Genomic DNA, 115,343 nt, shown 5'->3' with positions numbered 1-115,343 from the left:
CATGAAGTCGCACGTCTCGAGGGCGATCCGTCGTCCCAGCGGGTCACCCGTCAGCCGCCACCAGTGCAGGTAGACGCGCGCCAGCAACGCGTTGTCGTAGAGCATCTTCTCGAAGTGCGGCACGACCCACGCGGCGTCCACGCTGTACCTCGCGAAGCCGCCCTCGAGCTGGTCGTAGGTGCCGCTGGACGCCATGTGCTGCAACGTGTTCGTGGCCATGGCGGCGGCGATGGCGCCACTGGTGCCGGGCTCCGTGCCGACGCGGGCGGCGTGCCGCAGCAACCACTCGAGCACCATGGACGGCGGGAACTTCGGCGCGCCGCCGAACCCACCGTTGCGCTGGTCGTGGTCGGTGGCGACCCGGTGCACGGCCTGCTCGAGGTCATGGGCGGTCGGCAGTTCGCCGGCCACTCCCCCGGTCGTCGCCCGCTGGTCGGCGAGAGCGCGGGTGATCCGCTCGCTGGCCGACTCGACCTCCTCGCGCCGCTCCCGCCACGCCTCGCTGACGGCCGCGAGCAGCTGGCGGAACGACGGCATGCCCTGTCGGGGGGTCGGTGGGTAGTAGGTGCCGGCGTGAAAGACCGTGCCGTCCGGGGTGAGGAAGACGGTCATCGGCCAGCCGCCGTGGCCGGTCATCGCGACGGTGGCCTCCATGTAGACGGCGTCCACGTCCGGCCGCTCCTCGCGGTCGACCTTGACCGCGACGAAGCCGGCGTTCAGGTCGGCCGCGGTGGCGACGTCCTCGAAGGACTCGTGAGCCATCACGTGGCACCAGTGGCAGGACGCGTAGCCGATGCTGAGCAGGATCGGCACGTCGCGCCGTCGGGCCTCGTCGAACGCCTCCGGTCCCCACTCCTGCCAGTCCACCGGGTTGTCCTTGTGCTGCAACAGGTACGGCGAGGACGCGCTGCTGAGCCGGTTCACGGCCGACCGCCGAACCCGCGAAGCCACACGAACAACCACCAGTCCCCGGTCGACTGGGCGGCTGGAGCCGCCCCTGCAGGCACCATCCTCACCCATCCGGGGCAACGCCACTCAGGCTGGGCGACTGACCCAGCTGGCCGACCCCTGTCGACCGCCCGCTCCGGTGTGCTCCCAACACCCGGCGATCGCCAGTGCATCGAGCTCAGCCGGCGGCGGTGATCCGGTCCATCGTGCGCAGGGTCTCGATGCTCGCCCGCAGTGGGCGGACAGACGACTCCGTCCGACCCTCCGCCAGGTCTCGGGCGACTGCGGCGGCCTCGAAGTGAAGTCCCTGGTGGCCCACGGCCGGCTCGTCCCAGACCAGCGGAGGGCCTCGCCGGTCGCGGACGACGAACCGGCCGGGCATGAAGAACGGCCCGTCGAGGATGATCCCTCCCTCGGTACCGGCGATCATCGCCGTCGTGGGCGTGATCGAGTCGATCGACGAGAACAGCGAGGCGATAGCCCCGACCGGCGACCGCAGGACCGCCCCGAACTGGGCCGTCACGTCGCCCGTTCGGGCGGCCAGCGCGGCGACGTCGGCGGGTTCGCCGAGGACCCACGTGGCGAGGCTGACCGGGTAGGTCCCGAGGTCGAGCATGGCGCCGCCGGCCAGGTCCGCGCGGCGGATGCGGTGGCTGTCGTCGAACCAGTCACCGAGGTCCGCCACGACCGACAACGGTTCACCGACGGCGCCGTCGTCCAGGACCTGCCGCAGCACGTCGAACTTGGGCAGGAACAGCGTCCACAGCGCCTCGACGCAGTAGACCCCCTGCTCGCGGGCGGCCGACGCGATGCGTTCTGCTTCGTCGGCGTTGACGCCCAGGGGCTTCTCGACGACGACGTGCTTGCCCGCGGCGATCGTGGCCAGGGCGGCTTCGAGGTGGTGGCTGTGCGGGGTGGCGACGTAGATGACGTCGACGGACGGGTCACCCAGCAGGTGCTCGTACGAGCCGTGCGCGACTGGCAGGCCGTGGTCCGCCGCGAAGGCGGCCGCGCTCCCTGGATTTCGCGACCCGACGGCGTGCGGCAGCTGCCGGGTGTGGGCACGCAGCGCCGTGACGAACCGCTCGGCGATCCATCCCGTGCCCATGACACCCCACCGCAGCGGCGGCGCGTCCCTGGACGGCGGCACCCGGCTCAACGGCAGCGACGACCCCGGCATCGGTGGCGCCGCTAGCGCTCGTCGACCATCAGGTTGATCTCGTACTCGGCCGCTCGGTAGCAGTGGCTGCCGAACTCCACCGCGTTCCCGGCCGCATCGAAGGCCATCCGGGTCATCGTGAGCACCGGCTGGCCGGCCTTCATGGCGAGCGCTCGCCGTTCCGTGGGCGTCGGCATCCGCGCGCCGATGGTCTGCTGCGCCACGACCGGACGCACTCCACGATCGCGGAGTGCGGCGTACAGGCCCTTGGCGGTGAGCTCGTCCAGGGTCAGGTCGCTGGTGGCCGGCGGCAGCCAGTTGTGCAGCAGCGCCAGTGGGGTGCCCTCGGCGCAGCGCACCCGCTGGACGTGCAGCAGCGGGGTGTCGGAGGGCAGGTCCAGGGCCATCGCGGCGTGGTCGTCCTGGACGACCTCGTGCACGAGGACCTGGGTGGTGGGCTTGCGCCCGTCCCGTTCGAGGTCGTCGAAGAGGCTGCTGAGCTCGAACTTGCGATGCACCTTGCGGTTGGCCACGGTCGTGCCGAGCCCGCGCCGGCGCACCAGCAGGCCCTGGTCGACGAGCTCCTGGATGGCGCGGCGCACCGTCGGGCGGGACAGCTGGAGCCGCTCGGCCAGGGCCATCTCGTTCTCGAACGGGTCCCCCGGCTGCAGTCGACCGTCGGCGACCGACGCCGTGAGCTGCTCGGCCAGCTGGTGGTAGAGCGGGACGGGCGAGGACCGGTCGATCGCCACCGGCACCCGTACGGCTGTCATGCGAGGAGTCTATTGAGGGACGTAAGAATGTCAATACAAAGTCTTGACGTAGACCCCGCCGTGCCAGGAAGGTTGATGGCACTGGTCCTCGAGCCGATCGCAGCCGGTGCGACGTGAGGGTCGTCGACGGAGGAGGAACCATGCGGATCGGACTGGCCGGCACGGGGCGCATCGGCGCGTTCCACGCCTCGACCTTGGCCGCGCTGGACGCGGTCGACGAGGTCGTCGTCACCGACGCCCTGCCCGAGACGGCGCAGCGGTTGGCGAGCGAGCACGGCTACCGCTTCGCGGCAGATCTGGACGAGCTGCTGGGCCAGGTCGACGCCCTGGTGATCGCGACGTCGACCGACGCCCACGCCGCCACGTTGCGTCGCGCCGTGCAGGCCGGCGTGACGACCTTCTGCGAGAAGCCGGTCGCCCGCACCCTCGAGGAGACCACCGACCTCCTCGACCTGGTCGCCAGCAGCGGCGTGCGCGTGCACGTCGGCTTCCAGCGGCGGTTCGACGACGGCTACCGGCGGGCCCGGGACGCGGTGCTCAGCGGTGAGCTCGGCTTCGTGCACACCGTCATGGCGTACACCCTCGACCAGGCCCCGCCGCCCGCCGCGTACATCCCCACCAGTGGCGGCCTCTTCCGCGACTGCAGCATCCACGACTTCGACATCCTGCGGTTCGTCACCGGCCGCGAGGTGGTCAGCGCGTTCGCGACCGGCGCCAACAAGGGCGAGGGCTTCTTCACCGAGGGCGGGGACGTCGACACCGCCGCCGCCGTGCTCCGGCTGGACGACGACACCCTGGTCTCGGTGTCGGCCACCCGGTACAACGGCGCCGGTCACGACGTTCGCATGGAGGTCCACGGCTCCCAGGGCACCGTCGGTGTCGGGTACGACGACTCACTGGCCGTGCGCTCGATGGAGGCCGGTGCCGACTACCCGCGCGGCCCGCAGCGGTGGTCGTTCATGGAGCGCTTCCTGCCGGCGTACCGCGCGGAGCTCACCGCCTTCACCGGGGTCGTCGCCGGGGCGCCGAGCCCGTGCACCGTGGCCGACGCGTTGGCCGCCTTCCGGATCGCGGAGGCGTGCGAGCTGTCCCGGCTGAAGGGCGAGCCGGTGGACGTCTCGCAGATCGGTGGCGCCCGGTGACGGACTACGACCTGGTCACCGTCGGGCGGACCGGCGTCGACATCTACCCGCTCGAGCACGGTGTCGGGCTGGAGGACGTCCGGACCTTCGAGAAGTTCCTCGGCGGCAGCGCGACCAACGTCGCGGTGGCGGCGGCGCAGTACGGCCGCGACGTCGCCCTGATCACCCGGACCGGCGACGACCCGTTCGGTCGCTTCGTCCGGCGCGAGGCGGAACGACTGGGGGTCGACCCGACGTACATCTCGTCCGGCGAAGGGCCGCCGACCCCGGTGACCTTCTGCGAGGTGTTCCCGCCCGACGACTTCCCGCTGTACTTCTACCGGTACCCGACCGCGCCGGACCTGCAGCTGACCACCGACGACCTGCCGGTCGCGGCGATCCAGCAGGCAAAGGTGTTCTGGCTCACGGTGACCGGGCTGTCCCAGGAACCGTCCCGGGCCACGCACTTCGCCGCGCTCGAAGCGCGCGGACGCCGGTCGCACACCATCCTCGACCTCGACTACCGCCCCATGTTCTGGGAGCACCCCGAGCAGGCCGGCGCGCAGGTCGCGAAGGCGCTGGAGCACGCCACCGTCGCGGTGGGCAACCGTGAGGAGTGCCGGGTCGCCGTCGGCGAGGAGGACCCGCAGCGAGCCGCCGACGCGCTGCTCGAGCGAGGTCTCGCACTCGCCGTCGTCAAGCAGGGGCCGAAGGGCGTGCTCGCGGCCACCGCCGACGAGCGCGTCGAGGTGCCGCCGTTCCCGGTCGAGGTCGTCAACGGGCTCGGCGCCGGTGACGCGTTCGGTGGTGCGCTGGTGCACGGCCTGCTCTCCGGCTGGGACCTGCGCCGGATCCTGGAGTTCGCGAACGTCGCCGGCGCGCTCGTCGCCGGCCAGCTCGAGTGCTCGACCGCGATGCCGGACCAGGCCACGGTGGAGTCGGCGCTGAAGGGACGGACCGTTGCGGAACCTCACTGAGATCCGGGCCCGTGAGCCGGGCCGGATCAGGGACGGGTGGGCATCGCGCGTCCGCCGCCCGCTGCTCGGGGACGACGGCCGGCTGCTGATCGTGGCGGCCGACCACCCCGCCCGCAACGCCCTCGGCGTGCGCGGCGACGCGATGGCCATGGCGAGCCGGATCGACCTCCTCGACCGGCTGGCGACGGCGCTGTCCCGGCCCGGCGTCGACGGCGTCCTGGGCACCCCCGACATCCTGGACGACCTGCTGCTGCTGGGCGCCCTGGACGGCAAGGTCGTGATCGGCTCGATGAACCGCGGCGGGCTGCAGGGTGCCGCCTTCGAGTTCGACGACCGGTTCACCGGCTACACGGCAGCGGAGATCGCCGGCCGTGGCCTGGACGGCGGCAAGATGCTCACCCGGATCTGCCTCGACGACCCGGGCACCGCCGCGACCCTGGAGGCCAGCGGACGGGCCGTCACCGAGCTGGCCGAACGCCAGCTGGTCGCGATGGTCGAGCCCTTCCTGTCCGTCCGCGAGGACGACCGGGTGCGCAACCTGCTCGACCCCGACAGCACCATCCGCTCGATCCACATCGCGTCCGGGCTCGGGGCCAGCAGCGCCTACACCTGGATGAAGCTGCCGGTGGTCGACGAGCTGGAGCGGGTCATGGAGGCCACGACCATGCCGACCCTGCTCCTCGGCGGGGACCCGGCCGGTGACCCCCAGGACACGTACGCGTCCTGGGCGAAGGCGTTGCAGCTGCAGGCGGTGCGCGGACTCGTCGTCGGCCGGGCGCTGCTCTACCCACCGGACGGCGACGTCGCCGCCGCGGTGGACATCGCGGCCGAGCTGGTGCACGGGACTGTGGAGTCAGGGGCGACCGCATGAGCACGAGCCAGTGGGTGCTGCCGCTGGGCAGTGCGGCCCGGGACGGCTTCGACGTGGTCGTCGACGACCAGGTCTCCGGCTGGACGCACACCGGCCTCCGGGTGGCGACGCTGGCCCAGGGCGATCGCGTGCGGGTGCCGGCCGGGCCGTGGGAGTACGTCGTCGTGCCCCTGTCCGGCTCGGCGGACGTCGAAGCGACCCTGTCGGACGGTTCGCCCCGGTCCGCCACGCTGGCTGGTCGGGCCAGCGTGTTCGCCGGGCCGACGGACGTCGTCTTCGCCCCCGCCGGCTCCGCCTGCACCCTGACCGGCGTGGCGCCGACGTCCCGGATCGCCGTCTGCGCGGCGCTGGTCGCCGGCGCGGGCACCGCACCCTTCCAGCACCTGGCAGCCGCCGACGTGCCGGTCGAGCTGCGCGGCGCCGGCGTCGCGTCCCGCGAGGTGCGCAACTTCGGCACGCCGGGCGTCCTGCAGGCGGACGCGATCATCGCGTGCGAGGTGATCACCCCAGCCGGGAACTGGAGCTCCTACCCGCCGCACAAGCACGACGAGGAGCGCGCGGGGGTCGAGACCGAGCTCGAGGAGATCTACTACTTCGAGTGCCAGGTCGAGGGCGCGCACGACGGGCGCGACGTCCGGACCGGCGCGGATCCCGTTGGGTACCAACGGGTGTACGGGACGGCGGACCGGCCGATCGACGTCTTCGCCGAGGTGCGCAGCGGCGACGTCGTCCTGGTCCCGCACGGCTGGCACGGGCCGGCCATGGCACCGCCGGGATACGACCTGTACTACCTGAACGTCATGGCCGGACCGGGCCCGGTCCGGGCCTGGCTGATCTGCGACGACCCCGCGCACGCCTGGGTCCGCGACAGCTGGGCGGGCCTGGACGTGGACCCACGACTGCGACCGCGAGAGGAAGCGCGATGAGCGACACCGTCCGGTTGACCGTGGCCCAGGCGACGGTCGAGTTCCTGGCCCACCAGTGGTCCGAGCGCGACGGCGAGCGGCAGAAGCTGTTCGCCGGCTGCTTCGGCATCTTCGGTCACGGCAACGTCGCCGGCATCGGACAGGCCCTGCTGCAGCACGAGACCGCCGCCCTGGCCGCCGGCTCGACGCCGGGCCTGCCGTACGTGCTGGCCCGCAACGAGCAGGCCATGGTGCACACGTCGGTGGCGTACGCGCGGCAGAAGGACCGCCTGCAGACGTGGGTGTGCACCGCGTCCGTCGGGCCGGGCTCGACCAACATGCTGACCGGCGCCGCGCTGGCGACGGTCAACCGGCTGCCGGTGCTGCTCCTGCCGTCCGGAACGTTCGCCACCCGTCGCTCGGCGCCGGTGCTGCAGGAGCTCGAGACCCCGTACGCCGGGGACGTCACGGTGAACGACGCGTTCCGCCCGCTGTCCCGGTTCTTCGACCGGGTGACCCGGGCCGAGCAGCTCCCGTCCGCGCTGCTCGGTGCCATGCGGGTGCTCACCGACCCCGTCGAGACGGGCGCCGTCACGCTCGCCCTGCCGCAGGACGTTCAGGCGGAGGCGTTCGACTGGCCGGTGGAGCTCTTCGCGGACCGGACCTGGCACGTCGCCCGACCGCCCGCCGAGCCCGCCCGCATCTCCGCCGCCGCCGCCGTGATCAGGTCGGCCCGGCGTCCCCTGATCGTGGCCGGCGGGGGCGTGCACTACTCGGGCGCCGAGGCCGCGCTGCAGGCGCTGTGCGAGGCGACCGGGATCCCGGTCGGCGAGTCGCAGGCGGGCAAGGGTTCGCTGCCGCACGGCCACCCGCAGCAGATGGGCGCGGTCGGCTCGACCGGCACCACGGCGGCGAACGCCCTGGCTCGGCAGGCCGACGTGGTGATCGGGCTCGGGACCCGGTGGAGCGACTTCACTTCCGCGTCGCGGACCGCGTTCGGCGCCGAGGGCGTGCGCTTCGTCAACATCAACGTGGCCGGCTTCGACGCCGGCAAGCAGAGCGGCCTCTCGGTCGTGGCGGACGCTCGGGAGGCCCTGACCGAGCTGACCCGGGCGCTCGACGGCTACGGCGTGAGCGAGGAGTACCGCGCCGAGCAGGCCGACCGGTGGCGCGAGTGGGACGCCGAGGTGGAAGCCGCGTACTACCCGCCGGCCACGGTCACGGACCAGCTCGCCGACGGCCTGCTCACCCAGGCCGCCGTGCTGGGCAGCGTGAACGAGCTCAGCGACCCGCGGGACGTCGTCCTGTGCGCCGCCGGGTCGATGCCCGGTGACCTGCACAAGCTGTGGCGCGTCCGGGACCGCAAGGCCTACCACGTCGAGTACGGCTACTCCTGCATGGGATACGAGGTGCCGGCGTCCATCGGGATCCGGCTGGCCGACGAGTCCCGCGACGTCTTCGCGATGGTGGGCGACGGCGGGTACCTGATGATGCCCACCGAGCTGGTCACCGCCGTCCAGGAACGCGTGAAGGTCATCGTCGTCCTCGTGCAGAACCACGGGTTCCACTCCATCGGCTCGCTGTCCGAGGAGCTCGGGTCGCAGCGGTTCGGCACCCGCTACCGCTTCCGCGACCACGAGTCCGGCCGGCTGGACGGCGACGTGCTCCCCGTCGACCTGGCCGCGAACGCGCGCAGCCTCGGCGTGCACGTGATCGAGGTCGGCTCACGCGACGAGCTCGACCAGGCGATCCGGCAGGCCAAGGAGGCGCCCGCCCACGGCGGTCCGGTGCTCATCCACGTGCAGACCGACCCACTCGTGCCCGCCCCGGACAGCGAGTCCTGGTGGGACGTCCCGGTCAGCCAGGTCGCCGAGCTGGAGTCGACCACCGCCGCCTACCAGCGCTACCTCGAGCACCGGACGCACCAGCACCCCTATCTCACCCCTACGACTGTCAGTAGCGAGTCCTCTGAAGGAGAGTCATGAGCAAGCCCGCCCTCATCGGCAGCGCACCGGACAGCTGGGGGGTCTGGTACGGCGACGACCCGGCCCAGGTGCCGTGGCAGCGCTTCCTGGACGAGGTCGCCGGCGCGGGCTACACCCGCATCGAGCTGGGTCCCTACGGCTACCTGCCGACCGATCCCAGCCAACTGCGGGACGAGCTCGACCAGCGCGGCCTCACGGTCACCGCCGGCACGATCTTCGAGCACCTGCACCGCAAGGACTCGTGGGAGACGACGTGGGCCGGGGTGTCCGCCGTCGCCGGGCTCACCGCGGCGATGGGCGCCCAGCACGTCGTCGTGATCCCGGACTTCTGGCGCGACCCGGCCACCGGCGACGTGCTCGAGGCGGCCGAGCTCACCGAGCAGGAGTGGCCCGCCTACGCCCGGCAGATCGACCGGCTGGCCAAAGCCATTCGGGACGAGTTCGGGCTGCAGATCCAGTTCCACCCGCACGCCGACAGCCACGTGGACACCCACCAGCGGGTGGAGCGCTTCCTGGCCGAGACCGACCCCGACCTGGTCAGCCTGTGCCTGGACACCGGTCACATCTCGTACTGCGACGGCGACAACCTGAAGCTGATCCAGGACTACCCCGAGCGCATCGGCTACGTGCACCTCAAGCAGGTCGACCCGCAGGTGATGACGAAGGTGCGCGTCGAGGGCCTCGGGTTCGGTGAGGCCGTCAAGCTCGGTGCGATGTGCGAGCCGCCGCGCGGCATCCCCGCCATGCCGCCGATCCTCGACGCGCTGGCGGCGCTCGAGCACGTCGAGCTGTTCGCGATCGTCGAGCAGGACCTGTACCCCTGCGAGCCGGACGTGCCCCTGCCCATCGCCACCCGGACCCTCGAGTACCTGCAGTCCTGCGGCCCACTGCGCTGACCTGACGAAGGAGACAGACCGATGCCCGAGACCGCGATCTCGACGCGACCGTTGCGCGTCGGGGTGGTCGGCGTCGGCGTGATGGGGGCCGACCACGCCGAACGACTCGCCAACCGCACGGCCAACGCGACCCTGGTCGCCCTCGCCGATCCCGACCTCGCACGGGTGCAGGAGCTGGCGGCCAGCTACTCGGACGTCACGGCCTACGCCGACCCGATCGAGCTGATCTGGGACGAGCGGGTGGACGCGGTCCTCATCGCCTCGCCCGGGTTCGTGCACACCGAGCAGCTGCTGGCGTGCATCTCAGCCGGCAAGTACACGTTGTGCGAGAAGCCGCTGACGATGGACGCGGCCTCCTCGAGGCAGGTCGTCGAGGCGGAGCGGGCGACGGGCCAGCCCCTGATCCAGGTGGGCTTCATGCGACGGTTCGACCCGGAGTACGTCGCCATCAAGCAGCTGCTGGACAGCGGCGAGCTCGGGCGCCTGCTGCTGCTGCACAACGTGCACCGCAACAAGGACGTCCCGGACACGTTCCGCTCGGAGATGATCGTCCGCGACTCCCTGGTGCACGAGGTCGACGTGTGCCGCTGGCTCTTCGGTGAGGAGATCGACGAGATCACCGTCTACTCACCGGCACCGACCAGCCGGGCCGCCGAGGGCGTGCTCGACCCGCAGGTGGCCGTCTTCCGGATGGCCGGCGGCGGCATGGCCACGACCGAGGTGTTCGTGAAGAGTGGGATCGGCTACGAGGTCCGCTGCGAGGCGAGCGCCGAGCTCGGCAACGCGACCGTCGGGCTCGGGCACGGCGTCTTCGTCCGGTCGAACAACCGTTGGGGCGGCGACGTCCCGGACGACTTCCGCGTCCGCTTCGGCACCGCGTACGACCACGAGGTGCAGGCCTGGGTCGACGCCACCCGGCGCGGCGAGATCACCGGTCCGACGACCTGGGACGGCCTCGCCGCCACCGTCGTGTGCGAGGCCGGCCTGGAGTCGCTGCGCTCCGGCGCGCCCGTGAAGGTCGTTCTCAACGTGTGTTAATGTTCTAACAAATAGCCCGTCGCCTCATCGGAGCCGTCATGACCGCCACGCGCATCACGCACCTCATCGCCGGCGACCCCTGGGAGGGCACGGCAGAGCGCACCAGCCCGGTCTACAACCCCGCCACCGGTGAGCAGACCGGCGTCCTCGACCTGGCCTCGGCCGAGCTCGTCGGCGACGTGGTGACCAGGGCCAAGCGGGCGTGGACCCAGGAGTGGGGCACGCTCTCCCTCGCCCGGCGCTCGCAGATCCTGTTCGCGTTCCGCGAGCTGCTGAACCGGGACAAGGAGCGGATCGCGGCGATCATCACGGCCGAGCACGGCAAGGTGCTCGACGACGCCCTCGGCGAGGTCAACCGGGGCCTCGAGGTCGTGGAGTTCGCCTGCGGCATCCCGCACCTGCTCAAGGGCGGCTTCACCGAGAACGCCTCCACCAAGGTGGACGTGTACTCGATGCGGCAGAGCCTCGGCGTCGTCGCCATCATCTCGCCGTTCAACTTCCCGGCGATGGTCCCGCTGTGGTTCGTGCCGGTCGCGATCGCCTGCGGCAACGCCGTCGTCATCAAGCCCAGCGAGAAGGACCCGAGCGCCACGATCGCCATCGCGGCCCTCTGGCGCGAGGCCGGGCTGCCGGACGGTGTGGTGAACGTCGTCAACGGCGACAAGGAGGCGGTCGACGCGCTCCTGACGCACCCGGACGTCAAGTCCATCTCGTTCGTCGGGTCGACGCCCATCGCACAGTACGTCTACGAGACCGGCACCAGCCACGGCAAGCGCGTGCAGGCCCTGGGCGGCGCCAAGAACCACATGCTTGTCCTGCCGGACGCCGACCTCGACCTGGCCGCGGACGCCGCCATCAACGCCGGGTTCGGCTCCGCCGGGGAGCGGTGCATGGCCATCTCGGCCCTGGTCGCGGTCGACTCCATCGCCGACGACCTCGTCGAGAAGATCAAGGACCGGATGGGCAAGCTGCGCACCGGCGACGGCACTCGTGGCTGCGACATGGGACCGCTCGTGACCCGGCAGCACCGCGACAAGGTCGCGTCCTACGTCGAGGCGGGCGAGGCGCAGGGGGCGTCGCTGGTCGTCGACGGGCGCCATGGCGACTTCGACGCCGACGGCGACGGCTTCTTCCTCGCACCGACCCTGCTGGACCACGTGGACGAGCAGATGAGCGTCTACACCGACGAGATCTTCGGGCCGGTGCTGTCCGTGGTCCGCGTGCAGACCTACGACGACGGCCTGGCCCTGATCAACCGCAACCAGTACGGCAACGGCACGGCCATCTTCACGAACGACGGCGGTGCGGCGCGAAGGTTCCAGAGCGAGGTCGAGGTCGGCATGGTGGGGATCAACGTGCCGATCCCCGTGCCCGTGTCCTACTACTCCTTCGGCGGCTGGAAGAACAGCCTGTTCGGCGACAGCCACGCCCACGGCATGGACGGCGTGCACTTCTTCACCCGCGGCAAGGTCGTCACCTCGCGCTGGCTCGACCCCAGCCACGGCGGCCTGAACCTCGGGTTCCCGCAGAACGACTGACGAGGTGGACCGCTGACCGGGATCTCCGCCGACGCCTGGGTCCTCCTGGCGCTGGCGGCCGTCCTGATCGGCTTCGCGAAGACGGCGATCGGCGGCCTGGCGTCCGTGTCGGTCGCGGTCTTCGCCCTGGTGCTGCCGACCCGGGAGTCGACCGCAACGATCCTGCTCCTGCTGCTGGTCGGCGACGTGATCGCCGTCTCGCACTACCGCCGGGACTGCGACTTCGGGCTGCTCCGGCGGCTGATCCCGGCGGTGATCCCCGGGCTGCTGCTCGGGACGCTCGTCCTGGCCCGGGTCGACGACGTCGTCCTGCGCCGCCTGATCGGCGCGATCCTGCTGCTCCTGCTCGCCCTCCAGCTGCTCATCAGTGCCCGGGACCGGCACCAGACGCAGGCGCGCACGTGGTCCACCGCGGCCACCGCAGGGGTCGGCGCCGTCGCCGGCTTCACGACGATGGTCGCCAACGCGGGCGGGCCCGTGATGACGCTGTACCTGTTGTCGCAGAAGGTCGACAAGATGCGGTTCCTGGGCACCATCGCCTGGTTCTTCTTCTGCCTGAACCTCTGCAAGCTCCCCTTCAGCGCGGGGCTCGGCCTCATCAACCGCTCGACGCTGGTGACGGCGGCCGTCCTCGCGCCCGGCGTGGTCCTCGGCGCGGGCGTCGGGGTGGTCACCGCGCGGCGCCTGCGGCAGCAGACCTTCGACCGCGTCGTGCTCGTCGCCTCCGTCCTGAGCGCCATCCCCTTGCTGCTCCCCTAGCTCCCTCTCCAGGGCTTCGGAGCGGCCCGTCGGGCTCCCCGAATTCCTGCTGGAGGGAGCACCACGTATCACCCGGGCGCCGTCGCGCCTCTTCGCTGGAGAAGCCCACCACGAGGAGAGCCCGATGAAGGCGTACGCCAACGAGATCAAGTACTCCCACCTCGAGGACATGCGATCGGTGCTGACCACCGCCATCGCGTCCGACGGCTACGAGGTGGACGGCGCCGCGTCCGCCTTCGAGCGACAGGTGCAGAGCGATCTCGCGGCCGCGCGCGAGGCCCACCTCAACGACGAGCTGGGCATCGCGATCCGGGGCTACACCCAGCTGCAGGCCCTGATCCTCAAGACCGCGCACCCCACCCTGCCGGTGCAGGTCACCTCGCACCCGCTGTGGGAGGTCATGTACGAGCCGGGGATGCTCACCTCGTTCATCGCGATGGCCGCCGAGTCGGCCAGCCGCACCCGGCCGCCGCTGAGCGCCGTCCCGTCCGGCGTCGTCTGGCCCGTACCGCTCGACACCCAGGCGGTCGTCAGCCGGCCCGAGCTGCTGGACGCGGGCACCGCGAGCAGCCTGGACGTCGTCCGCGGCGTCCTCAGCGCCGCTGCCGGCGCCGTCGTGGCCGGCGACTTCAAGGCCGCTGTCTCGGGCTACACCCGGGCGATCCGCGCGGTCGGCGACAACGACCCGACCCTCAGCGCGCACCTGCACCAGGACCTCGGGCTGGTGCTCGAGCGCAGCGGCAACGCGGACGCCGCACAGGGCCAGCTGCAGACCGCGCAGGAGCTGTTCACCAAGGTCGGTTCCGGCGAGGGCCAGGTGTCGTCGCTGGCTGCGCTGTCCGGCCTGCTCACCCGGCAGGGCCAGGTGGACAAGGCGCAGGAGGTGCTGAACCAGGCCGGCGAGCTCAGTCGCCAGCTGGGCATCCACGAGCTCGACATCGCGGGCGGGGTGGACGTGTCCTCGCTGCCCACGCCGTTCCGGCCCGGCCGCGGCGGTGCGGGCGAGGACGCAGACGGTGCCGAGCTGGACGCCGGGCCGGCCCTGGCCTCGGCGCCGAACCTGCCGCAGCCGATCAGCCAGGCCGCCACACCGACCCTGCAGGCGCTTGCGTACGTCGGCGACGTGCGCAGCACCGATGTGTTCACGGTGGTCGGCCAGGAGTCCGCCACCCAGATCAGCCTGACCGGCGACAAGGCGGCCAACCTCACCGCGCTCTACGAGACGATGGCCGTCACCAACGACCTCAGCCTGCTGTACGTGCAGGCACTACCGGCGCCGACGTTCGTCGCGTACCTGCCGTACATCTACTTCTTCGTCATCCCGATGAGCCTGGGCGACTGCTACCTGGCGTCCGGGGACTACCCCTCGGCCGAGGCGGCCTACCTGAACGCCCTGAAGTACCCGTACCTCAACGAGAACGTCGAGGTCGTCCAGGTCTGGACCCGCCTGGCGCAGACCTACGTCGCGTGGGGCGACTCGGTCTACCGGGCCGCCGGCGACACCGCCGCGGCGTGGCCGGCTGCCGCGGCGAAGTACCAGCTGGTCGTCGGCGCCGACGGCTCGATCCCGGCGGCGTCGCCGCTGTACGCCGACGCCCGGTTCGCCGGGCTCAAGGTCCGCGCCACCGCCATCGCGGCCGCCGCCGACCCGTCGTCGGTGGACGACAACCCGACGGTGGCCCTGCCGCTGGCCCGCGCCCGGCTCCGGCTCGGGCAGATCGCGGCCGGGCAGAACTTCCTCGGCTTCGCGCCGGACTACCTGCCGCCGTTCAGCTTCGAGGCACTGCAGACCAGCGCGCGCTACCTCGCCGAGCACGCCGGGACGATGGAGCAGGCGTACATCCAGTTCAAGAGCCAGGCCGAGAACGAGGAGTTCCGCCAGGACCAGATGGACCAGCAGGTCGACCTCGCGGCCGCCAGCGTGCAGCTCGAGCTGGACGGCGTCGCCCAGGCCCAGGCCGGCGTGCAGGTCGCCGAGCGCAGTGAGGACTACGCGACGACCCAGCTGACCAACGCGCAGGACGCCGCCGACGACTTCGCCGACGTCCGGTGGGAGCTCGAGGAGCTCACCGAGCTGGACGCCTGGGCCCAGGCCTCCGCGGTGGACCACGACGACGAGGTCAAGCTCACCATCAGCGGCTACGACTCCTTCTCCTCCGACCACGAGAACCGCAACACCGTGCTGATGCGGTTGGCGGCGCAGCGGGTCAGCCTGTCCGACGACCTGGAGCAGGGCCGGCTGGACCGCGAGGTCACGGCGGCGCAGTCCTACCAGGCCGTCGCGCAGGCGCAGGTCGTGCAGGCGCAGGCCGGTGTCGCGGTCGCCCAGCAGCGGGTGGCCGTCGCCCAGTTGCAGCTCGGTGCGGCCCAGGCCAACCGCGAGTTCCTCGACCTGCGCGAGTTCAGCGCCCGGCACTGGTACGAGATGGCCCAGGTGATGAAGGGCCTGGCCGGCGACTACCTGGACATGGCCACCAGCGTGGCCTGGCTGATGCAGCGCGCGTACTCGGCCGAGACCGCGCGCGACCTGCACAAGATCCGGCTGGACTACCGCAACGCCGGCGCGGGCGACGTGCTGGGCTCCGACGTGCTGCTGCGCGACATCGACTTCTTCACGGTGGACTTCCTGACCAGCACCCGCTCGAAGAAGGCGCCGATCAAGGTGTCGTTCTCATTGGCCCAGACCTTCCCGAGCGCGCTGCGAGCGTTGCGCGAGACCGGGATCGCGGGCCTGGAGACCACCCTCGAGCAGCTGGACCGGCTCTACCCGGGCTTCTACCTGCACAAGGTGCGGGCGGTCGAGGTCCAGTTCGTGGGGGTCAGCTCGGGCAGCGGCGTGCACGGCACGCTGCGCAACATCGGCGTCTCGCACTTCCGCGCCGCCGACGGCAGCGTGCACGACCTGGTCTACCCACCGGACGTGATGCCCTTGTCGTTGTACGACGCGCGCACCGACGCCTTCGTGCTCCGCGCCGACCCGCAGCAGCTGCGGCTGTTCGAGAACAACGGCGCCGCGACCATGTGGCGGCTCGAGCTGCCGTTGTCCACCAACGAGATCGACCTCGCGGCCCTGCTCGACGTCTACCTGGTCATCAGCTTCGACGCGTTCTTCGACAGCGCCCTGGAGGGCATGGTGAAGGCCTCGCTGCCGACCACCGGCACCGCGGCCCGGGCCACTTCGCTGCGGCTGCAGGCGCCGGACGAGCTGTTCTTCCTGCGCACCCAGGGCACCGGCGACCTGACCGTGGCCGCCGCTGACCTGCCGCGCACCCAGAAGGACCTCGTGCGCACCTCGTTCACGCTGAGGCTCTCCGGCGACCCGGCCACCGCCGCGTCCCGGACGGTCCGGCTGACCCCGGCGTCGACGGGCACCGAGCTGGTGCTCACCACGGACGCCGACGGGCTGGTCCAGGGCGCCCCCGTCGCCTCGCTGCTCGGCGCAGGCGTCGCCGACACCTTCACCGTGCGGATCACGGCCGCGGACAACCCGTCGCTCCCGGTAGGCCCGGGTGGTGTGCCGGACCTGTCCGGCCTGGACGACGTCGCGGTGTACCAGGACTACTCGTTCACCTGGCGCTGAGATGACCGACAACACCACGTCCGAGCAGGCGGTCAGCCCGCCGGCCGGGAGCGGGAACGCGCCCGGCTTCGGCGAGTCGTTCGGCCTCAACCTGAACACCGGCCAGGCGTCGTACACGGTGCCGATCCCGGTGCCCAAAGGTGTTGCGGGCCAGGCGGTCAAGCTCGACCTGGTCTACAACCAGAACGCGGGCAACGGTCCGTTCGGCCTGGGCTGGGCCCTCCCGGTGCGCACCGTCGAGCGGCGACTCGACTTCGGCGTCCCGGACGACGGCACCGACCCGAGCAACCCGGACGCCCTGGTCGCGCGGTACCTCGCCGACGGGCAGGAGATCGTCGAGGTCACCCCCGGCCAGTGGTTGGCGCGCAAGGAGTCCGCGTTCGACCGGTTCGAACGGACCGGCGCCGGCTGGACGATCCACCAGCGCGACGGCGGCACCGTCGAGCTCGGCCTGACCGCGGACGCCCGGGTGGCCGACCCCGCACACCCCGACCGGGTGTTCCAGTGGCTGCCCGAGCGAGTCGTCGACGCCAGCGGCAACGCGGTGTCCTACGCCTGGGACGTCGAGACCGGCACGCCGTACCTGCGCGCCGTGAGCTGGGCCGTCTACACCGTGCGGCTGGCGTACACGGACCGCCCCGACGTGCTGCGCAACGGCCGCGCGGGCTGGCTGCGGCTGACTAGCCGCCGCTGCGCCAGCATCACGCTCGAGGTCCAGGACGGCGGGCCGCGGGCCGTGCGGCGCTGGGACCTGACGTACCGGCAGGCACCGTTCTCGCAGGTCTCCCTGCTGAGCGAGGTCCGGCTCACCGGTCTCGGGCCGGCGACGGACGGCAGCGGGGACGTCGTCCGGCTGCCGCAGCGGCTCGGCTACGCGGTGCCGGACCCGGCGTCCTGGCATGCCCGGTTCACCGGCTCCGACCCGCTCGGCCCGCCACCGCCGCTCACCGACCCCGACGCGCTGCTCACCCCGCTGGACGCGGGGCCGCTGCCGGGCGTGCTGGCCGGCCGCGGCGCGGACCTGTGGTTCTGGCCGCAGGACGCCGCCGGTGACTTCACGACACCCCGCCGACTGGCCTCCGTGCCGATCGGCCTCACCGGCGTGCGGGACAGCCGGCTGCGGGTGGCCGACGTGGACGGCGACGGCGCCGTCGACCTGCTGGTCGGGGTGGGCGCCGCGCTCCCCCGCGGCTACGCCACCGGCGGTGGCCCGGGCGGGTGGCAGAGCTACGTCGCCTACCCCCGAGCCTCGACGACCCCGGACCTGGGTTCGACCACCCGGTTCGCGGACCTGGACGGCGACGGCCGGGTTGACGCCCTGGGCCAGCTGGGCCGGACGATCATGTGGTGGCGCAACCGGGGCCGCGACGGGTGGAGCCCGCCCGTGCCCGTGACGCTGACCGCCCTGGCGGACGACGACCCGCTGGCCGGGCTGGTCGACCCTCCCGACCTAAACGACCCGGCGGTCCAGCTCGCCGACCTGACCGGCGACGGCCTGGCCGACCTGGTGCGGGTCCGCTCGGGGCAGGTCACCTACTGGCCCAACCTCGGCCACGGCCGCTTCGCCGCACCCGTGCTGATGACCGGTAGCCCGCGGGTGCGCACGGACGACGGCACCCAGCTGCTGCTGGCTGACATCGACGGGGACGGCTGCGCCGACCTCGTCCTGGTCGGTCCGGCGGGCGTGCAGATCGTGCCCAACCTGTCCGGCACGGGCTGGGGTACCCCTGTCGTGGATCCCCTGGTCCCGCAGCCGATCCCCGGTACCGTCGCCTCGGTCCCGGGCAGCAGCGGCCGCGGCGACGCCCTGCTGTGGTGCTCGCCGCGTGGGTCCACGACCGGGTACGTGCGCTACGACCCGACCGTCGGCTCCGGCTACCTGCTGGCCACGACCGACAACGGCGCCGGCCTCAGCGCGCGGCTCGAGTACGACACCGCTGCGGCGCAGGCCGAGCGCGACCGGCTGGCCGGGGACGCCTGGCCGGACGAGGTCCCGTTCCCGGTTGCCGTGGTGACCGCGACGACCGTCACCGACGCGGTGTCGGAGCAGAGCAGCCGGACCGAGTTCCGGTACCACGACGGCTGGTTCGACGAGCGTGAGCGCAGCTTCGAGGGCTTCGCGCGGGTGGACCGCGACGAGCTCGGCGACGCGACCCGGCCCACGTCGCGGGTCGTGCACCACTTCGTGGTCGGCGCGGACCGGTTGCCCGGCAACGGTCCCGAGCACGCCCTGCTCAACCGGCTGCTGTCCCGGGTCGAGCACCTCGAGCTGGACGGCTCGCCCGACCAGGACCGGCCGGTGCTGGTCGAGGAGTCCGACTACTCCGTCCAGCCGCTGCCCGGCCCGCTGAACGGCCCGACCCGTGCCTGGGTTCGGGTCGAGCGCACGGCCCGGCACTGGTTCGAGCGCACCGACGACGAGCGCGTCGAGGAGCGCACCCTGTCGTACTCCGCCGCCGGCGACGTCATCGCCGAGCAGCTGCGGCACAGCGGGATCCGCAGCGGGGCACTCGTGCCGGAGGTGGTCGTCCAGACCACGATGACGCACGCGGTGCACCCGACGGGAGAGGTGCTGGGCAAGCCGGCCGCCATCGTGCGGCGCGACGGCGCGGGCGCGCTGATCGGTGAGGTGCGCCGGTTCTACGACGGCCCGGACTACCTGGGGCTGGCCGCCGGGACGGTCGGCCGCGGTCTCCTGGCCCGCGAGCTGCGCTGGGCCATGACGGTCGACGACGCCCGCGACCGCTACGGCGACGCGCTCGACCCGGACCACACGGACGTCGGCGCCCTCGGCTACCTGGTGCTGCCCGACGCCGACGGCCACGAAGCGCTGTTCGCGCTCGCGGTGGAGCAGGCCCACGACGGCGCCGGCCGACTGGTCGGTGAGCGCCGCACGCCGGGGCAGACCACGACGTACACGTTCGACGCCACCGGGACGCACCGGGCGACCTCCACGACACCGCAGGGCGTCACGACGGTGCTGACGGACCTCGCGACCGGGCAGCCGCTGCAGGTCACCGACCCGGACGGCACGCAGGTGTCGATGCGGTACGACGCCCAGGGCCGGTTGACGTCGGTGGTGCTGCCGGGCGACACGGCCGCGCTGCCGTCCCGGACGTACGCCTACACGGACGCCGTGCCGGGGGTGGTGGCGATCCGCCGCCGACTGCGGCACGGGCAGCCGGAGACCGGGGACAGCGCGATCGTGTTCGACGGTCTCGGTCGCGAGCAGGAGCGCCGCGAGGTGCTCACCGCGGGACGGGTCATCGTCAGTGGGCACGTCGTCCGCACCCCCTTCGGCGACGTCGCCGCCGAGTACGACCCGACGACTGGCACCGACCTCGCCTACTCTCCGGTGACGCCGGCCGACCTGGCCGGGCGCACGAGCCGCCGGTTCCGGTACGACAGCCAGGGCCGGCCGGTCGAGACGCTCGACCACGACGGCGCGACGTCGTCCACCCGGTACACCCCGTTCGAGATCGCCAGCACCGACGCGCTGGGCGTCGTCCGGCTGGACCGGATGGACGCCGCGCACCGGCGGGTCGCGGTCGTCGAGGACGGGCCCGACGGCCCGGTGACCACGACCTACACGCCGGATGCGACGGGGCACCTGGCCGTGCACTCCGACGACCACGACGTGGTCGCCCGGTACGCCTACGACGGGCTGGGGAACCGGGTCGAGGTCGCGCACCGGGACGCCGGCACCTGGGTCACGCTGCACGACGCCCGCGGGCGCGCGGTGCAGGTCGTCGACCCGGCGGGGACGGTGATGGGCGCGGACTACGACGGCCTGGGCCGGATCGTGTCGTTCGCCGTCGACGGCGACGTGCGCGAGACGTACACCTACGACCACGTGGCCAGCCACGGGCTGGGCCGGCTGCGCACCGCCGCCTACCCGGGTGGCAGCCAGACCTTCGGGTACGACGCGCAGGGGCGGATCGCGACCCGCAGCTACGCGGTGGACGGGCACGCCGCGCCGTACCTGCTGACGTTCGAGCGGGATGCGCTGGGGCAGCTGACCCGGCTGGTCCAGCCCGACGGCAGCGACGTCGTCTACCAGCGCTACGACAACGGGCTGGTCCGGTCGGTGCCCGGGGTGCTGACCGCGATCGACTACGAGCCGCGCCGGCTGGCCACGTCGGTGGCGTACGCCAACGGGGCGGTCCGCACCACCACCTACTCGCCGGGCACCGGCCGGGTCGCCACCCAGCGGACCGAGGGGCCGGGTGGCACGGTGCTCGAGGACGCCACCTACGGCTACGACGCGCTCGGGCAGTGCACCACGCTCGACGAGTCCACCCCCGGCGCCACCGGCCAGGTGACCTACGCGTACGACACCTTGCGGCAGCTGGTCGCGGTCACCGACGCCCGACCGGGCGGGGTGGACGCCGCGTTCGGCTACCAGGCCCGCACGCTGCTGGACCAGGGCGAGGACGGCGCGGTGCTCACCGCGGACGACGCCGACCACCCGACCCGGCCGGACACCCTCGCGCTCGGTGCGGGTGCGCCGTCCGACCTGACGTACGACGTCGCGGGACGACTGGCCGCGCTGCCCGGCCGGGCGCTGCGCTGGGACGCCAAGGGCCAGCTGGTCGGCGTTGACAAGCCGGGGACGCGGATCGACTACGGCTACGACCACCGGGGGGCGCGGGTGCGCAAGACCGTCACCGCCGGCGCGGTGGTGACCGACACCGTGTTCCTCGGCCCGTACGCGGAGGTCCGGGACGGCGTCCTGGTCCGGTACGTCGTCCTGCAGGGGCTGCGGGTGGCGGTGGACCACGGCGGTACCCGGCACTGGATCCACACCGACCCGCGGGCCAGCGCGACGTTCTTCACCGACGCGGCGGGCACCCGGATCGCGCGCATCGACTACCGCGCCTTCGGCAACTCGGCCAAGGCCGCGGGCCAGGCGCCGCTGCAGGTGTTCGCGTTCCAGGAGTGGGACGCCGACGCGGAGCTGTACTACGCCCAGCGCCGGTGGTACTGCGCGACGCTCGGGCGGTTCGTCAGCCCGGACGGCTACTACCTGCACCGGCCTGAGAAGGGCGTGGACGACCCCCGCCGCCTGGACCTGTACACCTACTGCGCCAACGACCCGGTGAACAACGTCGACCCGGACGGCGCCAGCTTCTGGACGGTGCTCGGCGGCATCGTCGGGGTGATCATCGGGATCGCCGTGGCGGTGCTGACCATCGCGGCCTTCGCCAGCGGGATCGGGTTCGGGTTGCTGGCGATCGGGCTGATCATCGGCCTGACCATCGCCGGCTACGCCGGGGCCTCGGCCGCCAAGGGCACCGCGTTCGGCGACTTCATGAAGGGCATGCTGATCGGCTTCAACGCGGGACTGAACGCGGTGTTCGCCACCGCGCTGTTCGGCCCGTTCGTCGGTGTCGCGCTGGGCGTCATCGGGTTCCTCAGCGTGTTCGACGGGATCCGGCAGAACGGCGCGTACCAGGTCATCCTCGGCTGGAGCAGCTGGTTGATGCCGACCACCTGGCTGGTCAACGGGCTCGGCCTGGCCTTCTTCGCGGTCAACCTGATCCTGGCCGGGGTGACCGGCAACCAGGTGGCGGGCCTGGCGATCACCTCGATCAGCTTCGACGCCGCGACCTGCAGCTTCGTGATGAAGGGCGGCGCGCTCTCTGACGCCAACCCGATCAACACCGCCTACGACATGGGCCACTTCGTGTTCGTCGACTCCAAGAACACCAGTCCGGACGGCGACGTCCCGCACGAGACCGGGCACGGGCTGAGCCTGGGCGCGTTCGGCTCCGCGGTCCACCTGATCGGGTTCGTCGACGAGATGATCCTGGGCAACGGCGGGTCCGCGTGGACCGAGCAGATGGCCGACAGCCACGCGGGCATCGGCACCGACGACACCTGGACGTGACGGCTGACGTGGGGAGTCAGTACGTCGCGCGACCACCGCTGATGTCGTACACCGCGCCGGTCGAGAAGGTGACGCGGTCCGAGGCCAGCCAGCCGACCAGCTCGGCCACCTCCTCGGCCCGACCCATGCGCCGCATCGGGACCAGGCTGGTCATGTACGCCAGCACCTCCGGGGTGTTGGTGGCGTTCATCGGCGTCTCGATCACGGCCGGGGCGATCGCGTTGACCAGCACGCCCGTGGTGGCGAGCTCCTTGCCGAGGGACTTGGTGAGCCCGATGACCGCCGCCTTGGACGCCGAGTAGGCGGACAGGTTCGGGTTGCCCTCCTTGCCCGCGATGCTCGCGAGGTTCACGATGCGACCCCACCCCTGCTCCACCATTCCCGGCACGACGGCCCGGCACAGGTGGAAGGTGCCGAGCACGTTGACCGAGAACGTCCGCGCCCACTCGTCGTCCTCGACCTCCCACAACGGTTTGTTGGGGCCCACCACTCCGGCGCTGTTGACCAGGACGTCGAGCCGGCCGAGGCGTCCCACCGCGTCGGCCACGGCGGCGGCGACGGCGGCCGGGTCGCTGACGTCGGCCTGCAGGTCCGCGTCGGCGCTCAGGTCCAGGGTCAGCACGCTCAGCCCGTCCTGTCGCAGCCGCTCAGCGCTCGCGGCGCCGAGCCCGCTGGCCCCACCGGTCACCAGTGCCGTGCGGTCCATCACGTCGCCTCCGTGTCGTTCGAGCTAGCCGTGGAAGGGCAGGACCGGTTGGCCCACCGAGAGTCCGGGCACCACGAAGAGGGCACCGGCGGCCGGTTCGGCCGCGGCCCCCAGTCCCTTGCGGGACGTCGTGACGTACAGGTCGTGCAGCTTCGGGCCGCCGAAGGTGCAGGACGTCGTCTGCCGGGCCGGGACGTCGACCACCTCCTCCAGCACACCGTCGGGCGAGTAGCAGCGCACCTGGCCGCCACCCCACACGGCGATCCAGACCCGACCCCCGGCGTCCACGGTCAGTCCGTCCGGGGTGCCCTGCCCCTCGGGCAGCTTCACGAACGTGCGTCCGTCGACCAGCCCGCCGACCGGGTCGTAGTCGTAGCGGGTGACCTCCCGCAGGCCCGAGTCGGCGTGGTAGCCCAGCGTGCCGTCGGGGCTGAACCCGAGACCGTTCGGGATGCTCTGGCCGCCGCGGACGACGGTCGTGCCGCGATCGGCCGCCAACCGGTAGAGCGTGCCCCCGCCGACCCGCTCGTCGTAGGCCATCGACCCGCACCAGAAGCGGCCGTCCGGGTCGCAGGAGCCCTCGTTCATCCGGACGCCGGCGTCGTCCCAGAGGTCCGCCGACCACTCGAGACGGTCCTGCGCGTCGTACAGCGCGAAGCCGCGCTCGGTGGCCACGACCATCCCGCCGCCCGCACGCGGTCGGACGCAGGCGGCGACCGCACCGACGTGCTGCCGGGTCACCGAACCGTCGTCGGCCAGGGACAGCACGGCGCCGGCCAGCATGTCGACGAAGCGCAGCCCAGACCAGCTGTCCGACCAGACGGCGCCCTCGCCGTGCGCGGTGCAGACGTCCGTGACCTGCTCGGCACTGGTCATTGCACCTGCACCCCGGTCATGCCGCCGTCGACGGCCAGGAGGGTCCCGGTCGTCGAGGCCGCCGCCGGGGAGGCGAGGTAGACGATGGCGTGCGCGACCTCGTCCGCGCTCACCAGCCGGCCCATCGGCTGGCGCGCCCGCAGCCCCCGTCCGGTGGCCTCCGGGTCGTCGGCCGCCTGGAGGAGCCGCTCGACCCAGGGGGTGTCCGCGGTGCCGGGGACGACGGCGTTGACCCGGATGCCCTCGCGCACGTGGTCGGCGGCCATGGCCAGGGTCAGGGCCGCGACGGCGCCCTTGCTGGCCGCGTACAGCGCCCGGTTCGGCACGCCAATGGCTGCGACCACTGAGCAGGTGTTGACGATCGCGGCGCTGGACGACGCGCGCAGGTGCGGCAGGGCGGCTCGGCTCACCCGGGCCAGTCCGACCACGTTCACGTCGAGCACCCGGTGCCACTCGTCGTCGTCGTTGGCCGCGACGTCACCCGCCGCGCCGATCCCGGCGTTGTTGACCAGGACGTCGATCTGGCCGAACCGCTCCACCACGGCTGCGATCGCGGCGTCGACCTGGCCCGTGTCGGTGATGTCGCAGACCACCCCCCAGGAGCCGTCCGGGACGGTCTCGACGGACCGGTCCAGCACCGCCACCCGGGCACCCTGCGCGAGCAGCAGCGTGGTGGTCGCGGCACCGATACCGCTGGCCCCACCGGTCACCACGGCGACGACGTTCTCGAACGGTTTCATGTCAGTGTCCTTGCGGCAGAAGGGATGGTGGCCAGCGCCGGGGGTCGACGTGGACCTTGGGTCCGGGGCCGGCGCCGGTCGGGCGCACCCCGGCGAGGACGGCACCCACCCCGTCGAGCCCGACGGTGGCCGAGACGAGCGGGCGGGGGTCGACGGCACCGCAGGCGTAGTGCTCGATGGTGCCGGCCAGGCCGGGTGAGGCGCTGAGCACGCCGACCGCGGTGACGTCGGCCAGCGCCAGCGCCCGGGTGTCGACCAGGCTGGGACTGCCGGCCAGGCCGACGTAGACGACGCGACCCGCGGGTTCGACGAGCTCGATCGCCCTGGCCGGCAGGGACGGTGCGTTGGAGGCGTCCACGACGGCGTCGAACGGCAGGTCGGGCAGGGTGTCGTCCGTCCACACGCCCTCGAACCCGAGACTCCGGGCGAACTCCAGTGAGCCGGCCGAACGGCCCATCAGGTGCACCTCGGCGCCGCGGGCCCGGGCGAACAGGGCGACCAGCAGGCCGATCGTGCCGGGACCGAGCACCAGCAGCCGCTCCCCCGGCTCCAGCTGCGCACCGAGCACGCAGCGCAACGCGTTCCCGCCCGGCTCCACCAGCGCACCGGCCACGGGGTCCAGGCCCTCCGGCAGCGCGTGCAGGGACGTGGCCGGGACGGCGACCTGCTCGGCGAGCGCCCCGGCGTAGCCACCGCGGATGCCCACCTCGAACCGGTCCTGGCAGACGTGCTGGTGACCGCCGCGGCACCGGCGGCACACCCCGCAGCCCAGCATCGTGTCGCCGGTCACCCGGTGTCCGACCCAGCTCTCGTCGACCCCGGCACCGACACTGGCCACGGTCCCCGACCACTCGTGGCCCAGCCGCATCGGGAAGCGTGCGTGCCCCTCGGTGAGGTACTGCATCTCGCCGGTGAAGAACTCGACGTCGGTGCCGCACACCCCGACCCGCTCGACGTCGACCACGACCTGCCCCGGCGCGGCGGTCGGCGTCTCGACCTCCTGCACCTCGAACTCGCGCGGCCCCGTCAGGACGAACGCGCGCATGCTGCTCACCGCGGGCCGAGCACGTTCTGCCGCTGCCGGCCCAGCCCGTCGATGCCGAGCTCCATGACGTCTCCCGGCTGCAGATAGACCGGCGGGGACATCCCCATGCCCACCCCGGGCGGCGTGCCGGTGTTGATCAGGTCGCCGGGCTCGAGCACCAGGAACTGGCTCAGGTAGTGCACCAGGAAGAACGGGTCGAAGACCATCGTGGACGTCGAGCCGGTCTGCCGGCGGGTCCCGTTCACGTCCAGCCACATCCCGAGGTCGCCGACGTCGTCGACCTCGTCCGGGGTGAGCAGCCACGGCCCGGCCGGGTTGAACGTCTCGCAGGACTTGCCCTTGGACCACTGCCCACCGCGCTCGATCTGGAACTCGCGCTCGCTGACGTCGTTCACCAGGACGTAGCCGGCGATGGCGTCGCGGGCCGCGTCGACGCTGTCCAGGTAGCTGCTGCGGCGCCCGATCACGATGCCGAGCTCGACCTCCCAGTCCGTCTTGGTCGAGCCGCGCGGGATCCGCACGTCGTCGTCCGGACCCACCAACGTGTTGGGGGACTTGGTGAACAGGATCGGCTCGTCCGGCACGGCCTGGCCCGTCTCGGCCGCGTGGTCGCGGTAGTTCAGGCCGATGCACAGGATCTGGTGCGGGCGGGCGATCGGCGCACCGACCCGCTCCCCGGCGAAGGCGCTGACCTGCCCAGACGCCGTCCGGGCGGCAACCACCGGGCGCAGCGCCGATACCCCGTCGTCGGCGAAGAACGCCTCGTCGAAGTCGGCCACCAGATCGGACACGTCGACGTACGAGGCGTCGTCGACCCGGACGACCGGCCGTTCGGAGCCAACGGCTCCGATGCGCATGAGCTGCAAGGGTCCTGCCTTCCTAGGGGGTGAGGGCGACGCCGCCCGCCGGCTCGCCGACGATCGCCCGGATCGCGGGCAGGTCGGCGACCAGGCGGCGCAGCGGGGTTCGGTGGGCGATGGCGCTGATGCTGATCGCCCCGCTGGGCCCGGTGGGCGACTGCAGGAACACGGGCACGGCGAGGCAGTTCACGTCGGGCTCGTTCTCCCGGTCGTCGGTGCTGTACCCGTTCTTGCGCACCAGTCGCAGCCGGCGGTGCAGGTCCTCGGCGGTGGTCGCCGTGCGTGCGGTGCGTCGCTCGAGGCTGCGGCCGGCGACCCACTCGCGGACGGCGGCCAGGTCGGGCAGCCGGTACGCCAGCAGCAGCTTGCCGACCGCGGTGGAGTGCGCCGGGTTCTGGCCACCGACGGTCGAGGTGAGCCGCATCGCACCGACCGTCGGGTCGACCTTGGCGCGGTAGACGATGGACGCGCCGTCCTGCGCCGGGTCGAGCACCGCGTAGTGCGCTGTCTCGTGGTACCGCTCGGCGAGGGCGCGCAGCACGGGTTCCACCCGCAGGTAGTCCGGGCGCGCCTCGTGGTTCGCGAAGGCCAGCCGCAGGAACTCGTCGCCGAGGATGTAATGCCCCGGCGAGTCCTGGCCGGCCAGCCCGGCCCGGCGAAGGGCGGCCAGCGCGCGGTGCACGGTCGGCTTGGAGCTCTGCACGACGCGGGCCATCTCGTCCAGTCCCACGCCCTCGGGTCGACGGGCCAGCTCGACGAGCACGGCGAGCACCCGGTCCGCGCCGACCAGGCGCTGGTCCTGAGCCTGTTTCATGTGCGTCGTCCGCGGAGTAGGGTCGCCATCAGGATTCCACATGCTAGACCGTTGTTCCATCAGACGGAAGGGCGTTCCGATGAGTGGACAGGCCGGATCACTGCGCAGCGCCGAGTGGTACGCCGGCAACGACCGCAACGCCTACATCCACCGGGCGTGGATGCGCCGCGGCCTGCCGGCGCACGCCTTCGACGGCCGTCCGCACATCGCCATCGCCAACACGGCCTCCGACCTCACGCCGTGCAACGCGCACCTGGACGAGGTGGCCGAGAGCGTCAAGCAGGGCGTCTACGAGGCCGGCGGCATCCCGCTCAACCTGCCGGTGGTGTCGCTGGGCGAGACGCTCGTGCGGCCCACCGCGATGCTCTGGCGCAACATGGCGGCGATGGCCATCGAGGAGATGCTGCGGGCGAACCCGATCGACGGCGTGGTGCTCCTCGGCGGCTGCGACAAGACGATCCCGGCGCTGCTGATGGGGGCCGCGTCGGTGGACCTGCCGGCGGTGGTGATCCCCGGCGGCCCGATGCTCACCGGCACGTTCCGCGGCCAGCCGCTGGGCTGCGGCACCGACGTCTGGCGGCTCTCCGAGGAGGTCCGGGCCGGCACACTGTCCCAGGACGACTTCATCAGGTCCGAGTCCTCGATGATCCGCAGCCGCGGCCACTGCAACACGATGGGGACGGCGTCCACGATGGGCCTCGTCGCCGAGGCGCTCGGCATGGTCATCCCGGGCGTCGCCGGCACCCCCGCTCCCGACAGCCGGCTGCTGGAGAGCTCGCACCAGACCGGTCGGCTGGCGGTCGAGATGGTGCAGGCCGGCCGCACCCCGTCGTCCGTGTTGGGGCGTGGCTCGTTCCTCAACGCGATCGTCGCGCTGGCCGCCATCGGGGGGTCGACCAACGCGGTCGTGCACCTGCTCGCGATCGCCGGCCGGCTCGGCGTCGACCTGCGCCAGGACGACTTCGACAGCACCGGCGCCGACGTCCCGCTGCTGGTCGACCTGCAGCCCGCCGGACGGTTCCTGATGGAGGACTTCCACCGCGCCGGCGGCCTGCTCGCCGTGCTGCGCGAGGTGCAGGACCTGCTCGACCCGGACGCGCTGACCGTCACCGGCGAACCCCTGGTCGGGTACCTGGCCGACGCGCAGATCTGGGACCGCGAGGTGATCCGGGTGCGCGCGGAACCGTTGCAGCCCAAGGCCGGGATCGCCGTCCTGTACGGCAACCTCGCCCCGGACGGTGCGGTGATCAAGCCGGCGGCCGCGTCCGAGCACCTGCTGCAGCACCGCGGTCGCGCGATGGTGTTCGACTCCATCGAGGACCTGCACGCCCGGATCGACGACCCGGACCTCGACGTCGACGCCGACTCGGTGCTCGTCCTGCGCGGTTGCGGCCCCAAGGGATACCCCGGCATGCCCGAGGTCGCGAACATGCCGCTGCCCACCAAGCTGCTGGAGCAGGGCGTGCGCGACATGGTGCGGATCTGCGACGGGCGGATGAGCGGGACGGCGTACGGCACCGTCGTCCTGCACGTCACGCCCGAGGCCGCCGCGGGCGGGCCACTGGCCCGGCTGCGCACCGGCGACGTCGTCGTCCTCGACGTGCCGAACCGGGTGCTCGCCGTGGACGTCGACGACGACGTCCTGGCCGCGCGCGAACCGGACGCGGCCACGGCGGATGCGTTCGCGGCCCCGGCCCGCGGGTGGGAGCGGCTGTACGTCCAGCACGTCACCGGCGCCGACACCGGCGCCGACCTGGACTTCCTGCAGGGTTCCAGCGGGCAACAGGTCTCCCGCGAGTCGCACTGAGGCGGAGCGTGGGTGCCCGAGTGGGTGCGGCGACCGGACCGAGCCCCAGGGGTTGCCGGGGGGTGCCCGGACGAGCACGCTGAGGTGGGCGCAGGCGCAACGGCGTGCCGGCCGCAGGAGGAGGTTCGACGTGACCGAGACCTTGGAGCGCACCGAGGCGGACGGCGCGGCGAGCAGCCCCGCGCGAGCGCGGGTCGACGCGTGGTTGGGCCGGCTGGAGCAGGCGATCGCCGCCCGGGACGCCGAGACCGCGGCGAGCCTGTTCGCCGTCGAGAGCTTCTGGCGCGACCTGGTCGCCTTCACCTGGAACATCCGCACCGCCGAGGGTCGCGACGGGGTGGCCGACCTGCTGCGCGGGACCATGGACGTCGCCGACGCCCGCGGCTTCCGGTCCGACCCGGACGAGGAGAGCCGGACGACGCGGACGGCCTCACCCAGGCCTGGATCCTGTTCGAGACGGCGGTCGGGCGCGGGCGCGGGCACCTGCGGCTCAAGGGAGACGAGGGCTGGACGCTGCTGACCACGCTCTACGAGCTCAAGGGGTTCGAGGAGTCCCAGGGGACGGCGCGCCCGCGTGGCGCGGAGCACGGCGCCAACAGGGAGCGCGTGACCTGGGCGGAGCAGCGCCAGCGTGAGGCGGCCGACCTCGGCTCGACGACGCAGCCGTACGTGCTCGTCGTCGGCGGTGGTCAGGGCGGCATCGCGCTCGGCGCTCGGCTGCGCCAGCTGGGCGTCCCGAGCCTGGTCATCGACAAGCACCAGCGGCCCGGGGACCAGTGGCGCGGCCGGTACAAGAGCCTGTGCCTGCACGACCCCGTCTGGTACGACCACCTGCCCTACCTGAAGTTCCCGGAGAACTGGCCGGTGTTCGCGCCCAAGGACAAGATCGCCGACTGGCTCGAGTCCTACGCCACGGTGATGGAGATCCCCTACTGGACCAGCACGGTCGCCACGCACGCGACGTACTCCGAGCAGACGCACGAGTGGACCGTCACCGTCGAGCGCGACGGCAACCCGGTCACGCTGCGCCCCACGCACCTGGTGCTGGCCACCGGGATGTCCGGGAAGCCCAACGTCCCCTCCCTGCCCGGCATGGAGGTCTTCGCCGGCGACCAGCACCACTCGTCCGCGCACCCCGGCCCGGACGCGTACGCGGGCAAGAAGTGCGTCGTGGTCGGCTCCAACAACTCCGCCTTCGACATCTGCGGCGCGCTCTGGGAGGTCGGCGCGGACGTCACGATGGTGCAGCGGTCCTCGACGCACATCGTGCGCTCGGACTCGCTCATGGAGATCGGCCTCGGGGCGCTGTACTCGGAGGAGGCCGTCGCCGCGGGCATGACGACGGAGAAGGCGGACCTGGTCTTCGCGTCGCTGCCCTACCGGATCATGCACGAGTTCCAGATCCCGCTGTACGACGCGATGCGCGAGCGGGACCAGGGCTTCTACGACCGGCTCGAGGCCGCCGGGTTCCTGCACGACTGGGGGGACGACGGCTCCGGGCTGTTCATGAAGTACCTGCGCCGCGGCTCCGGGTACTACATCGACGTCGGCGCCGCGGACCTGGTCGCGAACGGTGACGTGAAGCTCGCGCACGGCCAGGTCGACCACCTCACCGAGCACACCGTCGTCCTGGCCGACGGCACGGAGCTGCCGGCCGACCTCGTGGTCTACGCCACCGGGTACGGGTCGATGAACGGCTGGGCCGCCGACCTGATCAGCCAGCAGGTCGCGGACCAGGTCGGCAAGGTGTGGGGGCTGGGCTCGGACACCACGAAGGACCCGGGACCGTGGGAGGGCGAGCAACGCAACATGTGGAAGCCCACCCAGCAGGAGGCGCTGTGGTTCCACGGCGGCAACCTGCACCAGTCACGGCACTACTCGCTGTACCTCGCGCTGCAGCTCAAGGCCCGGTTCGAGGGCATCCCGACCCCGGTGTGGGGGCTGCAGGAGGTGCACCACACCGCCTGAGCGGGTTGGCCCTGGCTCAGGACTCCGATGCCGCGTTGCGGACGAGCCCCTCGTTCCAGCGCTGCTCGACCCGACCGAACCGCCACCACAGCAGCGCCACGGCCCAGGTGACGGCGAACAGGCCGACGATGATGTAACCGACGTACTCCAGGTCGAGGTTGCCCACCGCGTGGAGCGGCCCCGAGTCGATCGACAGCTTCTCGACCAGGATCGAGTCGATCTCGATGATGCCGATCACCAGCGCGACGGCGACGGACAACCCGGTGATCACGATGTTGTAGTAGACCTTGCGCACCGGGCGGGCGAACGCCCAGCCGTACGCGAAGTTCATGAACAGCCCGTCGATCGTGTCGAGCAGGCTCATCCCGGCGGCGAACAGGATCGGCAGCACCAGGATCGCGTACCAGGGCACCGACACCGCCGCGCTCGCCCCGGCCAGCACGAGCAGGCTGATCTCGGTCGCGGTGTCGAACCCGAGGCCGAACAGGAAGCCCACCGGGTACATGTGCCGGGGCTGCTTGACGCCCTTCATGACCGGACGCAGGATGCGGTTCATCAGCCCGCGGTTGTCCAGCTGACGCTCCAGCGCGCTCTCGTCGTACTCGCCCGCCTTCATCGCCGACCAGACCCGCAGGATGCCGATCAGCGAGACCAGGTTGATCAGGCCGAGCGCGATCAGGAACGTGCCGGACACGGTGGTGCCGAACACGCCGGTGAACTTCTGCAGCGTCGAGTCCTCGTTCGCGACCTGGCCGGACAGCGCCTTGACGCCGAACGCGAGCAGCAGGCAGAGCCCGAAGACGATGCTGGAGTGCCCGAGCGAGAACCAGAACCCGACACTGACGGGCTTCTTGTCCTCCGCGACGAGCTTGCGGGTGGTGTTGTCGATCGCCGCGATGTGGTCGGCGTCGAACGCGTGCCGCATGCCCAGGACGTACGCGGTGACCCCCAGCGCCACCCCGAACGTCGTCCCGTCCCCGAGTCGCAGCTCCTGCGGCGCGACGGCGCCGAGCAGCACGCCCCAGCCCACCACGTGCAGCATCAGGATGAACCCGGCCATGCCGGCGATGACGAACCACTGCTTGCGACCCAGCGACAGGCGGAACTGGTGGAAGCTGGAGACGTCGTCCCCGGCGGGCTCAGGACGGGTCGTCACGTCGGTGCTGGCCATGACACGGAACGTATCCAGCCCTCAGCCTTATTGCAACTGAGTCGCGGTAAGCGGCGCGATCGGACGGCGGTAGCCTGCGGCCATGTCCGACGACCCGACCGCGCAGCGCGACCTCGAGCCCGGCGTGCAGCGCGACTTCCGCGCCGCCATGTCCTACGGCGACTACCTGCACCTGGACGAGGTGCTGTCGGCCCAGCACCCGCTCAGTGTGCCGCTGCGCCACGACGAGCTGCTGTTCATCGTCCAGCACCAGACGTCCGAGCTCTGGCTCAAGCTGATGCTGCACGAGCTGCGCGCCGTCCGGCAGCTGCTCCGGGTGGACGACCTGCGTCCCGCCCTCAAGGGACTGGCCCGGGTCAAGCACATCCAGACCACGCTGACCGAGCAGTGGTCGGTGCTGGCCACGCTGACGCCCAGCGAGTACGCGGAGTTCCGCTCGTTCCTGGCCACGTCGTCCGGCTTCCAGTCCTGGCAGTACCGGGCCGTCGAGTTCATCCTGGGCAACAAGAACGCCGAGATGGCGCGGGTCTTCGACCACCACCCGCAGGCGCAGCAGATGCTGCGCGACCTGCTGCACGAGCGGAGCATCTACGACGAGTTCCTCGGCTACCTGCACCGGCAGGGCCACGCGGTGCCGGCCGAGCTGCTGGACCGCGACTGGACGCAGCCGTACCGGTTCAACGCCGACCTGGTCCCGACGTTCACCCGGATCTACGAGCACGCCCGCGAGCACTGGATGGCGTACGAGGCGTGCGAGGAGCTGATCGACCTGGAGGACAACTTCCAGCTGTGGCGGTTCCGGCACCTGAAGACCGTCGAGCGGATCATCGGCTCCAAGCAGGGCACCGGCGGGTCCAGCGGCGTGCCGTTCCTGCGCCGGGCCCTGGAGCTCACGTTCTTCCCCGAGCTGTACGCCGTGCGCGGCGAGATCCAGGACGTCGGCGACGCCCCCTCCTGACCGGCCTGGCGATCGCTCGGCTCCGGCCGGTCAGCCCAGCGGAGCGCTCCGGTCGGTGAACCGTGCGGCGTCCAGGTGGGTGCCGACGAGCGCCTTCACCGCGTCCCCGTCGTCCCACTGGTTGACGTGCATCGCGGCACTGACCACCCCGTCGTCGTCCAGCCACACCGCGACGAACTCGCCGCCACCCAGGTCGCCGCGGACCAGCAGCTGCTGCGACGTCGGGTCGGCCAGCCCGTGGTACTCCATGCCCAGGTCGTACTGGTCGGTGAAGAAGTAGGGCAGCAGGTCGTACGTCTCGTCGCCGCCCAGCATCGCGCGCGCCGCGGTCGCCGGCTGGTTCAGCGCCGTTGCCCAGTGCTCCACCCGGACCCGTCGACCGAGCGCGGTGTACAGCACGTTCGCCGCGTCACCACAGGCGAAGACGTCCGGGTCGGACGTGCGCAGCTGCGCGTCGGTGACGATCCCGTTGTCCACCTCCAGCCCGGCCGCCTGCGCCAGCGCGACCCGCGGGCTCACCCCGATGCCGACGAGCACGACATCCGCCGGGACGTCGTCCCCGCCCTCCAGACGGACCCGGAGCCCGTCGCCGTCCTCGACGATCCCGCTCACCGACACCTCGCACCGCAGGTGCACACCCTGCGCGCGGTGCTTGTCGGCGAACGCCGTCGCCACCTGCGCCCCCAAGACCCGTTGCAGCGGAACGGGATCCATCTCCAGCACGGTCACGTCGGCGCCGGCCTGCCGAGCCGCGGCTGCTGCCTCCAGCCCGATCCAGCCGCCGCCGACCACGACCAGCCTGGTGCCCGGGCGCAGCCACCCGCGCAGCCGCTCCGAGTCGTCCAGGGTGCGCAGCGACAGCACGCGCTGGGCGTGCGCGTCGTCCAGGTCGGGCAGGTCGAGGGTGCGCGGCTGCGCGCCCGGCGCCAGCAGCAGCTTGGCGTAGCTCATCCGGCGGCCGGACGACGTCCCGATGGTGTGCGCGCCGACGTCCAGCGCGGTCACCTCCTCGCCCAGCACGAGCTCGACGTCCTGCTCGACGTACCAGGCGCGCGGGTGCACGAACACGACGTCCCGCTCCGCCTTACCCATCAGGAAGTCCTTGGACAGCGGCGGACGCTCGTACGGCAGGTGCGGCTCGGCACTCACCAGCACCAGCGGCCCGTCGTAGCCCGCCTCACGCAGCTGCTCGACCGCCTTGCCCCCGGCCAGCCCTCCCCCGACGACGACGAACGGCTGCTGGTCCTGCGGCATGGCTCCTCCTCGGGCGCGGCACGTACTCCCCTCGCAGCCTATGCTCGCGACGAGGAGCCCACCGAGGGCGAACCGGCCGAGAGCCAGCGAGGAGGCGTCGTGGACGAGCCTGTCGACGCCGTCGTGGTCGGCGCCGGTCCCAACGGCCTGGCCGCCGCCGTGGTACTCGTCGCGGCCGGCCTGCAGGTCGAGGTCATCGAGGCCGCCCCGACGATCGGCGGCGGAGCCCGCACCGCCGAGCTGACCCTGCCCGGCTTCGCGCACGACGTCTGCTCGGCCGTGCACCCGATGGGGGTCGCGTCACCGTTCTTCCGCGCCTTCGACCTGGCCCGGCACGGCGTCGACATGCGCCAGCCCGAGGTCGCCTACGCCCAGCCGCTGGACGGCGCCCGGGCCGGCCTGGCCTGGCGCGACCTGGACCGCACCGTCGACGGGCTCGGCGCGGACGGCGCCGCCTGGCGCTCGCTGGTCGGCCCGCTCGCGGAGCGCTGGGAGCAGGTCGTGGATCTGCTGCTGTCGGACTTCCGCCACCCCCCGCTGCACGTGGGTACGGCCGCGCGGCTGGCCACCCGGCTGCTCGAGCAGGGCTCGCCCGCCTGGAACCGGCGGTTCAGCGGGGACGTCGCCCCGGCCCTGCTGACCGGGGTGAGCGCGCACGCCATCGCGCCGCCGCGCGGGTTCGCTCCCGCCGGCGCGGGGCTGCTGCTCGCCTCGCTCGCGCACGGCGTCGGCTGGCCCATCCCGGCCGGCGGCAGCCAGTCCATCGTCGACGCGCTCGCGGCCGCGGTGCTGGCCGGCGGTGGGCGGATCCGCACCGGCAGCCCGGTGCACGCACTGGCCGAGCTGCCCCCCGCCCGCGCCGTCCTGCTGGACGTCAGCCCGCGCAGCCTGATCGAGCTGTCCCGGGGAGCGCTGCCGCCGTCCTACGAAGGCTGGCTGCGCCGGTTCCGGTACGGCAGCGCGGTCTGCAAGGTGGACTTCGCACTGAGCGGCCCCGTGCCGTGGGCCGCGCCGGGCTGTGAGCTGGCCGGCACCCTGCACCTCGGCGGCAGCCGCGCTGAGATGGCGGCCACCGAGGCCGACGTGCACGCCGGCCGGCACCCCGACCGCCCGTACGTCCTGGCGTCCCAGCCCGGCGTCGTGGACGACGGCCGGGCGCCGTCCGGGCAGGGCACGCTGTGGACGTACGCGCACGTGCCGAACGGGTCCACCCAGGACCTCGGCGAGGCCGTCACCGCGCAGGTGGAACGGTTCGCCCCAGGGTTCCGGGATGTCGTCCTGCACCGGTCCGTGATGACCGCCGCGCAGGAGGCGGAGCACAACGCGAACTACGTCGGCGGCGACATCGCCGGCGGCGCCCCGACGCCGTGGCAGATGGTGATGCGACCGGCGCCGCGCTGGGACCCCTACCGCACCCCGCTGGAGGGCACGTACCTGTGCTCCGCCTCGACGCCGCCGGGGCCGGCTGTGCACGGGATGGCCGGCCTGCACGCCGCCCGGCGCGCACTGCGGCAGGTCTTCGGCGACCGGCGGGACCCTCTCGAGCTGGTGCGCGCGCTGAGGTGACGCAGACGGGGCACCCGGGCCGGTCCGGGTGCCCCATCTGCGTCATCCCAGGGTCAGGTGGTGGTGCTGCTCGCCGACGCACCCCCGCTCAGGTCGTAGACGGTGGTGCCACCGATGGTGGTCGCGGTGAAGTTGTCCGCCACCCAGGTCGCGATCTCGGACGACGCGTTGCTGCCGCCGGACTGCTGCCCGCCGCCACCACCGCCGCCGCTGCCCACGAAGTAGTGGATCTTGCCGTCGGCGACGTACTGCTGGAACTGCGCGAGCGTCGGTGACGGGTCGCTGCCGTTGAAGCCGCCGATGGCCATCACCGGGACCTCCGCGCCGAGCTGCAGCCCCGCCGCGGTCTGCGAACCGACCGCTGCCGCAGCCCAGGTGTACGACGCCGCGTCCTGCTGCAACGCGGTCACCATCGCCGCGCTCGGGGTGCTGGCGTTCAGCAGGCCGCCGACGCCACCGAGACCGCCACCCATCCGCTGGCCGCCCTGGGTGCCCGCGGCGCCCTGGGGCGGTGCGCCGAGCTGACCCTGGGGCCCGGTGCCGGTGCCTGCGCCGCCGGGCCCGCCGGCGCCGCCGCCGAGGCCACCGGGGCCGCGACCGCCGCCCCCACCGGGGCCACCGGAGGTGCCCTGGACCGCCGGGCCGGCCGTGACGATCGAGCCCGTGTGCGGTGTGGTCACCGTGGTGAGCGTCCACCCGATCGGCCCCAGCAGCACCGCGGCCAACGCGGCCGCCACGGTCCAACCACGCAGCGACGCGGACAGCCACGGTCGGGCCATCAGGGCGAGCCCGGACGCCAGGCCCAGCCCGAGCACCACCCAGCGCAGCCACGGGTGCCACCCGGTCGCGGCGCCGAGCAGCGACCACGACCACGCGGCACTGATCATGACGACGGCGCCGAGCACGAACGACCACCCGGGCTCGCGGCGTTGCCACAGCGTGACCGCACCCATGCCCACCAGGGCGCCGATCGCCGGGGCCAGCGCCACCGTGTAGTAGACGTGGAAGATGCCCTGCATCAGGCTGAACGTCAGCCCGGTGACCAGCAGCCAGCCACCCCAGACCGCGAAGGCGGCACGGCGGCGTTCGGTGCGCGGCGCCCGGCCGAGCGCGACGACACCGGAGACCAGCAGGAGCAGCGCCGCCGGGATCAGCCAGCCGGCCTGCCCGGCGTTCTCACCGGTCAGCAACCGGGTCAGCCCGGTGGAGCCCCAGTTTCCACCACCGGTGCCCCCACCGCCGCCGACGCTGCCGGTCTCGTTGCCGCTCAACCGACCCAGACCGTTGTAGCCCAGGGCGAGCTCGAGGATGCTGTTGTCCTGCGACCCGCCGATGTAGGGGCGGGCACTGGCCGGGACCAGCTCGACGATCGCCACCCACCAACCTCCCGCGAGCAGCAGCGCGAGCCCGGCCCAGAGCAGGTCGACGACGCGCCGGCGCACCGTCGTGGGCGCGCAGACGGCGTAGACGAGGACCAGCACCGGCACGACCAGCAACGCCTGCAGCATCTTCGTCATGAAGCCGCAGCCGACGAGCACCGCCGCCAGCACGATCCAGCGGGTACTCGCCCGCTCGACCGCCCGCAGCGTTGCGTAGGCGGCACCGACCAGCAGCAGCACGAGGAGCGCGTCCGGGTTGTTGAACCGGAACATCAGCGCGGCCACCGGGGTGGTGGCCATCACGACACCGGCGATCAGGCCGGCGGCCGGGGTGAACGCGCGCCGCACGGTCGCGTACAGCAGCCCCACGCCGGCCACGCCCATCAGGGCCTGCGGCACGAGGATGCTCCAGGAGCTCAGCCCGAACACCCGCACCGACGCGGCCATCACCCACAGCGACATCGGCGTCTTGTCGACCGTGATCGAGCTCGCCGCGTCCGAGGCGCCGAAGAACATCGCCTTCCAGGACTGCGATCCCGCCTGCGCCGCAGCGGAGTAGAACGAGTTGCCCCACCCGGAGTCACCGAGGTTCCACAGGTACAGGACGGCCGTGGCGGCCAGCAGGGCGATCAGGGACGGACGGACCCAGGCCGGGTCGTCCGGTCGCCCGCGCCAGAGCCGGTCGAGCGAGCGCCGCGTCCGGGGCGGCTCGGCGGCGCGGACGTCGGGCACCGGGTTCGCGTGGCGCGGCAACGCAGGTGCAGGAGTGGACATGTCAGTGCCTCCGGTCTCGGGAGTGGACTCGGACCACGGTGCCGGTCGGATGTGAGCCCCAGCCGCATCCCCGCTGGGTGTTCCCTGGACGCCGTCCGGCGCGGAGTCGACTCCCAGGAGACACACAGCCGCAAGGGGTTCGGCGTCCAGCAGGGCCGGACACCGTGAGGTCACCAGGCAACGACGGTCCGGACGCCGGACCCGCATCCAGGAGGCCACCATGGGCACCAGCAGCACGACGAACCACGCAGACCTCACCGCCTGGGGGGAGACCGGGACGGTCGAGGTCAGCGACCCGGCCGCGCTCGGTGCCGCCCGGCAGATCGCCCAGCGCCACCTCGACGCGCTCGGCCGGGTCTGCCAGCGCGACTCCCCGCGGGCCGAGGTGCACCAGATCCCTTGCGCCGCAGGCAGCTCCGTGGACGTCAGCCCGCTGCTCGCCCGCGTCGTCCAGGCTTCGCTGGAGACCGCGGCCCGGACCGACGGGCTGGTCGACCCGACCGTCCGGGTGCCGCGCCGGTCCGGCGGCTCCCACGGAGCGGTGCCGCAGCAGAGCTGGTTCCCGGTGTGCGGCAAGGCAACCGGCCAGTCGCGCGGCGGCGGATGGCGACGGGTCCGGCTGGACGGCGCCCGGCTCACCGTCCCGCCCGGCAGCACCCTCGAGCTGCGCACGTCCGCGCTCGCCATCGGGCTGGACGACATCGCCCTGGTGGCCACCCAGCTCACCGGTGCCGACGTGCTGGTCGGGCTCGGTGGCCGCGCCGCCACGCTGGGCCAGGGCCACGCGGTCACCGATCCCCGGCACGTGGTCGACCCGCGGACCGGCCGTCCGGCCCCGTCCACCTGGTCGCTGGTGGAGGTCAGTGCCAGCACCTGCCGCACCGCGAGCGCCCAGGCCGTCGCGGCCGCCGTGCTCGGCGACGACGCGCTGGACTGGCTCGACCGGCACCACGCGAACGCGCGGCTGACCCGACCGGACGGTTCCGTCGTCCGGGTCGGCGCGTTCCAGCCCGTCGCCCTGCGCACCCTCGTGGCGGCCTGAGATGACCACCTATGCGCCCGACCTGCCGACGACGCTCACCTGCGCCGTGCCGAGCCAGCGCGACCGCGGGCGCACGGCCACGGTCGAGGTCGTCGTCCCCGTCTACAACGAGCAGCACGTGCTGGCGGCGTCGGTCCGCCGGCTGCACGCGCACCTGACCCACCAGCTGCCGTACCCGTTCCGGGTGACCATCGCGGACAACGCCAGCACCGACGGCACGTTCGCCGTGGCGAGCGAGCTGGCCGCCGAGCTGCCGGGCGTGCACGCGGTGCACCTGGACCGCAAGGGCCGCGGGCACGCCCTCGCCACGGTCTGGGCGGCGTCCGGGGCCGACGTCCTGGCGTACATGGACGTCGACCTGTCCACCGACCTGGCCGCCCTCGCGCCGCTGGTCGCGCCACTCGCCTCGGGCCACTCGGACCTGGCGATCGGCAGCCGGCTCAGCCGGGGCAGCCGGGTGCTGCGCGGGCCACGGCGCGAGGTGATCTCACGCTGCTACAACCTGCTGCTGCGCGGCACGTTGGGCGTGTCCGTCCGGGACGCGCAGTGCGGGTTCAAGGCGATCCGCCGGGACGTGGCCGAGCAGCTGCTCCCGCTGGTCGAGGACACGACGTGGTTCTTCGACACCGAGCTGCTGGTGCTCGCCGAGCGCTGCGGTCTGCGGGTGCACGAGGTGCCGGTCGACTGGGTGGACGACCCGGACAGCCGGGTCGACGTCGTCCGGACGGCGCTGGACGACCTGCACGGGATCGTCCGGCTCGGGCGGGGCCTGGCGACCGGGCGGGTGCCGGTCGCGGGCGTGCGTGAACGCCTCGGCCGGGGGCCGCTCGCGCCCGACGCGGGGCGGCCCGGGGTGGCCGCGCAGGTGCTCACGTTCGGCGCGATCGGGGTGCTGAGCACGCTGGCGTACGGGCTGCTCTTCTGGCTGGTGCGACCGGCCATGGGCGCGCAGTGGGCGAACCTGGTGGCGCTGTTGCTCACCGCCGTCGCCAACACGGCGGCGAACCGTCGGTTCACGTTCGGGGTGACGGGCCGGGACGGCGCGGCGCGGCACCAGGCGCAGGGCCTGGTGGTGTTCGCGCTCGGTCTGGCCGTGACCAGCTTCGCGCTGGCCGCGCTGCAGGTGGTCGACCCGTACGCCGGGCGGGCCGTCGAGCTCGGGGTCCTGGTCGTGGCGAACGGCGTGGCGACGGTGCTGCGGTTCGTGCTGCTGCGCCGGTGGGTGTTCGCCCGGGCCAGTGCGGGATCGGCTCAGCCGGCGGGAGGTGGCGGCGGGGCGGTCGAGCCGGAGTCACCCGAGCCGGCGTCCGCGTCGCGCTGAGCCTGCTCCTCGCGCATCCGCATCCGGCGCAGCCGGCGGGTCATGTTCCGCATCAGCAGCCAGGTGGCGATGGCCAGCAGGAACACGACCAGGAAGCCGCCCACCCCGGCCGTGACCGAGCTCGGGTCCGGCTCACCGGGCGCGGGAGCCGGCGTCCGGGTGGACGTCAGGACGGTCGAGAACGGAGCAGGCGTGCTGGCGGAGCTGAGCATCAGCCCCCCTCGATGCCGGCGAACAGGTCGTCCTCGGGCAGGTGGACCGGGACGTGGCTGTGCGCCAGCTCGAAGTCCTCGGTCGGCCAGATCCGGCGCTGCATCTCCAGCGGCACGGAGAACCAGCTGCCGTCGGGGTCGACCTGGGTGGCGTGCGCCAGCAGCGCCTGGTCGCGCACCTCGAAGAACTCGCCGCAGGGCACACGGGTGTTGATCGGCCGCTCGCCGCGCTCCTCCCAGCGGCTGATCCACTCCTCGTACGGCGACTCGAGGCCCTCGGCCTGCATCGCCTCGTGGAAGGCCAGGATGCGACCGCGGGACAGCGTCTGGTTGTAGTAGAGCTTGCTCGGCTGCCACGGCTGCCCCGCGTGCGGGTAGCGCTCGGCGTCGCCGGCCGCGTGGTACGCCTCGACCGACACCTCGTGGCACTTGATGTGGTCCGGGTGCGGGTAGCCACCGTTCTCGTCGTACGTCGTCACCACGTGCGGGCGGAACTCGCGCATCAGGCGGACCAGCGGCTCGCTGGCCGTCTCGAGCGGCTCCAGCGCGAAGCAGCCCTCGGGCAGCGGCGGCAGCGGGTCACCCTCGGGCAGCCCGGAGTCGACGAAGCCGAGCCAGGTGTGCTGGACGCCGAGGATCTCGACGGCCCGGGCCATCTCGCGGCGGCGGAACTCGGTCAGGTCGCGCAGGATCTCGGGGTCGTCCTTGAGTCGTGGGTTGAGGATGTCCCCACGCTCGCCGCCGGTGCAGCTGACGACGAGCACCTCGTAGCCCTTGTCGACGTAGTACGCGCTGGACGCCGCCCCCTTGCTCGACTCGTCGTCGGGGTGCGCGTGCACGGCCATCAGCCGCAGCGGCTCGCTCACGTCATGCTCCTCGTCGCAGGTCGGCCTGCCGACCGGGGCCGGCAGGGGTGCGGGACAATGGTGTCAGCCTGGCCCGACAGCGCACGACCCGACCACCCCCGAGCACTCCCGAGCCCCCCGAGGACGACCGTGGCGACCGACCGTACCCAGCTGCCCCCCGGGCGGTACGGGCCGGCGCCCTCCCCCGGACGACGGCGCGCCGGCCTGGTCGTGGCCGCTCTGGCGGTGCTCGTGGCCCTCGCCTGGGTGGTGTGGGCGGGTCTGGGTCAGGCCAGCGCCGACGTCCGGTGGTCCGACGTGGGGTTCGTGATCCGCGGGGACACGTCCGTCGACGTCACGTACGACGTGGGCAAGGACAAGGCCGCGACCGTCGTGTGCACCCTCAAGGCGCTGGACCGGAACAAGACCGCCGTCGGGATCGCCCAGGTCACGGTGGGTCCGGCGGACGCCAAGGTGACCCGCCGCACGGATGCCGTACGCACGTCCGCGCAGGCCGTCACGGGCGTCGTGGACCGCTGCGCCGTCGCCCCCTGAGCACGGTCCGGACGGCGCGGCAGCCCCGCCGTCCGGTACACCCGAACGGGCTCGAGGACCGGCGGACCCGCGCTCCAGTTGGTATCCTGTTCGCTTCCCCTCGTGACATCAGGCCCCGAGAACGGGCCTGGTGACGTGTCTGCCGATCACGCAACGGTCGCAGCCGCGAGCACGAAGTACGCACGTGATGCAAGGAGAGACCGTGACCGAGACCAGCGCAGACGTCACCTGGCTGACCCAGGAGGCGTACGACCGGCTGAAGGCCGAGCTGGACCACCTTGCGGGTGTCGGCCGTACCGAGATCGCCAAGAAGATCGAGGCCGCCCGCGAAGAGGGGGACCTGCGGGAGAACGGCGGTTACCACGCCGCCAAGGAGGAGCAGGGCAAGCAGGAGGCCCGCATCCGCCAGCTCACCCAGCTGCTCGAGCGGGCCACGGTCGGCGAGCGCCCCGCGGACGACGGCGTCGTCGAGCAGGGCATGGTCGTCAAGGCCGAGGTCGCCGGTGAGCCGATGACGTTCCTGCTGGGCAGCCGCGAGGTGTCCGACGACTCGTTGGACGTGTACAGCGAGAAGTCGCCGCTGGGTGCCGCGATCGTCGGCCTCAAGGTCGGCGACAGCTCGGAGTACACCGCGCCGACCGGCAAGCAGGTCCCGGTGAAGATCCTGGACGCGAAGCCCTACAACGGCTGAGCCTGCCCGAGACGTCGAACGCCTCCCCGCGCCTCGAGCGCGGGGAGGCGTTCTGCGTGCCGGGCAGCCCCGGACACGGCGGTCAGCTGATGCGGGGCTCGGCCAGCGGGCCGCCGGTCTCCAGCAGGCTCTTGAGGTCGCTGAGGATCCAGGCGTGGCCGCCGCCGGCCCCCTCGGCCTCGAACACGCCGCCGACGATCATCGCCAGCTTCGGGGCGTTCTCGAGCTCGTGCGTCACGGTGAGCGAGCAGAACCCGTCCCACTCCTTGATCTCGTAGGTGAGCCGGGTGAACCCCTCGGCGGCGATCTCCGGGTCCATCAGCATCCGCCAGCTCAGCACGAGACGGTTCGGCTCGTCGGCCTCGATGACCTCGCCGTCGACGACGACGTCCCCGCACGGCCGCCCGGCGGCGGCGGCCGCGGCCTTGAACTCCTCGGACGCGAGGGCCTCGTAGCGTCCGCCCGGGCGCAGGTCGAAGCTCCCGTGACCGCCGTACCCGAACCTCGAGTTCCACTCCGGCTGGGTGATGGCGTCCCAGATCCGCTGCGGGCTCGCCTTGATGTAGATCTTGTAGACCTGGGTCGTCGTGGCCTGCGTGGTGCTTGCCTCGCTCGTCGTGGCGCTCATGCTCCGTCCTCCAGCTCTGCCTTGAGGTCTGCCAAGGCAGACACGCGGCGTTCGGTGTACTTGTCGATCCAGCGGTCGTGGATCAACCGGATGGGGACCGGGTTGAGGAAGTGCAGCTTCTCCCGGCCAGATCTCTGCGTGACGACGAGCCCGGAGTCCTCCAGCACCCTGAGGTGCTTCATGACCCCGAAGCGGGTCATCTCCAGCTGGGACTCGAGCTCGGTGAGGGTGCGGCCGTCCCGCTCGAAGAGCCGGTCCAGCAGGAGCCTGCGGGTCGGGTCTGCGAGCGCCTTGAACACCAGGTCCTCGTCGGTCACGACGCCGATAATAGGTGACCAAATGGTCACATGACAAGCCCTGCGCGCTGTCGGCGTCCGCCAGTACGTTGGCGGGCATGGCGTCCAGCGGATCCAAGAGCCCCGCGATCGAGATCGAGGCGGGCGAGCGCGACGTGCGTGTCACCAACCCCGACCGTGTCTACTTCCCACAGACCGGAGCCACCAAGCTCGACCTGGTCCGGTACTACCTGTCCGTGGGGGACGGCATCGTGCGGGCGCTGCGCGAGCGGCCCTGCATGATGCACCGCTTCCCCGAGGGCCTGTCCGGCGACAAGGTGCACCAGAAGCGGCTGCCGTTCGGCGCTCCCCCGTGGGTCGAGACCGTGCGGGTGACGTTCCCGCGCTACAACCGGCACGCCGACGAGCTCTGCGTCACCGAGCTGGGCAGCGTCATCTGGGCGGTGCAGATGTCGACCGTGGAGTTCCACCCCTGGAACTCGCGGCGGGCGGACACCGAGAAGCCCGACGAGTGGCGGATCGACCTGGATCCCATGCCGCAGTGCGACTTCGCGACCGTACGACGGGTGGCGCACGTCGTCCACGAGGTGCTCGACGAGCTCGGGATCGCCGGCTACCCGAAGACGTCGGGCGGGCACGGCATGCACGTGTACGTGCGGATCGAGCCGCAGTGGGGCTTCGCCGACGTCCGGCGCGCGGCGCTGGCCTTCGCCCGTGAGGTCGAACGGCGGACGCCGGACGACGTCACGACGACCTGGTGGCGCAAGGACCGCGACCCCACCAAGCTCTTCGTCGACTACAACCAGAATGCCCGCGACCACACCATCGCGAGCGCCTACTCCGTGCGCGGGACGCCGACCGGCACCGTCTCGACGCCGATCCGCTGGGACGAGGTGGACGACGTCGAGCCGCTCGACTGCACCATCGCGACCGTGCCGGCCAGGTTCGCCGAGCTGGGCGACCTGCACGCGGCGATCGACGACGTCGCGCACTCGATCGCGCCCCTGCTGGAGTGGGCCGACCGGGACGAGCGCGAGGGCGCCGAGGACCCCGGCGAGCCGGACGGAGCGGACGGAACGGCCGGATAGCCGCATCGTTGCCCAGGAGCGGTGCACCCTCTAGCCTCTGCCGAATGACCAGCCCTGGCTCCTCGCGTGGTGGACCCGCACCGAACCACAGCAGCACCGGACCGACGGCCGCCGGGCTCTTCATCTGTGGCGCCCTGATGTTCCTCGTCGGCGCCCTCTGCGTGGTGGTCGGCTTCTACCAGGCGCGGCAGGGCAGTTCGGAGACGCACCCTGGGGACTACCTCGGCATCGGCGCGGTCCTCGCGTTCTTCGGGGTGGGTGCGATGCTCGCAGCCGTGGCGAGCGCGATCGACAAGGTCGAGCTGCTGCACCGGCAGCTCGCGGTGCAGCCCGGGCAACCGTCGCCGACCCGACGACCTGCAGTGGCTGACCGAGCCGACCGACTGAGCGGTCAGCGGCTGGCGGAGCGGCTGTACTGACGGGTGGCCAGCGGCACGAAGATCGCCAGGATCGCGATGATCCAGATCAGCGAGTACGTCGTGGCGTGCTGCAGCGACCAGTAGTCAGGTGTCTTCACCTCGGCCGGGATGTTGCCGAACCACTCCCGGCAGGCCTGGGTCACCGCCGACAGCGGGTTCCACGCCGCGAACGTCTTCAGCACCCCGGACAGGGACTCCAGTGGCACGAACGCGTTGGAGATGAACGTGATCGGGAAGATCACGATGAACGCGGCGTTGTTGACGACCTCGGGACTGGGCGCGAGCAGGCCGACGTACGCCATGATCCAGCTGAACGCGTAGGCCCACAGCAGGAGCAGGGCGTAGCCGATGATCGCGTCCCCGACCGAGCTGCGGATCCGCCAGCCGACGACCAGGCCGGTCAGCGACATCACGATGACGACCAGCAGGTTGTTGGCGACGTCGCTGACCGTGCGGCCGACCAGTACCGCTGACCGGGACATCGGCAGCGACCGGAAGCGGTCGATGATGCCCTTCTGCATGTCGTCCGCCAGCCCGGCGCCGGTGAGCGTCGCACCGAACGTGACGGTCTGGGTGAAGATGCCGGCGATCAGGAACTCCTTGTAGCTGCTCCCCTGCACGTCGATCGCGCCACCGAACACGTAGGCGAACAGCAGCACGAACATGATCGGCTGCAACGTCGTGAACACCAGCAGGTCCGGCACCCGCTTGATCTTGATCAGGTTCCGCTTGGCGACCACCAGTCCGTCGCTGAGCGCCGACAGCGAACCCGCGTTCTCCGTGCCGGAGTCGAGCGTCGTCGAGGTCATCGTGCTGCCACCTTCGTGTCGTCCGGCGTGCTCGTCTCGTCGTCCTCGGCCATGTGACCGGTCAAGGTCAGGAACACGTCGTCCAGCGTCGGGCGCCGCAGTGCGACGTCGCTGACCTTGATGCCCGCTCCGTCCAGGTGCCGCAGCCCCTCGACGAGACTGGCCGTGCCGGTGCCCACGGGGACGCTGATCCGCCGGGTGTGCTCGTCCGTCGTCGGATCGCCCGAGCCCACCTGGACGAGCAGGTCCCGCGCCTCGACCAGCCTCGCCGCATCCGCGACGACGACCTCGAGACGCTCCCCTCCCACCTGGCTCTTCAGCTGGTCCGCCGTGCCCTCGGCGATGATCTTGCCGCGGTCGATGACCACGATCGAGTCGGCCAGCTGCTCCGCCTCCTCCATGTACTGCGTGGTCAGCAGCAACGTCGTGCCGCCGGAGACCAGGTCCTTGATGACGTCCCACATGTCGTTGCGGCTGCGCGGGTCCAGCCCCGTGGTCGGCTCGTCCAGGAAGAGCACCGACGGGTCGGCGACCAGCGCGCCGGCCAGGTCGAGCCGGCGCCGCATGCCCCCCGAGTACGTCTTCACCGGGCGGTCTGCCGCCTCGTCCAGCCGGAACAGCTCCAGCAGCTCGCGCGAGCGGGAGCTGCTCTTCTTGCGGCCCAGGTGGTACAGCCGCCCCACCATGTCGAGGTTCTCGTAGCCGGTCAGGTACTCGTCGACCGCCGCGTACTGGCCGCTGAGCCCGATCCGGCGACGGACCTCGCGCGGGTCGGCCAGCACGTCCACCCCCGCGACCTCGGCACTGCCGGCGTCCGGACGCAGCAGCGTGGTGAGCACGCGCACGGTCGTCGTCTTGCCGGCGCCGTTGGGGCCGAGGAGCCCGAGGACCGACCCGGCGGGGACCGACAGGCTCAGCCCGTCGAGCGCGACGACGTCCCCGTAGTGCTTGACCAGACCTTGCGCCACCACTGCATCCGTCATGGTCCGACCCTCCCAGAAGGCACCGACAACGAGGTCGCGGTCATGGCGGGGCTCCTTGGAGGCAGGGATGGTTTCACCCCCAGTAGACCGCCGTGCCCCGCAGAACTCATCGCATTTTCGGCGGCGGCTCGGCGAACCGTCAGGTGAACCGGCGAACCGTCAGGTGAACCGGCGAACCGTCAGGTGAAGTTGAGGGGGTACCCCACGTCGCGCAGCTTCGCGAGCACCAGCTCGGTGTGGTCGGCGCCCTTCGTCTCCAGCTGGAGCGCGATCTCGACCTCGTCCACGTGCAGCGCCGAGCCGGTCCGCACGTGCTCGATCTCCAGCACGTTCGCGTCGACCTCGGCGAGCACCGCCAGCAGCGCCGCCAGCGAGCCCGGCCGGTCGGGCACCCGCAGCCGGAACTGCAGGTACCGGCCGGCCGCCGCCATGCCGTGCCGCAGCACCCGCAGCAGCAGGAGCGGGTCGATGTTGCCGCCGGACAGCACGACGGCGACCGGCGCCTCGAGCTTCGGCGGCTTCGAGCCGACGGACTCGCCCAGCAGCGCCGCCACGCCGGCTGCCCCGGCCGGCTCGACCACGAGCTTGGCCCGCTCGACGAGGAACAGCAGCGCCCGGGACAGCGACTCCTCGCTCACCGTGAGGATCTCGTCCACGAGGTTGCTGACCAGCGCGAAGGGCACGTCGCCCGGGCAGCCGACGGCGATGCCGTCCGCCATCGTGGCCATCCGCTCCAGCGGGACCGGGCGCCCTGCCTCGAGCGACACCGGGTAGGCCGCCGCCTGCTCGGCCTGCACGCCCACCACCCGCACGTCGGGCCGCAGCCCCTTGACGGCCGTCGCGATCCCGGCCAGCAGGCCACCGCCGCCGCAGCACACCAGGACGGTGCGCACGTCGGGGCACTCCTCCAGGATCTCCAGCCCGACCGTGCCCTGCCCCGCGACGATGTCGACGTGGTCGAACGGGTGGATCAGCACCGCGCCCGTCTCCTGCTCGAACCGGCGCGCCGCAACCAGGGCGTCGTCGACCGTGAGCCCGACCAGCTCGATGTGCGCGCCGTAGCCCTTGGTGGCCAGCAGCTTCGGGATGGGTGCGACCGTCGGCATGAAGACGGTGGACCGCAGCCCCAGCAGCTGCGCCGCGAGCGCCACGCCCTGCGCGTGGTTGCCGGCGCTGGCCGCGACCACGCCGCGGGCCTTCTCCTCGTCGCTGAGCCGGGCGATCCGGTTGTAGGCGCCGCGGATCTTGAAGGACCCGGCGCGCTGCAGGTTCTCGCACTTCATGAACACGGGGCCGCCGACCCGGTCGGACAGGGCCCGGCTGAACTCCAGCGGGGTGGGGCGCACCACGCCCTCGAGCACCTCGCGGGCGGCCCGCACGTCGTCCAGGGTCACGGGCAGCGTCGTCGATGCCATGGCGGCGAGTGTGGCATGCGCGCTGAGCGGTTCGGCACCGGGTTCGGCACTGGGTTCGGCACTAGCCACGGCAGGTGGTGCGAGGATGCGCGCATGCCCGCGATGGCCGACCGGATCGACCGGCTGCACCTCGGATCGTTCCTGCGCCCGGGCGAGGAGACGGTGGACGGGCGGCCGCGGGCCGAGGTGGTCCTCGCCTACCTGGTGCACCACCCGGACGGCCTGCTGCTGCTGGACACCGGCATGGGTTCGCACCCGGAGGTCGACGCGCACTACCGCCCGTGGCGCCGCGACCTGCGGGATGCGCTCCAGCAGCACGGCGTGACGCCCCACGACATCGCCCTGGTGGTGAACTGCCACCTGCACTTCGACCACTGCGGCGGCAACCCGCTGTTCGCCGGCACCCCCATCGTGGCCCAGCGAAGGGAGCGTGAGCTCGCCGACGGTCACGAGTACACGCTGCCCGAGCTGGTCGACTTCAGCGGCGTCCGGTACGAGCTGCTGGACGGCGACAGCGAGCTGCTGCCCGGCGTGCACGTGCTCGCGACCCCGGGCCACACCGCGGGCCACCAGTCGCTGGCCGTCCGCACTGCGAACGGGACGGTGGTGCTCGCCGGGCAGTCGCACGACCAGGCCAGCCAGTTCACCGCCGACGCGGCCGCGGCGCAGTGGCCCGGCCCGCCCGTCGCGGACCTGCCGGCGCCGCCGGAGTGGATGGACGACGTCCTCGCGCTGGATCCGAGACGGGTGCTCTTCGCGCACGACCAGGCGGTCTGGGAACCGTCCTGAGCCGCGCTCAACGGATCGCCAGGGTCGGCGCCCGGTAGGCCGGATCGGACCACGGGCTGCGGTCGACGACGTAGTGCGGCACCCGCACGTCCACCCCGAGGCGCACCCCGTCGTGCCGGACGGCGAGGGCACCGGGCTCCAGGTGGCTGGACCACCGCTGCGGCTCCAGCACCTCGACCCGCCCACCGTCCATGGTGGCCAGCAGGTTCCGCCAGGCGGTACTGCCCGGCTCGAACATGCCGCTGTGCCCGGACACCAGTCGGCAGCTGTCGTCGAACCGGCCGGTGTCCAGCCGGACGACGCCCGGGAGCAGGTCGGGATCGACGCCGTGGCCGATCGCTCGCGGTGCGCCAGGCAGGTGACTGGCCAGCCGTGCCACCGCCCCGGCGGCCGGGTCCAGCATCGCCGGGCTCATCGCGCGCCACCGCGCCGCCGCGTCCGACACGGCGTGGCCCTGGGCGAGGCGGATCGGGTCGTCGTACGCGGTCATCGAGAACACCGCCGGTCGCCCGGCCGCCGGCTCGGTGGCCATCCGCAGGTAGGCGCCGGCGCTGGCGACGTGCACGACCCGGTCCGCGTCCAGGCCGTGCAGCTGGGCGGAGCCCACGACCGAGCCGCCGTAGCTGTGGCCCAGCACGGACACGTCCTCGGCCGGGACCGGCAACGACAGGTGCAGGCCCGCCACGTCCCGCGCCAGCTGCGGCCCCGCCACATCCGCGGCGTCCCGGTAGGCGGCGGCCAGCACGTGCTCGCGCAGCGGCAGCACCCCGTCGTCGAAGGGCTGGTCGGGGAAGTCGGCGCCCTGCCAGGTCACCACGACCAGCCGCGGGTCGGCCTGCACGAACGGCACCATCCGCCGGACCGTGCCCTCGGCGCGATCGAGGTCGCTCCCCGTGCCCGGCACGAACACCGCCAGGTGCTCGGCGCGGTCGGCATCCCCGAGGAGCTCGATCACCTGACCGTCACCGCGGGGGTCGAAGCCCAGCAGCTGGCGGCGCCGACGGACCGCTCGGCCGCGCGCGTCGCGGAGCAGCACGCTGCCGGTCAGCCACTCGCGGCGCTGCGCGATCCGTCGACCCAACGTCTCGAGCGTGGCCGGCTCCGTGGCGACAGCCTGCTGGACGAGCACGGCGTCCAGGTCGGCGGCGACCAGCACCCGGGACGCCCGGACCCGGGCCGCGACCGGCGCGGAGGGCGCCTCGGCCACGAGCCGTGGGTGCAGCAGCGCGAGGAGGGCGAGGCGGCGCGGCTCCAGGCGCTGCAGGAACCGGTGCACGGCCAGCAGGCTGCCGTCGGCGGACAGGTCCGCCAGCCGGGCGGCGTCCGAGCCGGCTCGCGGCGCCGCCCCGGCCCGCAGGACGAGCACGGCCAGCGCGGGCGATGCGGTGAGCAGCGCCTCGACCTCGTCGGGCTCACCCGCACCCAGCAGGTCCAGCACGTCCGCATCGGCTGCGGTGCCCACGGCGCCCGCACCCGACCCGGTGAACGAGGCCGAGAACGAGGCGAGAACCCGGTGCTCCACCGCGGTGTATGCCTGCGCGCACGACGCGACCACCCTGGCCAGCGCCCGCAGCCGCGCGACCAGTGCCACCCGGGCCTGCACCAGGGTGCCGGCGGCGGGCCCGACGACCCCGAGCACGTCCGGGCGGACCGCCAGCGCCGCCACGACGGCCGTGCTCAGCTCGACGGTCGTGGCCAGCGAGCGCAGGGAGTCGGCGAACCCGCCGAGGGCGTAGCAGTCGACCAGCAGCGGCCTCACGCCGGATCCTGCCGGCCGATCTGGTCGGCCACCGCGAGGCAGCGGGCGGACAGGTCGCTCGCCTCGCGGACGACCTCCCCGACCAGGTCGGCGAGCGCCGTGCCGGCCGGGCCGGCCAGCCCGGCGGACGCCGCGCGCCCGCGCAGGGTCGCGGCGGCGTCCTGGACGTCGGTCGCGGCGAGGCGCAGCCGCGCGACCCAGACGGCAGAGTCCGGGATCGGGTCAGGCGGGTGGTTCGGCAGCGGGTGGTACGACAACGGGGCCCTCCGGTCGACGATCGGCCCCACGCCGCCGTCCCAGGATGCCCGATCAGCCCTTGGCGGCGCTCGCGTCGTCCACAGGCGGTGGATCGTCGCCGACCCCGTCCGCGGCCTCCTGGAGGCTCTCGTCCTCGTCGCTGCGGCCGGTCAGGGACAGCACCATCGTGTTGCCCACAGCGATCAGCGGCACCGCGAACAGCGCGCCGATGATGCCGGCGACCAGCGCGCCGGTCGCGATCCCCAGGATGACGGCCAACGGGTGCACGCTGACGGCGCGGCCCAGCAGGAACGGCTGCAGCACGTGCGCCTCGAGCTGCTGGACGCCGATCACCACACCCAGCATCAGCAGGGCCTTGACCGGTCCGACGGCCACCAGGGCGATGAGCACCGCGACCGAGCCTGACACCAAGGCGCCGACCACCGGCACGAACGCGCCGAGGAACACCAGCACGCCCAGGGGTACCGCGAGCGGCACGCCCAGCAGCGCCGCCCCCGCGCCGATCCCGATCGCGTCGACCAGCGCCACCAGGATGGTGGCCCGCACGAAGGAGGTCAGCGTGACCCAGCCACGGTGACCTGCCAGGTCCAGCGGCGCGCGCGACGCCCGCGGCAGCACGCCGAGCAGCCAGCGCCAGATGATGTCGCCCTGGGCGAGGAAGAAGAACGTCGCGAACATGGCGATGAAGAAGCCCGCGATGACGTGACCCGCCGTCGAGGTGGCGGCAAAGACCCCGGACAGCAGGGCGTCCCGGCTGCCGGACAGACCGGCCCGGGCCTGGTCGACGTAGTGCGCCAGCTGGTCGGTGGTCAGCCGGAAGGGCGGCCCGGCGAGCCAGCGCCGCACCTCGCCGACCCCGGCCTCGGCCTGCCTCTGCAGCTCGGGGAAGCCGCTGGCGACCTGGGTGCTGACCAGGGCGACCAACCCGGCCACGACGGCGAGCACGCTGAGCAAGGTGAGCAGCGCCGCGACGCCGCGGGGCGTCCAGCGCGCCAGCAGGTCGGTCAGCGGACGCACCAGGGCGACCAGCAGCACCGCGATCAGCACCGGCGCGACCAGCACGATGAGCAGGCTGAGCAGCCGCAGCAGCACGTAGATCGTCAGCGCGAGCACCAGGATCCGCCAGGCCCACGCGGCGGCGGAGCGCATCCCGAACGGGACGGTGTCGTCGTCCGGTCGGCGCTGGCTCACCCGGCCATCCTGTCCTACCCGGGAACAGTGCGCAGCGCCTGAGACACCAGCGCTGCCGCCGCGCCCCGTGACTGCCCGGCCAGCAGCCCGGCGGCGAACAGCACGTAGCGGTCGTCCACGGCGAGCCGAGCGTGCTCGGGAACCCGCCAGCCGCCGGCGTGGTCCGTGGTCGCGGGCGAGAGCACCGCGTGGCGGACCGCGTCGTCGTGGTGCCGGAGCACCCCACCCGACCCGACGACCAGCGACACCTCGCGCAGGGGGCGCGGGGACGCCGACGGGTTGGCCGGGCGACCGTGCCGGCGCAGCGCCACGGTCACCGCGGACCGCGCCAGCGCGACGTCGTGCGCGACCTCGTCGGGCACGCCGGGCAGGAAGGCCGGGTCGGCCTGCACCCGTTGCGCGTAGTGCACCAGCGCGTCGTCCACCGGGAGATGCTCGGTCCGGGCGGCGGCCACCACCCCGGTGGCGTTCCACCGCATCCCCAGGTCGCCCTCGACGGTGCGCGCGTGCCACATCGGCGCCACGACCTCCTTGTGCAGGGTGGCGTCCTCGCCCTCGGGGGCCAGGGCGGAGTACACGTCGGTGGTCGCGCCCCCGACGTCGACGACGAGGACGTCCCCCACGCCCGGGACGCCGTCGCCGCCGTCCGCCAGGACGCTCACCCCGGCCAGGACGACGTCGGGCGTCGCGGCGCGCACCATGTCGGCGAAGGCGCGCCCCCGGGACAGTCCCTTTCCGCCGATGACGTGCCGGATGAACACCTCGCGGATGGCGCCCCGGGCGGGTTCGGGGTCGAGCACGCCGATCCGGGGCAGCACGTTGGCGGTGCGGGTGACGACCCGGCCGCGGCTGACCAGCTCGTGCTCGGCCTGGTCGGCCCCCTCGGCGTTGCCGGCCAGCACCACAGGCACCGGAACCCGGCCGATCCCGAGCCGGCGGGCGTTGTGGCACAGCACCTCCGCGTTCCCGCCGTCGGTGCCACCCACCAGCAGGACGACGTCCGGTCGGGCGGCCCGCAGCTCGTCGACCCCGGCCGGCGTGAGCTCACCGGCGGCGACGTGCACGACCCGCGCGCCGGCCGATAGGCCGACCCGGTGGCCGGCCTCGGCCGTGACCACCCGCTCGTAGCCGACCACCGCCAGGCGCAGGCCACCACCCGCGCTGGAGCAGGCGAGGACGTCGTCCACGCGTTCTGCGCCAAGGGTTTCCCGGATCGCGTGGTAGCCGTCCAGGACGTCGGTACCGATGGTCGTCGGGTGCGACGCGGTCGCCACCAGCGCGCCGTCGTCGGCGTCGACCAGGGCGGCCTTGGTGAACGTCGAGCCGAAGTCGACGCAGAGCACGCGGGTCACCCGCGCAGCCTACGGGCGGGCGGGGTGCCGGCCGGACGGGCGTCAGCCGACGGGGACCGGGCCGGCCTCGTCCCAGCCCGCACGCCGGCTCACCCGGTGCACGTCCTCGCGGTGCACCCGCTCGCCGCACACCGCGCAGACCGAGCGCAGCCGCAGCTCGTGGTCGTGGTGCTGCAACGTCATCGGCGGCTCGTCGACGGCGAACCGGTCGCCCCAGGCGAGCAACGACTGCAGGACTGGCGCGAGGGCTCGGCCCGACGCCGTCAAGTGGTACTCGAAACGCTCCGGCGACTCCTGGTAGCGCCGCTTCTCGATGACCCCGGCGTCGACCAGGTCACGCAGCCGGGCGGCCAGCCGGTCCCGCGGGGCGGCGGTGTTGCGGACGATCTCGGTGAACCGGTGGTTGCCGAACAGCAGCTCGCGCACGATCAGCAGCGCCCACTTGTCGCCGACGACGTCGAGCGCCGCCGCCACCGAGCAGGGCCGTCCGGGCACGTTCTCCAACCTGTCCATGCCAGTAGGTTTGCATATCCAACCGACTCGGGTCTAGTTTGCCTCCCATGCCAATTCGGAAATCAAACCGACCCGCCTCCCGGGTCTTCGCCGTGGTCGCACTGGCCGTGTTCATGACGAACCTGGACCTGTGGATCGTGAACGTCGCGTTCGACGACCTCACCCACTCCTTCCCCGGCAGCTCGCTGGCCCACGTCAGCTGGGTGCTGAACGCCTACGCGGTCACCCTCGGCGCCCTGCTCGTCGTCGCCGGCCGGGCCGGCGACCGGTACGGCCACCGGCGGGTCTTCCTGGTCGGCACCGCCGTGTTCACCCTGGCGTCGTTGGCCTGTGCGCTCGCGCCCACCCTCGACGTGCTGATCGGCGCGCGCGTCGTGCAGGCCGCCGGTGCGGCCCTGCAGCTCCCGTCGTCGCTGGCGCTGCTGGTGGCCGGCGTGGAGGTCGGCGACCGGGTCCGGGCCACCCGGGCGTGGGCCGCGGTGGGTGGCATCGCCGCGGCGACCGGTCCGGTGCTCGGTGGCCTGCTGGTGGAGGCGAGCTGGCGCTGGGTCTTCCTGGTGAACCTGCCCATCGGCGTCCTGGGCGTGGTGGCCGGACGGCGGGTGCTGCCCCACCCGCAGGCGCACCCGCGCACGGCCCTGCCGGACCCGGTGGCCGCCGTGCTGGCGGTGCTGGGCATCGGCTCGCTCGTCGCCGGACTGCTGCAGGGACCGGCCTGGGGCTGGACGTCGGCCGGCACGCTCACGCTGTTCGCGCTCGCCCTGGTCTCCTCGGCGGTCGTCGTCCGGCGCTGCCTGACCCAGCCCGTGCCGCTGGTGGAGCCGTCGCTGGTACGCGCTCGCGGGTTCGCCCGGGCCAACGCCGCGCTGTTCGTCTTCAGCATCGCGTTCGCGATCATGCTGGTGTCCAACGCCCTGTGGTGCCAGCAGGTCTGGGGCTACGGCCCGCTGCTCACCGGCCTCGCGATGGTGCCCGGCCCCGCTCTGGTGCCGATCACGACGATCGCCTCGCGTCGACTGGTCGAGCGGGTCGGGCCCGGCGCACTGGCGACCGTCGGCAGCCTGCTGTTCGGGCTCGGCTTCGTCTGGCGGGCCACGGTCTCCAGCATCGAGCCGAACTACCTCGTCGACCTGCTGCCGGCCATGGTGATCGGTGGGATCGGCGTCGGCCTCGCGCTCGGCACCCTGATGGCGGCCGGGACGACGTCCCTGCCGACCGCCTCTGCCGCAACGGGTTCGGCGCTGCTGAACGCCTCCCGTCAGGTGGCCTCGGGGGTCGGGGTCGCCGTCCTGGTGACGATCCTGACGTCGTGGAGCCCGCCGTCCGCACCGGACGCCTACCGGGCGTCGTGGTGGGTCGCGGCCGGACTCAGCCTCGCGGCGGCCGTCGGCGCGGCGTTCCTGCACGCCAGCCACCGGAGCGGGCAGGTGGCGGTGCGCGAGGTCCACCTCGCGCGGGCTCGGTAGACCCGCCGGGTGCCGTCGATGCGGAGACCCCCGAGGTCCTGACCACTAGCCTCGCCGTGTGGCCCGGACCCGCTTCGACGACCTGTTCGACGAAGCAGCACCACTGATCGAGCGTCGCGAGCACCAGCGCGACGCACCGCCCGACGAGGGGGGTCGGTGGCCGATCAGCGTGCTCCTCCCGCTCGACGGCGCGGCGACGGCAGCACTGGACGAGCTCACGGGTCAGGCGTTGGCACTGGCCGGTCCCGGTCACTTCGGCACGGGGTTGGCCGGCTGCGCCCACGTGACCGTGCGATCCCTCGAGACCTACCGGCACGACGTCCCGGACGACGATCCCGCGCTCGACCGCTACCGGTCGGCCCTGGATCGCGCGACCGCCCGGAGCCGTCCCGTCGCGCTGCGGCTCACCGGGTTGACGCTGACGTCGCTCACCGTCATGGCCTGCACCGAACCGGTCGACGACGCGGCACCGGCGTTCGCACAGGCCCTGGCCGACGAGCTCGGACCGGACTCCTGGCGCGAAGACGGTTTCCGACGCGACATCTGGTACGCCACGCTCGTGCACTTCGCTGCGGACATCGCCCACCCGGCGGAGCTCGTCGCCTGGGTGCGCGAGCGCCGCCGACTCGACCTGGGCACCACGGTCGCTCGGTGCGCCCAGCTCGCCCGATTCCGGTTCCGCGACGACGTCCTGCCTGCCCGGATGGAGCCGCAGGTCCTGGCCACCGCCGGCCTCAGGAAATCCGGCTGACTCGAGCGGCCGATGCCAGACCGGCGTCCGTATGCCGCCTGGGCATATCCGCTCCGAGCTGACCCGCTTCGCGTCAGCTGAGCGCCTGCTCAAGATCCGCGAGCAGGTCATCGACGTCCTCGATGCCGACCGAGAGCCGGATCAGGTCGTCCGGCACCTCCAGCACGGAGCCGGCCACGCTCGCGTGCGTCATCCGGCCGGGGTGCTCGATCAGCGACTCGACCCCGCCGAGGGACTCGCCCAGGGTGAAGACCTCGGCCCGCTTGCACGCGCCCAGCGCCTCCTCGACGCCACCGCGCAGCCGGAAGCTGACCATCCCCCCGAAGCGCCGCATCTGCTGTGCCGCAACGGCATGGCCCTGGTGCGACTCCAGTCCGGGGTACAGCACGGACGACACCCGCGGGTGCTCGGACAGGAACGCGACGACCCGCTCCGCGTTGTCGCAGTGCCGGTCCATCCGCACCGCGAGGGTCTTCAGCCCTCGCAGGACCAGCCACGCGTCGAACGGGCCCGCGACGGCGCCCATCGAGTTCTGGTGGAAGCCCACCCGCTCGTCCAGGTCCTCGAACCCCGTGGCGGGAGTGGTCGACGTCACCAGCGCTCCGCCGACGACGTCGGAGTGGCCGCCGGCGTACTTGGTCGTGGAGTGCACGACGACATCGGCGCCCAGCGCGAGCGGGCTCTGCAGGTACGGCGTGGCGAACGTGTTGTCCACCACCAGCAGCGCCCCCGCGGCGTGGGCGATCTCGGCGAGCGCAGCGATGTCGGCGATGCCCAGCAGCGGGTTGGTCGGCGTCTCGGCCCACACGACCTTGGTCTGCCCCGGGCGGATCGCGGCGCGGACGGCGTCCAGGTCACCCAGGTGAGCGGGCGTGTGCTCCAGCCCCCACGGCTGCGCGACCTTGGCGAACAACCGGTAGGTGCCGCCGTAGGCGTCGTCCGGCACGACCGCGTGGTCGCCGGGACGGGTGACGGCGCGCAGCAGCGTGTCCTCCGCGGCGAGGCCGCTGGCGAAGGCGAAACCCCGGCTGCCGCGCTCGAGCGCCGCCAGGCAGTCCTCGAGCGCGGTCCGGGTCGGGTTCGCGGAGCGCGAGTACTCGTACCCGCCGCGCAGGCCGCCGACGCCGTCCTGCTTGTACGTCGACACCTGGTAGATCGGCGGGACGACGGCCCCGGTGAGCGGGTCCGGCTCCTGCCCGGCGTGGATGGCGCGGGTGCTGAACCCCTGGCTGCTGGTCGAGTCCGTCACGCTGCGAGGGTATCCGCGGGCACCTCGGCGGGCACCGGCCGGTGCTCGGGGACGGTCAGCCGTGGCAGGAACACCTGCACGAGCGGGCCGATGCCGACCGCGTAGACCGCGGTGGCCAACCCCAGCGTGCCGCCCAGCGCCCAGCCGATCAGCACGACCGCGACCTCGATGCCCGTCCGGATCAGCCGCACCGATCCGCCCGTTCGCCGCACCAGCCCGGTCATGAGCCCGTCCCGCGGTCCGGGACCCAGGCGGGCGCCGATGTAGAGGGCGGTGGCAACGGCGTTGAGCAGCAGCCCCGCGACCACCAGCCCGACCCGCGGCGCCAGGGCGTGCACCTCCGGCAGCACCGCGAGCGCTGCGTCGATGGCCACCCCGATCACCAGGACGTTGCTGACCGTGCCGATGCCCGGCCTCTCGCGCAACGGGATCCAGCCCAGCAGCACGACGGCGCCGACGATGATCGTCCAGGCGCCGATGCTCAGCCCGAAGTGGCGGGCCAGCCCCTGGTGCAGCACGTCCCACGGCATGACGCCGAGGTCGGAGCGGACGAAGAGCGCCATGCTCAGGCCGTAGAGCAGCAGCCCGACGTAGAGCTGGGTCAGGCGGCGGGGAAGCCTGCGGGGCAGGCGGCGGGGGGCGCTCAGCTTCTGGTGCACCTGACGATGGTCGCGGTGATTGGCCTTGAGATCCAGAGCCAATTGGCGCACAGTGGTCTGGTGAACAGTGGTCTGGTGCCGTCCCGTCCACCACGTCGACCACCCCCGAGCCGCCGGATCGGCCCGCGCGAGCTCACCCGCCTGCTCGGCGCCTGGCCGTCGTCCACCGCACCCGCCTACGCGGCGCTGGCCGGCCGGATCCGGCTGGTCATCCTGGACGGCCGGCTGCCGGTCGGCGTCCGGCTACCGCCCGAGCGCGAGCTGGCCCTCACGCTGGGCCTGAGCCGGACGACCGTCAGCGCGGCCTTCGACGTCCTCCGGGAGAGCGGCCACGCCGCCAGCCGGCAGGGCTCGGGCACCTGGACGACCCTGCCGACCGCCGGTGCGCCGGTACCCACGTGGGCTCCGGAGCCGGCTCCGGAGGGCGTGCTCGACCTCGCGCACGCCGCCCCGGGCGCTCCCCCGCACCTGCACGCCGCCTACACCGCTGCGCTGGAGGAGCTGCCCCGGTACCTGCCCGGCACCGGCTACGACTACCGCGGCCTGGTCTCGCTGCGCGAGCGCCTCGCCGAGCGGTTCACCGAGCGGGGACTGGCCACCACGGCCGACCAGGTGCTGGTCACCAGCGGCGCTCTGCAGGCCGTGCGGCTCGGGCTGACGCTGGCCGCGGGCGCCGGCGACCGCGTGCTCGTCGAGCAGCCCGGCTACCCCAACGGCCTGGACGTCGTCACCGACCTGGGGGCACGGCTCGTGCCGGTGCCGGTCGACCCGACCGCTCTCACCTGGGACCTGGACTCCTTGGGCTCCGCGGCCCGGCAGACCTCCCCCACGGCCGCCTACCTCGTGCCGGAGTTCCAGAACCCGACCGGGGCGCTGATGTCCGGCGAGGTCCGCGAGCAGGTCGCCCGAACGCTCGACCGCAGCGGCACCGTCGCGGTGGTCGACGAGACGCTGGTCGAGCTGGCGGTGGACGGGCTCGAGATGCCACCGCCGTTGGCCGTGTTCGCCGGCCGGACGCCGGTCGTCACCGTCGGCTCGGCGAGCAAGATCGCTTGGGGCGGCCTGCGGATGGGCTGGCTGCGCTCGGACGCGGCGACCGTTGCCCGGCTCGCGGCGCTGCGCTCGCGGCAGGACCTGGCCAGCCCGGTCCTCGAGCAGCTGGCCCTGCTGCACCTGCTCGGCGAGCTCGACGACCTCCGCACCTACCGGGTCGACCAGCTGCGCCAGGGCCGCGACGTCCTGACCGGGTTGCTGGCCGCCCACCTGCCGGACTGGCGGGTCGTCCGGCCGGCGGGGGGCCAGGTGCTCTGGTGCGCCCTGCCCGCGCCGTCCGCGAGCGACCTCGCCGCAGCCGCGGCGGACCTCGGGGTGCGGTTGACCCCGGGCTCCCGCTTCGCCGCCGACGGCGGTCTGGAGTCGTGGGTGCGGCTGCCGTTCGCGCTGCCCGTCGACGTCCTGGCGCGCGCCGTACCGCTGGTCGCGCAGGCCTGGGACGTCGTCACGCGGCGGCCGGCCGGCGGCCGGCGTCCCGCCCCGGACGACGACGCCGCCTACGTGGTGTGAGCAAGGTCCGACGGGCTCAGACGCCGAGGAGCGCGAGCGGCACGACCGCAATGCCGTCCCGGCGCCGGTACGCCTCGCTACCCGTCGTGACGACCACGCGATCCACCACGTCGGAACCGAGCTGATCGGCCAGCCACGTGAGGTGGACGACGTCGCGGTCTTCCACGGATGCGGCGAGCTTGACCTCGATCGCGAGCACCCGGTGGTCAGCGCGTTCAACGATGAAGTCGACCTCGTGCACCCCGTTGGCTGTGCGGAGATGGTGCACCGTCGCCTCGGCCGACTGTGCGGCGACCCTGAGGCTGAGCGCGACGAGGGACTCGAACAGAGCCCCCAGGAGCGTTCCGTCGCGAGGGATCGATGGACCGAGTTCGCTTCCGTCCAGCAGCGAACCCTCCGTGGCGCCGAGCAGTCGCGCGGCCAGCGCTGGATCGGCGAGGTGGTGCTTCGGCGACTGCTGCAGGCGGGTGAAGGGATTGCGAGACGGAACCCAACCGGGAACGGGATCCAGGATCCACAGCTGCGTGAGAACGTCGCGATATCCGATGACGGTCGTCTTGGCAGGCTTGTCGCCGTCTCCTGCTGTCGAGGCATCCAGGATCACGCTGTACTTCGCTGTCGTGGACGTCGCCGCGGCGTAGGCGGTCAACCAGGCGCGCAGCGCGCGAGGACGACGAACTGGATGGCCCTGCTCAGGAAAGTCCCGGTCCACGATCCGCGCCAGGTAGCCGTCCAGCTGCGCGCGACGCGCTCGCCCGGCCAGGTGGCGGACACCCGGAAGGCCCGAAGCCAGGATCTCGTCGGTGTAGTCGGCCAGTCCGACGGTGGTGCTGCCCCCGATGTCGGGCTGTGCACCCTCGAGCAGGGCCCCGAGACTGACCGTGGGTGCCTCAACCCGCCGTTCGGCGAAGGTGAGCGGCCTCATCCGGACCTGGACGATGCGCCCGGCCCCCGAATGAGTCGTGGCGCCCTCACCGGGACTCGCGCTCCCGGTGAGGAGATAGCTGCCGGGGGCTGCGCCCCGATCCACGCTCCGGCGCACCATGTCCCACACCTCGGGCAACCGCTGCCACTCGTCCACCAGGACCGGGGACGACTCTCGTTCGAGTCGATCGGGGTCCGCCTGGATGAGTTGCCGTTGGCCCGCATCATCCATGGCGAGAACAGTGCTCGCCCGGCGTCCCGCGGTCGCGGTCTTCCCGACCCCCTTCGGCCCGTCCAGGCTGATCGCAGCGAGGGTGGGCAGGAGCTCGTCGAGCTCGTGGTCCACGGTCCGGGGCAGGTAGGCCATGAGGCAACCCTATCCGGCGCGGAGGGGTTCTACACTACTTATTGCATCCATTCTGCACGACTTATTGCACGCTATCCACACTACCAATTGCACCCCAACTGACCCATGCTGAGGCCCATCACGGCGTATGTCCGCCACCACAGCGGTAGCGGGAACGAACCGTGCTCAGGCGTGGTTGGACGGGATGGAACTAACGAGGAGGTCCCCACCGTGTTCGGTTCGTCGACCAAGACCCGCATGATCACCGCTGACGAGGCCCTGCCGGGTCGCGCCAGCACCCCCTACCCCGTCCCCGAGACCCACGCCGTCCTCGGCACCCCGCTCAAGGGCCCGTGGCCCGAGGGCACTGCGGTGCTGTACATCGCGATGGGGTGTTTCTGGGGCGCCGAGCGGATCTTCTGGCAGACCCCCGGGGTCGTGACCACCGCGGCCGGCTACCAGGGCGGCATCACCCCCAACCCGACGTACGACGAGACCTGCACCGGGCGCACCGGCCACACCGAGGCGGTGCTGGTCGCCTACGACCCCACCCAGGTCTCGACCGCCGAGCTGCTGAAGACGTTCTGGGAGAGCCACGACCCGACCCAGGGGTTCCGGCAGGGCAACGACCGCGGCACCCAGTACCGGTCGGCGATCTACTGGACGACCGACGAGCAGCGCGAGCTGATCGAGCAGTCGAAGGCCGCGTACCAGGAGTCGCTGCGCGCCAAGGGTTTCGGTGACATCACCACCGACATCCGCCCGGTGTCCGAGGCGGGCGAGTTCTACTACGCCGAGGACTACCACCAGCAGTACCTCTACAAGGTGCCGAACGGCTACTGCGGCATCGGTGGCACGGGCGCGGTCTGCCCGATGCCCGGGGCGGGCCCGGCCGCGTAACGGTCGACCGCACCCGCGAAACCAGAGAAGTGGGGCACCTGACGGACGTCGGGTGCCCCACTTCGCTGCACTCGGCCAGCGGCCGGCTGGGTTCAGCTCGCCGGGATGCCGCTCGCGGGCGGGGTGGCGGGCGCCTGCGAGGACTCGGTGACCGCCCCGGACCCGTCGTCCGTGACGTACGACGGGCCGAAGTAGGCCTGGACACCGCCCGCGACCTTCGTCAGACGGCCACCGGCGTAGCCCGAGTGGTCGGTGGCGGAGAACCGCAACGGCACCAGACCCGGCCCGACGAACCCGTTCTTCTCCACGGCCTGCACGACGCCGTCCCGAGTCAGGTCCTTGCCGGCGTTCTGCAACGACTGGACCGCCAGGTAGCCGACCGACATCCCGTAGACGACGTTGCCGTCGAAATCGGCCTTGCCGTTGTTCTGGTCGTTGACCTTCGTGAACAGCTGGATCCACGGGTTGGCGGTGTCGTTGTACATCGGCAGGTAGTTGAGCCCGACCATGCCCTCGAGCAGCGGCGCCGCCTTGCCCAACGCGGCCGCGACGGTCTTGTAGTCGCCTCCGACGTTCGAGACGACCCACTGGGGCTGGAAGGCCAGCTTCGCGGCCGTGCCGACGGTCAGCGCGGTGAAGCCCGGCACGGTCGCCAGCATCACCACCTGGCAGCCGGCCGCCTTGAGCGCGCCGACCTGCGGGGCGACGTTCTGGTTCGTCACCGTGTAGCTCTGCTTGGCCGCCAGCCCGCTCGCGCCGAGCACCGTCTCGACGCCCTTGACGAAGTCGGCGCCGAAGTCGTCGCTCTGGCCGAGCGAGCAGACCTTCTTGCCGGGCAGGCTCGCCTTCACGTAGGTCGCGAGGATCTTGCCCTCGACCGTGTAGTCGGTGTTGAACCCGAAGGTGTTCGGGTACTTCTGCGGCTGGTTCCAGGCGGTGGCGCCCGAGGCGACGAACAGGTCGGGCACCTTGTTCGAGCCCAGGAAGTCCAGCACCGACGTGTGGGTGGGTGTGCCGAGACCGTTGAGCACGCTGAACACCTTGTCCTGCAGCACGAGCTGGCGAACCACCTTCTGCGTGTTCGCCGGGTTGTAACCGTCGTCCAGGTACTTGTAGGTGATCTTGCGGCCGTTGACCCCGCCGGCGGCGTTGACGAAGTCGAAGTACGCCTTGGTCGCGGGCGCGATCTTCGAGTAGCCGCCGGAAGCCGGCCCGGTCAGCGGCATGTGCGTGCCGAGCAGGATCTGCGTGTCGGTGACTCCGGGCACGTCCGCCCGGGCGGCGTCGTCCGCGCCGCCCCCGCTACCGGTGCCGCCTCGACTGCAGGCGACCGCGCTCAGCAGCAGCGTCGCGGACGCGACCGCCAGGACCCTTCGAGATGCGTGGTTCCTCATCGCTCGGACTGCCTTTCGTGGGATGGGATGGGTCGGGGGCTCGACAGCTTCCGGGCACGCTGGACGGCGCGCTCGCTCAGTCCGTGGAGGCCTTGCGGCGCAACGAGGACGACGAGGATCACGACCACGCCGAACAGCAGCTGCGGCAGGGTGCCCTGCCAGCGCTGGGCCTGCTCGGCGGACAGGTCCAGCGCGTCCGTGAGCGACTGCGCCAGGTCGGGCAGCAGCACCAGCAGCGCCGCGCCGACGGCCGCCCCCGACAGCCGGCCCAGTCCGCCGATGACCACGGCGATCAGCAGCGACAACGACAGGGTGAGCGGGTAGGCGCCCGGCGCGGCAATCTGCGTCTGCCAGGCGACCAGCGCCCCACCCGCGCCGGCGGCCACCGAGCTGACGCCGAACACGGTGGCCCGGGCCCGAGCGACGTCCACGCCGGCCAGCGCGGCTGCGGACTCGTCGTCCCGGATCGCGCGCAGCGTCCGCCCCAGCCGGCTGCGGCTCAGGTTCGCCAGCCCGACCGCGACGAGCAGCGCCACCGCCCAGGAGACCCAGACCTGCCACTGCTCCACCGGGACGGCTCGACCACCGATCGCCGGCGGCGGCTCGGCGGCGTACGTCAGCCCCTGGTCGCCACCCAGCAGGCCGTCGAAGAGGCTCGCGACCGACGGGACCGCGATCGCCAGCGCCAGCGTCACCCCCGCCAGGTACGGGCCGCGCAGGCGGGCGGCCGCCACTCCGATGACCAGCCCCACGACCCCGGCCGCCAGGGCCCCGGCCAGGACCGGCACCACCTCGGACAGCCCCACCGCCCAGGTCCGGTCGGCGAGCAGCTGCGAGGTGCCGGTCGCCGCGTACGCCCCGACGGCCATGAAGGCGCCCTGGCCCAGCGACAGCTGGCCGGAGAGGCCGGTCAGCACCGTGAGCCCGGCGGCCGCGCAGAAGTACGCGGCAACGGTCGCGAGCTCGAAGTTGCGGAACGGCCCGAGCAGCAGGCTCAGCGCGAGCACGAGCAGCGCGGCCAGTGCCGCCCACCCCAGGTGGCGCAGCAGGGGGGTCATACCTGCCTCACCGCGGTGGGCGCGAACAGCCCCGACGGCCGCACCAGCAGGACGACGAGCAGCAGGGCCAGCACCACCAGCGGAGTCGCGTCGCTGCTCACGTAGCCGGTGGCGTACGACAGCACCAGGCCGACGACGAGCCCACCGACGAGGGAGCCGACCAGGCTGTCCAGGCCCCCGATCACCGCGGCGGCGAAGGCCGAGACGAACACCAGGTCCATCGCCGAGGGGTTCAGCCCCAGGCCGGTCGGCACCACCAGGACCGCCGCCAGCGCGCCTGCCGACGACGCGAGCATCCAGCCGACCGTGAGCATCCGGGACACCCGCACGCCGAGCAGCCGCGCGACGTCCGGCGCGAAGGCCGAGGCGCGCAGCCGCAGGCCCAGCGCGGTCCGGCCGAGCAGCCAGGCGAGCGAGGCCAGCATCAGCGCGACCGCCACGAACGTGAACACGTCGTACGGCGAGGGCAGCGTGAGTCGGGCGGCGTGGCCCGCCGCCCGGCTGAACGGGACCTGCATCGGCCGGTACTCGTTGCCGAACACCGCGCTCATCAGGGCCTGCAGGATGGTCACCAGGCCGAGTGCGACGATGACGGCGGCCAGGTGGTTGTCGGCCGGCACGAACCGCATCAGCCCACGCTCGACGGCGGCCCCCAGCAGCGCCCCGGCCACCAGCGCGGCGGCGAAGCCCAACCAGTACGACCCGCTCGCCTGCGTGACGGCGTACGCCACGTACGTGGTCAGCACCGCCATGGCGCCCTGCGCGAAGTTCACCGTCCGGGTGGCGCGCCAGATGATCACGAGAGCGGCCGCGAAGGCGGCGAGCACCGCGCCGTTCGTGACGCCGTCGACCGTGAGGAACAGGAAGCGCTCCATCAGTAGCCCAGGTAGGCGTGCCGGGCCCGGTCGTCGCCGGCGAGCTCCTGCGGCGTGGTCGACACCACGACCCGGCCGAGCGAGAGCACGACCGCGCGGTCCGCGATCGACAACGCGCCGCCGACGTTCTGCTCGACGAGCAGGACGCTGATCCCCTGGTCGTCGCGCAGCGTGGCGAGCAGCGCCATGATCGCCGCCGTGGTCTGCGGCGCGAGACCGAGGGACGGCTCGTCCAGCAGCATCAGGGTCGGCCGGGACATCAGCGCGCGGCCGATGCCGAGCATCTGGCGCTCGCCGCCCGACAGCAGGTGCCCGGGGTAGCTGCGCCGGCGGGCCAACGGCTCGAACAGGTCGTAGACGCGGGACAGGTCCTGCCGCTGGGCCTTGCGGTCGTCGCGCCACAGCCCACCCAGGCGCAGGTTCTCGTCCACGGTCAGGTCGGTGATCACTGCGCGGCCCTCGGGCACGTGGGCGATGCCGAGCCGCACCAGGTCCGACACGGCGACCCGGCTCAGGTCGTGCCCGCCGTAGGTGATCTGGCCGGACGATGTGAGGGCGCCACCGGTGAGTGCTCGCAGCAACGTGGTCTTGCCGGCGCCGTTGGCGCCGAGCACCGCGACGACCATCCGTGGCGGGACGTCGAGGTCGAGGTCGCGCAGGACGGGGACAGCCCCGTAGCCGGCGGTCAGGCCGCGCACCTGCAGCGCCGCGGTCATCCGGCCTTCCCCAGGTAGGCCTCGAGGACGGCAGGGTCAGCCCGGACCTGCGCGGGCGGGCCGGCGGCGATGAGCTGACCGAAGTTGAGGACGACGACCCGGTCGCAGACCTGCATCACGAGGTCCACGTGGTGCTCGACGAGCATCACCGAGCACGGGTGCCGGTCGTGCCGGGGCAGACCGCGGACCAGCCCGGCCAGCTCGTCGACGTCCGCGGCACCAAGCCCGCCGGCGGGCTCGTCGAGCAGCAGCAGGCGCGGCCTCGAGACCAGCGCGCGTGCGAGGGCGACCCGCTTGCGAACGGCGTAGGGCAGCGCGCCAGGCCGGGCGTGGGCGACGTCCGCGATGGCGAGCTCGTCGAGCACGGACGTCGCAGCCTCGCGCAGCCGCTGCTCGTCACCTCGACTGCGCCCGCCGCCCAGCAGGGCCGAGGCCCAGCCGGCCCGTGACGTGCGCGTCGCACCCATCATCACGTTCTCCAGGACGTCCAGCCCGCCGAACAGCCCGAGGCCCTGCATGGTGCGCGAGATGCCTTGCCCGGCCAGGCGATGCGGCTGCGGGCGCCACGGAGCGCCGTCCAGGGTCAGGGACCCGCTGGTCGGCCGGACGAACCCGCAGACGACGTTGAACAGCGTCGTCTTCCCCGCACCGTTGGGGCCGATGACCCCGAGCACCTCGCCGGCCGCCAGGTCGAGGCTGACCTGGTCGAGCGCGCGAAGGCCGCCGAAGGTGCGGCCGACGTCGCGCAGGCCGAGGGTCGCCGGGCTCGGTGCCATGCTCACCTCGCTGTCTCGGGTGCGCCACCGGCCTCCGCGCCGGAACGAGGTAAGTGCACTGACGTTGCAGATAGGAAGTCAACGAGCCGGGTGCAATCGTCACCTTTCCGTGACCAACGGCACGGGCGCGAGAGCGCTGCGGGAAGGGTCGACGCATGTCTAGTGCATGTTTCGGCGATCGTGGATACTCCGCACGTGACCTCCGAACAGCCCGCCGCGGGCAGCGTCGACGGCCGGACGGCGCGGGCCGAACGCAGCAAGGCCGCGATCGTGAGCGCCCACCTGCAGCTGATCGAGTCCGGCGACCTGAGCCCCACCGGCGAGCGGATCGCCGAGCGGGCCGGCATCTCCCTGCGCACGTTGTGGACCAACTTCCGCGACCTCGAGGCCCTGTTCGCCGCGACCGGCGCAGTCGTGCTCGAGCGCGAGGAGGCGCAGTCCCAGCCGGTCGACCTGGCGCTGCCCCTGACCGAGCGGATCGACCGGTTCTGCGCGCACCGGGCCGCCGCGCTGGAGACCCTGGCCCCGGCGGCGGCGGCGGCCCGGCTGCGTACGCCGTTCTCGAAACAGCTGCAGCACAACCGGTCCCGGCACATCGACCTGGCCCGGCGTGGGGTGGAGCAGGCTTTCGCACCCGAGCTCGAGGCCGGCGGCACCACGGCGACCAGCCTTCGCGAGGCGTTGGTGGTGGCGATGACGACGGCGACGACCTCGGGCGACTGGCAGATGCTTCGACAGGACTTCGACCTCGACGAGACGGCCGCTCGTCGGGTGATGACCGGCACCGTGACGGCGCTGCTGGTCCGCTGGCTCGGCCAGGCTTCACCGTGACCCGGGCCCGACAGGTAGCACGACCGGTCATACCCGGGTAGCAAGGTCAGCGTGAGCCTGCCGCAGGCTGACATCGAGTTCCTGGCCCTCCGGCTGCACCTGGGCCGCTAGCCGACGTTCAGGTCAGCGACCGGCCGGGGCTGCGAGCTAGTGCAGGCCGTCCAGGAAGGGCCGCGGGTCGGCCCACGCCTCGTCCTCGACGCCGGCGGTCTCCAGCGCGCCGACGGCGAGCGTGCGGCGCACTGCCGCGAAGGTGATGACGTGGCCGATCGTGCCGCCCAGGGTGTGCGTGGTCGGCGGCCCGCAGGTCGTGTCGACGAACGTGTCCGCGAGCCGGCCGTCGCTGATCGCGTCGGCCACCATCGCCCGGTAGTCCCGTCCGGCCACCGCGTGTCGCGCCCGCAGGCCGGGCACGCTGCGGTCGCTCTCGTCCGGCCACCCGCCACCGCGCAGCGCGGACAGCCAGTGCTCCTCCTGCGTCACCATCGCGTTGATCAGCGAGCGCAGGGTCTGCTCGCCGTCGATGGTCTCGACCGACACGCTGATCGGCTGGTCGAGCACGGTGTCGGTGAGCGGCTCGGCCCGCTCGATGATCTCGGTCAACGCGTCGACGTGGTGGTCGACCAGGTGCTGCACGACGTCCATCTGGCTCTCCTGTCGGGTGGCCGGCAGCCGCAGGCCGCCGGGGGGTTGGAAGTGCACGCCGCTCGGGCAAGGCAGCTCGAGCTCGTGGAACGTGCGAGGCGGACGACGGCGCAGCGAGGTCGGCGCGAACCCGTACTCGCGGTTGAAGGCCCGGGTGAACGCCTCGTGCGAGCCGTAGCCCGCCTCGACCGCGACGTCCAGCACCGAGCTGCGGCCGTTGACGAGCCGGTACGCGGCTCGCTCCAGCAGCAGCCGGCGGCGCAACGCGCCCGGGGGCTCACCGGTGGCCGCAGCGACCAGCCGGTCGAAGTGGAACCGGGACAGGTACGCGCGGGACGCGAGCTCGTCCGCGGTCGTGTCGGGCTCGTCCATCGCCTGGGTCACCAGGTCGAGGATCCGGGCCATCACGTCCGTCGTCATGCGCCCAGCGTGGCCCACCCCGGGGGGCCGTGGCTTGATCGGCCTTGCTCAGCCCTGGACGGCTCGGCTCAGTCCTGCTCGTCCAGCCAGGCCAGCAGCATCCCGAGCTCGACGGCATCGGTCTGACGGGCCTCGACGACGGTGAGGTCGAGGCAGTCACCGGCCGCGGCGGGACTGCGCAGGGGAAGCGGGTTCACAACGGAAATGGTGACGCACCGTGGGCAGAGTCCGCCATGCGGACGCTCGTGATTAACCCATTCTGCCTAGTTGTCGTGCAGACGCGTCCATATCGGACGGACGGACGGTCACGCCGTGTCAGCGCGTGCCAGGACGTGTCAGCGCCGTGTGCGCGTGCTGCCAGCGCGACCAGGAATCGTCACGCTCACCAGAGATCAGGAGAACTGACATGACCTACGCCATCGAGGCCACCGGCCTCACCAAGCGATTCGGCACGACGCAGGCCCTCGCCGGGGTGGACCTGGCCGCCCGTGAGGGCAGCGTCCTCGGTGTGCTGGGCCCGAACGGCGCCGGCAAGACCACCGCCGTGCGCATCCTCGCCACCCTGTTGCAGGCCGACTCCGGCAGCGCGCACGTGGACGGCCTGGACGTCGTCCGCGACGCCGCCGCCGTGCGCGCCCGGATCGGCCTGACCGGCCAGTACGCCTCGGTCGACGAGGACCTGACCGGCACCCAGAACCTCGTGATGATCGGCCAGCTGCTGAACCTGAGCGGCCGCGACGCCAAGGCCCGCGCCGTCGAGCTGCTCGAGTGGTTCGACCTGTCCGAGGCCGCCGACCGGATGGCCAAGACGTACAGCGGCGGCATGCGCCGGCGCCTCGACCTGGCCGCGAGCCTGGTCGGCCGCCCGTCCGTCATCTTCCTGGACGAGCCGACCACCGGGCTCGACCCGGCCAAGCGCGAGGAGATGTGGGACGTCGTCCGCAAGGTCGTCGACGAGGGTTCCACCGTGCTGCTCACCACCCAGTACCTGGAGGAGGCGGACGCGCTGGCCGACGAGATCACCGTCATCGACCGCGGCCAGGTCATCGCGCACGACACCCCGGACGGTCTCAAGCACGTGATCGGCGGCCAGCGCCTGCGGATCCGCCCGACGGACCCGAACCGGATCGACGACGTCCGCGCGATCCTCGCGGACCTGACCCGGACCGCTCCCGAGGAGACGGCCCGGCACGAGCTGACCGCCCGGGTGGACGACGACTCCCTGCTGCCGGCGCTGATCGGCCGGATCACCGAGTCCGGCATCACGGTGCACGAGTTCTCGCTGCACCTGCCCACGCTCGACGAGGTCTTCCTCACCCTGACCGGCCGCACCGCGAGCGACGACGACACCACCGACCCCACCGAGGAGGCGGCATGACCACCACCGACCTGACCGGGAGCCGCACCTCCGTGGCCGTCCCGGCGACCATCAGCCCCAGCACGTCCCACACCACGCTGCGGCACATCCGGGTGCTCGCCAAGCGCAGCCTGATCAAGATGGCCCGCACCCCCGAGGCACTCATCGACGTCACCCTGCAGCCGGTGATCTTCCTGGGGATGTTCACCTACATCTTCGGCGGCGCCATCGCCGGCGGCTCGCAGCAGGCCTACTTGCAGTTCCTGCTGCCGGGGCTGTTCGGCCAGACGATCGCGATGGCCAGCGTCGCACTCGGCCAGAACCTCAACTCGGACATCGAGAAGGGCATCTTCGACCGCTTCCGCTCGTTGCCGATCGCCCGCTCGGCCCCGCTGGTCGGCGCCGTCGCCTCGGACATCGTCCGCTACCTGATCCTGTTCGTCGTCATGATGACCACCGGCCTGCTGATGGGCTTCAACGTGACCGGCGGCTGGGTCGCCACCTTCGGCGCTCTCGTGCTGTCGATGGCCTTCGCGCTCTGCTTCGGCTGGATCTCGGTCTTCGTCGGCATGAAGGTCCGCACCCCGGGCGCCGTGCAGGGGATCATGTTCCTGATCGTGCTGCCGCTCTCGTTCGGTAGCAACACGTTCGTGCCAGTCGCGACCATGCCGGACTGGCTGCAGTCCTTCGTCAAGGTCAACCCGATCAGCCACCTCGTCGGCGCCGTCCGCGGCCTGATGCTCGGCGGTCCGGTGCAGACGGACCTGATCTGGACGCTCGGCTGGATGGTCGTCCTGCTCGCGGTGTTCTTCCCGCTGGCGCTGCGCGCCTACCGCAAGCGCACCTGAGCCCCGTGCGACGAGTCCGCCCGGGAACCCGAGGAGGGTTCCCGGGCGGACGTCGCTCCCACGCACCCTGCACGCACCCTGCACGGGCCTGCACGGGCTTGCGTGGGTCCGTGCCACCGCAGGACACTCGCCCCAGGGCGCCGTCGGGGGGCGACGTGCGCGAGAGGCGTCAGGGGCCGGACATGTTCCGCTGCAGGTGGTCGTCGTGACCGGTTCGGTGTCCTTCCAGCACCTCGCGCCCGCACTCCTCGCCCTCGCGACTGCCCTAGCCCGCGCGATCCCCCCGCTCCTGACGTCCGCCCGCGGTCGCGCGGGCCAGCACGCCGCACCCACGACCCTTCGGATCCAGAGCCTGCAGACGCCGGCAGCCTGGCAGGAGGGCGTGGAGGGGGCCTTCTCCGACGAGGCGTTGCGAGAGGACGCCCGCCTCCGGTTCCGGCGGCTGGCCCGGGCAGCGATCGCCGTCGGCGTCCTGCTGGTCGTCTACCTGGTCGTCGCCGTCGTCCAGCGGTTTCCCTGGTGGTCGATCCTGCTGGCGGCCCTGCTCCTCGCACTGCTGGTGCGCCAGCTCCAGCAGGGTCGGAAGGTCTGGGGCGACATCGACCCCAAGAGTCCCAACGCTGCCCTCGGATCGCTGGTGGTCCGCGGGAACCTCGACGACGTCGTCCAGTTCACGCTCTTCGCGCTGCGCGGGATCGGCGCCCGGGTGGTGAACCTGGGCGACGGGCTCGTCGTGGCCGGGACCGGGGTGGCACTCGGTCGCCTCTGGCTGGGAAACCGGCTCCAGATCTCCCTGCTGCCGCACGAGGACGTCGTCCGGGTGACGGTGCGGAGCAGCAAGCTCGACTACCTGACCCGGGACACCACCCGGCGAGACGTCACGCGGTTCCTCGAGCTCTGGGCCGACCCGCCGCACACCGAAGCCCTGGCTTCCGGCACGACCTGAGCACCGGTGTGACGTCAGGCGTCGCCCGCCGACTCGGGTAGCGGAGCCCTCGTGGACCCGCCCAGCAGCAGCTGCGGGTCGAGCCGGGCCCTGGCCTGCTCGCGGTCCAGGACGCGCCCGGACTCGAAGGCGGCCTCGAACGCGTCGCCGCCGAGCTCGGCGACCAGGTGCGCGGTCAACGTCGCGACGGTGGGCTGGGTGAGGTCCGGCGAACCGCGCAGCGCGGCGGACGCGCCGAGCAGCACGGCCGCCTCGTGCGACCGGCCGAGCGCCGCTCCCAGCTCGGCCACCGACGTCCCGGCCGTCGCCATGATCGGCAGGTCCTCGGTCATCGACGCCAGTCGCCACGCCGTCCGCACGTGGCCGGCCGCGACGTCCAGCTGCGCGCGGCGGACGTCGATCAGCGCCAGGAAGGCGTAGGCGTACGAACCGCCGTGCGCCTGGTAGTGGCTCGGCTCGCCCATCCGCGCCAGCGTCTGGGTCAGGCGGGCGTACTCGGCGTCGACCGTCGCCTCGTCCTGCTCCGCCATCGCCACCGCCCCGGACGCGATCGTCGTGAGCAGGTCCCGCATCTCGCCGAGCTCGGCGTACCGGCGGTCCGAGCGGATGGCGTCGACGAACCGCCGGGCCCGCGCGACGTCCCCGGCCCGCAGGCTGATGTCGGCCAGCCGGATGTGCGCCATCAGGTCGTCGGAGCCACCGCCCAGCAGCCGCATGTGTCCCAGCGCCGCCTCGAGGTCCTCGACCGCACCGACGAGGTCGCCGTCGAGCACCCGCAGCTGCCCACTCGAGGAGAGCACCGCCGCCAGCCCCCAGTGGTCGCCGATCTGCTCCCACTCGGCGAGCGCCACGGGCAGGTCCGCGCGCATCATCTCCAGCTCGCCCTCGTTCTCCCCGAACGCGATCCGCACCCCGCGCACCGCTGCCCGCACCCACGCGTCCGGGGACGACAGGGTCGCCTCCATGGCCGCCATGGACGCCTCGCGCTCGCCCCCGATGAACAGCAGCAGCGGGCGCAGCAGGGGCGCGATCTGGTGCTCGGACTCCAGGCCGTCCAACGCGTTCGCGAGGGTGACGAGGCGGCGCTGGGCGTCGGGCGGGTCCGGCTGGTCGCCGGCGCTGGCGAACGCGGTGACGACCCCCATCGCCTCGGCCACCGGGAACATCGTCGTCGACTCGGCGCCGGGCACGGCCATGGCGAACCGCAGCCAGCGGGCGGCGTCCCGCCCGCTCTCGCGCAGCGTCCAGTGCCAGGCCAGCCGGACGGCCAGGTCGACCGAGGCCTGGGCGTCGCCGGAGTCGCCGAGGTACGCCAGCGCGGCGAGCAGGTTGTCCCGCTCGACGTCGAACACGTGCAGTGCGACCAGCTGGTCGCGGGTGCGCAGCCGGGCGTCCGCCACCGCGGTCAGGCGGGCGTAGAACCGGGCGTGCGCCAGCCGGGCCGGGTCCATCTGGTCGTGCAGGCTCAGCTGCTCGGACCCGTACTCCCGCAACGTCTCCAGCATCCGGAACCGGGTGCCCAGCTCGTCCGGCTCGGCGACCAGGATCGACTTGTCGACCAGCGCGTGCAGGACGTCCTGGACGTCGGTCAGCTCGGGCTCGTCGTACCGGTCCGGTCGCAGGTCGATCGGCCGCGGCTCACCTCCGCGCCAGGTCGGGCTGACGGCCCGCACGGCCTGCGCGGTGGCGCCGGAACCGAACAGGGAGAAGTGCTCGGCGACCTCGCGCTCGAGCGGGTCCATCAGGTCCCAGCTCCACTCCACGACCGCCCGCAGCGTGCGGTGCCGGGGCACCGCCGTGCGCTTGCCGCCGGTGAGCAGCCGGAACCGGTCGGTGAGCCGGTCCGCCACCTCGGCGAGGGAGAGCACCCGCAGCCGGGCCGCGGCCAGCTCGATCGCCAGCGGCAGGCCGTCCAGCCGGCGCACGATGCGGACGACGTCCGGCAGCGTGTCGGCGTCGAGCCGCAGTGGTGCCCCGGCGGCCCGCGCGCGGTCCAGCAGCAGCTGGACGGACGGCACCGCGGCGAGCGCCTCGACCTGGGCCGGGCTGAGCAGGGCGAGCGCCTCGTCGCGCGGCGAGCCAGGATCGGGGCTCGCCTCGGGCAGCGCGAGCGGGGTCAGCGGGTAGACCGTCTCGCCGTCGATGCCGAGCGGCTCGCGGCTGGTGGCGATGACCCGGACCCGGGGGCAGTGGCCGAGCAGGTCGGCGACCAGCGACGCGGCGGCCTCGATGACGTGCTCGCAGTTGTCCAGCACGAGCAGGCACTCGGCCGTGGACAGGGTGTCCAGCACCCGGTTGCGCGCCTCCCGGGGCGGCCGCTCGGCTCGGCGCTGCTCGAGCAGGCGGACGTCGCGCACCCCGATGCCGTCCAGCACCGCGAGCGCGATCGAGTCCGGGTCGTTGACCGGTGCCAGCTCGGCGAACCACACGCCGTCGGGGAGCCGGTCCACCAGGGTGGCGGCGACCTCGCTGGCCAACCGGGTCTTGCCGGACCCACCGGCGCCCACCACGGTGACCAGGCGGGTGGAGCCGGACCCGCCGGCCAGCAGCGTCTGCACCCGGCGGGCGTCCTCGTCGCGGCCGACGAAGCTCGTGACCGCGGCGCGCAGGTTGGTGCGTGGTCCCGGCGGGCCGGCGTCCTGGCCGCGGAGCACCTCCAGGTGCTTGGCCTGCAACGCGACCGACGGGTCGCTGCCGAGGGTGTCGGCGAGGAAGCGGCGGGTGCTCTCGTACACGGCGAGCGCCTCGGCGGGGCGGCCCAGGTCGACCAGCACGCCCATCTGCAGCGTGGCGAGGTCCTCGCGCAGCGGGTGCGCGGCGGTCAGCTCCTCCAGCTCGGCGACCACCTCGGCCGCTCGGCCGAGCCGGACGTCCGCCTCCAGCCGGTCCGCCAGGACCTGCAGCCGGAGCTCGGCGAACCGGGCGCGGGTGGACTCCAGGTCGGGGTCGTCGTCCCCGGACATGACCTCGCCGCGCCACAGCGCCAGGGCCTCGCGCAGGGTCACCGCGGCCTCGTCGTCCGCGCCGCGGCGCAGTGCGTCGCGACCGGCGGTCGCGAGGCGGCTGAACCGGACCGCGTCGACGTCCTGCGGCGCCAGCGCCAGCCGGTAGCCGGCCGGGGTCTGCTCGATCAGCCGGCCGTCCCCGAGCGCCCGGCGCAGCCGGGACACCAGGGACTGCAAGGCGTTCACGGGATCAGCGGGGACGTCGTCCGGCCAGACCGCGTCGGTCAGCGCGCGAGGGGAGACGGCGCGGCCGACGTCCAGCACGAGCCGCCCGAGCAGGCGGCGCAGCCGCACCCCGGGGACGACGACGAGGCGCTCGCCGTCGTGGACCTCGAGCGGTCCCAGGTAGCCGATCTGCACGTCCGGCAGTCTGTCAGGCCGGTGCTCGGGTTCTGCGGTCGGAAGGTCTCGGGGCGCGGAAAACGGGAGGCGATCGTCGGTGGTCCCCCGTAGCGTGCTGGCCGTGGCAGTGACGACTGAGCAGACGACGCACGGGTCCAGCGAGGCGTCGGTGGCGACGTCGGTGACCGGGACCTCCACCAGCGCGGCGCGCCGACTGGACTGGCGGCGGTTGCGCGGTCCGCGCGCGTGGCTCGCCCTCGCCGCGGCCGGGCTGGCCGGGGTGGGTCAGGCGCTCGGTGCCGTGGTCGCGGGCCGGCTCGCGGACGGCGCCTCGGCCGCGCTGGTCGGGCTGCTGGCCCTCTGCGTGGTGGGCGCCGCCCTGCTCGACACCGCCGGCCGCACCTGGTGGTCGGTGGCCGTCGACCGGGCCGAGGGCGCGTTGCGCGCCGACCTGCTGGACGCCGTGATGCACCAGCCGCTGGCCGCGCTCACCGAGCAGGCGGTCGGCGAGGTGCTGGACCGGGTGGACGACGACACCCACGAGATCGGCGCGCTGCTGCGGCAGAACGCGTGGGCGGTGATCCGGCTGGTGCTGGGCGCCGGTCCGCTGCTGATCGTGGCCGGCTGGACGTGGTGGCCGGCGTGGCTGCTGCTGCCGGCCAGCGCCGTCGCGGTGTACGTCCTGATCCGTCCGCTGCTGTCCCGGCTGGCCGAGCGCAAGGTCGTCGAGGAGATGGCCTGGACGGACCACGCCGCCGCGATGGAGGAGGGCGTGGCCGCGCGGGACGACCTGCGCACCAGCCTCGGCCAGGCCTACCTGGTGCGGCGCTGCGCCGAGCTGTCGGCGGCGGTGCACGCCCGGTTCCACGAGGTCGTCACGCTCGAGAGCCGGATCAGCCGTCGTTCCGGGCTGCTGCTGCACGGAGTGCTGGCCGGGGTGGCCGTCGTGGGCGTCCTGCTGGTCATCGCGGGCGCCGAGTCCACGGCGACGCTGGTCACCCTGTTCCTGGTCACCACGACGTTCGTCGGCCAGATCGACCAGGTCGCCCGGCACGTGCCGGACCTGCAGGCCGGGGTCGGTGCGCTGGTCCGGCTGCGCGGGTTGCTCGACAGCGAGCCCGAGCCCGAGGGCGGTCGGGCGCTGCCGGACGGCGTGCCGACGCTCGAGCTGCGCGACCTGCACTTCGCCTACGCCGAGGGGACGTTCGCGCTGCGTGAGGTCGACCTGGTCGTCCCCTCGGGCACCACCCTGGCCCTGGTGGGTCGCAGCGGGTCGGGCAAGTCCACCCTGGCGTCGTTGCTGTCCCGGGCCGTCGAGCCCGAGCGCGGCACGGTGCTGCTGGACGGCGTCGACGTCCTCGACCTGGACCTGCAGAAGCTGCGGGCCGCGGTCGGCGTGGTCACCCAGCGGACCGAGATCCTGGCCGGCACCCTGGCCGAGAACATCGCGCTCTTCACCGACCTGCCGCGCCAGCGGATCCGGGACGCCGTGGACGAGCTGGGTCTGACCGCCTGGGTGGACGGGCTGCCGGCCGGCCTGGACACGGTGCTCGGCCCCAGCGGCACCACGCTGTCCGCCGGCGAGCAGCAGCTGGTCGCGTTCGCCCGGCTGCTGGTGCGCGACGTCCGGGTCGTGGTGCTGGACGAGGCGACCGCCCGGATGGATCCGGTCACCGAGGCCCGTGTCGTGGCGGCCTCGCAGCGCCTGCTCGCCGGCCGCACGGGACTCCTGGTCGCGCACCGGCTCACCACGACGGCGCGCGCGGACGACGTCGCCGTGCTCGAGGGTGGCCGGGTCGTCCAGCACGGGCCGCGGGCCCAGCTGGCGGCGGTCCCCGGGCCGTTCCGGCGGCTGCTCGACGCGGCCGAGCACGTGCCCGTGCCCGCGCACGTCGGCGCCCAGCACGCTCCTGGCGCCGCTGTGGGTACCGCGCGACGGACCGGTCTGCCGCCGCCGCCGATCGAGGTCCGCTCCGGCCCCAGCCTCGCGCGGGGCATCTGGAACTCGCTGCTCATCCACCCCCAGTGGGGACTGGTGAGCGTGCTGCTGTTCCTGGTGTCCGTGGTGTGCGGCGCGTACGGCGCGATCACCGGCTGGCTGTGGGGGCACCTGGTCGTCGCACTGCAGAACGGCGAGCGGCCCACCACGATGCTGGCGGCGCTGGTGGTCTCGCTGCTGCTCGCCCCGCTGCTGCTGGCCGAGGCCATCGGCCGCTACCCGCGCTGGTGGATCTCGGTCATGCTGCGCGCCCGGGCCACCGTGCTGCTCGGCCAGACGGAGCAGCGGCGGCTGCCGCCCACCCCGCCGGGCGAGGTGGTCGCCCGGGCGATGGACGCCGACCGGTTCGCCCGGTACGGCGACCGCTGGGTCGACTTCGTGAACGGGCTCGCGATCGTCGTGATCACGGCCCTGGCCAGCTGGAGCCTGCTGGCCGGCGCGCTGCTGCTCGCCGTGATGGTGGCCTCCGCGGCCGTCTCGGCGCTCGGCTCACCCGTGGCTGGTCGCTCGGCGGCGGCCGCGTCCGCCGCCCGCGCCCGGTTCGGCCGGTCGCTGGTCTCCGCGCTCGACTCGATCCGCACGGTGAAGCTCGCCGCCGCGACGCCGGCCGTGCACACCCACCTGCGGCACGTGGACGACGGCCGGGTGGACGCCGCCGTCCACGAGCACCGGATCCAGGCGCTGCTGGCCGGCGTCCCCGTGGTGCTGGTGCAGATGGGCGTGGTCGTGGCCTGGGGTGTGCACGTGGCCGGCGGGTGGGGGCTGGCGACCGCGCTGCTGGTGTCCGGGGCCGTCATGGGCTTCGACTGGTTCGGTCGGGTGGCCGGCGCGGTGATCACCGAGGCGCCGGGCACCCGGGCCTGGCAGCGCGCGACGACCCGGTTCGCCGACGGCCGGGACCTCATGGACCTGCCCGCAGGACTGGACCTGGTCACCGGCCAGGCGCCCGCGGTCGAGCACGGCGACCGGCAGCGGTTGCAGGACCTCGAGCTGGTCGGGTTCACCGCCGTGCACGACGACGGCACGCTGGGGGTCAGCGACGTCGACCTCGTGGTCCAGCGGGGTGAGCTGGTGCTGCTCCTCGGTCAGATCGGCTCGGGCAAGTCGAGCCTGCTCGCCGCGCTGGCCGGGTTGGTCACCTACCGGGGGGCGCTGCGCTGGAACGGCGCGCCGGTCGAGGACCCGCAGGCCTTCCTGCGACCGCACCAGGTCGCCTACGTGGCGCAGGTGCCGCGCGTCCTGTCGGGCACGTTCGCGGACAACATCCGGCTCGACCACGACCGTGACGTCGAGCGGTCCATCGCGGACGCCCGGCTCGGGCCGGACGTCGAGGACGCCGGTGGGGCGGAGTCCCTGGTCGGGCACCGCGGGGTCCGGTTGTCCGGCGGGCAGGTGCAGCGACTCGCGCTGGCCCGGGCGCTCGCGGCGGACGCCGAGCTGCTGGTCGCGGACGACGTCTCGTCCGCGCTGGACGCCACCACCGAGGTGGAGCTGTGGGAGTCGTTGCGCGGCCGAGGCAGCACGGTGGTCGGGTCCACGACCAAGCGGGCCGCGCTCGCGCGGGCCGACCGAGTCGTCGTCCTGGTCGACGGCGGGGTCGCGGCGTCCGGGCCCTGGCGGGACCTCGAGGGCACCTGGGCCCACCTGGCCGGGTGACCTACTCGGCCAGGAAGCCCAACAGGTCGGCCCGGGTCAGCACCCCGGCCGGCTTGCCGTCCTCGACCACCATCACGGCGTCCGCGTTCTCCAGCTCGTGCCGCGCGGTGGACACCGGCTCGCCCGCCCCGACCAGCGGCAGCGGCTTGCCCATGTGCTGGGCGACGCTGTCGGCCAGGTGGGCGCGTCCGGTGAACAGGGCGTCCAGCAGGTCGCGCTCGCTCACGCTGCCCGCCACCTCACCGGCCATGACCGGCGGCTCCGCACCGACCACCGGCATCTGCGAGACGCCGTACTCGCGCAGGATCTGCACGGCGTCCCGGATCGTCTCGCTCGGGTGGGTGTGCACGAGCGCGGGCAGGTCCCCGGCCTTGGCGTGCAGGACCTCGCCCACCGTGGTCTCGTCGTGGTCCTGGACAAAGCCGTACGAGGCCATCCAGTCGTCGTTGAAGATCTTCGACAGGTAGCCGCGGCCGCTGTCCGGCAGGAGCACCACGACGACGTCGTCCGGGCCCAGGTCACGGGCCACCTCGAGCGCGGCCACCACGGCCATCCCGCAGGAGCCGCCGACGAGCAGTCCCTCCTCGCGGGCCAGCCGACGGGTCATGTCGAACGAGTCGGCATCGCTGACGGCGACGATCTCGTCCGGGACGCTCGGGTCGTAGGCGCTCGGCCAGAAGTCCTCGCCGACCCCCTCGACCAGGTACGGGCGGCCGGTGCCGCCGGAGTAGACCGACCCCTCGGGGTCGGCGCCGATCACCCGGACCCGGCCCTCGCTGGCGTCCTTCAGGTACTGCCCGGTGCCGCTGATCGTGCCGCCGGTGCCGACGCCGGCCACGAAGTGGGTGACCCGGCCGTCGGTGTCCCGCCAGACCTCCGGGCCGGTGGTCAGGTAGTGGCTGCGCGGACCCTCCGGGTTCGAGTACTGGTCCGGCTTCCAGGCGCCCTCGGTCTCGCGGACCAGCCGGTCGCTGGTCTGGTAGTAGCTGTCCGGGTGGTCCGGCGGGACGGCGGTCGGGCACACGACGACGTCCGCGCCGTACGCCTTGAGGACGTTGCGCTTGTCCTCGCTGACCTTGTCGGGGCAGACGAAGATGCAGTGGTACCCCTTGCGCTGGGCGATCAGCGCGAGCCCGACGCCGGTGTTGCCGCTCGTCGGCTCGACGATGGTCCCGCCCGGCTTGAGCGCGCCCGACTCCTCGGCCGCCTCGATCATCCGCAGGGCGATCCGGTCCTTCACGCTCCCGCCCGGGTTCATGTACTCGACCTTGGCCAGCACCGTGGCGGCGATGCCGTCGGTGACCGAGGTGAGCTTGACGAGGGGCGTGTCGCCCACGAGGTCGGCGATGTGCTCTGCGTACTTCACCCCGGCATCGTCTCAGATCCCGGACGCGCACCCGCGGGTGGTCGCGGCGCAACGCCACTACGCACCTATTGGAGTAACGGCCCGCAGTGACAACGACGCCCACCCCACGAGGTTTGGGACTGCGTGCCGCTACTCCATTCCTTTCGTAGCTGCGTTGCGCCGCGACAACCTTGGGGGACCGGTGTCGGAGGTGGCAGGGTCAGGTAGGGACGAGGTGTCGGGGTGCGGCCATAGGGTCGCCCCATGGCATCGGACCCCGCGGTACAGCTCGCCCCGAACGTGTGGCGGCTGCGCCTGATCAGCGACCTGGTGAACGGATTCGCGTTCCGGGACGACGACGGGCAGGTCACGCTCGTCGACTGCGGCATGAAGCGCTCACCCAGGACGATGTCGGCCGCCCTCGCCCGCATCGGCATCGCGTCCGATGACGTCACCCGGATCCTGCTGACCCACGCGCACACCGACCACGCGGGTGGCGTGGCCGAGATGGCCCGGCGCACCGACAGCCCGGTGAGCGTGCACACGGACGACGCCGAGGCAGTCCGCACCGGGATCGCGCCCCCGCTGGACCAGTCCCTGCGGATGGGGCGTTTCCTGCGGCGGATCATGAAAACGGGCAAGCCGGCGTTCGAGCCGGTCCCGGTCACCGACGAGCTCCACGACGACCAGCTGCTGCCGGTCGCCGGAGGCCTGCGGGTCGTGCACACCCCGGGTCACTCCCCCGGCCACGTCTCGTTCCTGCACGAGCCGACGGGCGTGCTGGTCACCGGTGACGCGTTGTTCAACTGGCGGGGCATCGGCTGGTCGATCCCGTTCTTCTGCACCGACTTCCGAATGAGCCAGCGGACAGCGCAGCGCCTCACCGAGCTGGACTTCTCGGTGGCGGCGTTCACCCACGGCAAGCACGTCAGCGCGGGCGCCCGGGCCTACGTCGGCGACTTCCTGACCGCGCACCAGGTCGACTGAGCCGGGCGCGCCCACCACCTGGGGATGACTCCGGTGTGCCGCAGGCGTTCCAGGTACCGTGCAGGGGTAGGCGAGCGAACGGGAGGGCAACCGCATGGGTCGGGCTCGACGCGCGCGCAAGGTGGCGGCGGCCGCCGCCTACGGCGGCGGTGGGCTGACGGTGCTCGGCGGCGTCGGGGTGGCGCTCATGGCCACCGAGATGAAGCTGGCCCGACGCAGCATCGGTACGCCGTTCGGCGCCGAGGGACCCAAGGCGGACGGCGTGTACGGCGCCGGCGTGGGCGACCCGGTCGAGCTCGTCGTCCTCGGTGACTCCTCGGCGGCCGGCCTGGGTGCCGACCTGCCGGAGCAGACGCCCGGCGCCGTGGTGGCCCGCGGCCTGTCGGCAGTGGCCGGCAAGGCGGTCCGGCTGACGACGGTGGCCCAGGTCGGTGCCGTGTCCGGGGACCTCAGCGGGCAGCTCGACCGCCTGCTCGAGCAGGTACCCGCCCCGGACATCGCGATCATCATGGTCGGGGCGAACGACGTCACGCACCGGATCAAGCCCGCCGCCGCCGTCCGGGACCTGGCCAAGGCGGTGGAGCGGCTGCGCGCGGTCGGCGGCGAGGTCGTCGTCGGCACGTGCCCCGACCTCGGCACCATCGAGCCCGTCCCGCAGCCGCTGCGCCTGATCGCGCGCCGGCTGAGCCGGGACCTCGCCGCCGCGCAGACGGTCGCCGCCGTCGAGGCGGGCGCGCGCAGCGTGTCGCTGGGCGACCTGCTCGGCGAGGAGTTCCGCCGGGTCCCGCACGAGATGTTCAGCGCCGACCGGTTCCACCCGTCGTCCGCGGGCTACGCGGCGGCCGCCGCCGCCGTGCTGCCGTCAGCCTGCGCGGCACTGGGTCTGTGGCCGGACGGCGGTGCCGAGCGCCCACCGGACGCCCGGCGCGGCGAGGGTGTCGGCCCGATCGCCGTCGCCGCGGTCGCCGCGGCAGCGGACCCGGGCACCGAGGTCAGCGCCACCCAGGTCGGCGGCCAGCAACGCGGCCCGCGCGGCCGCTGGGCGGTGCTGCTGCGCCGTCGCCAGGAGCCCGTCGTCCCCACCGAGGAGACCAACGTCACCGCGACCGATCCGCCTACCGCCGAGTAGCATCGATGGTCGGCGGTGCCGCCCACGGCAGCCCGGCCGACTCCGATCGCGCGCTCGACGACGAGCGCCCCGACGACTGAGCAGGAGCCCGTCATGACCGAGGCCGTCATCGTCTCGACCGCCCGCAGCCCGATCGGCCGCGCGTTCAAGGGGTCGCTGAAGGACGTGCGACCCGACGACCTGTCCGCGACGATCGTCCGGGCGGTGCTCGACAAGATCCCGGCCCTCGACCCGGCGACCATCGACGACCTCTACCTCGGGTGCGCCGAGCCGTCCGACGAGCAGGGCTTCAACATGGCCCGCGTCGTCGCCGTGCTGGCCGGCCTGGACGGCCTGCCCGGCTCCACCGTGAACCGGTTCTGCGCCTCGAGCGTGCAGACCACCCGGATGGCGTTCCACGCGATCAAGGCGGGCGAGGGACACACGTTCATCAGCGCCGGGGTCGAGTGCGTGAGCCGCTACAAGAAGTTCGCCGGTGCGGGCGGCGGCGAGGCCGACACCAAGAACCCCGCCTTCGCCGAGGCCGAGGCTCGCAGCATCGCCACCGCGACGTCCAACGCCACCTGGAGCGACCCGCGCGAGCAGGGCCTGCTCCCGGACGTCTACCTGTCGATGGGTCAGACCGCCGAGAACGTCGCGACCTGGCGCGGGGTCAGCCGCGCCGAGCAGGACGCCTGGGGCGTGGAGAGCCAGAACCGCGCCGAGAAGGCCATCGCCGACGGGTTCTTCGCCCGCGAGATCACCCCCGTGACCACGCCGCGCGGCACGGTCGTCTCGGCGGACGACGGCCCGCGCGCGGGCGTCACGGTCGAGGGCGTGTCCGGGCTGCAGCCGGTCTTCCGCGAGCAGGGCACCATCACGGCCGGCAACTGCTGCCCGCTCAACGACGGCGCGGCCGCGCTCGTGGTGATGAGCGACGTCCGGGCCCGCGAGCTCGGGCTCGAGCCGATCGCCCGGGTGCTGTCCACCGGGGTCACGGCGCTGTCCCCCGAGATCATGGGCCTCGGTCCGGTCGAGGCGTCCCGCCAGGCGCTGTCCCGCGCTGGGCTGACCATCGACGACATCGACCTCGTCGAGATCAACGAGGCCTTCGCCGCCCAGGTGCTGCCGAGCGCGGCCGACCTCGGCATCGACCTGGACAAGCTCAACGTGCACGGCGGCGCCATCGCGCTCGGCCACCCCTTCGGCGCCACCGGCGCGCGGATCACCACGACACTGCTCAACGGCCTGCAGTCCCGGGACAAGACCCTCGGGCTGGAGACGATGTGCGTCGGCGGCGGTCAGGGCATGGCGATCGTCTACGAGCGCCTGAGCTGATCGCGGCGCCATGAGCTTCCTGCGGCGCAAGCAGCCGGACGGCGGCCGCGACGAGCACAGCGCCATCGCGGCCTTCTGGCAGTGGTGGACCGAGAGCGGGGCGGCGCTGACCGCGGAGGCCATCGCAGGCCGGGACCCGGACGCGATGGTCGGCGCGCTCAGCGAGCGGGTGGACGCCATCGACCCGGGACTGGCCTGGGAGCTCGGCCCCGGATCGGACAGCTCGCACGTCCTGGTGGTGACCAGCGAGGGCAACCCTGACCTGCGGCCGCTGTCGCGGCGCTGGCGGATGGCCGCGCCGGCCGCCGACCCCGTGTGGGCGTACTCGGACGTGCGGCTGCCGGCCCCCGACGTCCAGGACGTCGTGCTGCGCATCGGGGAGGTCGACCTGGACGCGGGCTCGGCGTCCGCCGACGTGCGGGTCAGCGGCACGCAGATCGACGTCGTTGTGCACCACCCGCGGTTTCCCGAGCTGCCGGAGGACGCGCAGCGCACCGCGACCTTCCTGCTGCTGGACGCGGTGCTCGGCGAGGCGGACGTGGAGACGTGGGTCGGCCAGATCGCCGCCAGCGAGCTGCCCGCCCTGGACCCGGTGCCCCTGGTCGCGCTCCGCGCGGTCGTCGCGGACGTGCAGGCGCAGAACACCGGCCCGGACGGCGAGCCGCACTGGGTCATGCTCAACGGGACGACCCCGGACGGCGGGGCCATCCTGGCCAGCGCGCAGGTACCGCTGCGGGCGTCCACCGCGCCGCACCTGGACACCTACGTGCCGGTGGTGGTGCCGTTCGGGGACCACACCGAGCAGGGCCTGCCCGGGCCAGCCTCGCTCGTCGCACTCCGCGACCTCGAGGACCACCTGACCGTGCTGCTCGGCGAGAGCGGTCGCGTCGTGGCGCACCAGTCGCACGACGGCGTGCGCATCCTGCACCTGTACGTCGACGGGACGACGCCGGCGGCCGAGCAGGTCCGGGCCGGCGTGGTGGGCTGGGACCAGGGTGAGGTCGAGGTCGGCGTCCAGCTCGATCCCGGCTGGACCAGCGTCGCCCACCTGCGCACCTAGCCCGCACCATTCGCGCTAGGTGTGGTTCTGCGGGCCGTATTGCCACGTCTAGCGCGAATCGTGCGTGGTTGGGGCGGGTCAGAGGGCGCGGCGCAGGGCGACCAGGACGTCGACCGCTTGGCGCAGCTCGGGCTCCCGGCCCTCGTCGAGGACGTCGTTCACGGTGACGACGAGCTGGTCGGCCAACCCGTGCGGTGCCAGCTCGGGGAGCGGACGGCGCGGGCGGCCCACCCCGTCGGCGGCCAGGTCCGCGAGGGTCTGGGCGGCCGCGTGGACCAGCTCGGCCGGGGTCGGCCCGGACGACGACGGACGCTCCAGCCGGTCCAGCGGCATCGCGCGCAGCCGTCCGTCGACCCGGCCCAGCTCACGCTCCAGGTCCCGGCCCAGCCCCCGCCGCGGGTCCGCGTCCGAGTCAGTCACGGGGGTGAGCCTGCCACGAGTCGCCGCACCCGGGCCGACGCCTCGGACGCACCAACGGCCCGTCACTCGTTCGTGACGGGCCGCCAGGCAACTCGGTGGGTCAGTCCCCGCGCAGGATGGCGAGGATCCGCAGGATCTCGATGTAGAGCCAGACCAGCGTGACGATGAGACCGAAGGCGCCGTACCAGGCGAACTTCGCCGGGGCACCCTGCTCGACGCCGGCCCGGATGAACTCGAAGTCCATGACCAGCGAGTAGGACGCCAGGATGACGGCGAAGGCGCCGATCGCCAGGCCGAGGCCGCCGCTGCGCAGGTCGGAGCCGCCGCCGAAGGCCGAGAACATCAGGTTCACGAGACCGAAGACGATGTACCCGCCGATGGCGACGAAGAAGATCTTGTTCAGCTTCGGGGACGTGCGCAGCTTCCCGCTGCGGAACCCGACGAGCACCACCGCGAACACGCCGAGGGTGGCCAGCACGGCCTGCCCCACGATGCCCGGGTAGGCCTCGTTGAAGTACATGCTGATCCCGCCGAGAAACGCGCCCTCGAACAGGCCGTAGGCGATGATCAGCGCCGGGCTCGGGCTCTTCTTGAACGAGTTCACCAGGCCGAGGACGAGGCCACCGATCAGACCCGGCCACATCAGGACCGGCGCCTGCCAGCCGACCGCGGCACCGACCAGCACCGCGACGAACACGATCGCGGTCTTCACCACGACGTCGTCGTAGGTCATGCGGCCGGTGTCGACCGTGGTGGCGGCCGGCGAGGAGTACATGGTCTGCAGCTCGTCGGCGGACGGGGTCGAGTACGCCGGCGGCACCGATGCGGTCGTCGAGCCCGTCTTGGTCGCGCCGGACGGACCGAACGTCGCGTAGCCGCGGTCGTCCTTCATCCGTTCGAACACCGGGTTGCTCATCGTCGTCCTCCTCGGTCCGCAGCCGGACCATCGCGGCGTCCCGTGACACGGGCCGTCATGCACATAATGCCCCGCGAGCCTGGGAAGTTCCCGAAAGTCCGGCGAGAACGGGGGCCAATTTCTGCGAGGTGCCCCCGACGGGGTTCGAACCCGTACTGGAACGCTTTTAAGGCGCCTGCCTCTGCCGGTTGGGCTACGGGGGCGAGGGCCAGCCTGCCAGAACTACCGGTAGTTCTGCCGCGGGTGCAGGGCGTGCGCGCCGGCCACCCGGTCGAGGAACAGGGCACCGTCCGTGTGGTCGATCTCGTGCTGCAGCGCCACCGCCTCGAACGCGTCGGTGGTCACCGTGACGACCTCGCCGGTGACCGGCAGCAACCCCCGCACCACAAGGCGCCGGGCCCGCTTCACGTCGCCGGTCAGGTCCGGCACCGACAGGCAGCCCTCCCGACCGCGCTCCCACCGGCTCCCCTCCAGCACCACCGCGTTGCACAGGACGAACGCCCCGTGGCAGGTCCGGGTCTTGGGGTGGCCGGACACGTCCACGCTGAACACCCGCCAGGCCACCCCGACCTGCTGGGCGGCCAGCCCGACGCACCCGGGCGAGACGGCCTGGGTGGCCAGCAGGTCGGCGGCGAGCTGCACGACCTCAGGGTCGGCGGGGTCGACGTCCGTGCCCGGCTCGGCCAGCACCCGCCCGGGAGCCCGGACGACGTCCCGCACCGCACCGGGGGGCAGCGCCGGTAGGCGCCACCCGGCCGAGGCCTCGCTCACAGCTCGTCGGTCTCGAGCGGCCGCAGCGACACGTCCACCCCGAGCTCGTCGGCGGTGCTGCGCAGCGCGGACTGGACGAGCTCGACGTCCACGTCGGCGGGCAGCGTGACCTCGGCGACGAGCACGTACAGGTCACCCGACAGCCTCGTGGTCAGGTCGGTGACGTTCCCCCGGGCCCCGGCCACCACCCCGGTCAGCGCGCCGACGATGCCGGGCCGGTCCGCGCCGTGCACGCTGAGCACGTACGGCCGCCCGGCCGCCCTCGCGGCGTGCAGCTCGAGGTCGGGCACGTCCCGGACGTCGACGGTGAGCCGTCCGTCGGCGGACAGCCCCGCCAGGGCGTCCCGGACGGCGGGCGCGCCCGCGCCGGTGCGCACCAGCAGCAGCATCGCGAAGTGGCCGCGCAGCAACGTCATGGTCGAGTCCTCGAGGTTGCCCCCGAGCTCGGCCAGCGCGGCGGTGGTGTCGGCGACGATGCCGGGACGGTCGTGCCCGAGCACGGTGACGGCGAGCAGGCTCATGGGCTCATCCTGCCCTGGCTACCCGGTCAGCGTCCGCACCCGGGCCAGGACGTCGTCCAGCATCGGTTCGGTGAGCCGGCCGGTGAAGGTGTTCTGCTGGCTCACGTGGTAGCTGGCGAGCAGCGGGACGACGCGCCCGTCCGGGGTGACCAGCGGCACCTGCACGCCGTGGCCGAACCGCGGCGCCGGCCGCGCCACCGCCCAGCCGGTCCGCCGGGCCGCCGCCAGGAACGCCTCGAAGCCGATCGCGCCGAGCGCCAGCACCGCGCGCAGGGTCGGCAGCGCGAGCCGGACGTCGGCGTCCAACCACGGCGCACAGGTGGCCCGCTCCTCGCCGGTCGGTTTGTTGCCCGGCGGTGCGCAGCGCACCGCAGCGACGATGCGCGCGCCGTCCAGCTGCTGCCCGTCGCCGGCGTGCCGCGACCACGGCACCTTCGCGTAGCCGGCCCGGTGCAGCGCCGCGTAGATCCAGTCGCCGCTGCGGTCACCGGTGAACATCCGGCCGGTGCGGTTGGTTCCGTTCGCAGCCGGCGCCAGCCCGACCACCAGCAGCCGCGGGGCGGGGTCGCCGAAGCCGGGACCGGGCCGGCCCCAGTACGGCTGGTCGGCGAACGCGGCCCGGCGGCCGTCCCGGGCCACGTCCTCGCGCCACTCGACGAGGCGCGGGCAGGCCCGGCACACGCTGATCCGGGCGTCGAGCGTGCCGACGTCCCGGGCCGACCCGGCCAGCCGGACGACGTCCGCCGACTGCGCCGCCCGAGGCGTGCGTGCGGTCGCCGGATCGCCCGGCCAGCCGGTGCCGGGCGGGACGGGCGAGGCGAACTCCCGCCCGGTCACCGGGTGCGGGTCGCGCGAGGTCGTCACCCGCCCATCCTGGCGACGTTTCCGCCACTCAGGCCGGTTTCCGGACGTCGAAACCGGGGCGGGTGGCGGAAAGCGGGCTGGGTGGCGGAAGCGAGGGGTACGGGTGGCGGAACGTGCGGGTCAGGCGAGCGAGAAGGCGATGCCGTCCAGGATGTCGCGCTCGCTGGCCTGCACGTGGGTGACGCCGGACTCGGCCACCACCCGGTCGATCACCTCGCGCCAGACCAGCGCACCGGCGCCGATGACGTCCACCCGGCCGGGGTGCAGGTACGGCCGGGCCGCGCGCTGCTCGCGGGTCTGGTGGAGCAGCCGGTCGCAGGCCTCGCGCACGGCGTCCACCGGCATCTTCGCGCGGTGGATCCGCTCGGGGTCGTAGCGGTTCAGTCCGAGCACCTCGGCGGTCACCGTGGTGACCGAGCCGGCCAGCCCCACGACCGTCCGGATCCCTGGCAGCGCCACGACCTCGGCCACTCGGTCCAGCGCGGCCCGGACGTCGGCCCGAGCCGCCTCGACCTCGGTGGACGTCGGCGGGTCGGTGTGCAGGTGCCGCTCGGTCAGCCGGACGCACCCCACGTCGACGGACAGCGCGGCCTCGACGCCCGTCTCGCCGCGTACCAGCTCGGTGGAGCCACCGCCGATGTCCACCACCAGGAACGGCCCCGGCACCGCGTCGGCGAGCAGCTCGAAGGTCGCCCCCTCGAACGACAGCTGCGCCTCCTCCGAACCGGGCACCACCTCGGGCTCGACGCCGAGCAGCTCGCGGACGCCGTCGATGAACTCCGCGCGGTTGCTCGCGTCCCGGGTCGCGGACGTCGCCACGAACCGCAGCCGCTCGACGCCCAGCTCACGGCACCGGGTCGCGTACTCCGCCGTCACCGCCAGCGTGCGTTCGAGCGCCTCGGGGGCGAACTGGCCGGTGCGGTCCACGCCCTGCCCGAGCCGGACGATGCGCATCTCCCGCTCCACCTCGGTCAACGAGCCCGCGCCCGGGTCGACGTCCGCGACCAGCAGCCGCAACGAGTTGGTGCCGCAGTCGAACGCCGCCACCCGCGTCATGTCTCCCCCTCGATCGAGCCATCTGGTGGGTCGCCAGCCGTGCACGACCCGCGAGACCACCACTGCGGCAACGCCTCCAGCGCCTCGTCGCCGAACGGGTTGACCCCTGGTCCAGCCGCCAGCGCGTGCCCGACGAGCACGTGCAGGCACTTGACCCGGGTCGGCATCCCGCCCGCGCTGGTGCCCGCGATCTCGGGGACGTCGCCGAGCAGGGCGCGCCGGCGCAGGTAGTCCTCGTGCGCGGCCCGGTAGCGGGCGGCGAGCTCGGGGTCGTCGTCCAGCCGGGCGGTCATCTCAGCCATCAGGCCGGACGACTCGAGCGTGCTGATCGCCCCGGTCAACCGCGGGCAGGTCAGGTAGAACGTGGTGGGGAACGGCGTGCCGTCGTCCAGCCGGGGCGCGGTCTCGACCGCGTCCGGGTTCCCGCACGGGCAGCGGTGCGCGACGGCCACGACTCCGCGCGGACGACGGCCGAGCTGGGCCTCGACGGCCGCCAGGTCGGCGGCCCGTACCTCGGTCATGGCTGGGTCTGGGACTGCCCGCCGGCGATCTGCGCCGAGCGCCACACGTCGTCGAACCAGGAGCGGTCGCTGCGCGCCGTCTTGGCGGCGGCCTTGACCGGTGAGGCCTTCGCCGGGTCTGTCGCGGGCCGCGGGTCGATCACGGTGTACGCCTTCTCGCCGGGCATGACGAACTTCAGCCGGTCCCGGGCCTGCGCCTTCACGTACGCCGGGTCGTTCCAGGCGGCCCGCTCCTTCTGCAGGTCACCGACCTGGGCCTGCTGCTCGGCCACGCTCGAGCGCAGCGTGTCGATCTGCTGCTGCTGGGCGAGGTAGGACCGCAGCGCCGGCGCGAGCAGCACCGCGAGCACGGCCAGTACACCGCCCAGGACGACGAGCCGCAGCGTGCGGCTCGGCCGGGGCGCGGTGGCCACCGGCCGCCGGCGGGCCGAGACCGCCGGGGCCGGGCGGACGCCGGTGCGTCCCCCGCTGCGTTCGCCGGTGCCGGGCCGGGCACCGGCGCGCGTGGTGCCCGGGCTGCCCGGACGACGACCTGCTGCCATCGGTCGGTCAGCCCCCGAACCGGGGGAAGGCCTGCCGGCCGGCGTAGCGGGCGGCGTCGTCCAGCTCCTCCTCGATGCGGAGCAGCTGGTTGTACTTGGCGACCCGCTCGGAGCGGGCCGGTGCGCCGGTCTTGATCTGGCCGCAGTTGGTGGCGACGGCCAGGTCGGCGATCGTCGTGTCCTCGGTCTCGCCCGAGCGGTGGCTCATCATGCAGCGGAACCCGTTGCGGTGGGCCAGGTCCACGGCGTCCAGCGTCTCGGTGAGCGAGCCGATCTGGTTGACCTTGACGAGCAGCGCGTTGGCGCTGTCGTCGTCGATGCCGCGCTGCAGCCGCGTGGGGTTGGTGACGAACAGGTCGTCCCCGACGATCTGCACGCGGTCGCCGATCGCCCGGGTGAGGTGCGCCCAGCCGGCCCAGTCGTCCTCGGACAGCGGGTCCTCGATCGAGACCAGCTTGTAGTCGCTGAGCAGGCCCTCGTAGAAGCCGGTCATCCACTCCGCGGAGCGCTCGGCGCGCTCGAAGTGGTACGAGCCGTCCCGGTAGAACTCGGTGGCCGCGACGTCCAGCGCGAGGGCGATGTCCGTGCCCAGGGTGAAGCCGGCCTGCTCGATCGCGGTGCCGATCAGGTCCAGCGCCGCGGTCGTCTGCGGCAGGTCCGGCGCGAAGCCGCCCTCGTCGCCGAGGCCGGTGGCCAGGCCCTGCTTCTTCAGCACGCTCTTGAGCGAGTGGTAGGTCTCGGCGCCCCAGCGCAGCGCCTCGCCGAAGGTCTCGGCGCCGATCGGGGCGATCATGAACTCCTGCACGTCCACGCCGCTGTCGGCGTGCGCGCCGCCGTTGATGATGTTCATCATCGGCACCGGCAGCACGTGCGCGTTCGGCCCGCCGACGTAGCGGAACAGCGGCAGCCCGGAGGAGTCGGCCGCGGCCCGCGCCACGGCCAGCGACACCCCGAGGATCGCGTTCGCGCCCAGCTTGGACTTGTTGTCGGTGCCGTCCAGGTCGATCATCGCCTGGTCGACCAGCCGCTGCTCGGACGCGTCGAAGCCGAGCAGCGCGGGGCCGAGGTCGTCCAGCACGGCCAGCACGGCCTTCTGCACGCCCTTGCCGCCGTAGCGGCCGGCGTCCTCGTCACGCCGCTCGGCGGCCTCGAAGGCGCCGGTGGAGGCGCCGGACGGGACGGCCGCGCGGGCGATGGTGCCGTCGTCGAGGGCGACCTCGACCTCGACGGTCGGGTTGCCTCGCGAGTCCAGGATCTCGCGGGCTCCGACTGCTTCGATGCTCGCCACGGCACAGCTCCTCGGTCGTTCGGGGGAAGACGGACGTCGGCACCGAGCCTAGTGCCCAGGCCGGATCGGCCCGAGCCCCCACGCCGGGGTGGGGCGGTCAGGGCGTCCGTTCCCCGGACGGGTGGCCCGGCGCCGTCGTACCCTCACGAGACGGCACCACGACGAGGAACCGGCGATGTACCTGAGTCTGCGCGAGGGGCGGAAGACCGAAGGCCCCGCCGGTGGATCCGGCCGGGTCGCCGGCACGGTGCTGCTGCTCGGCCTGGTGAGCCTGCTGACCGACGTGTCCTCGGAGTCCGTGGCCGCCGTGCTGCCGCTCTACCTGACCGGCGCCCTCGGCCTGAGCCCGCTCGCCTACGGGTTCGTGGACGGCGTCTACCAGGGGGCCAGTGCCGTCGTCCGGATCCTCGGCGGCTGGCTGGCCGACCGCGGGGACCACCCGAAGTGGGTGGCGGTCGGCGGGTACGGGCTGTCCGCGCTGACCCGGCTGGCGCTGCTCGCGGTGAGCGGGTTCGCGGCGGTGACCGCCGTGGTCACCGTGGACCGGCTCGGCAAGGGTCTGCGCACGGCCCCGCGGGACGCGATGATCATGGCCGCCTCGGACGACGCCACGCTCGGTCGGGCGTTCGGCACGCACCGTGCGCTGGACACCGTGGGCGCCGCGATCGGTCCCCTGCTGGCGTTCGTCGTGCTCTGGCAGCTGCCGGACTCCTACCACTCCGTGTTCGTGGTCTCGTTCGCCTTCGCGGTCGTGGGTCTCGCGGTGCTGGTGCTCGCGGTGCCCGACCTGAGACCGCGGCGATCCCGAGCGAGGGGCCCAGCGAGCACCCCCACGCCCGCTCCCCGCCCCTCGCTGCGGCTGCTGCGGGACCCGCGGCTGGCCCGGCTGCTGCTCGCCGCGGCGGTGCTCGGCCTGCTGACCGTCGGTGACGGGTTCCTCTACCTGTCGCTGCAGCAGCGCGACGACCTCGCCACGGCCTGGTTCCCGCTGCTGTACGTCGGCACGAACCTGGCGTACCTGGCCCTGGCGATCCCCCTGGGCCGGCTGGGCGACCGGGTCGGGCGGGCCAAGGTCTTCCTGCTCGGGCACGTGGCGCTGCTGGCGTCCTACCTGGCCGCCGCCGGGCCGGTCGGTGGCGCGACCACCCTGCTCTGCCTGCTGCTGCTCGGGACCTACTACGCGGCGACCGACGGCATCCTGGCGGCGCTGTCCGGACGGCTGACGCACCCCGACGTCCGGGCCAGCGGGATCGCCACGGCCCAGACGGTGCAGGCGCTCGCCCGGTTCGCCTCGTCCCTGCTGTTCGGCCTGCTCTGGTTCACCCTGGGCCGCACGCCGGCCCTGCTCGTCGTCGCAGCGGCGCTGCTCGTCGCGCTGCTGGCGCTGGGCCGGCTGGTGCTGCGGCTGGACCGCGGGGGCGCCGCCCCGGTGGCCACGCCGTGAGGGGCCGGCTGGTGGCCCTCGGCGCCGTCGCCGTGCTCGCCGTCGCCGGCACGGGGTGGTACCTGGCCGACGCCCGTTCCGACCTGGACGCGCAGTCCCGGCGGAGCGCCACCGCCACCGCCGACGGCCCGCGGGCCGCCGCCATCGCGGCCGGCCCGCACCTGGTGTTCCGCAGCACCGTGCACGACAGCTCGTACGGCAAGGTGTCGATGGTCGCGCTGGCCGACCCGGCAGGCCCGCGCGCGGTCACCGCCACCAGCTGCGAGCGGGTCGACGCGACGGCGCACCGGGTGCTCTGCCTCGCCCAGGACCGCGGGGTGACGCTGACCTACACCGCCCGGGTCCTGGACGCCGACCTGCACGCCCTGCAACCGTTGGAGCTCAACGGGATCGCGAGCCGGGCGCGGCTGTCCACGGACGGCTCGCTGGCCGCGACGACGGCGTTCGTGTCCGGGCACTCGTACGCCTCGACCACCTTCTCGACCCAGACCCTGGTCACCCGGGTCGGCGGGGCGTCCTACGGCGACCTCGAGCGGTTCACGCTGCGACACCGGGGCCACGAGATCGCCCCGAAGGACCGCAACATCTGGGGGGTGACGTTCGCCGCGGACGACGACACGTTCTACGCGACCGTGGCCTGGGGCGGGCGGACCTGGCTGGCCCGCGGCAGCCTGGCCCACCGAACGCTCACCACCATCCGGTCGGACGCCGAGTGCCCGGCGCTGTCGCCCGACGGCACCCGGGTCGCCTACAAGAAGCGGCTGGGCCTGCCGCAGGGTCAGTGGCGGCTGGTCAGCTACGACCTGGCCACCGGGGTGGAGACCCGGCTGGCCGAGCCCCGCAGCGTCGACGACCAGCTCGAGTGGCTGGACGACGCGACCGTGACCTACGGCCTGCTGCGGGCGGACTCCCGGCAGGCGGTGACCGACGTGTGGGCCGTTCCCGCCGACGGCTCCGGTGCACCGACCCGGCTCGTCGCGGGGGCCTGGTCGCCGTCCGTCGTCCGCTAGACAGGCCGCTCGACGGGCCGCTCGATGCGGGTGACCAGGTCGGCGGTGACGGCGTCCAGGGTGGGTGCGCCGGCCAGCGCCATCACGTGCGCGAGGTCGTCGGTCAGCGTGTCCAGCAGCTCGCGGACCCCAGCCGCTCCACCGGCCGCCAGCGCCCAGAGCACCGGCCGCCCGAGCAGCACCGCCCGGGCTCCCAGCGCCAGGGCGGTCAGCACGTCCAGGCCGCTGCGCAGCCCGCCGTCGACCAGCACCGGCACCCGGTCGCCGACCGCGGCCACCACCTCGGGCAGCGCGACCGCGCTCGGCACCACCCGGTCGAGCTGGCGACCGCCGTGGGTGGACACCACGATCCCGGCGGCCCCCGCGTCGACGCAGCGCGCCGCCTCGTCGCCGCGGAGCACCCCCTTGACCAGCACCGGCAGCCCGGTCAGTGCCGCGAGCTCGGCGACCAGGTCCGTGGTCGCCGACGGCCACTGGTCGGCGGCGTCGGTCGCGGCGTCCGGGCGCAGGTGGGCGCCCGAGTTCACCGCCACCATGTCCTCGATGCCGGGGATGCCGAGGGAGTCCGACAGCGGCTTGCGCCCGACGAAGGGCGTGTCACCGGTGAGCACCAGCGCGGTGGCGCCGGCGTCCCGGGCCCGCACGGCCAGCCCGCGGTGCACTGCGGGGTCGCGCGTCGCGTAGACCTGGAACCACCACGGCCCGGCGGCCGCCTGCGCCACGGACTCCAGCGGCTGGCTGGCCCGTGCCGAGAGCGTCAGCAGGGCGCCGGCGGCCGCGGCGCCGCGAGCCGTCGCGACCTCGCCGTCCGGGTGGGCCAGCCGGTGGTAGGCGGTCGGCGCCACCAGCAGCGGCGTCGCCAGGTGCGTGCCCAGCAGGTCCAGCGACAGGTCGACCGCGGCCACGTCGGTCAGCACCCGCGGCCGCAGCCGGTAGTGGCTCCAGGCGGCCTCGGCCTCGCGCCTCGTCAGCTCGGCCCCCGCGCCGGACTCGTAGTAGGCCAGGGCCTCGGACCCGAGCACCTCGCGCGCCCGGGCGTGCTGGGCGTCCACGAGCGCGCTCACGACCGCTCCCAGACCAGGCGACCGTCGACCAGGGTGAGGTCGACCTGCACGCCGGAGATCTCGTCGGGCGGCACGGCGGTGACGTCGCGGTCCAGCACCACCAGGTCGGCCAGCGCACCGGCGGCGACCCTCCCGCCGTCGTCCCGGTGGGTGACCCGAGCCGAGCCGAGCGTGTACGCCGACAGCGCGGTCACGACGTCCAGCGCCTCGTCGGGCAGCAGCGCCGGGCGGTCGCCGCCCGGCTCACGGCGGGTGACCGCGACCTCGATCGCGGCCAGCGGGTCCGGCGTCGAGACGGGCCAGTCCGAGCCCATCGCGAGCGCCGCGCCGGTCCGCACCAGGCTGGCGAACGGGTACTGCCAGGACGAGCGCACCGGGCCGAGGATCGGGATGTTCAGGTCGTCCATGGCGGCCTCGTGGCAGGCCCACAGCGCCTGGCAGTTCGCGGTCACGCCGAGCGCCGCGAACCGTGGGACGTCGACCGGGTCGACGACCTGCAGGTGCGCGACGTGGTGGCGCAGGTCGGGGACGGCGTCCGGGTCAGCCAGCGCGGCCTCCAGCGCGTCCAGGGACTCCCGGACGGCGCGGTCGCCGATCGCGTGCACGTGCAGCTGGAAACCGTTGCGGGACAGCAGCACCGCTGCGTCGCGCAGCACCTGCGGGTCCACGTACGACAGGCCGCTGCGGGGCTCGCAGGCGCAGCCGGGCAGCTCGACGTACGGCTCGACCAGGCCAGCCGTGCGGCTCTCCACCACGCCGTCCTGCATGACCTTCACGGTCCCGGCGCGGAACCGGCCGTCCGGCACGGCGGCGGCCACGTCGGACCGGCGGCGCACGAGGTCGGCGACGACGTCCGGCAGCCGCTCCGCGGTGGTGCCGCGGGGGAACCACAGGGCCCCGGTGACGCGGGCGGTGAGCAGTCCGCGGGCGGCCACCGCCAGGTACGCCGCGGTCGGGTCGGGGTGGCCGGCGTAGGCCCCGACGATCGCGTCCTGCCAGCCGGTCACGCCGAGGCCGTGCAGGTACCGCTGTGCCTCCAGCAGCCCGGCGACCTGCTCGTCGAGGGTCTCGTCCGGGACGTGCGCGGCGACGAGGTCCATCTCCTCCTCGTGCAGCGTGCCGACGTGGCCGGGGTCCGGCAGCTGGGACGGCGCCACGCCGGCCCGGCGCAACGCCTCGGAGTTCACCCACACCGCGTGGTGGCTGTTGTCACGGAGCATGACCGGGCGGTCCGGCACCGCCTGGTCGAGGGCCGCAGCGGTGGGCAGACCGGCGGCGAAGTACTCCTTGAGCCAGCCGCCGCCGACGATCCAGTCCAGCTCGGGGTGGGCGTCGGCGAACCGGCGGACCCGGTCGAGGGTGTCGGCTGCCCCGGTGGCGCCGGTCAGGTCGCAGCCGAGCCGCTCGACGCCGCCCTGGACCGGGTGCACGTGCGCGTCCGTGAAGCCCGGCAGCACCAGCCGGCCGGCCAGGTCGACCACCTCGGTCGCGTCGCCGACGGCGGCGCGAACCTCGTCGTCCGAGCCGACGGCGAGCACCCGGCCGTCCCGCACCGCAACGGCGGTCGCGCCGGGCAGGACCTTCTCGCCGTCGAACACCACGCCGCCGTGCAGCACCAGGTCAGCCATCCCGGCATCGTGTCACCTGGCGCGCGGACTCGACCGCCCGACGCCCGATCAGGGGCTGACGGCCCGGAAGTCGTCGATGCTCAGCACGACCGGTGCGTTGGTGGACGAGCTCGAGAAGTACGTGTACAGCCCGAGGTACCCGGCGGCCTGCAGAGCCGCGGTGGAGTCCGTCGCCGACACCGTCCAGGCGGCTGGCTCGGGATCGGCCGCCCGCCACAGCTTCGCCCGCAGCGTCGTCGGAGCCGTTCCCAGCACCTGCCAGCGCAGCTTGAGCGGCTCCCCGGCCGTGACCCCACCCGGCAGTGACACGGTCGAGCCCAGCACGGTCTCGGCGGTGTCGAAGCGGGACAGGTTCATCGAGAGCACGTTGCCGGTCAGCCAGCGCAAGCGCAGCCGGTACTCCGCGCCCGACGGGACGTGCCGGGCCCGGAACCACAACGCCGTCCCGCTGCCGGTCCCGTTCTTGTCCATCGACAGGGAGGTGGTCAGGTCGGTGTTCAGCGCGTTGGCCGAACCGAGGTAGGCGTACGGGCCCGCCCCGGGCGTCGCCATCAGCAGCTTGCCGACTCCACCGCTGACGGAGGCCTGGCCGGACGAGCCGGCCGTCCAGTTCCCCCCGGTCTCGGCCTTGCCCCAGCCGCTGGCCACCGTTCGGGTGAAGCCGTCGGACGCGTACGGCGGCGGGGACGCGGACACCGTGACGGAGGTGCTGGCCGTCGCGGTGGCGCCGTCGTCGTCCGTGACCCGCAACGTGACCGGGTACGTGCCGGCGGTCGCGAACGTGTGCCCGCGGGTGGCTCCGGTGTCGGTGGTGCCGTCGCCGAAGGTCCAGTCCCAGGCCGAGATCGTGCCGTCGGGGTCGCTGGATCCGGTGCCGTCGAACGTGCACGTCAGCGCGCTGCAGACCGGGGTCGCGACCGAGGCCGTGGGCGGGCTGTTCACCGGGGTGGTCGAGCGGGTGATGGTGAACAGGTCGCTGAACGCGCCCGTCACCGGGGCGAACCGGGCGGTGAGCTGGTCGCCGTCCGCGACCACGTCGAGGAAGCCGTAGCTCGCGGCGGTGTTCGCGCCCTGGAACTGCGCGAAGTAGGCGGCCTCGGTGTCGGCCGGGTCGACGTCCCGCAGCGGCGTCCCACCGGTGCCGACGGTCGCCAGCACCGTCCCGGCGCCCTTGACCAGCTGGTCGTCGGAGTCGACCACGCAGCTGGCGTTGTAGGCGTTCAGGGTGAGCGACGGGCAGCCGGCGCCGAGCGCCAGCTGCTTGGACCGCTGGTACAGGTGCTCGTGACCGGACAGGATCAGGTCGACCTTCTTCTGCAGCAGCATCGAGATGATCGGTTGCACCGACGCCTCGCAGCCGTACTCGCCGACCGAGACGCAGGGCTTGTGCATGCCGACGACCACCCAGGGGATGCCGCTCGCTCGCGCGCCGTCCACGGCCGCCGCCGTCCACTGGTAGCGCGGCGACCCCACGCTGTAGTCCCAGTTGCCGTCCGAGAAGCCCAGCCCGGCCGAGATCATCACGAACCGCACCGTCGGGTTCGACCGCGGGTAGTCCACGTACCACTGCCGGCCGTAGGTTCCGGTCACCCCGGGCAGCTGGTTGGGCAGGCAGGCGGAGAAGTCGTTGATGTTGCCGTTCAACCCGTTGCTCTCGTGGTTGCCGGAGATCAGCTCGAACGGGAAGCCCGACCCGACCTTGCCGGTGACGAGGTCGCAGAACGCCTGCTCGTTGCCGACGGCGCCGTAGGACAGGTCGCCGAGCGCGAGGTTGAGGTCGGGGGCGTTCGCGTGGATGCCGTCCAGCACCAGGCTCGTGTTCGCCGTGGTCGCGTAGTCGCCGGCCGCGGTGAAGTGCACGGTCGGGGATGCGGCCTGCACCGTGGCGCCGGGTACCGCGAGCATCGCGGCGACCGCGATCACGAGCGTGACGACCACCACGGGACGACGCAGCATGGCTGGCCCCTCTGATCGGGTTCCTGCGCGCTCACCCTGGCACAACCGGGACGCCGCCCGCAGCCGTTCAGCCGAGTTCGAGCAGGGACCGCAGCAGCCGCGGGGACGGCGACCCGTGGGCGAGCAGCGCGTCGTGCACGACGCGGGTCCGGGACTGCGGGCGCGCGGCGCGCAGGTCCGCCGCCAGCGCGGACACCTCGACGTGACCGACGTAGTACGTCGAGAGCTGGGCGCTGGTCAGCAGGGCCCGGCGCCACTTGCCGGCCGCCTCGCCGTCCTCCTGGTGGCCGCGGGTGGTCATCAGCGCCATCGCCTCGGCCTCGGTCATGCCGCGGGTGTGCACCCGCACGTCGAGGATCGCGTTGATGGTGCAGCGCAGCAGCATCTTCAGCTGCTGCATGCGCAGCGCGAGCGCGCCGACCGAGCCGGGCTCCAGCTGCTCGACGAGGTCCGCGACCAGACCCTCGGCGTAGACCGCCCAGCCCTCGACGAACGTGCCGCTGGTCAGGGCCGCGCGCGCGGCCGTCGAACCGCGGAAGCGCCGGGCGTGCGCGAGCTGGAGGACGTGGCCGGGCATGGCCTCGTGCACCGACAGGTTCCGCAGCATGTGGTCGTTGTACTCGCGGTAGAAGGACGCGACGCGCTCGGCGGACCAGCCGTCCGGGGTGGGGGCGACGGCGAAGAACGTGGGCGCCGGGCCACCCGTGGCCAGGTCGGGCTCGAGCGGGCCGGGCGGGTCGCAGTAGGCGACCGCGACGCCGCGGTTCACCTCCGGCATCTCGATGATCTCGACCGGGTCGTCGGGCACGGTGACGAGCTCGTGCTCGCGGACGAGTGCGGTGAGGTCGCTCAGGTGCGCCCGGCAGCGGTCCAGCACGTCGGCATCGGTCACCGGCGCGCCGGCGGCCAGGGCGTCCAGCACCGCGCGGACCCGGCCGGCCGGGTCCGCGTCGACCCCGAGCTGCGGGGCCAGCTGGGCCGCCACCTCGGCGATCCGCTCTTCGACGGCCATCAGGTCGCTCTCCGCGCGGTCCAGCAGGGCGTCCGGTCCGGTCGAGGTGTCCAGCGCGTACCAGAGCCGGGCCGCGTAGGCGCGGTCCCCGAGTCGGGGGTCGCGGTCGGACTCGGGCAGCTGGTCGGCCAGCCAGCCGGCGTGCTCCTCGAGGGCGTCCGCGGCCGCCGTGCGCAGCGCGTCCAGGTCGACGACCGGCGCGCGGGCCAGCAGCGCGTCCACCGGCTCGCCGAGCAGCGACAGCGCGCCGCGGGCCTGCAGGACGGCCGTCTCGACGTGCACCCGCGGCAGCTGCCCGAGCTGGTCACGGACGGTGTGCAGGTACTCCGGGATCGCCGCCAGCCGGGCGGCCAGCGCCCGGACCCGGTCCTCGGGGACGCCGGTGTCGCGGGCCACCAGCGAGTAGATCGCCGGCCCGGGCAGGGACAGCAGCGGGTCCCAGGTCTGCTCGGCCAGGTCGCCGAGGCTCCAGGTGCGGGCGGTGAGCCGGCCGCGCAGCAGCTCCAGGTCGGTCCGGTCCTGCGGGCCCAGCTCGGCGTCGTCGATGTCGTCCAGCGCGCCGGTGGCGTCCGCGAGGTCACCGAGCGTCGCCTGCACGCCATCGGGTGACAGGTCGGGCAGCCGCCGGTCGAACCGGTGGTCACCGAGCGTCGTGGCCCGGACCGGGTCGTGCTCGAGCAGCACGTCCAGCGCCGTCCGGGCGGTCTGCCAGAAGCGTTCGGGCACCGGCGCCGGGCTCATCCGCGGACCTCACGGTCGGGGTGGTCGGGGTGGTCGCGGTGCCGCTGCTCCAGCTCGCGCACCGCGGCGCGCAGGACGGCCTCGGGGTCGCGGCCGTCGACCCTCGCCTGGGCGACGAGGGTGAGCAGGGCGTCGGCGAGGGCGTCGCCAACCGGTTCGGGGACGGCGCCGCCGCCGTCCCGTTCGATCCGGCCGAGCACCTTCTCGGCGCGGGCCAGCGCGGGCAGCGCGGCGGGGATGCCGTCCAGGACGCTCTCGCGGCCCTTCTCGGCCGCCTTGAGCCGATCCCAGTTCTGCTGGACGTCGGACGCCGACGTGCCGCCCGACCCGGCATCGGGGGCGAAGACGTGCGGGTGCCGGCGGACCAGCTTGGCGACGATGCCGGCGGCCACGTCGTCCACGTCGAAGGGCTGCTCGCCCTCCTGCGCCATCCGGGCGTGGAAGACCACCTGCAGCAGGACGTCGCCGAGCTCCTCGCGCACGGCCGCCGGGTCGCCGGACTCCAGCGCCTCGACCGCCTCGTAGGCCTCCTCGATCAGGTACGGCACCAGCGAGGTCGGGGTCTGCTCGGCGTCCCACGGGCAGCCGCCGGGTGAGCGCAGCCGGTCCATCACGGCGACCAGGTCGAGCAGCCGGGAGCCCGGCACGTCGTGGCTGGCGACCAGGATCTCCACGGTCGGCGGGTCGCCGGTGGCCGCGACCCGGGAGAGCTCCATGGCCAGTGCGTCGGTCAGGCCGGGGTCGGCGTCCGGCGAGCCGAGCCAGACCAGGGTCGCGGTCGCCGCCCGCTGCACGAGCGCGCGGGCCCGGGAGGCGACGTCCGGCGACTCCTCCACCCGGACGTCGATCCCGGCCTCGGCGACGGCCTCGGGCAGCGCGTCCGCCGGGTCGGCGCAGAGCACCAGGTCGGCGGCGTCGAGCGCCTGCCAACCGCCCCGGCTGAGCAGGCCGGGCGCGACCCGCGGTGAGGCGACCAGCAGCACGAGCTGGCCGCCCGCCAGCTGGTCCTCCTGCAGTGGGCTGGTCAGGGCTGACCGGGGTTCGTGGACTCGGTCGGCTCGGACTTCGGGACCACCCAGTTCGGCGGGGCGTCCACGATGGACATCTGCTGGACGTCGAAGGTGCCGTAGCGGGGGCTCAGCTTGGGGTCGGCGGCGCCGATGTCCTTCTGCACCTGGGCCAGTGCCTCGCTGGCGCCGGCCTGCTGCATCTTCTGCAGGGCGGTGAAGGTGCGCAGCACCAGGATCGAACCCGGGTCCGGGGTGGTCGTCTTCGGCAGCAGCTTGGCGGCCTCCTGGTTGCTGACCCCGTTGCCGGTGGCCTGCGCCGCGGACAGCACCCACGGCGAGATCACCAGGTAGTACAGCACCGTGCGCTCCAGGCCGTCGCCCTGAGCCAGCTGCGGGTTGCCCTCGCGGATGCCCTGGCTGGAGTCGTTCACCTGCTGGCTGGTGATCCGCCGGTCCCCCACGATCGCGGCGGCGCCGGCCTTGGCCGGGGTGCACGCGGACACCGCGAGCCCCAACGCCACGGCCACCACCGCGGCTCGTAGCCCGCTCCGCCCCACGACGCTTCTGGTGTCGAACACCGCTGTCCCTTCGCTGCCCTGATGCCTGACGGGCCGCGAGGCTGTGCCCCGACCTGCCCGTGCCGCGCCCACAGCCTAAGACCTCGGAGCCCGGGACTGGACGCCACCCGACCCCGGACGATGGAATTGGCCGTCGCAGCGATCGAGCGCACCGAACGGCAGGAGGCTCGTGAACCACCCGAAGGACGCTCCCGTGCTGTCCCCCACCGACCTCGAGCTCGCCGACCTCGCCCTCGTCCTGCTCGGCGTGCGGCTGCCGTTCCGCCGGCTCGGCGGCACGCTGGCCGACCCTGACGAGGGGGCCGGCGGTGCCGAGCACCAGGTCGGGCTCGCGCTGCCCGACCCGCAGGCCACCGCCGCGGTCCGGGCCGGTCAGGTGCTGCTGGCCGACCGGCAGGGCATCCCGGTCGCGGCGCTGGACGACGTCCGCGGCGAACCGGGCGGGATCCGTGGCCGCGTGCGAGCGCTGGCCGCCGCCATCCGGACCGAGCACCCGGCGTCCGGCCCCGCCGTCCCCGCCGTCCCTGCCGTCCCCGCCGTCCAGGCCGTGCTAGCCGGACGACCCTTCCTCGCCGACGAGCCGGCACCTGACGTCGCGCTGGTGCTCGTGCCGACCGGCGGCGCCACCCCCGACGGGATGCCGTCGCGGACCCTGCGGGAGGCGGTCCGCGCCGGACTCCCCACCGGTTCGGCGACCCGGCTCGCCGAGGTGCCCTTCGCGTTCCGCGACCCGGCCAGCGACCGGGCGCTGGCCGATGCCGTCGGCCGGGCGTTCGGCGCGGCACGCACGGAGGTGCTCGGCGCGGGCGACGCCCGCTGGCGCGAGGTCCTCGGCCGGCTCGACCGGGCAGACCCGCTGCCGACCACGCTGGTGGCGGCCGACGTCGCGACCCACCTGGAGCGCTGGCGACCGCCGCCGTCCCGGCGCGGGCTGGTGGTGATGTTCACCGGGCTGTCCGGGTCGGGCAAGTCCACGCTGGCCGCGGCGCTGGCCGACCACGTCCGCGACCGCACCGAGCGCACGACCAGCGTGCTGGACGGCGACGAGGTCCGCCGGCTGCTGTCGGCCGACCTGGGGTTCGACAAGGCGGCCCGCGAGACGAACGTGCGCCGGATCGGCTTCGTCGCGAGCCTGGTCGCCGAGCACGGCGGGGTCGCGGTCTGCGCACCCATCGCGCCGTACGCGGCCACCCGGCAGGAGGTGCGGCAGCGGGTGGAGCAGGTCGGCGACTTCCTGCTGGTGCACGTGGCGACGCCCCTGGAGGTCTGCGAGGAGCGTGACGTCAAGGGGCTCTACGCTCGCGCCCGGGCCGGCCTGGTGCCGCAGTTCACCGGGATCAGCGACCCCTACGAGGAGCCGGACGACGCGGACGTCGTCGTCGACACCTCCCGGCTCACCGAGCAGCAGGCGCTGGACGTCGTCCTGGCGCACCTGCGCGCCGGTGGCTGGCTGAGCTGAGCAGCCGGGTCAGCCGGCCGAGGTGATCATGCCGGCCGCGACGGTCCGGTTCGTGGCCTCGTCGACCAGCACGAACCCACCCGTCGTCCGGTTGCGCGAGTACTCGTCGGTCATCAGCGGGGCGGTGGTGCGCAGCCGCACCCGGCCGACCTCGTTGAGCGACAACGAGTCCGCGCTCTCGTCCCGGTGCAGCGTGTTCACGTCGAGCCGGTACTGCAGGTCGCGGACGACGGCCCGCGCGGTCCGGGTGGTGTGCTTGATCGCGTACTTGCGGCCGACCTGCAGCGAGGCCGACTCGTCCATCCAGCAGACCATCGCGTCCAGGTTCTGCGCCGCCACGGGCGCGTTGCGCGGCCGGCAGATCATGTCCCCGCGCGAGACGTCGATCTCGTCCTCGAGCCGGATCGTCACCGACATCGGCGGGTAGGCCTCGTCGACCTCGCCGTCCGCGGTGGCCACGGAGGCGATCCGGGTGGTGAAGCCGGACGGCAGCACCATCACCTCGTCGCCCTTCTTGATCACCCCGCCGGCGACCTGCCCGGCGTACCCGCGGTAGTCGTGCCAGGCGTCCGACTGCGGGCGGATCACGTACTGCACCGGGAACCGGACGTCGATCAGGTTCCGGTCGCTGGCCACGTGCACGTTCTCCAGGTGGTGCAGCAGGCTGGAGCCCTCGTACCAGGGCATGTTCGGCGAGCGGGTCACCACGTTGTCGCCCTTGAGCGCGGACACCGGGACGACCGTCAGGTCGGGGATGCGCAGCTTGGTGGCGAACGCGCGGAACTCGTCGTGGATCCGGTCGTACACCTCCTGCGAGTAGTCGACCAGGTCCATCTTGTTGATGCACAGCACCAGGTGCGGCACCTCGAGCAGCGTGGCCAGGAACGCGTGTCGGCGGCTCTGCTCGAGGATGCCCTTGCGGGCGTCCACCAGCACCAGCGCCAGGTCGGCGGTCGAGGCGCCGGTGACCATGTTGCGGGTGTACTGGATGTGCCCGGGGGTGTCCGCGATGATGAACGTGCGCTTGGGGGTGGCGAAGTACCGGTAGGCGACGTCGATCGTGATGCCCTGCTCGCGCTCGGCCCGCAGGCCGTCGGTGAGCAGCGCCAGGTTGGTGTGCTCGTCGCCGCGCTCGCGGCTGGCCCGCTCGACCGACTCGATCTGGTCCTCGAACACGGTCTTGGTGTCGTAGAGCAGCCGGCCGATCAGCGTCGACTTGCCGTCGTCCACCGAGCCCGCCGTGGCGAAGCGCAGGATGTCCATCAGAAGTAGCCCTCCCGCTTGCGGTCCTCCATGGCGGCCTCGCTGAACTTGTCGTCGCCGCGGGTCGCGCCGCGCTCGGTGACCCGGGTCGCCGCCACCTCGGCCACGACCTCCTCGACCGTGGCGGCGTCGCTGAGCACCGCGGCGGTCAGGCTGGCGTCGCCGACCGTCCGGTAGCGCACCCGCTCGACGCGGACCGGCTCGCCGGCCTTGGGCTGGCAGACCTCGTGGACGCCGAACAGCATCCCCGCGCGCTCGAACACCTCGCGCTCGTGCGCGTAGTAGATGGACGGCAGCTCCAGGCCCTCGCGGGCGATGTACTGCCAGATGTCGAGCTCGGTCCAGTTGGACAGTGGGAAGACCCGGATGCTCTCGCCGGCGTGGATCCGACCGTTGTAGAGGCTCCACAGCTCGGGACGCTGGTTCTTCGGGTCCCACTGACCGAAGTCGTCGCGGAACGAGAAGATCCGCTCCTTGGCGCGGGCCTTGTCCTCGTCGCGGCGGGCCCCACCGAAGATCGCGGTGAACCGGTGCTTCTCCAGCGCCTCCAGCAGCACCGGGGTCTGGATCCGGTTGCGGGTGCCGTCCGGCGGCTGGACGACCGAGCCGTTGTCGATGGCCTCCTGCACGCTGGCCACGATCATGGGGACGCCGAGCTGGTCGACCCGGTGGTCACGGAAGGCCAGCACCTCGGCGAAGTTGTGGCCGGTGTCGACGTGCATCACCGGGAACGGGATGCGGGCCGGGTAGAACGCCTTCTCGGCCAGCCGGAGCATGACGATGGAGTCCTTGCCGCCGGAGAACAGGAGCACCGGCCGCTCGAGCTCGGCCACCACCTCGCGGAAGATGAAGATCGCCTCGGCCTCGAGGGTCTGCAGCTGGGTCAGCTGGTACCTCGTCGCGTCGTCCACGGTCAGTCCACCTCGGGCAGGTAGGCGCGGAGCTCGGTGAGCAGGAGCTCCGCGATCTCGGGCCGGCAGACCAGCAGGTCCGGCAGCAGAGGATCACGTCGGTTGTACCTCAAGGCACTGCCGTCCAGCCGCGACGTCCACAGACCGGACGAACGGCACACCGCGACGGGCGCGGCCGAGTCCCACTCGTACTGACCGCCGGCGTGCACGTAGGCGTCTGCGGCGTCGTCCAGGACGGCCGTGGCCTTCACCCCGGCGCTGCCCATCGGGACGAGCTCGGCGCCGATCCGCTCGGCGAGGGCGCCGACGAACGCCGGTGGGCGGCTGCGGCTGACCGCCAGCCGGATCGGTGCGGGGAGCCCGGTCGGACGTCGGGCCGGTACGTCGGTGCCGAACGTGACGCCGCGTGCGGGCAGCGCGACCGCCCCGGCCACCAGCTCGTCGCGCTGCCAGAGTGCGACGTGCACGGCCCAGTCGGTGCGGCCGGCCTCGGCGAACTCGCGGGTGCCGTCCAGCGGGTCGACGATCCAGACCCGCTCGCTGCTCAGCCGGGCTGCGTCGTCCTCACCCTCCTCGCTGAGCACCGCGTCGCCTGGGCGCTCCTGCTGCAGCCGGCCCAGCAGGTGCTCGTGCGAGCGCGCGTCGCCGTCCGCCGCCAGCTCGCGTCCGGTGAGCCCCTGCTCCCGGACGTCCAGGAGCAGCCGCCCCGCCTCGTCCGCCAGCCCGCGAGCGAGCTCGGCGTCGCGGCGGTGGTCAGGCACGGCACGAGCGTAGGCAACCGGAGCGGCCGAGCACCTGCTCGCACGGCCGCCGTCCACATGTCGGACGGTGGGGCTCAGCCGCCGCTCGCTGAGGCGGCGGCGCCGACCGAGTCCAGCAGCACGGCGTCGACCACGTCGCGGGCCCAGCGCAGCACCTCCTCGTCGCGCAGCGGGCGACCGCCGATCCGCGCCGTGGTCGGCTTCGGCACCATCATCGCGCGCACCGCCGGCCGGACCAGCGAGCCCGGGTAGAGCCGGGTCAGCCGCAGCTGCTGGCTCTCGCGCAGCTCCACCGGGGCGAAGCGGATGTGGTTGCCCTGCACCGCCACGTCCGTGAGCCCGGCCCGCCGGGCGTGCACCCGCAGCCGCGCGACGTCCAGCAGGTTCTGCACCGGCTGCGGCGGGGTGCCGTACCGGTCGACCAGCTCGTCCTTGACCGCCTCGACGGCCTGCTCGGTGTCGGCCTCGGCCAGCTTCTTGTAGGCCTCCAGCCGCAGCCGCTCCCCCGGCACGTACTCGTGCGGCAGGTGCGCGTCGACCGGCAGCTCGACCTTCATCTCGGCCGGGGCCTGCTCGCCGTCGCCGCGGTACTCGGCGACGGCCTCGCCGACCAGGCGCACGTACAGGTCGAAGCCGACCCCCGCGATGTGCCCGGACTGCTCGCCGCCCAGCAGGTTGCCGGCCCCGCGGATCTCGAGGTCCTTCATCGCCACCTGCATGCCGGAGCCCAGGTCGGTGTGCTGGGCGATCGTCTGCAGCCGGTCCAGCGCCGTCTCGGTGAGCGGCTTCTCGGGCGGGTACAGGAAGTAGGCGTAGGCCCGCTCGCGGCCGCGGCCGACCCGGCCGCGCAGCTGGTGCAGCTGGGACAGGCCGAAGTTCTCCGCCCGCTCGAGGATCAACGTGTTGGCGTTGCTGATGTCCAGGCCGGTCTCGACGATCGTCGTGCAGACCAGCACGTCGAACTTCTTCTCCCAGAAGTCGACGACCACCTGCTCGAGCTTGTGCTCGCCCATCTGGCCGTGCGCGGTGGCGATCCGCGCCTCGGGGACCAGCTCGCGCAGCCGGCTGGCGGCCTTCTCGATCGAGCTGACCCGGTTGTGGATGTAGAACACCTGGCCGTCGCGCAGCAGCTCGCGCCGGATCGCCGCACCGATCTGCTTCTCGTCGTAGCCCCCGACGAAGGTGAGCACCGGGTGGCGCTCCTCCGGAGGCGTTGCGAGAGTGGACATCTCGCGGATCCCGGTGACGGCCATCTCGAGCGTGCGCGGGATCGGCGTGGCGCTCATGGCGAGCACGTCCACCGCCGTGCGCATCGCCTTCAGCTGCTCCTTGTGCTCGACGCCGAAGCGCTGCTCCTCGTCGACCACGATGAGGCCGAGGTCCTTGAACCGGAAGTCGGTGGTCAGCAGGCGGTGGGTGCCGATGACCACGTCGACGCTGCCGTCGCGGATGCCGTCCTTGACGGCCGCGGCCTCCTTGTCGGACTGGAAGCGGGACAGCGCCTTCACCACGACCGGGAAGTTGGCGTAGCGCTCGGAGAAGGTGTTGAAGTGCTGCTGCACCAGCAGGGTGGTCGGCACCAGGATCGCGACCTGCTTGCCGTCCTGCACCGCCTTGAACGCCGCACGCACCGCGATCTCGGTCTTGCCGTAGCCCACGTCGCCGCAGATCAGCCGGTCCATCGGGACCGAGCGCTCCATGTCCGCCTTGACCTCGTCGATGGTGACCAGCTGGTCCGGGGTCTCGACGTAGGCGAAGGCGTCCTCGAGCTCGCGCTGCCACGGCGTGTCCGCGCCGAAGGCGTAGCCGGGCGAGGCCATCCGGGCCGAGTACAGCCGGATCAGCTCGCCCGCGATCTGCTTGACCGCCTTGCGCGCGCGACCCTTGGTCTTCGCCCAGTCGCCGCCGCCCAGCTTGTTGAGCGTGGGCGCCTCGCCGCCGACGTACTTGGTCACCTGGTCGAGGGAGTCGCTCGGCACGAACAGCCGGTCCGCCGGCTGGCCCCGCTTGCTCGACGCGTACTCGATCACCAGGTACTCGCGGGTCGAGTCCGCCACGGTGCGCTGCATCATCTCGACGAACCGGCCGACGCCGTGCTGCTCGTGCACGACGTGGTCGCCCGGCCGCAGCTGCAGCGGGTCGACGACGTTGCGCCGGCGCGACGGCATCCGGCGCATGTCCTTGGTGGACTGGCCCGCCGTCCCGGTCAGGTCCGTCTCGGTGACCAGCACGAGCTTGACCCCCGGGGCCACGAAGCCGCGGGCCAGCCGACCGGTCGTCACCTCCACCATGCCGGCGGCGGGCTCCTGGTCGTCCAGCGACGCCGTCAGCCGGGACGGCACCTCGCGCTCGCCGAGCACCTCGACGACGCGCTGGGCCAGGCCGCCGCCCTCGCTGACCACCACGACGCGCCAGCCGGACGACGTCCAGGACGCCAGGTCGTCCAGCGCGCGGACCGTGTCGCCGCGGTAGGAGTCCACGTCGTGCGCATCCAGGCTGAGCGCGAGCGCCCCGCCAACCGACCCGCCGTCGTCCGACCGGACGTGGTCCCCACCGCTGGCCGTCTCGGAGTCGACCGCGAAGGGCCCGACGGTCCACCACGGGACGTCCACCGCGAGCGCGTGCTCGCGGACGTCGGCGAGCTCGCGGAAGGACGCCGTGCCGAGCACCGCCTCCAGGTCGATCGGGGTGACGTTGCCGGCCGACGCGTTGGCCCAGCTCGCGTCCAGGAACTCGACGCTCGTGGCGACCAGGTCGTGGGCCCGCGCGCGGACGCGCTCGGGGTCGCAGACCAGCACCATCGCCCCCTCGGGCAGCACGTCGACGAGCAGTTCCATGCGGTCCACCAGGGCGGGGGTGAGCGACTCCATGCCCTCCACCGCGATGCCCTCGGACACCTTCGCCAGCAGGTCGGCGACGCCCGGCAGCTGCGGCACGAGCGCGCGGGCCCGTTCGCGGACGGCGTCGGTGAGCAGCAGCTCGCGGCAGGGGGGCGCCCACAGCCCGTGCTCGGCGATCTCCAGGCTGCGCTGGTCGGCGACCGCGAAGTAGCGGATCTCCTCGACCGTGTCGCCCCAGAACTCGACCCGCAACGGGTGCTGCTCGGTCGGCGGGAAGACGTCCAGGATGCCGCCGCGCAGGGCGAACTCACCGCGCCGCTCCACCAGGTCGGTGCGGGCGTAGGCGGCGCCGGCGAGGGCTCGGGCCACGTCCTCGAGGTCGGCCGTGTCACCCGTCGCCAGCCGCACCGGCTCCAGGTCGCCGAGGCCGGCCACGATGGGCTGCAGCACCGCGCGGACCGGGGCGACCACGACGGATACGGGGCCGGCGGTGGGGTCGGACGGGTCCGGGTGCGCCAGCCGGCGCAGCACGGCGAGCCGGCGCCCGACCGTGTCGCTGCGCGGGCTCAGCCGCTCGTGCGGCAGCGTCTCCCACGACGGGAAGTCCACGACCCGGTCACCGGGCAGGAAGCAGGACAGCGCCGAGGCGAGGTCCTCCGCCTCACGGGTGGTCGCGGTGACCACGAGCAGCGGGCGGCCGGCCGCGGTCGGGTCCGACGAGGCCAGCGCGCTGGCGACCAGCGGCCAGGCCCCGGCCGGCGCGGACAGGTCGAGCGTGCGGACGCCGCCGGAGCGGGCGAGGTCGCGGGCCTGCGCCAGCGCGGCGTCGGCCAGCAACGGCGGGAGGATCGAGCTCAGGCTCATGAGTCCCTCAGCCTATGCGGGACCGCTGACAAACCCCGCATCCGCCCCCCGGGCCACCCACCCGCATGGAAGGATCGACCCGACCGGCGGACGAGCTCGGGGTGGCGACCAGAGGTGGGCATGGGGACGACAGTGCTGGTCACGCACCCCGGCGCGGACCTGTACGGCTCGGACCGCGTCATGGTCGAGACCGTGCGTGGCCTGCTCGAGCAGGGCGCTCGCGTCGTGGTCACCCTGCCGACCCCCGGCCCGCTGACCGAGCTGCTGGGCGAGCTCGGCGTCGAGGTCGTGTTCACCCCGACGCCGGTGCTGCGCAAGGCCTACCTGTCACCCACCGGGCTGCTGCGGCTGCTCGCGGCCACCGCGGCCGCCGTGCCGGCGGGGATGCGGCTGCTGCGCCGGGTCCGGCCGGACGTCGTCTACGTCAGCACGATCACGGCTCCGCTCTGGCTCGTGCTGGCGCGCCTGGTGCGGGCCGACGTGGTCTGCCACGTGCACGAGGCGGAGCGGTCGGCGCGGCCCGTGGTCCGCCGGGCGCTGGTCGCCCCGCTGCTGCTCGCGCACCGCCTCGTGGTCAACAGCCAGTTCAGCGCCGACGTCCTGGCCGATACCTTCGGCCGCCTCGAGCGCACCAGCGAGGTCGTCTACAACGGCATCCCCGGCCCGGCGGACGTCACGCCCCTGCGGGCGGACGTCACGGACGAGCTGCGCGTGCTGTACGTCGGGCGGCTGTCCGAGCGCAAGGGCGTGGACGTGGCCGTGGCCGCGGTCGGGCTGCTCAACCAGTCCGGGCACCGGGCCCGTCTGGGCATCGTCGGTGCGGTCTTCCCCGGGTACGAGTGGTACGAGCAGCAGCTGGGCGAGCAGGTGGCCCGGCTCGCCCTGACGGACCGCGTCACCTTCCACGGCTTCAGCTCCGACGTCTGGACCCTGCTGGCCGGCGCCGACGTCCTCGTCGTCCCGTCCCGCCTGGACGAGCCGTTCGGCAACACCGCGGTCGAGGGGGTGCTCGCCGGACGGCCGGTCGTCGCCTCGGCGACCAGCGGGCTGCTCGAGGCGGTCGAGGGGCTGAAGGCCACCCGCAGCGTCCCGCCCGCCGACCCACAGGCCCTCGCCGACGCCCTCGCCGAGCTGGTCGGGGACTGGCCGCAGGTCCTGGCCCAGATGCCGGACGACGTCGCCGAGGCCGCCCGCCGCTACTCGCCGCGCCGCTACCGCGAGCACGTGGCCCGCGTCGTGCTCGGACCGGTCAACCGTGGAGGTTCCGGCAAACCGCCACGGCGCGAGCAGGGCGGCAGTTAGCCTTCGACGGTGCAGGCCACTGATCTCGAGGCCGTCGATGCCGACGACGACCTCGCCACCCGCGGGCGCTCCTGGGCGCGTCTGGCGATCAAGATCGTCCTCGGTCTGCTGCTCGCGCTCGTCGTCCTGCTCGTCCTCGAGGGGATCGTGGCCGGCCTGGCGCTGCGGTCGGCGCAGGCGGACGGCGACCGGGTCAAGGCCGCACTGAAGGCGGAGGACATCTCGGGTGCCGGCGACGGCATCGTCTCGTTGTCCCGACACCTGACCATTGCGACGAAGGCGCTGGCCGGGCCGCAGTGGCTGGTGCCGCAGGCCGCGCCGTACTACGGGGACGACCTGAAGGCGGTCCGCCGCACGGTCTTCGCGCTGCACGACACGGTGGATGGCACCGTCGACCCCCTGCTCGGCGTGGTCGGCACCCTGCAGGACCGCGCGCGCCGCCCCGACGGCAGCATCGACTCGGACCGGCTGGCGGTGCTCCGCGCCGACGTCGAGCGCGCGAAGCTTCCGGCCGCACACTCGGCCCAAGCCGTCGACGAGATCAACCTGCAGGGCGTCGCCGAACCGCTGCGCGGCCCGATCGAGAAGGCGCGCAACGCCGTCGACCTGGTGAACTCCTCGGTCGCCACGGCGGCGGACGGTCTGGTCGTCGCCGCGCAGGTGCTCGGCGCGGACGACCCGAGCGGCATCCTGGTCGGCGTCCAGAACCCGTCCGAGGCCCGCGGGACCGGCGGCATCATCGGCGCCCTGGCGGTCATCAAGGCCGACCGCGGCCGTCTGGACCTGGTGCGCACCGACGTGAACGACGACGTCATCCCCTACAAGACGCCGACCGACGAGCTGCCGCGCGACCTGGTCGCGCTCTACGGACCCCAGCTGCGCGACGTCCGCAACAGCAACCTGTCCCCCGACTTCACCCGGGCGGCCCCCCTGCTCGCCGCGAGCTTCCGGCGCTACACGAGCCAGAGCGGGGGCCAGAGCGCACCGACCAGCAGCACCATCGTGAGCATCACCCCCCGTGCCCTGGCCCGGCTGCTCGAGGTCACCGGCCCGGTCAAGGTGGCCCGAGGTCCGCAGATCACCTCGCAGAACGCCGCGGACCTGTTCGGCGCCGACATCTACCGCACGATCCCGGACACCACGGTGCGCAACGCCTACGTGCAGGACGTCCTGAAGTCGGTCTTCGGCAAGCTCACCACCAGCAACGTGGACGGCGTCAAGCTCGTGCAGGCGTTGCGGGACGCCACCTCGCAGGGTCAGCTCATGGCCTGGAGCCCCGTCGGGTCCGTCCAGCAGGCCCTGTCGAACCTGGGCGCGGACGGCGGCCTCGGCAAGCCCGACGGCAGCACGGCCCGGGTCTCGCTCGTGAACACGGACGCCTCGAAGCTCGACTACTGGGATCGGGTGTCCATCGACCTCGCGCCCGGTCGCGCGCTGGACGTGTCGGTGCGCAACGAGGCACCTGCGACGGTCGCCGGCTACGCCCAGAACCATCTGCCGGGCGCCGACCCGACGACCCACCAGGTCGTCGTCCAGGTGCACCTGCCCCCGACCGTGTCGGTCCGCGGCGCCCAGCTCGACGGCAAGCCCGTGGCGTTCGGCGCGGGCACGGAGCGTGGGTGGAACGTCCTGCGCGTGACCATGACGATCCCGCGCGGTGAGCACCGGACCCTGACCGTGTCGCTCGGCGGCGGCCAGGGGATGACCACCGTGGTGCCGCCCGTGACGTCCTCACCCACCGTGGTGAAGGTCGCCGGGCAGCGCGTGCCGTAGCGCGTCCGGCGAACCTTCCACTACGCAGCGTCATTCTTTGGCCCTCTTCGGGGGTATGCCTGCGGGTGGAGCACTACGCCATGTAGCGTTGTCCTTGTTCCACTGGGTTGTTGTCCACGCTTGAGTCAAGGGGTTCAGATCATGCGCAGCACGCTTCGTCGTTCCGCCGCCGCAGCGGTGCTCTGCGGTGTGGCCGTCCTCGGCGGGCCCGCAGTGGCCAACGCGGCAGACAACGACTACCCGGCACCGACACCGTCCGCCACGGTGAGCGTGCTTCCGTCGTCCTCGACGGCGCCGACCGTGCAGAGCTCGAACGCCGACAGCCCGGCGCTCGCGTACACGGGTACGGACGTCGCCATCTGGCTGGCCGCTGGTGTCGGCCTGACCGCCGGCGGTGCGTTCCTGGTGGCCGCCACGCGCAAGCGAGGCGCCCGCGCCTGACCCACCCACAGCAATGCCGATGCCCGGCCGGTGACTAGTCACCGGTCGGGCATCGCGCTGTTTGCGTGCTGGGCCGCCTGGGTGAACTCAAGATCATCCGACTACAGGGTGGGGGTGACTAGACCGTTGCCCTGCTATGGCCGAGAGCACGCGCCCCACTCGTGATTCAGCAGCGCCGACCGTCACCGTGGTCGCGCACGTCGTGCGCCTGCCGCGGCCCGGGGGGCGCCTGGCGTCCGCGCTCGCCCGGCTCGCCCCCGCCGTGGCCGGGGTCAGCGTCGTCGGGGCCCTGCTGGTCGGGACCGTGGGGTCCGGCGAGGCGGCGGCCCCTGCGCTGCCGCTGCCGCAGGCCGAGCTCGCGTCCTCGACGACGCTGGAGCTGTCCAGCACGGTCGCATCGGACACCTTCTCCCGCGTTCGGCGCAGCAGCTGGGGCTCGGCCACGACCGGCGGAGCCTGGGTCCTGCAGGGCAAGCACGACTTCTCCGTGGGCGGCGCCACCGGCGGCGTCGTCGTCCGCACCGGATCAACTCGTCGGGCCTACCTCAGCGGGACCCACGAGCGGGACAGCGAGACCACCGTCGTCTTCAAGGTCACCTCCCTGCCCACCAGGGGGAACGGCACCTGGGTGGGCATCACCTCCCGGCAGCACGGCACCATCACCTACATCCAGCGGGTCCGGGTCGCCCAGGGCGGCGTGCTCCAGCTCCAGACCTCACGGGCCAACAGCCGGGACCAGCTGACCACGGTCGGTCGCACGGTCACGCTCGCGACCCGAGCCAGGGCCGGCACGTACTACGTGCTGCGCGCCCGCGTGTCCGGCACCTCCCCGGTCAGCCTGGCCAGCAAGCTGTGGAAGCTCGGCTCGGCCACTCCCGCCTGGCAGGCGACCGGGACCGACCAGAGCGCTGCGCGCCTGACGGCCACGGGGGCGTCCGGTCTCGCCTTCTACACCTCGGCGCTGTCCCGGGCGAACGGCGTCCGGGTCACCTCCCTGAGCGTGCGCCGCCTGGTGACCGTCGTCCACCCCGCTCCGCAGCCCACGCCGACGACCAGCTCGTCGCCCACGAGCACGGCCACGACGTCCCCGACCACGTCCCCGACCACGTCCCCCACGACGTCCCCCACGACGTCCCCCACGAGCCCGAGCACCAGCACGTCCCCCACGACGTCCCCCACGAGCACGGCCACCACCTCGACCACCAGCACCCCGTCAGCCAGCACGACCAGCGCGACCGCCGTGCCGGCGGGTAAGCCGGGGGCGTCGAACACCGGGGTGCCGGCTGGTACGGCGCTGAC

The 115,343-nt window shown here is 73.1% G+C and carries 95 protein-coding genes, 1 tRNA gene and 2 pseudogenes (1 of these 98 running past the window's edge); 42 read left to right on the top strand and 56 right to left on the bottom strand.

Features of this window, described 5'->3' with window-relative positions:
• The 3 genes from ABEB17_RS14570 to ABEB17_RS14560 form a co-directional block, all read right to left on the bottom strand.
• On the bottom strand, window positions 1-924 hold the start of the coding sequence (locus ABEB17_RS14570) for a thioredoxin domain-containing protein (RefSeq protein WP_345717460.1). It extends 1,179 nt beyond the left edge of the window; only the first 924 of its 2,103 coding nucleotides appear in the window; the start codon lies at window positions 922-924; the stop codon falls past the left edge of the window.
• Window positions 925-1,126: 202 nt separating this feature from the next.
• Window positions 1,127-2,128 carry a Gfo/Idh/MocA family protein gene (locus tag ABEB17_RS14565; protein WP_345717459.1) on the bottom strand — a complete coding sequence of 334 codons (1,002 nt, stop codon included), beginning with the start codon at window positions 2,126-2,128 and terminating at the stop codon, window positions 1,127-1,129.
• A gap of 11 nt (window positions 2,129-2,139) precedes the next feature.
• Window positions 2,140-2,880 (bottom strand): GntR family transcriptional regulator, encoded by a 741-nt coding sequence (locus ABEB17_RS14560; RefSeq protein WP_345717458.1) that lies wholly within the window; start codon window positions 2,878-2,880, stop codon window positions 2,140-2,142.
• 140 nt (window positions 2,881-3,020) lie between these two features.
• Between ABEB17_RS14560 and ABEB17_RS14555 the strand changes: the two genes are divergently transcribed.
• The 11 genes from ABEB17_RS14555 (at window position 3,021) to ABEB17_RS14505 (ending at window position 22,440) form a co-directional block, all read left to right on the top strand.
• A complete protein-coding gene (locus tag ABEB17_RS14555) occupies window positions 3,021-4,022 on the top strand; it encodes a Gfo/Idh/MocA family protein (protein ID WP_345717457.1) in 1,002 nt (333 codons plus the stop codon).
• Window positions 4,019-4,978 carry a 5-dehydro-2-deoxygluconokinase gene (gene iolC, locus ABEB17_RS14550; protein ID WP_345717456.1) on the top strand — a complete coding sequence of 320 codons (960 nt, stop codon included), beginning with the start codon at window positions 4,019-4,021 and terminating at the stop codon, window positions 4,976-4,978. Before ABEB17_RS14555 ends, iolC begins: the two co-directional genes overlap by 4 nt.
• Window positions 4,962-5,849, top strand: coding sequence for a Cgl0159 family (beta/alpha)8-fold protein (locus ABEB17_RS14545; RefSeq protein WP_345717455.1), 888 nt, complete (start codon window positions 4,962-4,964; stop codon window positions 5,847-5,849). The genes iolC and ABEB17_RS14545 overlap by 17 nt, the downstream gene beginning before the upstream one ends.
• Window positions 5,846-6,775: a 5-deoxy-glucuronate isomerase gene (iolB, locus tag ABEB17_RS14540; RefSeq protein WP_345717454.1), complete on the top strand. Its 930-nt coding sequence runs from the start codon at window positions 5,846-5,848 to the stop codon at window positions 6,773-6,775. The genes ABEB17_RS14545 and iolB overlap by 4 nt, the downstream gene beginning before the upstream one ends.
• Window positions 6,772-8,739, top strand: a complete 1,968-nt coding sequence (iolD, locus tag ABEB17_RS14535) for a 3D-(3,5/4)-trihydroxycyclohexane-1,2-dione acylhydrolase (decyclizing) (RefSeq protein ID WP_345717453.1) — start codon at window positions 6,772-6,774, stop codon at window positions 8,737-8,739. The genes iolB and iolD overlap by 4 nt, the downstream gene beginning before the upstream one ends.
• Window positions 8,736-9,635, top strand: a complete 900-nt coding sequence (locus ABEB17_RS14530) for a TIM barrel protein (protein WP_345717452.1) — start codon at window positions 8,736-8,738, stop codon at window positions 9,633-9,635. Before iolD ends, ABEB17_RS14530 begins: the two co-directional genes overlap by 4 nt.
• A gap of 21 nt (window positions 9,636-9,656) precedes the next feature.
• Window positions 9,657-10,673: a Gfo/Idh/MocA family protein gene (locus tag ABEB17_RS14525; RefSeq protein ID WP_345717451.1), complete on the top strand. Its 1,017-nt coding sequence runs from the start codon at window positions 9,657-9,659 to the stop codon at window positions 10,671-10,673.
• A 38-nt stretch (window positions 10,674-10,711) separates the two neighbouring features.
• A complete protein-coding gene (locus tag ABEB17_RS14520; protein ID WP_345717450.1) occupies window positions 10,712-12,211 on the top strand; it encodes a CoA-acylating methylmalonate-semialdehyde dehydrogenase in 1,500 nt (499 codons plus the stop codon).
• 12 nt (window positions 12,212-12,223) lie between these two features.
• The gene (locus tag ABEB17_RS14515; protein WP_345717934.1) at window positions 12,224-12,970 is read left to right on the top strand and encodes a sulfite exporter TauE/SafE family protein; all 747 of its coding nucleotides are present in this window, start codon (window positions 12,224-12,226) and stop codon (window positions 12,968-12,970) included.
• Between the two features lie 124 nt (window positions 12,971-13,094).
• Complete coding sequence (locus ABEB17_RS14510) at window positions 13,095-16,550, top strand: Tc toxin subunit A-related protein (protein ID WP_345717449.1); 3,456 nt, start codon at window positions 13,095-13,097, stop codon at window positions 16,548-16,550.
• A 1-nt stretch (window position 16,551) separates the two neighbouring features.
• Window positions 16,552-22,440, top strand: a complete 5,889-nt coding sequence (locus tag ABEB17_RS14505; protein WP_345717448.1) for a toxin TcdB middle/N-terminal domain-containing protein — start codon at window positions 16,552-16,554, stop codon at window positions 22,438-22,440.
• A 16-nt stretch (window positions 22,441-22,456) separates the two neighbouring features.
• Here the strand turns inward: ABEB17_RS14505 and ABEB17_RS14500 are convergent, their stop codons facing one another.
• The 6 genes from ABEB17_RS14500 to ABEB17_RS14475 are packed head-to-tail and all read right to left on the bottom strand — an operon-like array spanning window position 22,457 to window position 27,481.
• The gene (locus ABEB17_RS14500; RefSeq protein ID WP_345717933.1) at window positions 22,457-23,146 is read right to left on the bottom strand and encodes an SDR family NAD(P)-dependent oxidoreductase; all 690 of its coding nucleotides are present in this window, start codon (window positions 23,144-23,146) and stop codon (window positions 22,457-22,459) included.
• Between the two features lie 24 nt (window positions 23,147-23,170).
• A complete protein-coding gene (locus ABEB17_RS14495; protein ID WP_345717447.1) occupies window positions 23,171-24,022 on the bottom strand; it encodes an SMP-30/gluconolactonase/LRE family protein in 852 nt (283 codons plus the stop codon).
• A complete protein-coding gene (locus ABEB17_RS14490; RefSeq protein WP_345717446.1) occupies window positions 24,019-24,762 on the bottom strand; it encodes an SDR family NAD(P)-dependent oxidoreductase in 744 nt (247 codons plus the stop codon). The genes ABEB17_RS14495 and ABEB17_RS14490 overlap by 4 nt, the downstream gene beginning before the upstream one ends.
• Before the next feature lies 1 nt (window position 24,763).
• A complete protein-coding gene (locus tag ABEB17_RS14485; RefSeq protein WP_345717445.1) occupies window positions 24,764-25,807 on the bottom strand; it encodes a zinc-dependent alcohol dehydrogenase in 1,044 nt (347 codons plus the stop codon).
• 5 nt (window positions 25,808-25,812) lie between these two features.
• Entirely contained in the window at window positions 25,813-26,673 is an 861-nt protein-coding gene (locus tag ABEB17_RS14480) for a fumarylacetoacetate hydrolase family protein (protein ID WP_345717444.1), read from the bottom strand.
• A 13-nt stretch (window positions 26,674-26,686) separates the two neighbouring features.
• Window positions 26,687-27,481: an IclR family transcriptional regulator gene (locus ABEB17_RS14475; protein WP_345717443.1), complete on the bottom strand. Its 795-nt coding sequence runs from the start codon at window positions 27,479-27,481 to the stop codon at window positions 26,687-26,689.
• A 79-nt stretch (window positions 27,482-27,560) separates the two neighbouring features.
• Here ABEB17_RS14475 and ABEB17_RS14470 point away from each other — a divergent pair, with 79 nt between their 5' ends.
• Entirely contained in the window at window positions 27,561-29,288 is a 1,728-nt protein-coding gene (locus ABEB17_RS14470; RefSeq protein WP_345717442.1) for a dihydroxy-acid dehydratase, read from the top strand.
• A 130-nt stretch (window positions 29,289-29,418) separates the two neighbouring features.
• Window positions 29,419-31,256: pseudogene (locus tag ABEB17_RS14465) on the top strand (flavin-containing monooxygenase).
• Between the two features lie 16 nt (window positions 31,257-31,272).
• Here ABEB17_RS14465 and nicT read toward each other — a convergent pair.
• On the bottom strand, window positions 31,273-32,427 hold the full coding sequence (gene nicT, locus ABEB17_RS14460; RefSeq protein ID WP_378227124.1) for a Nickel transporter NicT: 1,155 nt from the start codon (window positions 32,425-32,427) through the stop codon (window positions 31,273-31,275).
• Window positions 32,428-32,509: 82 nt separating this feature from the next.
• Between nicT and ABEB17_RS14455 the strand changes: the two genes are divergently transcribed.
• On the top strand, window positions 32,510-33,385 hold the full coding sequence (locus ABEB17_RS14455) for a tryptophan 2,3-dioxygenase (protein ID WP_345717441.1): 876 nt from the start codon (window positions 32,510-32,512) through the stop codon (window positions 33,383-33,385).
• A 30-nt stretch (window positions 33,386-33,415) separates the two neighbouring features.
• Here the strand turns inward: ABEB17_RS14455 and ABEB17_RS14450 are convergent, their stop codons facing one another.
• Entirely contained in the window at window positions 33,416-34,639 is a 1,224-nt protein-coding gene (locus tag ABEB17_RS14450) for an NAD(P)/FAD-dependent oxidoreductase (protein ID WP_345717440.1), read from the bottom strand.
• Between the two features lie 99 nt (window positions 34,640-34,738).
• On the opposite strand from ABEB17_RS14450, the gene ABEB17_RS14445 reads away from it, so the two are divergent.
• Window positions 34,739-36,205, top strand: a complete 1,467-nt coding sequence (locus tag ABEB17_RS14445) for a phytoene desaturase family protein (protein ID WP_345717439.1) — start codon at window positions 34,739-34,741, stop codon at window positions 36,203-36,205.
• Window positions 36,206-36,258: 53 nt separating this feature from the next.
• On the opposite strand, the gene ABEB17_RS14440 is transcribed toward ABEB17_RS14445, so the two are convergent.
• Window positions 36,259-38,358 carry an ArnT family glycosyltransferase gene (locus ABEB17_RS14440; protein WP_345717438.1) on the bottom strand — a complete coding sequence of 700 codons (2,100 nt, stop codon included), beginning with the start codon at window positions 38,356-38,358 and terminating at the stop codon, window positions 36,259-36,261.
• Between the two features lie 220 nt (window positions 38,359-38,578).
• Here ABEB17_RS14440 and ABEB17_RS14435 point away from each other — a divergent pair, with 220 nt between their 5' ends.
• Both ABEB17_RS14435 and ABEB17_RS14430 read left to right on the top strand, forming a co-directional pair.
• Window positions 38,579-39,400 carry an FAD:protein FMN transferase gene (locus ABEB17_RS14435; protein WP_345717437.1) on the top strand — a complete coding sequence of 274 codons (822 nt, stop codon included), beginning with the start codon at window positions 38,579-38,581 and terminating at the stop codon, window positions 39,398-39,400.
• Between the two features lies 1 nt (window position 39,401).
• Window positions 39,402-40,721, top strand: a complete 1,320-nt coding sequence (locus ABEB17_RS14430) for a bifunctional glycosyltransferase family 2/GtrA family protein (RefSeq protein WP_345717436.1) — start codon at window positions 39,402-39,404, stop codon at window positions 40,719-40,721.
• Here ABEB17_RS14430 and ABEB17_RS14425 read toward each other — a convergent pair.
• Together ABEB17_RS14425 and mca are read right to left on the bottom strand one after the other, a co-directional pair.
• Window positions 40,652-40,933: a hypothetical protein gene (locus ABEB17_RS14425; RefSeq protein ID WP_345717435.1), complete on the bottom strand. Its 282-nt coding sequence runs from the start codon at window positions 40,931-40,933 to the stop codon at window positions 40,652-40,654. The two genes, ABEB17_RS14430 and ABEB17_RS14425, sit on opposite strands and share 70 nt — an antisense overlap.
• On the bottom strand, window positions 40,933-41,799 hold the full coding sequence (gene mca / locus ABEB17_RS14420; RefSeq protein WP_345717434.1) for a mycothiol conjugate amidase Mca: 867 nt from the start codon (window positions 41,797-41,799) through the stop codon (window positions 40,933-40,935). The genes ABEB17_RS14425 and mca overlap by 1 nt, the downstream gene beginning before the upstream one ends.
• Window positions 41,800-41,928: 129 nt before the next feature.
• Between mca and ABEB17_RS14415 the strand changes: the two genes are divergently transcribed.
• Both ABEB17_RS14415 and greA read left to right on the top strand, forming a co-directional pair.
• A complete protein-coding gene (locus ABEB17_RS14415) occupies window positions 41,929-42,333 on the top strand; it encodes a DUF4307 domain-containing protein (RefSeq protein WP_345717433.1) in 405 nt (134 codons plus the stop codon).
• Between the two features lie 202 nt (window positions 42,334-42,535).
• On the top strand, window positions 42,536-43,024 hold the full coding sequence (greA, locus tag ABEB17_RS14410; protein ID WP_345717432.1) for a transcription elongation factor GreA: 489 nt from the start codon (window positions 42,536-42,538) through the stop codon (window positions 43,022-43,024).
• 82 nt (window positions 43,025-43,106) lie between these two features.
• Here greA and ABEB17_RS14405 read toward each other — a convergent pair whose 3' ends face one another.
• Together ABEB17_RS14405 and ABEB17_RS14400 are read right to left on the bottom strand one after the other, a co-directional pair.
• On the bottom strand, window positions 43,107-43,652 hold the full coding sequence (locus ABEB17_RS14405) for an SRPBCC domain-containing protein (RefSeq protein WP_345717431.1): 546 nt from the start codon (window positions 43,650-43,652) through the stop codon (window positions 43,107-43,109).
• A complete protein-coding gene (locus ABEB17_RS14400; protein ID WP_345717430.1) occupies window positions 43,649-43,969 on the bottom strand; it encodes an ArsR/SmtB family transcription factor in 321 nt (106 codons plus the stop codon). Before ABEB17_RS14400 ends, ABEB17_RS14405 begins: the two co-directional genes overlap by 4 nt.
• 77 nt (window positions 43,970-44,046) lie before the next feature.
• Between ABEB17_RS14400 and ligD the strand changes: the two genes are divergently transcribed.
• Both ligD and ABEB17_RS14390 read left to right on the top strand, forming a co-directional pair.
• Window positions 44,047-45,036 carry a non-homologous end-joining DNA ligase gene (gene ligD / locus ABEB17_RS14395; RefSeq protein WP_345717429.1) on the top strand — a complete coding sequence of 330 codons (990 nt, stop codon included), beginning with the start codon at window positions 44,047-44,049 and terminating at the stop codon, window positions 45,034-45,036.
• Window positions 45,037-45,080: 44 nt separating this feature from the next.
• On the top strand, window positions 45,081-45,455 hold the full coding sequence (locus ABEB17_RS14390; protein ID WP_345717428.1) for a hypothetical protein: 375 nt from the start codon (window positions 45,081-45,083) through the stop codon (window positions 45,453-45,455).
• Here the strand turns inward: ABEB17_RS14390 and ABEB17_RS14385 are convergent.
• From ABEB17_RS14385 to ilvA, 3 genes are all read right to left on the bottom strand, one after another.
• Window positions 45,428-46,264 carry an ABC transporter permease gene (locus ABEB17_RS14385; RefSeq protein WP_345717427.1) on the bottom strand — a complete coding sequence of 279 codons (837 nt, stop codon included), beginning with the start codon at window positions 46,262-46,264 and terminating at the stop codon, window positions 45,428-45,430. The genes ABEB17_RS14390 and ABEB17_RS14385 overlap by 28 nt on opposite strands.
• A complete protein-coding gene (locus ABEB17_RS14380; RefSeq protein ID WP_345717426.1) occupies window positions 46,261-47,247 on the bottom strand; it encodes an ATP-binding cassette domain-containing protein in 987 nt (328 codons plus the stop codon). Before ABEB17_RS14380 ends, ABEB17_RS14385 begins: the two co-directional genes overlap by 4 nt.
• Before the next feature lie 179 nt (window positions 47,248-47,426).
• A complete protein-coding gene (ilvA, locus tag ABEB17_RS14375; protein WP_345717425.1) occupies window positions 47,427-48,662 on the bottom strand; it encodes a threonine ammonia-lyase in 1,236 nt (411 codons plus the stop codon).
• 93 nt (window positions 48,663-48,755) lie between these two features.
• Here ilvA and ABEB17_RS14370 point away from each other — a divergent pair, with 93 nt between their 5' ends.
• Entirely contained in the window at window positions 48,756-49,451 is a 696-nt protein-coding gene (locus ABEB17_RS14370; protein WP_345717424.1) for an N-acyl homoserine lactonase family protein, read from the top strand.
• Window positions 49,452-49,458: 7 nt separating this feature from the next.
• On the opposite strand, the gene ABEB17_RS14365 is transcribed toward ABEB17_RS14370, so the two are convergent.
• The 5 genes from ABEB17_RS14365 to ABEB17_RS14345 are packed head-to-tail and all read right to left on the bottom strand — an operon-like array spanning window position 49,459 to window position 54,524.
• On the bottom strand, window positions 49,459-51,210 hold the full coding sequence (locus tag ABEB17_RS14365; protein ID WP_345717423.1) for an alpha/beta hydrolase: 1,752 nt from the start codon (window positions 51,208-51,210) through the stop codon (window positions 49,459-49,461).
• On the bottom strand, window positions 51,207-51,467 hold the full coding sequence (locus tag ABEB17_RS14360) for a hypothetical protein (RefSeq protein WP_345717422.1): 261 nt from the start codon (window positions 51,465-51,467) through the stop codon (window positions 51,207-51,209). Before ABEB17_RS14360 ends, ABEB17_RS14365 begins: the two co-directional genes overlap by 4 nt.
• Window positions 51,468-51,519: 52 nt before the next feature.
• Window positions 51,520-52,659 (bottom strand): AI-2E family transporter, encoded by a 1,140-nt coding sequence (locus ABEB17_RS14355; RefSeq protein WP_345717421.1) that lies wholly within the window; start codon window positions 52,657-52,659, stop codon window positions 51,520-51,522.
• Window positions 52,660-52,673: 14 nt separating this feature from the next.
• Complete coding sequence (locus ABEB17_RS14350) at window positions 52,674-54,011, bottom strand: glutamate mutase L (protein ID WP_345717420.1); 1,338 nt, start codon at window positions 54,009-54,011, stop codon at window positions 52,674-52,676.
• A gap of 42 nt (window positions 54,012-54,053) precedes the next feature.
• The gene (locus ABEB17_RS14345; RefSeq protein ID WP_345717419.1) at window positions 54,054-54,524 is read right to left on the bottom strand and encodes a winged helix-turn-helix transcriptional regulator; all 471 of its coding nucleotides are present in this window, start codon (window positions 54,522-54,524) and stop codon (window positions 54,054-54,056) included.
• A 92-nt stretch (window positions 54,525-54,616) separates the two neighbouring features.
• Between ABEB17_RS14345 and ABEB17_RS14340 the strand changes: the two genes are divergently transcribed.
• Together ABEB17_RS14340 and ABEB17_RS14335 are read left to right on the top strand one after the other, a co-directional pair.
• Entirely contained in the window at window positions 54,617-55,990 is a 1,374-nt protein-coding gene (locus ABEB17_RS14340; RefSeq protein WP_345717418.1) for an MFS transporter, read from the top strand.
• Window positions 55,991-56,048: 58 nt separating this feature from the next.
• Window positions 56,049-56,741 (top strand): hypothetical protein, encoded by a 693-nt coding sequence (locus tag ABEB17_RS14335; protein ID WP_345717417.1) that lies wholly within the window; start codon window positions 56,049-56,051, stop codon window positions 56,739-56,741.
• Window positions 56,742-56,814: 73 nt separating this feature from the next.
• Here ABEB17_RS14335 and ABEB17_RS14330 read toward each other — a convergent pair whose 3' ends face one another.
• Both ABEB17_RS14330 and yczE read right to left on the bottom strand, forming a co-directional pair.
• On the bottom strand, window positions 56,815-57,990 hold the full coding sequence (locus ABEB17_RS14330; RefSeq protein ID WP_345717416.1) for a cystathionine gamma-synthase: 1,176 nt from the start codon (window positions 57,988-57,990) through the stop codon (window positions 56,815-56,817).
• Window positions 57,987-58,649, bottom strand: coding sequence for a membrane protein YczE (gene yczE, locus ABEB17_RS14325; protein WP_345717415.1), 663 nt, complete (start codon window positions 58,647-58,649; stop codon window positions 57,987-57,989). The genes ABEB17_RS14330 and yczE overlap by 4 nt, the downstream gene beginning before the upstream one ends.
• A 60-nt stretch (window positions 58,650-58,709) precedes the next feature.
• Between yczE and yczR the strand changes: the two genes are divergently transcribed.
• Window positions 58,710-60,212: a MocR-like transcription factor YczR gene (gene yczR, locus ABEB17_RS14320; protein ID WP_345717414.1), complete on the top strand. Its 1,503-nt coding sequence runs from the start codon at window positions 58,710-58,712 to the stop codon at window positions 60,210-60,212.
• Between the two features lie 16 nt (window positions 60,213-60,228).
• Here the strand turns inward: yczR and ABEB17_RS14315 are convergent, their stop codons facing one another.
• Complete coding sequence (locus ABEB17_RS14315; protein ID WP_345717413.1) at window positions 60,229-61,503, bottom strand: ATP-binding protein; 1,275 nt, start codon at window positions 61,501-61,503, stop codon at window positions 60,229-60,231.
• Between the two features lie 237 nt (window positions 61,504-61,740).
• On the opposite strand from ABEB17_RS14315, the gene msrA reads away from it, so the two are divergent.
• A complete protein-coding gene (gene msrA, locus ABEB17_RS14310; protein WP_345717931.1) occupies window positions 61,741-62,382 on the top strand; it encodes a peptide-methionine (S)-S-oxide reductase MsrA in 642 nt (213 codons plus the stop codon).
• A 92-nt stretch (window positions 62,383-62,474) separates the two neighbouring features.
• Here the strand turns inward: msrA and ABEB17_RS14305 are convergent, their stop codons facing one another.
• Genes ABEB17_RS14305 through ABEB17_RS14285 form a run of 5 tightly spaced genes read right to left on the bottom strand, consistent with a single transcriptional unit; the run spans window position 62,475 to window position 67,201 of the window.
• Window positions 62,475-63,776 (bottom strand): ABC transporter substrate-binding protein, encoded by a 1,302-nt coding sequence (locus tag ABEB17_RS14305; RefSeq protein WP_345717412.1) that lies wholly within the window; start codon window positions 63,774-63,776, stop codon window positions 62,475-62,477.
• Window positions 63,773-64,834, bottom strand: a complete 1,062-nt coding sequence (locus tag ABEB17_RS14300) for a branched-chain amino acid ABC transporter permease (RefSeq protein WP_345717411.1) — start codon at window positions 64,832-64,834, stop codon at window positions 63,773-63,775. Before ABEB17_RS14300 ends, ABEB17_RS14305 begins: the two co-directional genes overlap by 4 nt.
• Entirely contained in the window at window positions 64,831-65,709 is an 879-nt protein-coding gene (locus tag ABEB17_RS14295) for a branched-chain amino acid ABC transporter permease (RefSeq protein WP_345717410.1), read from the bottom strand. Before ABEB17_RS14295 ends, ABEB17_RS14300 begins: the two co-directional genes overlap by 4 nt.
• On the bottom strand, window positions 65,709-66,425 hold the full coding sequence (locus ABEB17_RS14290) for an ABC transporter ATP-binding protein (RefSeq protein WP_345717409.1): 717 nt from the start codon (window positions 66,423-66,425) through the stop codon (window positions 65,709-65,711). Before ABEB17_RS14290 ends, ABEB17_RS14295 begins: the two co-directional genes overlap by 1 nt.
• The gene (locus ABEB17_RS14285; protein WP_345717408.1) at window positions 66,422-67,201 is read right to left on the bottom strand and encodes an ABC transporter ATP-binding protein; all 780 of its coding nucleotides are present in this window, start codon (window positions 67,199-67,201) and stop codon (window positions 66,422-66,424) included. Before ABEB17_RS14285 ends, ABEB17_RS14290 begins: the two co-directional genes overlap by 4 nt.
• A gap of 195 nt (window positions 67,202-67,396) precedes the next feature.
• Between ABEB17_RS14285 and ABEB17_RS14280 the strand changes: the two genes are divergently transcribed.
• Window positions 67,397-68,032, top strand: coding sequence for a TetR/AcrR family transcriptional regulator (locus ABEB17_RS14280; RefSeq protein WP_345717407.1), 636 nt, complete (start codon window positions 67,397-67,399; stop codon window positions 68,030-68,032).
• 147 nt (window positions 68,033-68,179) lie between these two features.
• Here ABEB17_RS14280 and ABEB17_RS14275 read toward each other — a convergent pair whose 3' ends face one another.
• Together ABEB17_RS14275 and ABEB17_RS14270 are read right to left on the bottom strand one after the other, a co-directional pair.
• Window positions 68,180-69,097: a helix-turn-helix domain-containing protein gene (locus tag ABEB17_RS14275; RefSeq protein ID WP_345717406.1), complete on the bottom strand. Its 918-nt coding sequence runs from the start codon at window positions 69,095-69,097 to the stop codon at window positions 68,180-68,182.
• Between the two features lie 68 nt (window positions 69,098-69,165).
• On the bottom strand, window positions 69,166-69,294 hold the full coding sequence (locus ABEB17_RS14270; protein WP_345717405.1) for a hypothetical protein: 129 nt from the start codon (window positions 69,292-69,294) through the stop codon (window positions 69,166-69,168).
• A 209-nt stretch (window positions 69,295-69,503) separates the two neighbouring features.
• On the opposite strand from ABEB17_RS14270, the gene ABEB17_RS14265 reads away from it, so the two are divergent.
• The 3 genes from ABEB17_RS14265 (at window position 69,504) to ABEB17_RS14255 (ending at window position 72,248) form a co-directional block, all read left to right on the top strand.
• Window positions 69,504-70,475, top strand: coding sequence for an ATP-binding cassette domain-containing protein (locus ABEB17_RS14265; RefSeq protein WP_345717404.1), 972 nt, complete (start codon window positions 69,504-69,506; stop codon window positions 70,473-70,475).
• Complete coding sequence (locus ABEB17_RS14260) at window positions 70,472-71,302, top strand: ABC transporter permease (RefSeq protein WP_345717403.1); 831 nt, start codon at window positions 70,472-70,474, stop codon at window positions 71,300-71,302. Before ABEB17_RS14265 ends, ABEB17_RS14260 begins: the two co-directional genes overlap by 4 nt.
• Window positions 71,303-71,507: 205 nt before the next feature.
• Window positions 71,508-72,248 (top strand): hypothetical protein, encoded by a 741-nt coding sequence (locus tag ABEB17_RS14255; RefSeq protein ID WP_345717402.1) that lies wholly within the window; start codon window positions 71,508-71,510, stop codon window positions 72,246-72,248.
• Window positions 72,249-72,262: 14 nt separating this feature from the next.
• Here the strand turns inward: ABEB17_RS14255 and ABEB17_RS14250 are convergent, their stop codons facing one another.
• On the bottom strand, window positions 72,263-75,613 hold the full coding sequence (locus ABEB17_RS14250) for an ATP-binding protein (RefSeq protein WP_345717401.1): 3,351 nt from the start codon (window positions 75,611-75,613) through the stop codon (window positions 72,263-72,265).
• Between the two features lie 151 nt (window positions 75,614-75,764).
• On the opposite strand from ABEB17_RS14250, the gene ABEB17_RS14245 reads away from it, so the two are divergent.
• Entirely contained in the window at window positions 75,765-79,250 is a 3,486-nt protein-coding gene (locus ABEB17_RS14245) for an ATP-binding cassette domain-containing protein (protein WP_345717930.1), read from the top strand.
• Between the two features lies 1 nt (window position 79,251).
• On the opposite strand, the gene ABEB17_RS14240 is transcribed toward ABEB17_RS14245, so the two are convergent.
• Entirely contained in the window at window positions 79,252-80,616 is a 1,365-nt protein-coding gene (locus ABEB17_RS14240) for a cystathionine beta-synthase (RefSeq protein ID WP_345717400.1), read from the bottom strand.
• 243 nt (window positions 80,617-80,859) lie between these two features.
• Between ABEB17_RS14240 and ABEB17_RS14235 the strand changes: the two genes are divergently transcribed.
• The 4 genes from ABEB17_RS14235 (at window position 80,860) to ABEB17_RS14220 (ending at window position 85,088) form a co-directional block, all read left to right on the top strand.
• Window positions 80,860-81,582, top strand: coding sequence for an MBL fold metallo-hydrolase (locus ABEB17_RS14235; protein WP_345717399.1), 723 nt, complete (start codon window positions 80,860-80,862; stop codon window positions 81,580-81,582).
• A 94-nt stretch (window positions 81,583-81,676) separates the two neighbouring features.
• On the top strand, window positions 81,677-82,711 hold the full coding sequence (locus tag ABEB17_RS14230) for an SGNH/GDSL hydrolase family protein (protein ID WP_345717398.1): 1,035 nt from the start codon (window positions 81,677-81,679) through the stop codon (window positions 82,709-82,711).
• A gap of 93 nt (window positions 82,712-82,804) precedes the next feature.
• Window positions 82,805-84,028: an acetyl-CoA C-acetyltransferase gene (locus ABEB17_RS14225; protein WP_345717397.1), complete on the top strand. Its 1,224-nt coding sequence runs from the start codon at window positions 82,805-82,807 to the stop codon at window positions 84,026-84,028.
• 10 nt (window positions 84,029-84,038) lie between these two features.
• A complete protein-coding gene (locus ABEB17_RS14220) occupies window positions 84,039-85,088 on the top strand; it encodes a DUF695 domain-containing protein (RefSeq protein WP_345717396.1) in 1,050 nt (349 codons plus the stop codon).
• A 78-nt stretch (window positions 85,089-85,166) separates the two neighbouring features.
• Here ABEB17_RS14220 and ABEB17_RS14215 read toward each other — a convergent pair whose 3' ends face one another.
• The 10 genes from ABEB17_RS14215 to eno all read right to left on the bottom strand — a co-directional run bounded on the left by ABEB17_RS14215 (window position 85,167) and on the right by eno (window position 91,987).
• Entirely contained in the window at window positions 85,167-85,508 is a 342-nt protein-coding gene (locus tag ABEB17_RS14215; RefSeq protein ID WP_345717395.1) for a hypothetical protein, read from the bottom strand.
• Between the two features lie 100 nt (window positions 85,509-85,608).
• Window positions 85,609-86,424, bottom strand: coding sequence for a Bax inhibitor-1/YccA family protein (locus ABEB17_RS14210; protein WP_345717394.1), 816 nt, complete (start codon window positions 86,422-86,424; stop codon window positions 85,609-85,611).
• A gap of 129 nt (window positions 86,425-86,553) precedes the next feature.
• Window positions 86,554-86,627 (bottom strand) — tRNA-Leu (locus ABEB17_RS14205).
• 19 nt (window positions 86,628-86,646) lie between these two features.
• Window positions 86,647-87,195: a peptide deformylase gene (locus tag ABEB17_RS14200; RefSeq protein ID WP_345717393.1), complete on the bottom strand. Its 549-nt coding sequence runs from the start codon at window positions 87,193-87,195 to the stop codon at window positions 86,647-86,649.
• Window positions 87,192-87,716, bottom strand: a complete 525-nt coding sequence (locus ABEB17_RS14195) for a glycine cleavage system transcriptional repressor (RefSeq protein WP_345717392.1) — start codon at window positions 87,714-87,716, stop codon at window positions 87,192-87,194. Before ABEB17_RS14195 ends, ABEB17_RS14200 begins: the two co-directional genes overlap by 4 nt.
• An 18-nt stretch (window positions 87,717-87,734) precedes the next feature.
• A complete protein-coding gene (locus ABEB17_RS14190; protein ID WP_345717391.1) occupies window positions 87,735-88,580 on the bottom strand; it encodes a uracil-DNA glycosylase in 846 nt (281 codons plus the stop codon).
• 120 nt (window positions 88,581-88,700) lie between these two features.
• Entirely contained in the window at window positions 88,701-89,636 is a 936-nt protein-coding gene (locus ABEB17_RS14185; protein WP_345717390.1) for a Ppx/GppA phosphatase family protein, read from the bottom strand.
• Window positions 89,633-90,157 carry a DUF501 domain-containing protein gene (locus ABEB17_RS14180; RefSeq protein WP_345717389.1) on the bottom strand — a complete coding sequence of 175 codons (525 nt, stop codon included), beginning with the start codon at window positions 90,155-90,157 and terminating at the stop codon, window positions 89,633-89,635. Before ABEB17_RS14180 ends, ABEB17_RS14185 begins: the two co-directional genes overlap by 4 nt.
• Window positions 90,154-90,699, bottom strand: a complete 546-nt coding sequence (locus ABEB17_RS14175; protein ID WP_345717388.1) for an FtsB family cell division protein — start codon at window positions 90,697-90,699, stop codon at window positions 90,154-90,156. The genes ABEB17_RS14180 and ABEB17_RS14175 overlap by 4 nt, the downstream gene beginning before the upstream one ends.
• Before the next feature lie 7 nt (window positions 90,700-90,706).
• Window positions 90,707-91,987: a phosphopyruvate hydratase gene (eno, locus tag ABEB17_RS14170; protein WP_345717387.1), complete on the bottom strand. Its 1,281-nt coding sequence runs from the start codon at window positions 91,985-91,987 to the stop codon at window positions 90,707-90,709.
• Between the two features lie 175 nt (window positions 91,988-92,162).
• Here eno and ABEB17_RS14165 point away from each other — a divergent pair, with 175 nt between their 5' ends.
• Window positions 92,163-93,431: an MFS transporter gene (locus ABEB17_RS14165; RefSeq protein WP_345717386.1), complete on the top strand. Its 1,269-nt coding sequence runs from the start codon at window positions 92,163-92,165 to the stop codon at window positions 93,429-93,431.
• Entirely contained in the window at window positions 93,428-94,441 is a 1,014-nt protein-coding gene (locus ABEB17_RS14160; protein ID WP_345717385.1) for a TolB family protein, read from the top strand. The genes ABEB17_RS14165 and ABEB17_RS14160 overlap by 4 nt, the downstream gene beginning before the upstream one ends.
• Here the strand turns inward: ABEB17_RS14160 and ABEB17_RS14155 are convergent.
• The 6 genes from ABEB17_RS14155 to ABEB17_RS14130 form a co-directional block, all read right to left on the bottom strand.
• On the bottom strand, window positions 94,438-95,505 hold the full coding sequence (locus ABEB17_RS14155; RefSeq protein ID WP_345717384.1) for an alpha-hydroxy acid oxidase: 1,068 nt from the start codon (window positions 95,503-95,505) through the stop codon (window positions 94,438-94,440). The two genes, ABEB17_RS14160 and ABEB17_RS14155, sit on opposite strands and share 4 nt — an antisense overlap.
• Window positions 95,502-97,133 (bottom strand): amidohydrolase, encoded by a 1,632-nt coding sequence (locus ABEB17_RS14150; protein ID WP_345717383.1) that lies wholly within the window; start codon window positions 97,131-97,133, stop codon window positions 95,502-95,504. The genes ABEB17_RS14155 and ABEB17_RS14150 overlap by 4 nt, the downstream gene beginning before the upstream one ends.
• A gap of 48 nt (window positions 97,134-97,181) precedes the next feature.
• Window positions 97,182-99,089, bottom strand: a complete 1,908-nt coding sequence (locus tag ABEB17_RS14145) for a PKD domain-containing protein (RefSeq protein WP_345717382.1) — start codon at window positions 99,087-99,089, stop codon at window positions 97,182-97,184.
• Window positions 99,090-99,156: 67 nt separating this feature from the next.
• Complete coding sequence (locus tag ABEB17_RS14140) at window positions 99,157-100,842, bottom strand: DUF885 domain-containing protein (protein WP_345717381.1); 1,686 nt, start codon at window positions 100,840-100,842, stop codon at window positions 99,157-99,159.
• Window positions 100,839-101,825 carry a nucleoside triphosphate pyrophosphohydrolase gene (locus ABEB17_RS14135; RefSeq protein WP_345717380.1) on the bottom strand — a complete coding sequence of 329 codons (987 nt, stop codon included), beginning with the start codon at window positions 101,823-101,825 and terminating at the stop codon, window positions 100,839-100,841. The genes ABEB17_RS14140 and ABEB17_RS14135 overlap by 4 nt, the downstream gene beginning before the upstream one ends.
• 41 nt (window positions 101,826-101,866) lie before the next feature.
• The gene (locus ABEB17_RS14130; protein WP_345717379.1) at window positions 101,867-102,430 is read right to left on the bottom strand and encodes a hypothetical protein; all 564 of its coding nucleotides are present in this window, start codon (window positions 102,428-102,430) and stop codon (window positions 101,867-101,869) included.
• 193 nt (window positions 102,431-102,623) lie between these two features.
• On the opposite strand from ABEB17_RS14130, the gene cysC reads away from it, so the two are divergent.
• Window positions 102,624-103,889, top strand: coding sequence for an adenylyl-sulfate kinase (gene cysC / locus ABEB17_RS14125; RefSeq protein ID WP_345717378.1), 1,266 nt, complete (start codon window positions 102,624-102,626; stop codon window positions 103,887-103,889).
• A gap of 9 nt (window positions 103,890-103,898) precedes the next feature.
• Here cysC and cysN read toward each other — a convergent pair whose 3' ends face one another.
• From cysN to mfd, 4 genes are all read right to left on the bottom strand, one after another.
• On the bottom strand, window positions 103,899-105,152 hold the full coding sequence (gene cysN, locus ABEB17_RS14120; protein WP_345717377.1) for a sulfate adenylyltransferase subunit CysN: 1,254 nt from the start codon (window positions 105,150-105,152) through the stop codon (window positions 103,899-103,901).
• On the bottom strand, window positions 105,152-106,063 hold the full coding sequence (gene cysD / locus ABEB17_RS14115; protein ID WP_345717376.1) for a sulfate adenylyltransferase subunit CysD: 912 nt from the start codon (window positions 106,061-106,063) through the stop codon (window positions 105,152-105,154). Before cysD ends, cysN begins: the two co-directional genes overlap by 1 nt.
• A 2-nt stretch (window positions 106,064-106,065) precedes the next feature.
• Entirely contained in the window at window positions 106,066-106,824 is a 759-nt protein-coding gene (locus ABEB17_RS14110) for a 3'(2'),5'-bisphosphate nucleotidase CysQ (protein ID WP_345717375.1), read from the bottom strand.
• Between the two features lie 74 nt (window positions 106,825-106,898).
• Complete coding sequence (mfd, locus tag ABEB17_RS14105) at window positions 106,899-110,528, bottom strand: transcription-repair coupling factor (protein ID WP_345717374.1); 3,630 nt, start codon at window positions 110,526-110,528, stop codon at window positions 106,899-106,901.
• Window positions 110,529-110,648: 120 nt separating this feature from the next.
• Between mfd and ABEB17_RS14100 the strand changes: the two genes are divergently transcribed.
• From ABEB17_RS14100 to ABEB17_RS14085, 4 genes and pseudogenes are all read left to right on the top strand, one after another.
• Complete coding sequence (locus tag ABEB17_RS14100) at window positions 110,649-111,830, top strand: glycosyltransferase family 4 protein (protein ID WP_345717373.1); 1,182 nt, start codon at window positions 110,649-110,651, stop codon at window positions 111,828-111,830.
• A gap of 9 nt (window positions 111,831-111,839) precedes the next feature.
• Complete coding sequence (locus tag ABEB17_RS14095; protein ID WP_345717372.1) at window positions 111,840-113,603, top strand: DUF4012 domain-containing protein; 1,764 nt, start codon at window positions 111,840-111,842, stop codon at window positions 113,601-113,603.
• Between the two features lie 141 nt (window positions 113,604-113,744).
• On the top strand, window positions 113,745-114,044 hold the full coding sequence (locus ABEB17_RS14090; protein WP_345717371.1) for a hypothetical protein: 300 nt from the start codon (window positions 113,745-113,747) through the stop codon (window positions 114,042-114,044).
• Window positions 114,045-114,231: 187 nt separating this feature from the next.
• A pseudogene (locus ABEB17_RS14085) lies at window positions 114,232-115,343 on the top strand (hypothetical protein); the annotation flags it as partial.

It is taken from the genome of Angustibacter luteus, assembly GCF_039541115.1.
Taxonomy (GTDB): Bacteria; Actinomycetota; Actinomycetes; order Actinomycetales; family Angustibacteraceae; genus Angustibacter; species Angustibacter luteus.
The sequence above is the reverse complement of the archived record's forward strand: the minus strand, read 5'-3'. Positions and strand labels throughout refer to the sequence as shown.

Bases quoted from the DNA above. Each gene is read 5' to 3' on its own strand.
- ABEB17_RS14145 (WP_345717382.1), bottom strand. From the start codon at position 99,089: ATGCTGCGTCGTCCCGTGGTGGTCGTCACGCTCGTGATCGCGGTCGCC.
- ABEB17_RS14470 (WP_345717442.1), top strand. From the start codon at position 27,561: ATGAGTGGACAGGCCGGATCACTGCGCAGCGCCGAGTGGTACGCCGGC.
- ABEB17_RS14185 (WP_345717390.1), bottom strand. From the start codon at position 89,636: ATGACGCGGGTGGCGGCGTTCGACTGCGGCACCAACTCGTTGCGGCTG.
- ABEB17_RS14140 (WP_345717381.1), bottom strand. From the start codon at position 100,842: ATGAGCCCGGCGCCGGTGCCCGAACGCTTCTGGCAGACCGCCCGGACG.
- ABEB17_RS14430 (WP_345717436.1), top strand. From the start codon at position 39,402: ATGACCACCTATGCGCCCGACCTGCCGACGACGCTCACCTGCGCCGTG.
- ABEB17_RS14495 (WP_345717447.1), bottom strand. From the start codon at position 24,022: ATGACCAGTGCCGAGCAGGTCACGGACGTCTGCACCGCGCACGGCGAG.
- ABEB17_RS14290 (WP_345717409.1), bottom strand. From the start codon at position 66,425: ATGACCGCGGCGCTGCAGGTGCGCGGCCTGACCGCCGGCTACGGGGCT.
- ABEB17_RS14100 (WP_345717373.1), top strand. From the start codon at position 110,649: ATGGGGACGACAGTGCTGGTCACGCACCCCGGCGCGGACCTGTACGGC.
- ABEB17_RS14345 (WP_345717419.1), bottom strand. From the start codon at position 54,524: ATGGACAGGTTGGAGAACGTGCCCGGACGGCCCTGCTCGGTGGCGGCG.
- ABEB17_RS14295 (WP_345717410.1), bottom strand. From the start codon at position 65,709: ATGGAGCGCTTCCTGTTCCTCACGGTCGACGGCGTCACGAACGGCGCG.
- ABEB17_RS14265 (WP_345717404.1), top strand. From the start codon at position 69,504: ATGACCTACGCCATCGAGGCCACCGGCCTCACCAAGCGATTCGGCACG.
- ABEB17_RS14565 (WP_345717459.1), bottom strand. From the start codon at position 2,128: ATGCCGGGGTCGTCGCTGCCGTTGAGCCGGGTGCCGCCGTCCAGGGAC.
- ABEB17_RS14150 (WP_345717383.1), bottom strand. From the start codon at position 97,133: ATGGCTGACCTGGTGCTGCACGGCGGCGTGGTGTTCGACGGCGAGAAG.
- ABEB17_RS14390 (WP_345717428.1), top strand. From the start codon at position 45,081: ATGACCAGCCCTGGCTCCTCGCGTGGTGGACCCGCACCGAACCACAGC.
- ABEB17_RS14385 (WP_345717427.1), bottom strand. From the start codon at position 46,264: ATGACCTCGACGACGCTCGACTCCGGCACGGAGAACGCGGGTTCGCTG.
- ABEB17_RS14475 (WP_345717443.1), bottom strand. From the start codon at position 27,481: ATGAAACAGGCTCAGGACCAGCGCCTGGTCGGCGCGGACCGGGTGCTC.
- ABEB17_RS14510 (WP_345717449.1), top strand. From the start codon at position 13,095: ATGAAGGCGTACGCCAACGAGATCAAGTACTCCCACCTCGAGGACATG.
- ABEB17_RS14370 (WP_345717424.1), top strand. From the start codon at position 48,756: ATGCCCGCGATGGCCGACCGGATCGACCGGCTGCACCTCGGATCGTTC.
- cysN (WP_345717377.1), bottom strand. From the start codon at position 105,152: ATGGACATCCTGCGCTTCGCCACGGCGGGCTCGGTGGACGACGGCAAG.
- ABEB17_RS14490 (WP_345717446.1), bottom strand. From the start codon at position 24,762: ATGAAACCGTTCGAGAACGTCGTCGCCGTGGTGACCGGTGGGGCCAGC.
- ABEB17_RS14380 (WP_345717426.1), bottom strand. From the start codon at position 47,247: ATGACGGATGCAGTGGTGGCGCAAGGTCTGGTCAAGCACTACGGGGAC.
- ABEB17_RS14485 (WP_345717445.1), bottom strand. From the start codon at position 25,807: ATGCGCGCGTTCGTCCTGACGGGGCCGCGCGAGTTCGAGGTGCAGGAG.
- ABEB17_RS14195 (WP_345717392.1), bottom strand. From the start codon at position 87,716: ATGAGCCTGCTCGCCGTCACCGTGCTCGGGCACGACCGTCCCGGCATC.
- ABEB17_RS14520 (WP_345717450.1), top strand. From the start codon at position 10,712: ATGACCGCCACGCGCATCACGCACCTCATCGCCGGCGACCCCTGGGAG.
- ABEB17_RS14500 (WP_345717933.1), bottom strand. From the start codon at position 23,146: ATGGACCGCACGGCACTGGTGACCGGTGGGGCCAGCGGGCTCGGCGCC.
- ABEB17_RS14175 (WP_345717388.1), bottom strand. From the start codon at position 90,699: ATGGCAGCAGGTCGTCGTCCGGGCAGCCCGGGCACCACGCGCGCCGGT.
- ABEB17_RS14425 (WP_345717435.1), bottom strand. From the start codon at position 40,933: ATGCTCAGCTCCGCCAGCACGCCTGCTCCGTTCTCGACCGTCCTGACG.
- ABEB17_RS14165 (WP_345717386.1), top strand. From the start codon at position 92,163: ATGTACCTGAGTCTGCGCGAGGGGCGGAAGACCGAAGGCCCCGCCGGT.
- ABEB17_RS14225 (WP_345717397.1), top strand. From the start codon at position 82,805: ATGACCGAGGCCGTCATCGTCTCGACCGCCCGCAGCCCGATCGGCCGC.
- ABEB17_RS14285 (WP_345717408.1), bottom strand. From the start codon at position 67,201: ATGGCACCGAGCCCGGCGACCCTCGGCCTGCGCGACGTCGGCCGCACC.
- ABEB17_RS14180 (WP_345717389.1), bottom strand. From the start codon at position 90,157: ATGACCGAGGTACGGGCCGCCGACCTGGCGGCCGTCGAGGCCCAGCTC.
- iolD (WP_345717453.1), top strand. From the start codon at position 6,772: ATGAGCGACACCGTCCGGTTGACCGTGGCCCAGGCGACGGTCGAGTTC.
- mfd (WP_345717374.1), bottom strand. From the start codon at position 110,528: ATGAGCCTGAGCTCGATCCTCCCGCCGTTGCTGGCCGACGCCGCGCTG.
- ABEB17_RS14275 (WP_345717406.1), bottom strand. From the start codon at position 69,097: ATGACGACGGACGTGATGGCCCGGATCCTCGACCTGGTGACCCAGGCG.
- ABEB17_RS14525 (WP_345717451.1), top strand. From the start codon at position 9,657: ATGCCCGAGACCGCGATCTCGACGCGACCGTTGCGCGTCGGGGTGGTC.
- nicT (WP_378227124.1), bottom strand. From the start codon at position 32,427: ATGGCCAGCACCGACGTGACGACCCGTCCTGAGCCCGCCGGGGACGAC.
- ABEB17_RS14090 (WP_345717371.1), top strand. From the start codon at position 113,745: ATGCGCAGCACGCTTCGTCGTTCCGCCGCCGCAGCGGTGCTCTGCGGT.
- ABEB17_RS14260 (WP_345717403.1), top strand. From the start codon at position 70,472: ATGACCACCACCGACCTGACCGGGAGCCGCACCTCCGTGGCCGTCCCG.
- ABEB17_RS14505 (WP_345717448.1), top strand. From the start codon at position 16,552: ATGACCGACAACACCACGTCCGAGCAGGCGGTCAGCCCGCCGGCCGGG.
- iolB (WP_345717454.1), top strand. From the start codon at position 5,846: ATGAGCACGAGCCAGTGGGTGCTGCCGCTGGGCAGTGCGGCCCGGGAC.
- ABEB17_RS14455 (WP_345717441.1), top strand. From the start codon at position 32,510: ATGTCCGACGACCCGACCGCGCAGCGCGACCTCGAGCCCGGCGTGCAG.
- ABEB17_RS14220 (WP_345717396.1), top strand. From the start codon at position 84,039: ATGAGCTTCCTGCGGCGCAAGCAGCCGGACGGCGGCCGCGACGAGCAC.
- ABEB17_RS14440 (WP_345717438.1), bottom strand. From the start codon at position 38,358: ATGTCCACTCCTGCACCTGCGTTGCCGCGCCACGCGAACCCGGTGCCC.
- ABEB17_RS14435 (WP_345717437.1), top strand. From the start codon at position 38,579: ATGGGCACCAGCAGCACGACGAACCACGCAGACCTCACCGCCTGGGGG.
- ABEB17_RS14305 (WP_345717412.1), bottom strand. From the start codon at position 63,776: ATGAGGAACCACGCATCTCGAAGGGTCCTGGCGGTCGCGTCCGCGACG.
- ligD (WP_345717429.1), top strand. From the start codon at position 44,047: ATGGCGTCCAGCGGATCCAAGAGCCCCGCGATCGAGATCGAGGCGGGC.
- ABEB17_RS14530 (WP_345717452.1), top strand. From the start codon at position 8,736: ATGAGCAAGCCCGCCCTCATCGGCAGCGCACCGGACAGCTGGGGGGTC.
- msrA (WP_345717931.1), top strand. From the start codon at position 61,741: ATGATCACCGCTGACGAGGCCCTGCCGGGTCGCGCCAGCACCCCCTAC.
- ABEB17_RS14230 (WP_345717398.1), top strand. From the start codon at position 81,677: ATGGGTCGGGCTCGACGCGCGCGCAAGGTGGCGGCGGCCGCCGCCTAC.
- ABEB17_RS14235 (WP_345717399.1), top strand. From the start codon at position 80,860: ATGGCATCGGACCCCGCGGTACAGCTCGCCCCGAACGTGTGGCGGCTG.
- ABEB17_RS14555 (WP_345717457.1), top strand. From the start codon at position 3,021: ATGCGGATCGGACTGGCCGGCACGGGGCGCATCGGCGCGTTCCACGCC.
- ABEB17_RS14210 (WP_345717394.1), bottom strand. From the start codon at position 86,424: ATGAGCAACCCGGTGTTCGAACGGATGAAGGACGACCGCGGCTACGCG.
- ABEB17_RS14450 (WP_345717440.1), bottom strand. From the start codon at position 34,639: ATGCCGCAGGACCAGCAGCCGTTCGTCGTCGTCGGGGGAGGGCTGGCC.
- ilvA (WP_345717425.1), bottom strand. From the start codon at position 48,662: ATGGCATCGACGACGCTGCCCGTGACCCTGGACGACGTGCGGGCCGCC.
- ABEB17_RS14300 (WP_345717411.1), bottom strand. From the start codon at position 64,834: ATGACCCCCCTGCTGCGCCACCTGGGGTGGGCGGCACTGGCCGCGCTG.
- ABEB17_RS14560 (WP_345717458.1), bottom strand. From the start codon at position 2,880: ATGACAGCCGTACGGGTGCCGGTGGCGATCGACCGGTCCTCGCCCGTC.
- ABEB17_RS14405 (WP_345717431.1), bottom strand. From the start codon at position 43,652: ATGAGCGCCACGACGAGCGAGGCAAGCACCACGCAGGCCACGACGACC.
- ABEB17_RS14315 (WP_345717413.1), bottom strand. From the start codon at position 61,503: ATGGCCTACCTGCCCCGGACCGTGGACCACGAGCTCGACGAGCTCCTG.